This window comes from Mycolicibacterium sarraceniae, assembly GCF_010731875.1.
GTDB classification, from domain to species: Bacteria; Actinomycetota; Actinomycetes; order Mycobacteriales; family Mycobacteriaceae; genus Mycobacterium; species Mycobacterium sarraceniae.
In genome coordinates this window covers 1,180,096-1,295,438 of record NZ_AP022595.1, presented here as the reverse complement: position 1 = coordinate 1,295,438, position 115,343 = coordinate 1,180,096, and the positions used below count along the sequence as shown (strand labels likewise).

The 115,343-nt window shown below is 66.0% G+C and carries 104 protein-coding genes, 5 tRNA genes, 1 other RNA gene and 5 pseudogenes (2 of these 115 only partly in view); 57 read left to right on the top strand and 58 right to left on the bottom strand.

Annotated elements, in window-relative coordinates:
- On the top strand, positions 1-3,673 hold the 3' portion of the coding sequence (gene pks13, locus G6N13_RS06755) for a polyketide synthase Pks13 (protein ID WP_322789306.1). It extends 1,520 nt beyond the left edge of the window; only the last 3,673 of its 5,193 coding nucleotides appear in the window; its start codon lies beyond the left edge, outside the window; it ends in the stop codon at positions 3,671-3,673.
- Positions 3,670-5,220 carry an acyl-CoA carboxylase subunit beta gene (locus G6N13_RS06750; RefSeq protein WP_163695530.1) on the top strand — a complete coding sequence of 517 codons (1,551 nt, stop codon included), beginning with the start codon at positions 3,670-3,672 and terminating at the stop codon, positions 5,218-5,220. The genes pks13 and G6N13_RS06750 overlap by 4 nt, the downstream gene beginning before the upstream one ends.
- 26 nt (positions 5,221-5,246) lie before the next feature.
- On the opposite strand, the gene G6N13_RS06745 is transcribed toward G6N13_RS06750, so the two are convergent.
- Complete coding sequence (locus tag G6N13_RS06745; RefSeq protein WP_163695527.1) at positions 5,247-6,512, bottom strand: glycoside hydrolase family 27 protein; 1,266 nt, start codon at positions 6,510-6,512, stop codon at positions 5,247-5,249.
- A gap of 96 nt (positions 6,513-6,608) precedes the next feature.
- Between G6N13_RS06745 and G6N13_RS24930 the strand changes: the two genes are divergently transcribed.
- The 9 genes and pseudogenes from G6N13_RS24930 to G6N13_RS06700 all read left to right on the top strand — a co-directional run bounded on the left by G6N13_RS24930 (position 6,609) and on the right by G6N13_RS06700 (position 12,248).
- A complete protein-coding gene (locus tag G6N13_RS24930; RefSeq protein ID WP_163695524.1) occupies positions 6,609-6,974 on the top strand; it encodes a glycosyltransferase family 39 protein in 366 nt (121 codons plus the stop codon).
- Between the two features lie 167 nt (positions 6,975-7,141).
- The gene (locus tag G6N13_RS24925) at positions 7,142-7,594 is read left to right on the top strand and encodes a mannosyltransferase YkcB-related protein (protein ID WP_163695521.1); all 453 of its coding nucleotides are present in this window, start codon (positions 7,142-7,144) and stop codon (positions 7,592-7,594) included.
- 11 nt (positions 7,595-7,605) lie between these two features.
- On the top strand, positions 7,606-8,373 hold the full coding sequence (locus G6N13_RS06730) for an SCO6745 family protein (RefSeq protein WP_163695518.1): 768 nt from the start codon (positions 7,606-7,608) through the stop codon (positions 8,371-8,373).
- A gap of 113 nt (positions 8,374-8,486) precedes the next feature.
- Positions 8,487-8,663, top strand: a pseudogene (locus tag G6N13_RS06725) (MspA family porin); the annotation flags it as partial.
- Between the two features lie 53 nt (positions 8,664-8,716).
- Positions 8,717-9,109: a hypothetical protein gene (locus tag G6N13_RS06720; RefSeq protein WP_163695515.1), complete on the top strand. Its 393-nt coding sequence runs from the start codon at positions 8,717-8,719 to the stop codon at positions 9,107-9,109.
- On the top strand, positions 9,106-9,543 hold the full coding sequence (locus G6N13_RS06715; protein WP_163695511.1) for an RDD family protein: 438 nt from the start codon (positions 9,106-9,108) through the stop codon (positions 9,541-9,543). The genes G6N13_RS06720 and G6N13_RS06715 overlap by 4 nt, the downstream gene beginning before the upstream one ends.
- A gap of 29 nt (positions 9,544-9,572) precedes the next feature.
- Complete coding sequence (locus tag G6N13_RS06710; protein WP_163695506.1) at positions 9,573-10,835, top strand: serine/threonine-protein kinase; 1,263 nt, start codon at positions 9,573-9,575, stop codon at positions 10,833-10,835.
- A 315-nt stretch (positions 10,836-11,150) separates the two neighbouring features.
- Positions 11,151-11,291 (top strand): hypothetical protein, encoded by a 141-nt coding sequence (locus G6N13_RS06705; protein WP_163695503.1) that lies wholly within the window; start codon positions 11,151-11,153, stop codon positions 11,289-11,291.
- A gap of 630 nt (positions 11,292-11,921) precedes the next feature.
- On the top strand, positions 11,922-12,248 hold the full coding sequence (locus G6N13_RS06700) for a hypothetical protein (RefSeq protein ID WP_163695502.1): 327 nt from the start codon (positions 11,922-11,924) through the stop codon (positions 12,246-12,248).
- 3 nt (positions 12,249-12,251) lie between these two features.
- Here G6N13_RS06700 and G6N13_RS06695 read toward each other — a convergent pair whose 3' ends face one another.
- From G6N13_RS06695 to G6N13_RS06655, 9 genes are all read right to left on the bottom strand, one after another.
- A complete protein-coding gene (locus G6N13_RS06695; protein WP_163695500.1) occupies positions 12,252-13,751 on the bottom strand; it encodes an APC family permease in 1,500 nt (499 codons plus the stop codon).
- 66 nt (positions 13,752-13,817) lie between these two features.
- Positions 13,818-14,408, bottom strand: a complete 591-nt coding sequence (locus tag G6N13_RS06690) for a hypothetical protein (protein ID WP_163695497.1) — start codon at positions 14,406-14,408, stop codon at positions 13,818-13,820.
- A 65-nt stretch (positions 14,409-14,473) separates the two neighbouring features.
- Entirely contained in the window at positions 14,474-17,680 is a 3,207-nt protein-coding gene (locus tag G6N13_RS06685) for an arabinosyltransferase domain-containing protein (RefSeq protein ID WP_163695494.1), read from the bottom strand.
- Positions 17,677-20,946 (bottom strand): arabinosyltransferase domain-containing protein, encoded by a 3,270-nt coding sequence (locus G6N13_RS06680; protein ID WP_163695492.1) that lies wholly within the window; start codon positions 20,944-20,946, stop codon positions 17,677-17,679. Before G6N13_RS06680 ends, G6N13_RS06685 begins: the two co-directional genes overlap by 4 nt.
- A gap of 76 nt (positions 20,947-21,022) precedes the next feature.
- Positions 21,023-24,289 carry an arabinosyltransferase domain-containing protein gene (locus G6N13_RS06675; protein WP_179965094.1) on the bottom strand — a complete coding sequence of 1,089 codons (3,267 nt, stop codon included), beginning with the start codon at positions 24,287-24,289 and terminating at the stop codon, positions 21,023-21,025.
- A complete protein-coding gene (locus G6N13_RS06670) occupies positions 24,282-26,135 on the bottom strand; it encodes a galactan 5-O-arabinofuranosyltransferase (RefSeq protein WP_163695489.1) in 1,854 nt (617 codons plus the stop codon). The genes G6N13_RS06675 and G6N13_RS06670 overlap by 8 nt, the downstream gene beginning before the upstream one ends.
- A gap of 9 nt (positions 26,136-26,144) precedes the next feature.
- On the bottom strand, positions 26,145-26,924 hold the full coding sequence (locus G6N13_RS06665) for a decaprenylphospho-beta-D-erythro-pentofuranosid-2-ulose 2-reductase (RefSeq protein WP_163695487.1): 780 nt from the start codon (positions 26,922-26,924) through the stop codon (positions 26,145-26,147).
- Positions 26,925-26,943: 19 nt separating this feature from the next.
- Complete coding sequence (locus G6N13_RS06660; RefSeq protein WP_163695485.1) at positions 26,944-28,344, bottom strand: decaprenylphosphoryl-beta-D-ribose oxidase; 1,401 nt, start codon at positions 28,342-28,344, stop codon at positions 26,944-26,946.
- A gap of 27 nt (positions 28,345-28,371) precedes the next feature.
- A complete protein-coding gene (locus G6N13_RS06655; protein ID WP_163695482.1) occupies positions 28,372-28,782 on the bottom strand; it encodes a GtrA family protein in 411 nt (136 codons plus the stop codon).
- A 62-nt stretch (positions 28,783-28,844) separates the two neighbouring features.
- On the opposite strand from G6N13_RS06655, the gene G6N13_RS06650 reads away from it, so the two are divergent.
- The gene (locus G6N13_RS06650; RefSeq protein WP_163695479.1) at positions 28,845-29,468 is read left to right on the top strand and encodes an HD domain-containing protein; all 624 of its coding nucleotides are present in this window, start codon (positions 28,845-28,847) and stop codon (positions 29,466-29,468) included.
- Between the two features lie 64 nt (positions 29,469-29,532).
- Positions 29,533-29,967: a pyridoxamine 5'-phosphate oxidase family protein gene (locus tag G6N13_RS06645; protein ID WP_163695476.1), complete on the top strand. Its 435-nt coding sequence runs from the start codon at positions 29,533-29,535 to the stop codon at positions 29,965-29,967.
- Here the strand turns inward: G6N13_RS06645 and G6N13_RS06640 are convergent.
- The 6 genes from G6N13_RS06640 to G6N13_RS06615 all read right to left on the bottom strand — a co-directional run bounded on the left by G6N13_RS06640 (position 29,964) and on the right by G6N13_RS06615 (position 36,593).
- Entirely contained in the window at positions 29,964-31,364 is a 1,401-nt protein-coding gene (locus G6N13_RS06640) for an HNH endonuclease signature motif containing protein (protein ID WP_235677950.1), read from the bottom strand. The two genes, G6N13_RS06645 and G6N13_RS06640, sit on opposite strands and share 4 nt — an antisense overlap.
- A gap of 172 nt (positions 31,365-31,536) precedes the next feature.
- The gene (gene wzm / locus G6N13_RS06635) at positions 31,537-32,367 is read right to left on the bottom strand and encodes a galactan export ABC transporter permease subunit Wzm/RfbD (protein WP_163695473.1); all 831 of its coding nucleotides are present in this window, start codon (positions 32,365-32,367) and stop codon (positions 31,537-31,539) included.
- On the bottom strand, positions 32,364-33,248 hold the full coding sequence (glfT1, locus tag G6N13_RS06630) for a galactofuranosyltransferase GlfT1 (protein WP_163695470.1): 885 nt from the start codon (positions 33,246-33,248) through the stop codon (positions 32,364-32,366). The genes wzm and glfT1 overlap by 4 nt, the downstream gene beginning before the upstream one ends.
- A complete protein-coding gene (wzt, locus tag G6N13_RS06625) occupies positions 33,245-34,069 on the bottom strand; it encodes a galactan export ABC transporter ATP-binding subunit Wzt/RfbE (protein ID WP_163695468.1) in 825 nt (274 codons plus the stop codon). Before wzt ends, glfT1 begins: the two co-directional genes overlap by 4 nt.
- Before the next feature lie 8 nt (positions 34,070-34,077).
- The gene (locus G6N13_RS06620; protein WP_163695465.1) at positions 34,078-34,584 is read right to left on the bottom strand and encodes a bacterial proteasome activator family protein; all 507 of its coding nucleotides are present in this window, start codon (positions 34,582-34,584) and stop codon (positions 34,078-34,080) included.
- A 29-nt stretch (positions 34,585-34,613) separates the two neighbouring features.
- On the bottom strand, positions 34,614-36,593 hold the full coding sequence (locus tag G6N13_RS06615) for a DUF6541 family protein (protein WP_163695462.1): 1,980 nt from the start codon (positions 36,591-36,593) through the stop codon (positions 34,614-34,616).
- Between the two features lie 98 nt (positions 36,594-36,691).
- On the opposite strand from G6N13_RS06615, the gene G6N13_RS06610 reads away from it, so the two are divergent.
- Complete coding sequence (locus G6N13_RS06610) at positions 36,692-37,888, top strand: cysteine desulfurase-like protein (RefSeq protein ID WP_163695460.1); 1,197 nt, start codon at positions 36,692-36,694, stop codon at positions 37,886-37,888.
- Positions 37,889-37,891: 3 nt separating this feature from the next.
- On the opposite strand, the gene G6N13_RS06605 is transcribed toward G6N13_RS06610, so the two are convergent.
- Positions 37,892-38,869 (bottom strand): NAD(P)H-quinone oxidoreductase, encoded by a 978-nt coding sequence (locus G6N13_RS06605; protein ID WP_163695458.1) that lies wholly within the window; start codon positions 38,867-38,869, stop codon positions 37,892-37,894.
- 63 nt (positions 38,870-38,932) lie between these two features.
- Between G6N13_RS06605 and G6N13_RS06600 the strand changes: the two genes are divergently transcribed.
- From G6N13_RS06600 to G6N13_RS06590, 3 genes are all read left to right on the top strand, one after another.
- A complete protein-coding gene (locus tag G6N13_RS06600) occupies positions 38,933-39,445 on the top strand; it encodes a MarR family winged helix-turn-helix transcriptional regulator (protein WP_163695455.1) in 513 nt (170 codons plus the stop codon).
- Between the two features lie 18 nt (positions 39,446-39,463).
- Positions 39,464-39,550: transfer RNA gene (locus G6N13_RS06595), tRNA-Ser, on the top strand.
- 274 nt (positions 39,551-39,824) lie between these two features.
- On the top strand, positions 39,825-40,133 hold the full coding sequence (locus G6N13_RS06590) for a hypothetical protein (protein ID WP_163695452.1): 309 nt from the start codon (positions 39,825-39,827) through the stop codon (positions 40,131-40,133).
- Between the two features lie 3 nt (positions 40,134-40,136).
- Here G6N13_RS06590 and G6N13_RS06585 read toward each other — a convergent pair whose 3' ends face one another.
- The 4 genes from G6N13_RS06585 to cysK form a co-directional block, all read right to left on the bottom strand.
- Positions 40,137-40,961, bottom strand: a complete 825-nt coding sequence (locus G6N13_RS06585; protein WP_163695449.1) for a crotonase/enoyl-CoA hydratase family protein — start codon at positions 40,959-40,961, stop codon at positions 40,137-40,139.
- 45 nt (positions 40,962-41,006) lie between these two features.
- Positions 41,007-41,168 (bottom strand): hypothetical protein, encoded by a 162-nt coding sequence (locus G6N13_RS06580; protein ID WP_163695447.1) that lies wholly within the window; start codon positions 41,166-41,168, stop codon positions 41,007-41,009.
- 164 nt (positions 41,169-41,332) lie between these two features.
- A complete protein-coding gene (gene cysE / locus G6N13_RS06575; RefSeq protein WP_163695444.1) occupies positions 41,333-42,022 on the bottom strand; it encodes a serine O-acetyltransferase in 690 nt (229 codons plus the stop codon).
- 3 nt (positions 42,023-42,025) lie between these two features.
- The gene (gene cysK / locus G6N13_RS06570) at positions 42,026-42,958 is read right to left on the bottom strand and encodes a cysteine synthase A (protein WP_163695441.1); all 933 of its coding nucleotides are present in this window, start codon (positions 42,956-42,958) and stop codon (positions 42,026-42,028) included.
- Between the two features lie 171 nt (positions 42,959-43,129).
- Here cysK and G6N13_RS06565 point away from each other — a divergent pair.
- Positions 43,130-43,775, top strand: a pseudogene (locus G6N13_RS06565) (LLM class flavin-dependent oxidoreductase); the annotation flags it as partial.
- A 55-nt stretch (positions 43,776-43,830) separates the two neighbouring features.
- Here G6N13_RS06565 and hisC read toward each other — a convergent pair.
- Entirely contained in the window at positions 43,831-44,889 is a 1,059-nt protein-coding gene (hisC, locus tag G6N13_RS06560) for a histidinol-phosphate transaminase (protein ID WP_163695439.1), read from the bottom strand.
- 116 nt (positions 44,890-45,005) lie between these two features.
- Between hisC and G6N13_RS06555 the strand changes: the two genes are divergently transcribed.
- The 4 genes from G6N13_RS06555 to G6N13_RS06540 all read left to right on the top strand — a co-directional run bounded on the left by G6N13_RS06555 (position 45,006) and on the right by G6N13_RS06540 (position 45,717).
- Positions 45,006-45,094, top strand: a tRNA-Ser gene (locus G6N13_RS06555).
- A gap of 41 nt (positions 45,095-45,135) precedes the next feature.
- Positions 45,136-45,208 (top strand) — tRNA-Arg (locus tag G6N13_RS06550).
- Positions 45,209-45,241: 33 nt separating this feature from the next.
- Positions 45,242-45,451: a hypothetical protein gene (locus G6N13_RS06545; RefSeq protein WP_163695436.1), complete on the top strand. Its 210-nt coding sequence runs from the start codon at positions 45,242-45,244 to the stop codon at positions 45,449-45,451.
- A gap of 74 nt (positions 45,452-45,525) precedes the next feature.
- Positions 45,526-45,717, top strand: coding sequence for a three-helix bundle dimerization domain-containing protein (locus G6N13_RS06540; protein WP_235677949.1), 192 nt, complete (start codon positions 45,526-45,528; stop codon positions 45,715-45,717).
- Between the two features lie 10 nt (positions 45,718-45,727).
- On the opposite strand, the gene G6N13_RS06535 is transcribed toward G6N13_RS06540, so the two are convergent.
- The 8 genes from G6N13_RS06535 to G6N13_RS06500 form a co-directional block, all read right to left on the bottom strand.
- Positions 45,728-45,916: a hypothetical protein gene (locus G6N13_RS06535; RefSeq protein ID WP_163695434.1), complete on the bottom strand. Its 189-nt coding sequence runs from the start codon at positions 45,914-45,916 to the stop codon at positions 45,728-45,730.
- Between the two features lie 211 nt (positions 45,917-46,127).
- A complete protein-coding gene (locus G6N13_RS06530) occupies positions 46,128-46,397 on the bottom strand; it encodes a hypothetical protein (RefSeq protein ID WP_163695432.1) in 270 nt (89 codons plus the stop codon).
- Positions 46,398-46,477: 80 nt separating this feature from the next.
- Positions 46,478-47,239, bottom strand: coding sequence for an SDR family NAD(P)-dependent oxidoreductase (locus tag G6N13_RS06525; RefSeq protein WP_163695429.1), 762 nt, complete (start codon positions 47,237-47,239; stop codon positions 46,478-46,480).
- Entirely contained in the window at positions 47,236-48,414 is a 1,179-nt protein-coding gene (locus G6N13_RS06520; RefSeq protein ID WP_163695426.1) for an acyl-CoA dehydrogenase family protein, read from the bottom strand. The genes G6N13_RS06525 and G6N13_RS06520 overlap by 4 nt, the downstream gene beginning before the upstream one ends.
- Positions 48,411-49,409, bottom strand: a complete 999-nt coding sequence (locus G6N13_RS06515) for a phosphotransferase family protein (protein ID WP_163701795.1) — start codon at positions 49,407-49,409, stop codon at positions 48,411-48,413. Before G6N13_RS06515 ends, G6N13_RS06520 begins: the two co-directional genes overlap by 4 nt.
- Before the next feature lie 40 nt (positions 49,410-49,449).
- Positions 49,450-50,766: a threonine/serine exporter family protein gene (locus tag G6N13_RS06510; protein WP_163695423.1), complete on the bottom strand. Its 1,317-nt coding sequence runs from the start codon at positions 50,764-50,766 to the stop codon at positions 49,450-49,452.
- A 7-nt stretch (positions 50,767-50,773) separates the two neighbouring features.
- Positions 50,774-51,166 (bottom strand): DUF1622 domain-containing protein, encoded by a 393-nt coding sequence (locus G6N13_RS06505; protein WP_163695421.1) that lies wholly within the window; start codon positions 51,164-51,166, stop codon positions 50,774-50,776.
- 7 nt (positions 51,167-51,173) lie between these two features.
- On the bottom strand, positions 51,174-51,644 hold the full coding sequence (locus G6N13_RS06500; RefSeq protein ID WP_163695417.1) for a DUF4249 domain-containing protein: 471 nt from the start codon (positions 51,642-51,644) through the stop codon (positions 51,174-51,176).
- A 160-nt stretch (positions 51,645-51,804) separates the two neighbouring features.
- On the opposite strand from G6N13_RS06500, the gene G6N13_RS06495 reads away from it, so the two are divergent.
- The 7 genes from G6N13_RS06495 to G6N13_RS06465 all read left to right on the top strand — a co-directional run bounded on the left by G6N13_RS06495 (position 51,805) and on the right by G6N13_RS06465 (position 62,889).
- Positions 51,805-52,509 carry a response regulator transcription factor gene (locus G6N13_RS06495; RefSeq protein WP_163701793.1) on the top strand — a complete coding sequence of 235 codons (705 nt, stop codon included), beginning with the start codon at positions 51,805-51,807 and terminating at the stop codon, positions 52,507-52,509.
- A complete protein-coding gene (locus G6N13_RS06490) occupies positions 52,487-53,989 on the top strand; it encodes a sensor histidine kinase (RefSeq protein ID WP_163695414.1) in 1,503 nt (500 codons plus the stop codon). Before G6N13_RS06495 ends, G6N13_RS06490 begins: the two co-directional genes overlap by 23 nt.
- A complete protein-coding gene (locus G6N13_RS06485; RefSeq protein WP_163695411.1) occupies positions 53,986-55,782 on the top strand; it encodes an ArnT family glycosyltransferase in 1,797 nt (598 codons plus the stop codon). Before G6N13_RS06490 ends, G6N13_RS06485 begins: the two co-directional genes overlap by 4 nt.
- 44 nt (positions 55,783-55,826) lie before the next feature.
- Positions 55,827-57,068 (top strand): glycosyltransferase, encoded by a 1,242-nt coding sequence (locus G6N13_RS06480; protein ID WP_163695408.1) that lies wholly within the window; start codon positions 55,827-55,829, stop codon positions 57,066-57,068.
- A gap of 2 nt (positions 57,069-57,070) precedes the next feature.
- Entirely contained in the window at positions 57,071-58,969 is a 1,899-nt protein-coding gene (locus tag G6N13_RS06475) for a glycosyltransferase family 39 protein (RefSeq protein WP_163695404.1), read from the top strand.
- A 288-nt stretch (positions 58,970-59,257) separates the two neighbouring features.
- Positions 59,258-60,982 (top strand): alkaline phosphatase family protein, encoded by a 1,725-nt coding sequence (locus G6N13_RS06470; RefSeq protein WP_163695401.1) that lies wholly within the window; start codon positions 59,258-59,260, stop codon positions 60,980-60,982.
- 29 nt (positions 60,983-61,011) lie between these two features.
- Positions 61,012-62,889: an alkyl/aryl-sulfatase gene (locus G6N13_RS06465; protein WP_163695397.1), complete on the top strand. Its 1,878-nt coding sequence runs from the start codon at positions 61,012-61,014 to the stop codon at positions 62,887-62,889.
- Here the strand turns inward: G6N13_RS06465 and G6N13_RS06460 are convergent.
- From G6N13_RS06460 to G6N13_RS06440, 5 genes are read right to left on the bottom strand one after another with little or no spacing between them, the layout of a single operon-like run.
- The gene (locus G6N13_RS06460) at positions 62,879-63,859 is read right to left on the bottom strand and encodes an NADPH:quinone oxidoreductase family protein (RefSeq protein ID WP_163695394.1); all 981 of its coding nucleotides are present in this window, start codon (positions 63,857-63,859) and stop codon (positions 62,879-62,881) included. The two genes, G6N13_RS06465 and G6N13_RS06460, sit on opposite strands and share 11 nt — an antisense overlap.
- Positions 63,859-64,482, bottom strand: coding sequence for a TetR/AcrR family transcriptional regulator (locus tag G6N13_RS06455; RefSeq protein WP_163695390.1), 624 nt, complete (start codon positions 64,480-64,482; stop codon positions 63,859-63,861). The genes G6N13_RS06460 and G6N13_RS06455 overlap by 1 nt, the downstream gene beginning before the upstream one ends.
- Entirely contained in the window at positions 64,479-65,786 is a 1,308-nt protein-coding gene (locus G6N13_RS06450; RefSeq protein WP_163695387.1) for an acyl-CoA dehydrogenase family protein, read from the bottom strand. The genes G6N13_RS06455 and G6N13_RS06450 overlap by 4 nt, the downstream gene beginning before the upstream one ends.
- Before the next feature lie 10 nt (positions 65,787-65,796).
- A complete protein-coding gene (locus G6N13_RS06445; RefSeq protein WP_163695383.1) occupies positions 65,797-66,582 on the bottom strand; it encodes an SDR family NAD(P)-dependent oxidoreductase in 786 nt (261 codons plus the stop codon).
- Complete coding sequence (locus tag G6N13_RS06440) at positions 66,583-67,623, bottom strand: phosphotransferase family protein (protein WP_163695380.1); 1,041 nt, start codon at positions 67,621-67,623, stop codon at positions 66,583-66,585. It abuts the gene before it with no gap.
- Positions 67,624-67,710: 87 nt separating this feature from the next.
- Between G6N13_RS06440 and G6N13_RS06435 the strand changes: the two genes are divergently transcribed.
- The 4 genes from G6N13_RS06435 (at position 67,711) to G6N13_RS06420 (ending at position 70,905) form a co-directional block, all read left to right on the top strand.
- A complete protein-coding gene (locus G6N13_RS06435; protein WP_163695377.1) occupies positions 67,711-68,871 on the top strand; it encodes a CaiB/BaiF CoA transferase family protein in 1,161 nt (386 codons plus the stop codon).
- 20 nt (positions 68,872-68,891) lie between these two features.
- Positions 68,892-69,041: a hypothetical protein gene (locus G6N13_RS06430; protein WP_407663954.1), complete on the top strand. Its 150-nt coding sequence runs from the start codon at positions 68,892-68,894 to the stop codon at positions 69,039-69,041.
- 216 nt (positions 69,042-69,257) lie between these two features.
- Positions 69,258-69,866, top strand: coding sequence for a histidine phosphatase family protein (locus G6N13_RS06425; protein WP_163695374.1), 609 nt, complete (start codon positions 69,258-69,260; stop codon positions 69,864-69,866).
- A 13-nt stretch (positions 69,867-69,879) separates the two neighbouring features.
- A complete protein-coding gene (locus G6N13_RS06420; protein WP_163695371.1) occupies positions 69,880-70,905 on the top strand; it encodes a phosphotransferase family protein in 1,026 nt (341 codons plus the stop codon).
- Positions 70,906-70,972: 67 nt separating this feature from the next.
- On the opposite strand, the gene G6N13_RS06415 is transcribed toward G6N13_RS06420, so the two are convergent.
- Positions 70,973-71,344, bottom strand: a complete 372-nt coding sequence (locus G6N13_RS06415; RefSeq protein WP_163695368.1) for a LapA family protein — start codon at positions 71,342-71,344, stop codon at positions 70,973-70,975.
- A gap of 134 nt (positions 71,345-71,478) precedes the next feature.
- On the opposite strand from G6N13_RS06415, the gene G6N13_RS06410 reads away from it, so the two are divergent.
- From G6N13_RS06410 to G6N13_RS06390, 5 genes are read left to right on the top strand one after another with little or no spacing between them, the layout of a single operon-like run.
- Positions 71,479-72,411, top strand: a complete 933-nt coding sequence (locus G6N13_RS06410) for an ABC transporter substrate-binding protein (RefSeq protein WP_235678045.1) — start codon at positions 71,479-71,481, stop codon at positions 72,409-72,411.
- On the top strand, positions 72,412-73,506 hold the full coding sequence (locus tag G6N13_RS06405) for an ABC transporter ATP-binding protein (RefSeq protein ID WP_163695362.1): 1,095 nt from the start codon (positions 72,412-72,414) through the stop codon (positions 73,504-73,506). It begins immediately after the preceding gene.
- Complete coding sequence (locus tag G6N13_RS06400) at positions 73,503-74,147, top strand: ABC transporter permease (protein WP_163695360.1); 645 nt, start codon at positions 73,503-73,505, stop codon at positions 74,145-74,147. The genes G6N13_RS06405 and G6N13_RS06400 overlap by 4 nt, the downstream gene beginning before the upstream one ends.
- Complete coding sequence (locus G6N13_RS06395; RefSeq protein WP_163695357.1) at positions 74,144-74,932, top strand: ABC transporter permease; 789 nt, start codon at positions 74,144-74,146, stop codon at positions 74,930-74,932. The genes G6N13_RS06400 and G6N13_RS06395 overlap by 4 nt, the downstream gene beginning before the upstream one ends.
- Positions 74,929-75,531, top strand: coding sequence for a putative glycolipid-binding domain-containing protein (locus tag G6N13_RS06390; protein ID WP_163695354.1), 603 nt, complete (start codon positions 74,929-74,931; stop codon positions 75,529-75,531). The genes G6N13_RS06395 and G6N13_RS06390 overlap by 4 nt, the downstream gene beginning before the upstream one ends.
- On the opposite strand, the gene G6N13_RS06385 is transcribed toward G6N13_RS06390, so the two are convergent.
- Positions 75,494-76,438: a prephenate dehydrogenase gene (locus tag G6N13_RS06385; protein WP_235678044.1), complete on the bottom strand. Its 945-nt coding sequence runs from the start codon at positions 76,436-76,438 to the stop codon at positions 75,494-75,496. The two genes, G6N13_RS06390 and G6N13_RS06385, sit on opposite strands and share 38 nt — an antisense overlap.
- Before the next feature lie 96 nt (positions 76,439-76,534).
- Between G6N13_RS06385 and G6N13_RS06380 the strand changes: the two genes are divergently transcribed.
- From G6N13_RS06380 to G6N13_RS06360, 5 genes are all read left to right on the top strand, one after another.
- Positions 76,535-77,053, top strand: coding sequence for a tRNA adenosine deaminase-associated protein (locus tag G6N13_RS06380; protein ID WP_163695351.1), 519 nt, complete (start codon positions 76,535-76,537; stop codon positions 77,051-77,053).
- Entirely contained in the window at positions 77,050-77,511 is a 462-nt protein-coding gene (locus G6N13_RS06375; protein ID WP_179965092.1) for a nucleoside deaminase, read from the top strand. Before G6N13_RS06380 ends, G6N13_RS06375 begins: the two co-directional genes overlap by 4 nt.
- A 28-nt stretch (positions 77,512-77,539) precedes the next feature.
- A tRNA-Ser gene (locus G6N13_RS06370) sits at positions 77,540-77,630 on the top strand.
- Between the two features lie 194 nt (positions 77,631-77,824).
- Complete coding sequence (locus G6N13_RS06365) at positions 77,825-78,163, top strand: RNA polymerase-binding protein RbpA (RefSeq protein WP_163695348.1); 339 nt, start codon at positions 77,825-77,827, stop codon at positions 78,161-78,163.
- A gap of 96 nt (positions 78,164-78,259) precedes the next feature.
- Positions 78,260-78,550 carry a hypothetical protein gene (locus G6N13_RS06360; protein ID WP_163694276.1) on the top strand — a complete coding sequence of 97 codons (291 nt, stop codon included), beginning with the start codon at positions 78,260-78,262 and terminating at the stop codon, positions 78,548-78,550.
- On the opposite strand, the gene G6N13_RS26090 is transcribed toward G6N13_RS06360, so the two are convergent.
- Positions 78,468-78,788 (bottom strand): CheR family methyltransferase, encoded by a 321-nt coding sequence (locus tag G6N13_RS26090; protein WP_163695344.1) that lies wholly within the window; start codon positions 78,786-78,788, stop codon positions 78,468-78,470. The genes G6N13_RS06360 and G6N13_RS26090 overlap by 83 nt on opposite strands.
- A gap of 16 nt (positions 78,789-78,804) precedes the next feature.
- Between G6N13_RS26090 and G6N13_RS06350 the strand changes: the two genes are divergently transcribed.
- A complete protein-coding gene (locus tag G6N13_RS06350) occupies positions 78,805-80,163 on the top strand; it encodes a WS/DGAT/MGAT family O-acyltransferase (protein WP_163695341.1) in 1,359 nt (452 codons plus the stop codon).
- A gap of 55 nt (positions 80,164-80,218) precedes the next feature.
- Here G6N13_RS06350 and G6N13_RS06345 read toward each other — a convergent pair whose 3' ends face one another.
- Positions 80,219-80,728: a lipoprotein LpqH gene (locus G6N13_RS06345; RefSeq protein ID WP_163695338.1), complete on the bottom strand. Its 510-nt coding sequence runs from the start codon at positions 80,726-80,728 to the stop codon at positions 80,219-80,221.
- 184 nt (positions 80,729-80,912) lie between these two features.
- On the opposite strand from G6N13_RS06345, the gene G6N13_RS06340 reads away from it, so the two are divergent.
- From G6N13_RS06340 to G6N13_RS06330, 3 genes are read left to right on the top strand one after another with little or no spacing between them, the layout of a single operon-like run.
- Positions 80,913-81,824: a haloalkane dehalogenase gene (locus G6N13_RS06340; protein WP_163701787.1), complete on the top strand. Its 912-nt coding sequence runs from the start codon at positions 80,913-80,915 to the stop codon at positions 81,822-81,824.
- Between the two features lie 8 nt (positions 81,825-81,832).
- The gene (gene tgt / locus G6N13_RS06335; protein ID WP_163695335.1) at positions 81,833-83,065 is read left to right on the top strand and encodes a tRNA guanosine(34) transglycosylase Tgt; all 1,233 of its coding nucleotides are present in this window, start codon (positions 81,833-81,835) and stop codon (positions 83,063-83,065) included.
- 4 nt (positions 83,066-83,069) lie between these two features.
- A complete protein-coding gene (locus G6N13_RS06330) occupies positions 83,070-84,329 on the top strand; it encodes a cytochrome P450 (RefSeq protein WP_163695332.1) in 1,260 nt (419 codons plus the stop codon).
- A 364-nt stretch (positions 84,330-84,693) separates the two neighbouring features.
- Here G6N13_RS06330 and G6N13_RS24915 read toward each other — a convergent pair.
- The 9 genes and pseudogenes from G6N13_RS24915 to G6N13_RS06285 form a co-directional block, all read right to left on the bottom strand.
- Positions 84,694-84,804 (bottom strand): annotated as a pseudogene (locus G6N13_RS24915) (oxidoreductase); the annotation flags it as partial.
- 42 nt (positions 84,805-84,846) lie between these two features.
- On the bottom strand, positions 84,847-86,220 hold the full coding sequence (locus G6N13_RS06320) for a flavin monoamine oxidase family protein (RefSeq protein ID WP_163695325.1): 1,374 nt from the start codon (positions 86,218-86,220) through the stop codon (positions 84,847-84,849).
- Between the two features lie 30 nt (positions 86,221-86,250).
- Positions 86,251-86,523, bottom strand: a pseudogene (gene glnQ / locus G6N13_RS06315) (glutamine ABC transporter ATP-binding protein GlnQ); the annotation flags it as partial.
- Between the two features lie 99 nt (positions 86,524-86,622).
- A complete protein-coding gene (locus tag G6N13_RS24910; RefSeq protein ID WP_235677947.1) occupies positions 86,623-86,853 on the bottom strand; it encodes a transporter substrate-binding domain-containing protein in 231 nt (76 codons plus the stop codon).
- Positions 86,850-87,734, bottom strand: coding sequence for a tRNA glutamyl-Q(34) synthetase GluQRS (gluQRS, locus tag G6N13_RS06305; protein ID WP_163695324.1), 885 nt, complete (start codon positions 87,732-87,734; stop codon positions 86,850-86,852). The genes G6N13_RS24910 and gluQRS overlap by 4 nt, the downstream gene beginning before the upstream one ends.
- Positions 87,735-87,743: 9 nt before the next feature.
- Complete coding sequence (locus G6N13_RS06300) at positions 87,744-90,602, bottom strand: MMPL/RND family transporter (RefSeq protein WP_163695322.1); 2,859 nt, start codon at positions 90,600-90,602, stop codon at positions 87,744-87,746.
- Entirely contained in the window at positions 90,599-91,036 is a 438-nt protein-coding gene (locus G6N13_RS06295) for an MmpS family transport accessory protein (RefSeq protein ID WP_163695320.1), read from the bottom strand. Before G6N13_RS06295 ends, G6N13_RS06300 begins: the two co-directional genes overlap by 4 nt.
- Complete coding sequence (locus G6N13_RS06290) at positions 91,033-92,787, bottom strand: ABC transporter ATP-binding protein (protein ID WP_163695317.1); 1,755 nt, start codon at positions 92,785-92,787, stop codon at positions 91,033-91,035. The genes G6N13_RS06295 and G6N13_RS06290 overlap by 4 nt, the downstream gene beginning before the upstream one ends.
- Positions 92,784-95,330 carry an ABC transporter ATP-binding protein/permease gene (locus G6N13_RS06285; RefSeq protein WP_163695315.1) on the bottom strand — a complete coding sequence of 849 codons (2,547 nt, stop codon included), beginning with the start codon at positions 95,328-95,330 and terminating at the stop codon, positions 92,784-92,786. The genes G6N13_RS06290 and G6N13_RS06285 overlap by 4 nt, the downstream gene beginning before the upstream one ends.
- 365 nt (positions 95,331-95,695) lie before the next feature.
- On the opposite strand from G6N13_RS06285, the gene bfr reads away from it, so the two are divergent.
- Positions 95,696-96,184, top strand: coding sequence for a bacterioferritin (gene bfr, locus G6N13_RS06280; RefSeq protein ID WP_108052596.1), 489 nt, complete (start codon positions 95,696-95,698; stop codon positions 96,182-96,184).
- Here the strand turns inward: bfr and G6N13_RS06275 are convergent.
- Positions 96,181-97,251 carry an ATP-dependent DNA ligase gene (locus tag G6N13_RS06275; protein ID WP_163695312.1) on the bottom strand — a complete coding sequence of 357 codons (1,071 nt, stop codon included), beginning with the start codon at positions 97,249-97,251 and terminating at the stop codon, positions 96,181-96,183. The genes bfr and G6N13_RS06275 overlap by 4 nt on opposite strands.
- A 52-nt stretch (positions 97,252-97,303) precedes the next feature.
- Between G6N13_RS06275 and ligD the strand changes: the two are divergent.
- Positions 97,304-98,358: pseudogene (ligD, locus tag G6N13_RS06270) on the top strand (non-homologous end-joining DNA ligase).
- A 232-nt stretch (positions 98,359-98,590) separates the two neighbouring features.
- Here the strand turns inward: ligD and G6N13_RS06265 are convergent.
- The 3 genes from G6N13_RS06265 to G6N13_RS06255 all read right to left on the bottom strand — a co-directional run bounded on the left by G6N13_RS06265 (position 98,591) and on the right by G6N13_RS06255 (position 101,158).
- Positions 98,591-98,857: a nuclear transport factor 2 family protein gene (locus tag G6N13_RS06265; protein WP_407663910.1), complete on the bottom strand. Its 267-nt coding sequence runs from the start codon at positions 98,855-98,857 to the stop codon at positions 98,591-98,593.
- Between the two features lie 66 nt (positions 98,858-98,923).
- On the bottom strand, positions 98,924-100,159 hold the full coding sequence (locus G6N13_RS06260; RefSeq protein ID WP_163695308.1) for a cytochrome P450: 1,236 nt from the start codon (positions 100,157-100,159) through the stop codon (positions 98,924-98,926).
- A 636-nt stretch (positions 100,160-100,795) separates the two neighbouring features.
- A complete protein-coding gene (locus G6N13_RS06255; protein ID WP_163695307.1) occupies positions 100,796-101,158 on the bottom strand; it encodes a hypothetical protein in 363 nt (120 codons plus the stop codon).
- Between the two features lie 10 nt (positions 101,159-101,168).
- Here G6N13_RS06255 and G6N13_RS06250 point away from each other — a divergent pair, with 10 nt between their 5' ends.
- Together G6N13_RS06250 and G6N13_RS06245 are read left to right on the top strand one after the other, a co-directional pair.
- Positions 101,169-102,410: a PecA family PE domain-processing aspartic protease gene (locus G6N13_RS06250; RefSeq protein ID WP_163695292.1), complete on the top strand. Its 1,242-nt coding sequence runs from the start codon at positions 101,169-101,171 to the stop codon at positions 102,408-102,410.
- 428 nt (positions 102,411-102,838) lie between these two features.
- A complete protein-coding gene (locus G6N13_RS06245; RefSeq protein WP_163695290.1) occupies positions 102,839-104,962 on the top strand; it encodes a CocE/NonD family hydrolase in 2,124 nt (707 codons plus the stop codon).
- Between the two features lie 170 nt (positions 104,963-105,132).
- On the opposite strand, the gene G6N13_RS06240 is transcribed toward G6N13_RS06245, so the two are convergent.
- The 3 genes from G6N13_RS06240 to G6N13_RS06230 all read right to left on the bottom strand — a co-directional run bounded on the left by G6N13_RS06240 (position 105,133) and on the right by G6N13_RS06230 (position 107,208).
- Positions 105,133-106,236: an NAD(P)H-dependent amine dehydrogenase family protein gene (locus G6N13_RS06240; RefSeq protein WP_163695288.1), complete on the bottom strand. Its 1,104-nt coding sequence runs from the start codon at positions 106,234-106,236 to the stop codon at positions 105,133-105,135.
- Positions 106,237-106,286: 50 nt separating this feature from the next.
- Entirely contained in the window at positions 106,287-107,051 is a 765-nt protein-coding gene (locus G6N13_RS06235) for a lipid uptake coordinator LucA (RefSeq protein ID WP_163695285.1), read from the bottom strand.
- A gap of 71 nt (positions 107,052-107,122) precedes the next feature.
- Positions 107,123-107,208 (bottom strand) — tRNA-Ser (locus G6N13_RS06230).
- 106 nt (positions 107,209-107,314) lie between these two features.
- Here G6N13_RS06230 and ffs point away from each other — a divergent pair.
- The 4 genes from ffs (at position 107,315) to G6N13_RS06210 (ending at position 111,040) form a co-directional block, all read left to right on the top strand.
- Positions 107,315-107,409, top strand: an RNA gene (gene ffs, locus G6N13_RS06225) — signal recognition particle sRNA small type.
- Positions 107,410-107,424: 15 nt separating this feature from the next.
- A complete protein-coding gene (locus G6N13_RS06220) occupies positions 107,425-108,720 on the top strand; it encodes an aspartate aminotransferase type Ic (protein ID WP_163701785.1) in 1,296 nt (431 codons plus the stop codon).
- A 9-nt stretch (positions 108,721-108,729) separates the two neighbouring features.
- Positions 108,730-110,595, top strand: coding sequence for a DNA polymerase III subunits gamma/tau (locus tag G6N13_RS06215; protein ID WP_163695283.1), 1,866 nt, complete (start codon positions 108,730-108,732; stop codon positions 110,593-110,595).
- Positions 110,596-110,677: 82 nt separating this feature from the next.
- On the top strand, positions 110,678-111,040 hold the full coding sequence (locus G6N13_RS06210; RefSeq protein WP_163695281.1) for a heme-binding protein: 363 nt from the start codon (positions 110,678-110,680) through the stop codon (positions 111,038-111,040).
- A 15-nt stretch (positions 111,041-111,055) separates the two neighbouring features.
- On the opposite strand, the gene G6N13_RS06205 is transcribed toward G6N13_RS06210, so the two are convergent.
- Together G6N13_RS06205 and G6N13_RS06200 are read right to left on the bottom strand one after the other, a co-directional pair.
- On the bottom strand, positions 111,056-112,369 hold the full coding sequence (locus tag G6N13_RS06205) for a class I SAM-dependent methyltransferase (RefSeq protein ID WP_163695279.1): 1,314 nt from the start codon (positions 112,367-112,369) through the stop codon (positions 111,056-111,058).
- Positions 112,366-113,739 carry an FAD-binding oxidoreductase gene (locus G6N13_RS06200; protein ID WP_163695277.1) on the bottom strand — a complete coding sequence of 458 codons (1,374 nt, stop codon included), beginning with the start codon at positions 113,737-113,739 and terminating at the stop codon, positions 112,366-112,368. Before G6N13_RS06200 ends, G6N13_RS06205 begins: the two co-directional genes overlap by 4 nt.
- 89 nt (positions 113,740-113,828) lie before the next feature.
- Here G6N13_RS06200 and G6N13_RS06195 point away from each other — a divergent pair, with 89 nt between their 5' ends.
- The gene (locus G6N13_RS06195) at positions 113,829-114,269 is read left to right on the top strand and encodes an SRPBCC family protein (RefSeq protein ID WP_163701783.1); all 441 of its coding nucleotides are present in this window, start codon (positions 113,829-113,831) and stop codon (positions 114,267-114,269) included.
- Here G6N13_RS06195 and G6N13_RS06190 read toward each other — a convergent pair whose 3' ends face one another.
- Positions 114,270-115,025, bottom strand: a complete 756-nt coding sequence (locus G6N13_RS06190) for an Rv3717 family N-acetylmuramoyl-L-alanine amidase (protein WP_163701781.1) — start codon at positions 115,023-115,025, stop codon at positions 114,270-114,272.
- A gap of 159 nt (positions 115,026-115,184) precedes the next feature.
- Between G6N13_RS06190 and G6N13_RS06185 the strand changes: the two genes are divergently transcribed.
- Positions 115,185-115,343, top strand: partial view of a YbaB/EbfC family nucleoid-associated protein gene (locus G6N13_RS06185; protein WP_163701779.1) — the 5' end (the start) only. The gene runs 174 nt beyond the window's last position; 159 of the gene's 333 nt are visible here — the first part of the coding sequence; its start codon is at positions 115,185-115,187; its stop codon lies beyond the right edge, outside the window.

Here is a 115,343-nt window from a genome sequence, read left to right as displayed (position 1 = left end):
TGCCAACGCGCACTTGGTGCTGCGCGAGGTGCTGCCCTCGGATCTGGTTGAGCCGCAACAGGAATCTGACTCGGTCGACCGCGGCGCGAAAGCCGTTGATGCCGACGCCGTGTATGTGGGCGGGGTCCGGATGGACGAGTACGGCGAGTTCGTCGATGACGAGCCTGCCAACGACGAGTACGCGGCGGCGGGCGCATACGCCGAGGACGCCGAGTCGGAACTGCCCGGGCTGACTGACGCGGCGCTGGAACTCATCGAGGCTGCGCGCGCTGAGTGGGAATCCTCTGAGCAGCCCGTTCCCGTTGTTCCGCTTGCCGTTTCGGGGTTCCTGACCTCACGCAAGCGTGCGACGGCCGCCGAGTTGGCGGACTGGGTCGACAGCCCCAAGGGTCGGGCGACGTCGCTGGAGGCCATCGGCCGCTCCCTGTCGCGGCGTAACCACGGCCGCTCGCGGGCGATAGTGATGGCCCACGACCACGACGAAGCCGTCAAGGGCCTGCGCGCGATCGCCGACGGCAAGCAGAGTCCGCTGGTGTACAGCGCCGACGGGCCGGTGACCAACGGACCGGTGTGGGTGCTCGCCGGATTCGGTGCACAGCATCGCAAGATGGGTAAGAGCCTGTATCTGCGCGACGCGGTGTTCGCCGAGTGGATCAACAAGGTCGACGCATACATCCAAGACGAGCGCGGCTACTCCGTCGTCGAGCTGATCCTCGACGATGCGATCGACTACACGAACGAAACCTGCGAATACCCGATCGAAGTGGTCCAGACGGTGATTTTCGCCCTCCAGATCGCGCTCGGCGAACTGCTCAAGCACCATGGCGCGAAACCCGCTGCGGTGGTAGGCCAGTCGCTCGGTGAGGCGGCCGCCGCCTACTTCGCCGGCGGTCTGTCGCTGGCCGATGCGACCCGCGCCATCTGTGCCCGCGCGCACCTGATGGGTGAGGGCGAGGCCATGCTGTTCGGCGAGTACATCCGGCTGATGGCGCTGGTCGAGTACTCGGCCGAGGAGATAAAGACCGTGTTCTCCGATTTTCCGGGCCTGGAGGTGTGCGTGTACGCCGCTCCGACCCAGACCGTCATCGGCGGTCCACCGGAACAGGTCGACGCGATCATCGCTCGCGCCGAATCCGAGGGCAAATTCGCCCGCAAGCTACAGACCAAGGGTGCCAGCCACACTCAGCAGATGGACCCGCTGTTGGGCGAGCTGGCCGCCGAGCTGCAGGGTATCGAACCGCACCCGCTGCAACTCGGATACTTCTCGACGGTGCACGAGGGCAGCTACATCCGCCCGGGCGGCGAGCCGATCCACGATGTCGACTACTGGAAGAAGGGGCTGCGTCACAGCGTCTACTTCACCCACGGCATCCGTAACGCCGTCGACAGCGGACACACCACCTTCCTGGAGCTGGCGCCGAACCCGGTGGCGCTCATGCAGGTTGGGTTGACCACGGCAGCTGCCGGACTGCACGACGGGCAGCTGATCGCCACCTTGGCTCGCAAGCAGGACGAGGTCGAGTCGATGATCGCGGCGATGGCTCAGCTCTACGTCTACGGCCACGACCTGGATCTGCGGACGCTTTTCGACGCGGGGGAGTACGCCGCTATTCCGCCGACCCGCTTCAAGCGCAAGCCGCACTGGCTGGATGTGCAATTCAGCGGTGACAGCGCGGTGATGATGCCGGGCAACCATGTCGCGACGCCCGACGGTCGCCACGTCTGGGAGTACTCGCCGAAGGGGCAGGCCGATCTGGCGGCTCTGGTGAAAGCCGCTGCAGCGCAAGTGCTTCCGGATGCGAAGCTGACGGCGTCCGAACAGCGCGCGGTGGTTGGCGACGGGGCCCGGCTGGTGACGACGCTGACCCGGCATCCCGGTGGGGCCTCGGTGCAGGTGCATGCCCGTATCGAGGAGTCCTTCACTTTGGTGTACGACGCCGTCGTCACCCGTGGCGGTGCGGCGTCGGCCTTGCCCTCGGCGGTGGCTGTTGCTGTCACGGCACCTGCGGTGGAAGCGGTGGACGAGCCCGACGATGCAGAAATCTTGTCCGACAATCTGGCTGCGGGCGCCGGCCTGGCCGCCGGGTTCGCCAAGTGGTCGCCGGATTCCGGCGAGACCGTGGCCGATCGGTTGGGTGCGATCGTCGGCGGAGCCATGGGCTACGAGCCCGAGGACCTGCCGTGGGAGGTGCCGCTGATCGAGCTGGGTCTGGATTCGCTGATGGCCGTGCGGATCAAGAACCGCGTCGAGTACGACTTCGACCTGCCGCCGATCCAGCTGACTGCAGTGCGCGACGCCAATTTGTATGCGGTCCAAACGCTCATCGAGTACGCGATCGAGCACCGTGACGAGGTCGGCGATCTGCATGAGCACCAGCAGGGTCAGTCTGCCGAGCAGAATGCGGCGGAGATGAACGCGCTGCTGACCGCGACCAAGGCGGCCGTTGACGCGCCTGCAGCACCGGCGGCCCCGGTCGAGGATAAGCTCGAGATCCCGCCGCCGCCAACCGATCCCTCGGGTCCGAAGTCCACCGCTGCCGCGGCCGCAGCCAAGGTGTTGACCCAGGAGGCGGTCACCGAGGCGCTCGGCGCCGATGTGCCGCCGCGCGACGCCGCCGAACGCGTGACGTTCGCGACGTGGGCGATCGTCACCAGAAAGTCCCCGGGAGGCATCTTCAACGAGCTGCCTGCACTCGACGACGAGACGGCGACGAAGATGGCCGGCCGGCTCTCGGAGCGCGCCGACGGCACCATTACCGTCGAGGACGTCAAGTCCGCCAAGACCATTGAGGAACTGGCCACCACCGTCCGCAACCAGCTCGAGGATGGTGTTGTCGACGGGTTCGTGCGTGTCCTGCGCGCGCGGCAAGAAGGCAGCACCAAGACCCCGGTGTTCGTGTTTCATCCGGCCGGCGGTTCGACGGTGGTCTACGAGCCGCTGATGAAGCGGTTGCCCGCGGACACCCCGATCTACGGGCTGGAGCGGGTCGAGGGTTCGATCGAGGAGCGCGCCGCCGAGTACGTGCCGAAGCTGATGGAGATCAATGGCGCCGGCCCGTACATCCTCACTGGCTGGTCGCTGGGTGGGGCGCTGGCCTACGCCTGCGCGGTCGGGCTCAAGCGCAACGGCTGTGACGTCCGCTTCGTCGGCCTGATCGACACCGTGCGCGCCGGCGAGGAGGTGCCGCAGACCAAGGAGGAGATCCGCGCTCGCTGGGATCGGTACGCCCTGTTCGCTTCGCGTACCTTCAACGTCGACATCCCCGAGATCCCGTACGAGCAGCTCGAACAACTCGACGATGACGGTCAGGTCAGGTTCGTGCTGGACGCCGTCAAGGAGGCCGGCGTCGACATCCCGGGCGGGATCATCGAGCACCAGCGCACGTCGTATCTGGACAACCGGGCCCTGGATACCGCTCACATCGAGCCCTATGACGGGCATGTCGCGCTGTACCTGGCCGACCGCTACCACGATGACGCGATCATGTTCGAGCCGCGCTACGCCATCCGCAAGCCCGATGGCGGGTGGGGTGAGTTCGTATCCGACCTGGAGGTGGTGCCGATCGGGGGCGAGCACATCCAGGCGATCGACGAGCCGTACATCGCCAAGGTCGGGGCACATCTGAGCGAGGCGATCCACCGTATCGACGCCGAGGAGAACGAGGCCAAGTGACTGCTGTGACCACTGCCGAAAAGCTCGCCGAACTCCGCGAAAAGCTGGAGCTCGCCAAGGAACCGGGCGGCGAGGCGGCCGTCGCCAAACGTGCGAAGAAGGGCAGCACCAGCGCGCGCGCCCGGATTCACGCCCTGGTCGACCCGGGTAGCTTCCTCGAGATCGGTGCCTTGGCCAAGACGCCCGGCGATCCCAACGCGTTGTTCGGCGATGGCGTCGTCACCGGGCACGGCACCATCAACGGCCGTCCGGTCGGCGTCTTCAGCCATGACCAGACCGTCTTTCAGGGTTCCGTCGGCGAGATGTTTGGCCGCAAGGTCGCCAAGCTGATGGAGTGGGTGGCCATGGTCGGCTGCCCGATCATCGGGATCAACGACTCTGCGGGGGCGCGCATTCAGGACACCGCCACCTCGCTGGCCTGGTACGCCGAACTGGCCCGGAGGCATGAAATGCTGCGCGGCCTGGTCCCCGAAATCTCGATCATCCTGGGCAAATGCGCTGGGGGGGCGGTGTATTCGCCGATCCAGACCGACCTATTGGTGGCGGTTCGCGACCAGGGTTACATGTTCATCACCGGCCCGGACGTCATCAAGGACGTGACCGGCGAGGACGTCACGTTCGACGAACTCGGCGGTGCCGATGTCCAGGCCCAGCGTGGCAACATCCACAAGGTGGTGGACACCGAGGCCGACGCCTTCCAGTATGTCCGCGATTACCTGGAATTCCTGCCCGCCAACACCTTTGACGATCCGCCGATCATCAACCCGGGCCTTGAGCCCGAGATCACCCCGCACGACCTGGAACTCGACAGCCTCGTTCCCGACGCCGACAACGTCGCTTACGATATGCACGAGATCCTGCTGCGGATCTTCGACGACGGCAACATCTTCGACATCGGTGAGCAGCGCGGCCCGGCAATGATCACCGCATTCGCGCGCGTCGACGGGCGTCCGGTCGGTGTGATCGCCAACCAGCCGATGTACCTGTCGGGTGCGGTCGACACCGAGGCCTCCGACAAGGCGGCCGGCTTTATCCGATTCTGTGACTCGTTCAATCTTCCGTTGGTGTTCGTCGTCGACACCCCCGGTGCCATGCCAGGGGTGGCGGAGGAAAAGAACGGCATCATCAAGCGCGGCGGCCGATTCTTCAATGCGCTGGTGGAGGCCAGCGTGCCGAAGGTGACCGTCATCATCCGCAAGGCTTACGGCGGCGGATACGCGGTGATGGGCTGCAAGCAGCTGACCGCGGACCTGAACTTCGCCTGGCCGACGGCCCGGATCGCCGTCATCGGCGCCGAGGGTGCGGCGCAGCTACTGGTCAAGCGTTTCCCCGATCCCAACGCGCCCGAAGTGCTCAAGATCCGCGCCGATTTCATCGAGGGCTACAACCTCAACCTCGCCACACCGTGGACGGCGGCGGAGCGCGGCTACATCGACGGTGTGATCGAGCCTCATGAGACGAGGCTGCTGCTGCGCAAATCGCTGCGGCTCTTGCGTGGCAAGCAGATCAGCCGGGTGCAGCGTAAGCACGGTCTGACCCCGATCTAGACCGTCGTCGCCCTGACCAAAGCCGGTTAGCCGCAGCCTGGATCGACCCGCAGCACCACCGTCGCGTGCGGAGCGATCGGCCCTGCCCGAAGGTCACCGGCGCTTGTGGCGTCGGTGTGGGTCCACAGATCGCGCACGCGGTAGCACGCGACGGGGGAAAGCCCGACGGCTGCCGTGGTGGTCGTGATCGAGGCCGGTTGTGAGTCCGGGTTCACCATGGCGATGGCAATCGAGCCTCCGGTGAGGGGCTTGACCATGACCCTGCGGTCACCGGCTAACGGGCGGCCCGCCACCGCGAGCCCGTCCTGGTCCACGGCAATGATGTCGCGGTTGGTGAGAAAATCGCGGGTCTGCGCCGACATCGACCGAATATCGTTGCCGGCCAACAACGGTGCCGCCATCATCGCCCACAGTGAGACGTGGGTGCGTTGCTCGTCTGCGGTCAAGCTGGGCCCAACCTGCCCCGCCAGGGTCTCAGCCATACCCTGATGGGTTTTCAGGAAGTTGGGCCAGGCGATCCCGGCGACCAGCATGTCGGGGTCATTGAAATAGCCGGGCCGACTGTGCGACGCCAGCGGGACGGAAGCATCGACCTGCTCTTGGACCCCGAACACCGGACCATTTTTCCCGAAATGGCTGCGCCACAACGGAACCAGATCGATCGTGTTACGTGCCATATCGGCAATGCCCGACCAGTCGTAGTCGGTCCTGGCGCCGGGGTCGCCCGAAACATTGGGGTTGATGCTGTAGAAGATATGTCTTCCCGTGGCGCGCAGCGCATCCCGCATCGCGGTGAAGGCGTGCACCTGATCGGAATGGTCGGTATCGGTGCTGCACCAGTCGTACTTCAGGTAGTCGACGCCCCAGCGAGCGAACGTGTCCGCGTCGGCGGATTCGTGGCCCGCGCTGGCATTGGCCTTCCCGAGCCCGCACAGTTCGTAGCTTGGGCTGGCATACAGGCCCAGCAGCATCCCGTGGTCGTGGGCGTACTTCGCGACAGCGGAGATGCCGCCGGGGAATCGGCTGGGATCAGCCTGCAGATTGCCCTCCGCGTCGCGGTGGCTGGCCGACCAGCCATTGTCGAGGTTGACGTACCGATATCCGGCGTCGCGCATCCCGGAGGACACCAGCGCGTCGATGGTCTGCTCGACAGTCTTTTCGCTCAGCGGGATTCCGGAGTTCCACGAGTTCCATCCCATCGGGGGTGTGCGGAACGAGGGTGCCTCGGCGGGTGGTGACCCGCAGGCCGCGATCAGAGCTAAGCAGCCGAGGGCCGGTAGGAGTCGGCGCATAGGGCAAGACTAGGAGGCGCGCCAAAGTGGGCGTGTGCACGGGGGGTGCGGCAGGGATGCCATGGACCCAAGTCAACGACTCGCAGGAACCACCTGATGTGCGGAGCGTACTGCGCTGTCCGCGCGATGGAGCGGGCCAGCGTCAAGTGGCTGATGTTAGCCGTTGCGGCCCTGGGTTTTGCATTCCTGGCCAACATGCTGGAAGGCTTGATGGTGGCGCCGGCCTTCGGGCTGGCCTACCTGCTCGTCGCGCCGACGTCGTCCCGGCCCTACCTGGCCGGCTCGACCGACAACAACTTCATGAACCTGGTCATCGGCTACAACGGCTTGGCGCGGATTCTCGGGCGCGAGCAGGCCGGGGCTCCGGGGGCGGCCGCCCCACCCGAAGGGCTGCAGCAGCACGGCGGTTTCGGCGGCTTCGGTCGGCAAGATCCAGGAATCACAGAGCTTTTCACCGGTTAGTTCGGGTTCGAGATGGGCTGGCTGCTGCCCGCGGCGCTGCTCGGTCTGGTGTTCGTCTTGGTGATACGCGCCCGTGCGCCGAGGACCGATCTGATCCGAGGCGGTGCCGTACTGTTCGGCGGCGGCTGGCGATCGCCGGACTGGCGCTGGGCATCCTTGCCGGCGGGATGGGATCGGCCGCATACACATTCGCGACCATCGGCCCGTCCCACGCCGGCGGCAACGTTCAGGTCGGGCCCGCGCAGGCGGCTCGAAATGGTGGGCACGGACGGCACGGAGACGACGGTGACAACACCGAACTCGACGCGCTCCTGCAGGGCACGGACACCACCTGGTCGGCAGCGGTCAACGGATCGGCGGCGGCCGCTGGTGTGGAGTTGGCGACGAATACCTCGGTGATGGCGATCGGCGGATTCGGTGGAAGCGACCCGGTTCCCTCCCCTGCTGCGTTCCAGGCCGACGTCGCCAACCGCGAGATCGGCTGTTACATCGCGCCCGGCAACCAGGGTGGTCCCGGCCGCGGCAATCAGCACGCCGATATCACCGCCTGGGTGGCGGCCAACTTCTCGCCGAAAACCGTTGGCTCCGATACCGTGTACGACCTTCAGCCCAGTCCGTAAGCTCAGCCCGCATGAGCGATATCGACGTCGAATCGATCCGTGCCGCCGGGGCGGCCATTGGCGAGGCCATCAGTGTGTTCATGCTGAATCCGGACACCTTCGAGAAAAGCTTGGCCGCCGGCTACCCGGACCCATTCGCCGCGTACTTCGCCGGCCGCGGCGGTGTGCTCGGTGACGCGACTGGCACCACGGTCACCGCGGTGTTCGCGGTCTTCGAACCCAATCTCGCGCGGTCATGCTGGGAAAACGGCGTCGCCGTGCACGATGCGTCCGAGAGCTGCCGCCTGTACTGGGAACAGCTCGCCGGCTTCGGCCGGAGGTATCTGAGCGGGGCCGAGGGCCTAGATCGCATCGCCGCGCTCGGCGAGAAGGTGATTGCGGAGGCGCCTGAACCCGGCCTGCCGCTGTACGCGGGTTGGCGGGCCATGCCGCTGGCCGACGACGCCCCCGCACGGGCGTTTCAGGTGATGATGGTGCTGCGTGAACTGCGCGCCGCGGTGCACTTCAATGCCCTCACGATTTCCGGTGTGAGTCCTGTTGAGGCGCACATCCTCAACCACGGCACGGATTACGCCGCGTTCATGGGCTGGCAGCCACCGTTCGTCGAGGCCGCCGACAAGAGAGGCGTCTACGACGACGTCGAGGACCTGACGAACCGGCGGATGGCGCAGATCTACCGATCGGCGTTGACCGCCGCCGAGGCTGACGAGCTGGCCCGGCTGAGTGAGGGCGCGCTGGCATCGCTGAAGGCGAGCGCACCACCACCCGTCGGCGCCTGATGTGATCGCGGAGATTATTAGCGCCGTGAGCCTTAAACGCGCAGCTGGTGCCACGCCGTCGGTCTATCACCATGTTTGCCGATCTCTCTGACTCCGGGTAGGAACGCTCACCGGAAGTCGCCACCTTCTCGGTGGACGTCTCCGGCCCCAACGGCTCGGTCGCGGTGGCCAACGCCCACGGCACCGTCACCGGTGCCGCCGGGGGTGTGTTGCTGCGCCCCTTCGCCCGGCTGATCTCCAAGGCCGGTGACAGCGTCACCACCTATAGCGAACCCTGGGACATGAACTGACCCGACGGATTGAGCGGGGCGCGCCGGGGCTTTGCCCTGACTAGGATTCCCTCGTGTTCTGGGAACGACTGCCACTGATCGGTGGGCCGCTGCAAGCCACCCGGGAGGAAGCCACCCGGGTCGGCGTCGCGGCGCTGACCCGGGTCGTCGAGCTCGTCGTCGCCCAGATCGACCTGACGACACTTATCCGGGAGCAGCTCGACATCGACGCGATCGTGACCGATGTCGATATCGAGGCGATCATCGCGCGCATCGATTTGATCGGGCTGGCCAACCAGATCATCGACGGGGTCGATCTGCCCGCGATCATCCGCGAGTCCACCGGAAGTGTCACCGCCGAAGTCATGACCGACGTTCGCAGCCAGACTGCCCGTGCGGACGACATGATCTCCGGGTTCGTCGACCGGATGTTGGGGCGAGAGCCGGGAATCCAGGAATCCCGGTGACCAATGCCGGCATTGTGTCCCGAGGTTTGGCCGCGCTCATTGACATGCTTGTCGTCGTCATCACCATGGGTGCGCTCTATCTGGGGTTGGCGCTGACCACCCTGATCCTCAACCCGGCGACGTTTCGCTTTCCCGAACCCAATCTCATCTTCTCGACCACGGTGACGCTTACGGTGGCGGTGCTGTACCTGACCGGGTGCTGGACGCTATCCGGGCGGACGGTGGGCACGGTCGCGCTGGGTGTGCGCGTGGTGGACAAGCGGGCCAAATCTCTGCGGATCCCGGTCGCTGGCCTGCGGGCGGTGGCATGCGTGTTGTTCCCGGTCGGACTGTTGTGGGTGGCTGTCGACCGGCAGCGACGGTCGGCGCAGGACATCCTGCTGGGCAGCCGCGTGATTTACGACCGTCCTACCGTGACTGTTTCGGTTCGATAATCGGCACCCTCGCCCTTTACGATGCCCCAATGCCGTTAACTGACGGCCAGGTCGTTGCTGGTTACACCATCCTGCGGACACTGGGGGCCGGAGGTATGGGTGAGGTGTACCTCGCCTCGCACCCCAGGCTGCCGCGGTATGACGCACTCAAAGTTCTCGGGTCCGCGGTGAGCTCCGATGAGGAGTATCGGCAGCGGTTCATCCTCGAGGCGGACATGGTGGCGACGCTGTCGAACCCGCACATCGTCACGATCTACGACCGCGGCGAGTTCGACGACAAGCTCTGGATCGCGATGGAGTATGTCGACGGAACCGACGCCTCTCGTCTGTTGGCCGAGCGCTATCCGTACGGAATGCCCCCCGACGAGGTCGTGCGCATCATCACCGGGATTGCCGACGCACTCGACTACGCGCACGGGCACGGTCTGCTGCACCGCGACGTCAAACCCGCCAATATCCTGCTGGGGGTTCCCGGCTCCGGCGATCAGCGGGTCATGTTGGCCGACTTCGGCATCGCCCGGTGGATGGGCCAGACCAGCCAACTGACCGGTACCAATATGACGGTCGGCACGGTCGCCTACGCCGCCCCCGAACAGCTCAAGGGCGAGAACGTCGACGGCCACGCCGACCAGTACGCACTGGCTGCGACCGCCTACCATCTACTGACCGGCGTGCCGCCGTTCACGCACACCAATCCGGCGATCGTGATCAGTCAGTGCCTCAGTTCTGATCCACCGGCGATCGGCGCTAAGCGGCCCGAGTTGGCTTGTCTGAGTCCGGTTTTCGCCAAGGCGTTGGCCAAGGATGCCGGCAAGCGCTACAAGCGTTGCGCCGACTTCGCACAAGCGTTGCAGCAAGGTCTGGGCACCTCCGAACGAGCTCACCATGCTAGCGACGTGACCAGTCAGGCCCTCGCGGTGAAGGCTGCCCGCCGGCGGCACGCTAAACCGGAGCCCACGTCATCGCGTCGTCGGCTGTTGGTCCCGGCCATTCTCGGTGCCGTCGTCATCGTCGCCGGCGCGGCGGCAGGGATTTCGCTGCTGTTCGGCCACGGCGACGTGAACACCGCCGCGACCACCCAGGCGTCGCGGACGGCGTCACCACCGCCCGCGGTCTCCGGCCGGATGGACCTGCCCGTCGTGGTGATCGGTGCGAACTGTGCGGTGATGGGCGCGGCAGCCGTCAGCGAGAAGGGTGCGCCCGCCTACTGTGCGCATGTCACGGCCGGGGCCTCGACTACGGTCTGGTCGCTGCTCCCGGAGAAGCTGCTGCCCGGTTCCGGGTCTGGCTAGCGCCGGTCTTGGTGTGGGCGTGGTCGGCCGCTGTGATGTGGGGGCTGATGCGGGGGCCTTGGCGTTGCGCATCGCGACCGGGACGTCGATCAGGAGTGCTTGAACAGCGGGAAGCGCGGTCTGGAGATTGTTGAGCTGCGCTGAAATCTCGCCGGGAATCAGGTGGCCCGACCGCTCAAAGCTGGCCGGACTAGGTGAGCACACTTTGCGATACCTGCTCGGTGATCGGGGCGATAGGGTTTGACCCCACAGGCAGCGGGTGAGTCGTGTCCACCCTGGTGGCAAAGTCCCCGATCTTCCTGCAGCGGGTTGGCGGTGAGTGTCGCGGCCTGCGTGACGACGTGCGGGGCAGGTGGGGTGCGCACTGCCGCCAACGGGGCGGTCGTCGCTGCGGTCAGGCTGACTCCGGCGGCGAGCGAGATCGGTGTCATCGCCCCGCCGAGTATGCACGGTTGACCATCGACGTCGTGGACGTGGATCGCCGACCGGTGTGCCGATCCGGCGGATACCCGGTAAAACGATGTGCCGCAGACCATTGATCGTGGTGATGGAACCCTCACCGTCGCGATCGCACACCTACCCCGCGTCGGATGCTCAGTGATGCTTCGTCGCCGCTACCACGGATCGCGCGCAACCACCCGTTCGAGTTACCGGCTCACCGCGTCGCGATGAGTACCGAATCATTGACGCCGACATCATTAAGGACCACATCATCAGTCAAGCCATCGCTGATGGCATCTACGACCGCCTGATAACCATGGCCCCATTCGCCGACGGCCGTGGGCTCGCGCCACGCGAATTGTCCGCACTCGCGCATGTGGCGTCAGTGCGCCTCGCCGAAGCCATCCGGGAAACGTGCACCCGCCTCAAGGGGAATGTGGTCATCGAGGGCCCCCTCACCTGGCATCTATAGGGGCCCAACAGCTTGGCGCGCGCTGGGGGAGTAGTAACGTAACGAAAACGGTTCTGCATCAAGCATTGTGCACAATTGGCAGGGGGCGAAGATTTTATTGACAGCCGAATGTACGCAGTTCTGACCTTGTGGCGCAGCCCGATTCCGCACGGCGATAACCGATCGTGTTCGCTGTGAATACACGCGATGGCGTGTTGCTGGAATCGTCCTCGGCTCTGGTGGTGCTGGGCGCAGTGGCGTGCGGGTCCAAAGGTGCGACGACGCATCACCAGTACAACTCCGGCTCGGGTGGCGGGCAGCGACAGCAGATGGTCATCGAGACGCAGGCGTCGCAGACCGTCGAAACGGCAACGCAGATTGAAACTTCGGTCGCGACGTCAGTCCAGACCACGACTCAGACGCTCACGGTGGCACCGGCTCGTCAGAACGGGCCCAATGGTCTTGGCGACCGGAAGGGCCACTGGCCGTGGGTGCGCTGGATGCAGGATGGGTGCCACTAGCCACTAGGTGCGTTCCTTCGGTAGCGTCTGGCCGCGGAAGAAGGCCGGTGCGTTGAGGTTCCACAGGATCATCAGTACGACGCCGAACGCCAGGCTGAGCACGCCGACGACGAATGCGGTACCGATTCCCAGGAGGGACCCACCCGAACCGGTACTGGGGTCGGCCATCAGGTAGGCCTCGACGATGCCCACCGGGATGAGGATCAGCGCGCCGATGCCGGGCAGGATGACCTGACCCATGGCGGTACGCCAGGACCGAAATGCGGTGCGCCAGAAATACACCACCGAGGAGATCGCCACCACGGAGTAGTAGGTCATGATCGCGATGCCCACGCTGTAGACCGAATCCGACACCACGCTGTCGCTGATCACATCCAGCGCGCAGTAGATCGCCAGGCTGGTCAGACCGATCACCCACGTTGCGAACTTCGGTGTCGAACTCACCTCGCTCACGGATGCGAACCGATCCGGCAGCGCCTTGTAGGTGGCCATTGACAGCAGTCCGCGGGCGGTCGGCATGACGGTGGACATCGTGGCCGAGAACGCGGACAACCCCACCACCAGCGCCGCCAGCATCGCGCCGCGTTCGCCGATCGATTGGGTGGCCAGGGTGGTGAAGACGTCGTCGACATTGCCCTCGTGGGTCAAGCTCGTGTCGCTGTTCGGGTCGATTCCCGCGAACGACAGCGCCGCCACGCTGAAGATGACATAGGTGGCGACGGTGATCAGGATCGCGGTGACGCCGCTGCGGCCGGCATCCGCCGACGATCCCGAGGTCTCCTCGGACATCGCCAGCGACGCATCGAAGCCCCAGAAGATGAAGATCGCCACCAGGAATCCGCCCAGCAGACTGCTGAAGTCGTGGATTTCGAACGGGTTGAACCACTCCCAGGAGAACGACGCCGCGGTCGGGCTCTGCTGGCCGCGAAACACCGCGACCAGCATGACGACCGCGAACAGGATCAGGCCGCCGTATTGGATGATCGTCAGGATCAGCGTGGTGCGGGATGACTCCTCCGCGCCGCGGGCCACCAGCCACGTGGTCAGCAGGATGAAGATCGTGGCGACGATGATGTCGAACCACACCGGCGACTCATCGATCCCGAACAGCACGGCGGCGGCATTGGTCAAGATCCCCGCGGCGCCGACGCCGGCGAGGATACTCGACAGCACCAGTGCGAAGCCACCCATCCAGCCGATGTGCGGTGCGATCGCCTTGGAGCCCCAGGTGAATACGGTCCCGGCATCCGGGGCGGCGTCGGTGAGATGCTTGTAGGCCAGTGCTACGAAGTACATCGGAATGACCGCGAGGATGAAGACGATCGGCAGCTGATAGCCCGACTCCTCGGCACCATGCCCGAGCGCACCCGTCAGGGAGTAGGCGGGCGCGGTGGCCGCCAATCCGATCGCCACCGCCCCCACGAGGGAGACCGACCCCTTCTTGAGGCCCTTGGAGCGCAAGCCGTGCATCAACGGGTCGACGATTGCTGCGTCTTCAGCCATCCGCGGATTGTGCCATCCGGTCCGGCCGGATGTGCGGTCTACCGAGTATTGCCGGCCAGCATCTGCTCAGTGCCGTGTGATGCTCTTCGAAACGGTGTGCCGAGCACTGCTCGCACCGGCTGGTGTCTGGTAGGAACGCTGTTGCGGCGCTGCGGCTTTGTGGCGATTGGACCGGGCTCCGGGCTGGTGAGTGCGCTGCGGCGGCACTGCGGCGGACGTCCGGCTGGCGGCCGGCACCGCCGCTGCGGGCGTCCCAGGCGGCGATGCGCCGGACAGCAATCTTCTGACCGCGAATACCACACTTGCGACCAGGCCGATCGGGGTGCCGATGATTGCCCCAACGATAGCCACGACCGGTACGAGGGGGACGAACAGCACTCCTACCACCGGAATGCGGGTCACTTGGAGTGCCAGCACTCCGGCGACCACGAACCCCCCGATGAATCCGGCACCGGCGCCAGCCAGTAGCTGCCCGCCGGCGGCGGCACTCGGTGTCTGAAAGACCACCAGGTGGACGGCCGCGGTGGAGATCGGGGGCTTCGTCATGGCTGCGGGTGGACCTGTTGGCAGGCTCGTTGTCGCGGCCGTCACGACCAGGCCTGCGGCGATCAGTGCGGCCGCGGCCGACCTCAGTCGACCGGCGATGCTGTGTGCCATGGCTTCGCCCTGACAGGAGCTGGAGGTCGCGATGTCAGTACCCGGCTACTGCACTCCAGGCTTGATCAGGGCTTGATCCGGATGGGCCCGGACTTCCACAGCCCGCTGCGGGTGGCGGTGCCCAAGTCGATTTGCGCGGGTTGCGCCTCGACGATGGTTTCGAACCTGCGCAGCGAGCCCCAGTCGCGCCCCCAGTCATGGGAAAGGTAGGTCGCCATCACATCAGCGCGCAGCAAAAGGTCAGTGATGCCGAGCAGGCCCCCGTTGCGGCCGTCTTCCCAGGTGTCGGTGCTGTCTCGCTTGGCGGCGTAATCCGGCGTGATCCGGAATTTCGGCACCTCGGTGACGCCGTTGGCGTGCAGCATCGGCTGCTGGCACGGGAAGGCCAGGCCCACCGCCCAGTCCATCAGGACCGGCTGGGTCGAGCCGACGTATTCCTGCACCGAGCGCAGCTCGGGTACCCGCGGCGGGGTCACCGCGAGCCAGTCGCCGGGGGTCAGGGACCGGTCGGCGGCCACGATCCGCACGGTGGTGGCGTCGGCGGGGATCTCGGAGCGGGCGAATCGCAGGTTGCGCCATGACGGTGCCGGCCCGAGGTCATACGGGCTCACCCGGCCGGCGGGCACCGGGGTGCCGTTGGGTCCGGGCTTGCCGTATTCCAGTTCCACCGTCTGGCCGTCGGTGAAGCCGTTGAGCACGCTGCGACCGGCGATGGTGCCCGCGGCGGTGACGACGACCAGCGGATGGCCACTGTCGTTGGGCGGCAACTGATACCACGCCGAGTTCAGCGTGGCGTCCTGCTGCGGGCCGGCGACGTAACTGCCTGCCAGTGGGACCCGCGCCGGGTCGAGGCCGTAGGGCAGCGGGATGGTCGATCCATTGATGCCCGGGGTGTCGAGCTTGATCGGCTGATCCCAGTCGTAATCGGTGCCCGGCTGTGGGTTCGTCATCCGAATCGCTTCGGCGACAATGTGTTCGGGAACGCCGCTGGGGGTGAACCCGATCGGATTGGTGCCGCCAAGTGGTCCCAGCGGGCCGTAATCCCCGGGCAGCGGGGCCAGGAATCCGGCGTTGGCGTCCGGTTCGACCAGCACGTCGTCGGCCAGTCCGCAGCCGCCGGAGAACGACCGCAAATTGGCCCACGCGTTGGAGTAGGTCGGGTACTGGCGCACCACGCCCGCGGCCATCGAGCCGATGAACACCAGCACCATGAACCCGGCGGCCAGCGGGATCGGCGCGGCCGTGACGGCGCGCGCGATGCGGCCCTCACCGTGGTCGCGGGAGTTGAAGTGCAGCCAGAGGGTGCAGAGGGCCGAGACAACGAACAGGAAGAAGAAGATTGTGCTGACGGTGATTCCGCCGATCCGCGGCATCGCATTGTTGAACGGCACACCGTAGCTGGAGACGTACCACCAGCCGTTGGTCGTCGCGAAACACAGCGCCAGCACGAAGAGCACCGCGGTGACGACGGTCATCCGGTTGCGCGACCAGCGCAGCACCTTGGGCGAAACCAGCACGGTGGCCAGCGCCGCCATGGCCGCGCCGACGGCGGCGAACAGGCCGAAGTGGTGCACCCATTTGGTCGGGGTGAACATCAGGAAGAACACCGTCGCGAAGATGACACCCATCAGCCGCCAGGCCGGGCCGCGGGCCACCCCGGGAACGCGCTTGCGGCGCAACATGATGAACATCGACACGAATAGCGACAGGGCGGTGACCAGGAATCCGAATCGTCGCGACAGCGAGCCGTCCACGGTCGGCAGGATCAGGTAGTAATAGCGCAGGTTCTCGGTGTACCAGGCCTGGCTGGGCCCGATATCGGTGCGAATCCTGGTCGCTTCCAACACTGTTGCCAGGGTTTGGTCGGCGAAGACCACGGTCAGGATGATGGTGCCCGCGGCCAGTAGTGGCAGTACCAGCGGCCAGGTACCCACCACCGCGCGGCGGCGCACCAGGATGCGCAGGATCGGACGTCCACCGGCGATCAGCGCGGCGACCGCGATCAGACCGGTCGGCTGGATGCCGAGGGTGAATGCGGCGCTGATGATGGCGAGCGCGGCCGGGGTCAAGCGGCCGGAGATGACGGCCCGCTCGATGAGAACGTAGGTGATCAGTGCCCCGGTGGCGATCTGACCTTCGGGTCGCAGGCCGTTGTTGAACGGCATCCACGCTGCCATCAACACCAGCCCGGCCGCCCACAGGGCGGGCCTGCTGGCGATCACCGCAGGGCCCAGCCGGGGCAGCACCTCACGGGACAGCAGCAGCCAGCAGACCAGCGCACAGATCAAGTCCGGCAACCGCATCCAGATGCTGGCATCGCTGACATGGGTCATCAGCGCCAGCACGTTGTAAAACCAGCCGAACGGGTCTTCGGGGCTGCCGAACCAGCGGAAGTAGTTCGACATGTAGCCGGCGTGGTCGGCAACCCGGGCCATCTGCAGGATGTAGCCGTCGTCGGAGGAGTTGGCGCCGATCACGTGCCACACCAGGAAACCGGCCACCACGGTCACGTCGACGGCGGTGAACGTCCGCCAACGCTGCGGGATCCAGGCGTGCATACGGCGTCCGTCGAGCCGATCCAGCCGCCACAGCGCCAGCAGGGCGATCACCGTGGCGGTCATGGCCAGCAACATCGCCGCCAACTTCAAAGCCGTTGGTGTGGAAGAGAACCGGGTATCGATGGTCGCGGAGAAGCTCAGTCCGGGCGGTGCCGGGCCGGTCAGGTCGGTGAAGACCCCGACGATTGCGGGCCGCAGGTTGGGATCGGCGAATCCGCTGCGCATCTCTTTGCCGGTCGTGGGATCAGTCAAGCCCACGAAGGTGGCGAACGTCCCGTCGGTGTTGGAGCTGATCTCGAGGCGCGAGCAGCCGTCGATCCGGGAGCGCGGGACGCTGGCGACCACGACATTGCGGTCGGTGATGTCGACGCGCTGCGTGCTCACGTTGACGAACAACGAATTCAGCGCCGCCTCTTTGCCTTTCTGGGGCGCTAGCCCCAGCACCAAGCCGCCTGCGGGCGGCATGGACCGGATCAGCTCGCAGGGCACGGTCGCCGTCAGCGACACCGGCGCTTGCGAGATCAACGGGGACGTGACATTGCTCAGCTGACCGGCCTGCGGCCAGTTCAGCGTCGCGGTGGTCTGCTCCACCGGTAACAGCGGGGTCAGCACGGAGAGCACGAAACCCACCAGCCCGGCGATCGTGGCCACCCAGCGGGTGATTCTCACATCACGGGCCGAGTCGCGGGCATTGGCGGCGAGCGTCTGTGTCATGGCAGTGCCCTGATGGGTCCGCTTCGGCTCCAGCCGAATACCGTCTTGGTGCCCTGGTCGATGACGGCATCGGGAGCCTGCGCCGACGGGACCAGGCGGATGTAGCGCTCAATGGCGCCCCAGTCGCGGTACCAGTCGCCCCGCAGATACGTCGGGACGGTCGCGGTGGTCAGCAGGCCCTGGATGAACAGGAAAGGCCCACCGGCGCGGGCGGACAGCCACATATTGCTCGACACCACCACCTGTTTGAGGTTCGGCAGGATCCGGTACTCCGGGAGCTCGGCCACGCCGAGGTGTTCGGCGAACGGCCGCTGGCATGGGAAATTCGCCGCGGTGGCGATGTCCATCATCACCGGAGTCTGCGAGCCGAGGAATTGCTGGGCGGTCTGCAGCACCGGTACCCGAGGCGGGGTGAAGCCGAACCACTGGTCGGTGCTCAGGTTCGGGTCGTCGGCGACGATACGCGCGACGTTGGCCTCCGGTGGCGCCCAGGCCATCGGGAATCGCAGATTGCGCCAAGCCTTTTGGGCGATCACGTCGATGGGCTGTACCGAGTTCAGCGCCTGGAAGCTGCCATCGGGACGCTGCACACCCCACTGCAGTTTCAGTGATTGTCCATAGTTGAACTGGCCCTCTTCGTCGTAGAACCAGATTGCCCCGGCCGCGGCGACCGTGACCAGCGGTCGGTCCGGGCTGCGCGGGGGCAGTTGGTACCAGGCCGAAGTCGCCTTGGCCGCAACGGTGTTCTCGCCTGCGCTGCCCATCACCGGCGTGGTCTTGGGGTCCAATCCGAACGGCAGGAACACCCGCGACCCGTTGACCCCGACCGGTCCGTAGCCACCGCCGGTACCCGCGGCGAAGGCGATACCGGCATTGGGCTTGTTGGGTGAGCCGTCGGAGTTGACGGTGCCGGGGTTGGCCACGAACGGTTCAGCCGGCTCGAGGGTGTCGCTGATCCCATTAGGGGTGAAGCCAACCGGGTTCTCGCCGCCGAGCGGACCGTACTCGCCCCATTTCTGGCCCGGAACCGGTTGCAGCATACCGGCATTCGGATCCGGCTCGACCAGGACGGCGTCGGCCATCGCACAGCTTGCCGTGGACAGTCCCGACTGCAGTGCGGACAGGTTGGCCGCCGCGGTGGTGTACACGGGGTAGCGCTGGGCGAAGGCCTTGGTCATCGAGCCGACCTCGAGCAGCACCATGATGAGCGCGACCACCAGCAGCGGCGTGGAGGCCAGCGCCCGGTTGCGGCCGGTGTTCTTGACCTCGGTGTGGCCGCTGTAGTCCATCCGGAAGTGCAGCCATCCCGCGATCAGACCGGTCAGGATCGCCAGCGCCAGGAACATGGTCGTCACGGGCTGGTGGGCGATCACCGGCTGACGGTCGAACCACGGCACCCCATAGCTGCCGACATAGAACCAGCCGTTGGTGCCCGAGGTCGCCCACGCCAGCACGAAGAGCAATGCGGTGACGTACAGCGCCAGGTTGCGTCGGCTGTGCAAGCCGACCCGGGCGAATGCGAACGCGGTGACCCCGCCGAGCGCGCCCGCCAGCCCGGCGAACCCGCCGAACTGGACGGCCCACTTGGTGGGGGTGAAGGTCAACAGCAGCAGGCCGATCGCGGTCGAGCCGATGAGCCGCCACACCGGACCTCCTGCGACGCCCGGGATGTGACCGCGGCGCAGCAGCACGGTCAGCATCCCGAACAGGCACAGCAGCATCACCAGCACGGCGAAGCGGCGGGTCAGCGAGCTCTCCACATTGTCTTCGACGGTGAGGAAGTAATACCGCAGGAAGTCCTGGTACCAGGCGATCGTCGGCCCGACAACATATTTGATGCGTGCGGACTCGGCGACCGCGGCCAGGGTCTGGTCACGGAAGACCACGACGAAGATGACCGACAGCGAGGCGGCCAGCGTGGCCAGCGGGGCAACTAGACCGTCTTGCGCGCGGCGGGCCCTGATCACGCGGGCGATGGCGCGCGCACCCACCAGCAGTGGCGCGATCGCGATCAGGCCCTGCGGGGCGAGCGTCACACTGAAGACCGCGACGACGATCGCGATGGCCGCCGGGACCAGCCGCCGGGTGGCGATCGCGTGCTCGACCAGGATCCACGCTGCCAGTGCGCCGAAGGCGATCAACGGTTCGGGGCGCAGCCCGTTGTTGAACGGCAACCAGGCAGCCAGGAACACCGCGGCGGCGGTCCACACCGTGACCCTGTTGAGCGCCAACCGCCTGCCCAGCCGCGGCAGCACCCAGCGGCTCAGAATCAGCCAGGTGCCGATACCGGCGGCGGTGGCGGGTAGCCGCATCCACACTCCGGCGGTACTGATCGTCGCGAGGTGGGCAAGCACTGACTGGTACCAGTCGAACGGTGCCTCGGTGGCTCCGAAATAGCGGAAGTAGTTGGCGGTGTAGCCGGCCGATCCGGACACTCGCGCGATGGTGAGGTTGTAGCCGTCGTCGGAGGAGATGGCGCCGATGACATGCCAGAGCAGCAGCCCGCCGATCACCCCGATATCGGCCAGCCAGGTGCCTGGGCCGCCCCGAAGGACACGTCGCCACGCCCCCGGAACCCGCCGACCAGAGGCACGGTCCAGCATCGCGAGCGCAATCATCGAGGCGACCACGCAGGCGATACCCAGCACCATCACCGCGATCTTGAGTGTGCCCGGGTGGGTGATGAACCGGGTGTCGATGTCGATGCGTGCCGACAGGCCCGGTTGGGGGGCCACCTTCAGATCCGTGAAGATCCCGTCGACCGCCGGCTTCTTCTCGGGGGCCAGCGTGCCGGTTGCGCCGGGTATGCCGACGAAATCGGCCCCGACCCCGGCGGCCCCGGCCCAAATGCGTAGATCGCTGCAGCCGCCGGCCGCGATGGCGGGCCGTGGGGCGACCGCGGCGACAGTGTCGCGGAAGGCGACGACGACGGTGGCGGCGTTGGCGCGCACGAACAGCCCGTTGCGGCTGGCGTCGATACCGGCAGGAGGGATGGTCGAGAACACCAGGCCGCCCTCGGTGGGCAGGGTCGCGATGATCCGGCAGGGGATCGTCACGGCGAGTGACTGCGGTGCGCCGGAGACCAGCGGCGCGGTGATATCGCTGACCATGCCGTCTGGACCCGCTGCCTGCGGCCAACCGATGGTGGCGGTGGTCTGGGTGACGGGCAGCAGGGGCACCACGCCGCACAACAACACGCCGAGGATTCCTGCGATGACGGCGACGAGCCGGGCGATCCGGCTGGCGTCGGGTCTGTCGCTTGGCACGAGGCTCGATGGTAGGCGACGAACGTGAGTGGGTTCGGCAGGCCGGCGGGCACCTGAGCGATTCGACACCGGATTCCTAGGTCGGTCGTAGTGGAGCCGGGCTCCACAGCCCAGTGCGGGTGGCGGTGCCCAGGTCCAGCCGGGCCGGCCGCGCCTCGGGATAGAACGGATTGAGCCGCTGCAGCGCGCCCCAGTCCCGGAACCAGTCGTCACGCAGGTAGCTCGGCACCGAGGTGGCGCGGAACAGCAGCTCGCTGATGCCGAGCGGACCGCCGCCGATATTGTCCATCACCGGCGAGTTGGCTTCGGCGCCGAACCGGTCCGGCAGGATCCGCCACTTCGGCGGCTCGATGACGCCGTACTGGTGGCCGAACGGGCGCTGGCACGGGAAGGCCAGTCCGACAAGCCAATCCAGTAGCACCGGATCCTGGGACCCGACGACGTCCTGCAGGGTGCGCAGCTTCGGGATGCGCGGGGGAGTCAGCGCGATCCAGTGCTGGGGTGAGAGGTCGTCATCGGTGGCGACCAGCCGGATCATCGTGGCATCGCGCGGGATCGCGGCCAGCGGGGCGCGCAGGTTCCGCCACGCCGGTGCGGTGCCGACATCACCGAAAGCCATTGAGCCGCTGGGCTTCCCGTCAGCTGCCTGCTGGTCGGTCGCCCACTGCACCTGCACCTCGTCCTGGTCGAACCGGCCGGCTGCCGCGACCACCAGCAGCGGTGCGGACGCCCAGTCGGTGGGCAGCCGGTACCACGCCGAGCGCAGCACAGCTGGCTGTTGCACGCCGGCGCGCCAGCTGCCCATCACCGGTGTGCGCGCCGGGTCCAGGCCGTAGGGCAGCCGGGCGCGCGAACCGTTGACCCCGCCTACGGCGTTGGTCCCGCCCTCGGTTCCGGCCTCGCTGCTGGTGATCACGCCGTCGGTGTCGGCGAAGTTGCCGCCCCCGGGAGGTTCGGACACCGGGTCGGCCGAGATGTCGGCGGGTATCCCGCCGGGGGTGAACCCTTCGGCCGTCGTCGCACCGAGCGCGTCACCGACCGACACCCCGGCGATCGGGGCCAGGATGCCGGCGTTGGGGTCCTCTTCGACCAGCACGTCGTCGGCCAGCCCACACGTCTTACCGGTGAGGGCCTGCAGGTTCGAGCGGCCGACCGACCACGCCGGCCACTGTTGGGCCATCCCCAGGGTCAGCGATCCCACCTCGAAAACCACCAGCAGCCAGGCCACGATCGCTAGCGGTGAGCCCACGATGCGTGACCACCAGTGTGTCTGCCCCGTAGTGCCGTTGTCAGCGCCGGAGAAGTGGAACCAGGCCGCCACCAGCAACGTGAGGATAGTCAGCCCGAGCAATATCGTGGTGAAGCCGAAGTGCCACTCGGGGAACTGGTTTGACCACGGCACACCGAAGTTGGACACGTACCACCAGCCGTTGACGCTGGCGAACGACAGACCGGTCATGAACAGGACTGCCGCGGCGAATAGCGCCCGGTTTCTTCGGGACCTCAGCACGTGCGCGGTGACGGCCACGGCAGCCAGTGCTCCCAGCGGGCCGGCCAGCCCGGCGAACACCCCGAAGTGATGGGTCCACTTGGTCGGGGTGAACATCATCGCGATGAACGAGATGATCGTGATCCCGATGATGCGTTTACTGGGACCTGCCGCGGTCCCGGGAATGTGGCCGCGGCGCAGGATCATCGCCACCACGACTGCGAGCGCGATGAGCAGGGCCAGCACCGCGAACCGGCGGCTGATCGAGCCGTCCGGGCTGGCCATGAACAGCCGTTCGTAGCGGATGTGTTCGTCGAACCAGCTCAGGCTTGGGCCGACCGCAGACTTCAGCACGTTAGCCTGCACTTCGCCGACCAGGGTCTGGTCGCGGAAGATCAGGATGATCGTCACTGTTCCGGCGGCCAGGATCGGGGCCAGCAGCGGCAGCAGGCCGAACTGGCGGGATCGGCGGTGCAGGATCGTGCGCAGCGGGCCGATTGCGACCAGCAGCGCCCCGATCGACGCGATGCCGGTTGGCCCGGAGAACAACGTCAGCGCGCCGATGATGCAGGCGAACGCGACGGGAAGCAGGCGGCTGGTGGCCACACCGCGTTCGACCGAGCACCAGGTGAGCAGGATGCCGAGGGCGATGATCGGTTCGGGCCGCAGGCCGTTGTTCAGTGGCAGCCAGAACACCAGGAACATGCCGGCGGCAGTCCAGATGGCGGCGCGGCTGGTTTTGACCGCGTGGCCGAGCCGGGGGATCACCTCGCGGCTGATCAGCCACCAGCACACCAGTGCCATGGCCAGCGTCGGCAGCCGCATCCAGATGCTGCTGGTGGAGACGTGCGCCCACAGCGCGAGCAGGTCGTAGTACCAGCCGAACGGTGCCTCAGGCGTGCCGAACCAGCGGTAATAGTTGGCCATGTAGCCGGCGTGCTCGGACACCTTGGCCATGGTGAGGATGTAGCCGTCGTCGGAGGTGTTGGCTCCGACGAAGTGCCACCACAACAGAACGGCGAACACCACTCCGTCCAGGGCGCTCACCGACCACCAGCGCGACGGCAGGAAGCGCCGCTGGCGTACTCCGTCGGCACCGTCCAGGAGGTGCAGGGCGACCAGCGCGATGAGCGTCATCGCGGCGCCGAGCACCATCGCGGCCATCTTGAGTGCCGTTGGCGCGCTGCTGTAGCGGGTGTCGATGGTGGCCGACAGACTCAGCCCGGGCGGCGCCGGGCCGGTCAGGTCGGTGAAGACGCCGACGATCTGGGGCCGGAAGTCGTAGCCGCTGCGCTCACCCTTCAGCGGGGCGCCGGGATCGTCGGCGTCCGGCCCCTGGGTGAGGCCGACGAATTCGGCGGTCACCCGGTCGGCGTGGGCGGTGAACGTCAGCTTCTGGCACGCCGGGCCGAGTACCTGCTTGAGCGGCGCGACCACGACCGGGGTGTTGCGGACCACGACGACGAGATCGTCGTTGGCGCGCTGGATCAACAGACCGCGGTCAACGGCCTTGGGTGCCTGCTTGGGGACTGTCGACAACAACACCGTCTTGGCGGGGCTGTCCAGGCCCGCGGCCGCGCTGCACGGCACGTCGATGGTCAGGTCGGTTGCCACGTAGCTGATCAGGGGCGCTGTGACGCTGTTGAGCACACCGTTTTGCGGCCAGTTCAGCTGCGCGGTGGTCTGCTTGACCGGCAATAGTGGTGTCAGGATCGCCAGCGCGGCGCCCAGCAGCCCGGCGATGACGGCGACGAGACGGGCGGTCCGGTACTTGACCTGCAGGTCATCTTGGGCCCGCGTCTGTTCCACGGAGCTAGATGGTAATTGGCCGCCCGGGAGGTCCACGCTATGCATTCCGGATGGCCAGCACGAAAGGCCCGATCGTCTTGACGGTGAAGTGCGGTCCGCTGAACAGCTTGCTGTCGAAGTCGACGACGTAGCGGCGCACGTTGGGCTGGTTGGGGTAGACGTCCTGGGCCAGTCGCAGCGTGTAGGTGTCCGATGAACCAGCCGCGCCGCCGCGGCGCATCAGGAAGACCGTCGGCGGCTGCCAGGGCAGCGTGTCGAGCGCGTGAACCAGCTGATCGGCGTTCTTCAGGTCGGCCCACGATTCGATGGCCGCGGCCCGTTCGTCGAACTCGGCCAGCGGGTTGGCGTAGTGCGAGGTCAGGCCCTGGAACCCGTAATAGGGGTAGTACGACAGGAAGCTGTAGTCAGCGGTCAGCACGACGGTGTCCTCGCGGGGCCGGCCGGTCGCCTTCTGGATGGCGGTGTCGACCTCGGCGTAGTACTTCTCGGCTCCGGGCGGTCGGCGATCGCCGCGCTGCCCGTAGCCGTCGGTATCGGTGTAGGCGACGGTCAGGTCCGGCCGCAGCACGTCGGGGATGTCCTGGCTGAAGCCGATGGCGCCGATCAGCCCGATGGCGGCGCCGACTCCGATGACCTTGCGGCTGGTTCGTGCGGCGAGCGCGAGTGTCACCTCGAGGAAGCCGAACACCCCGGCCGCCGACAGCAGCACGGTCAGCGTCGGTTGCAGCCGGAAGGACAGCAGGGTGGTGCCGAGCAGGGTGGTCAGCATCGACAGCGCCGACCAGGCGTAGACCGTCAGCACGCCGATCCCCAGTGCGGTGGCCCGTACCGACGTGCTGGCCCGCCACACCAACCACAGCGTCCCGAGCATGCACAGCGCACCGAGCAGTGAGAACTGCAGCATCGGGAACGTCAGCACCGCGCCGTCGGCGGGCAGGTAGTGGTTTGCACTGCCGGCGCCGCTCATCGGGTGGCTCGTCGCGTACACCAGGAACGGCAGCCAAGTGATTGCTGCGATAGCTCCAGTGATGACGGCAATGACCGCGAGCCGCAGCAGCGGTTCGGCGCTGCGTCGCGCGACCGCTACAGCGGCGGCCATCACAGCCACGGTGAAGGCGGCATAGCCGAACAGCAGGGTGTAGAAGGTGGCGGAGACACCGAGGAACAGCCCGACGCCGGCCACGGCCGCCCAGCCGCCCCCCCGCGTCCCACCGCGCAGTCCCGACCACGCCAGCACCAGCACCGGCGGGATGAGGACGGTGATGACGGCTGCGTAAGGCTCCGTTGAGCTGTAGGCCAGGGTCACCGCGGTGGTGGCGACGGTGACGATCAGCGCGTACTCGAACCGGATGAGCGCCGACCATAGCGTCATCGCCAGCACCACGGCGATCGCGATGGAGACAATGGCCCACGGCTTGAACATCTCCCAGGCCGGTGTGCCGGTCAGGGCGGCGGCCCGGCCGCCGAGCCAGAACCACCCGGCCGGGTAGTACGGCGGCAGGCCGATGTAGGTCATATCGTGCAGCGCCGGGCTCTCGGTGAGCCGGGTGAGGTATTCGGTGCGGAACTGCTGATCGACTGAGATACCGAAGAGGTAGAGCCGGCTCGCCCCCAGTGGCATCCCCAGGGTGACCACCGTGAACGCCGACAGGAACACCGCGGCGGCGATGCGTGCGACCCACTCATATCCCTTGCGCCAGACGAATCCGGTGCCCAGCAGCAACACCAGGCAACCGACCTGTCCAACGGTGGTCAGCGCGTGCAGCTGGTTCGACGACGGGAAGGCGGGCCACTGGACCCGGGAGATCGCGATCAGTGCGATCGTCGAAACCAGCACGGCCGCAGCAACTGCCGCGATCATCTGGCCCGCGGTGGCCAGCGCGCTCCTCATCGCGTTGGGCTAGATCGGCAGCTTGCGGAAGATGGGCCGCGGGATGTGCCGCAGCACCGACATCAGCACGCGGACCTGCCCGGGCGCCCACACCAAATCTTTGCCCTTGGCTGCGGACGCCACTGCCAGCTCGGCGACCTCGTCGGCGTTCACGGTGAAGGGCGCTTCCTTGGCGCCGGTGGCTTTCCAGTGGTCCAAGGTGGTGGTGGTGCGCACCTGGCCCGGCCGGATCACGAGCACGTGAACGCCAAACTCGCGCAGCGCTTCTCCGAGTCCCAGGTAGAAGCCGTCCAAGCCGGCCTTGGTGGAGCCGTAGACGAAGTTATTGCGCCGTACTCGTTCGCCGGCCACCGATGACATCGCGATGATCTGCCCGAAGCCCTGGGCGCGCATCTTCTCGCCGATCAGCACGCCGACCGAGACGGCGGCGGTGTAGTTGATCTGGGCGCTCAGTACCGCCTTGGCCTGGTTCTGCCACAGCTCTTCGGCATCGCCGAGGATGCCGAATGCGACGATCGCCACGTCGACATCGCCATTGGCCCAGGCGGATTCGATGACGGCTGGGTGGCTCGCGGTGTCGAGGGCGTCGAAATCGAGGTATTCAACCGACTTGGCGCCGACAGCCTCCAGTTGGGTGATCGCGAGGTCGCGCTTGGGCGCGTTCGGCAGGTCAGCCAGGATGACCCGAGCTTTGGCGTTGCGCAGATAGCGCTCGACGATGGCCAGGCCGATCTCGGAGGTGCCGCCCAAGAGCAGGATGGTTTGCGGATTGCCGGTGGCGTCGATCATGGGTGTTGGGGATGCCTTTCTACAGCAGTTCGAGCCGGCGGGCCATATCGGAGGCAAACACGCCATGGGGATCGGCCTTGCGGCGCACCGCAATCCATTCATCGATCCGCGGATACATTCTGTGGAAACTCTCGGCGCTTACCCGGGAGTCCTTGGCGGTGTAGACGCGACCGCCGAATTCCATTGCCCGCTTGTCGAGTTCATTGAGGAACTCATTGGCGCCGGGCTTCATCGGGAAGTCCATCGCGACGTTCCAGCCGGCCATGGGGAAGCTCAGCGGAGCCTTGTTACCTGGGCCGAACAGTTTGAAGACGTTGAGCGCCGAGTAGTGCCCGCTGGTCTGAATCCACCGAATGATGTCCTTGAACTCGTCCAGGGCATTGGGCGGCACGAGGAACTGGTGTTGGGCGAAACCCGCTGGGCCATAAGCATTGTTCCAACCGCTGACCAGGTCGAGCAGGTGGTAAAACTGCGACAAGTTCATGATCTTGCCCTGGTAGGTACCGCCGAGGCGGTAATACACCTCACCGATGGCACTGAACGACAGCTTGTTCATGGCGCTGATCGGGAATACGTCGGGCACCGTCAGTAGCTGCGGCGCATCGAATTTCAGCGGGTCCTTGGCCAGTTTCTTGGGCAGCTGATCGAGTTTGGCCAGGCTGCCCCGGCTGACCGCAGCGCGTCCCAGCTTGGGCGGCGGATTGATCAGGTCGAACCAGGCGCTGGAATAGGTGTACTTGTCCTCGCTGCCGTCCAGATGGACCGCGATGGTCTCGTCCAGGTCAGCGGTGGCGATACCGTCGGCGATGAAGTAGGCCGTCTCGGTGCGGGTCATCGCGATGCGGGCCCGGATCACGATGCCGGTCAAGCCGTTTCCGCCAACGGTGGCCCAGAACAGTTCGCTGTCGGGGCCGTCCGGCGTCAGCGTGCGGATTTCTCCGTCGGCCATCAGCAAGTCCAGCGACAGCACGTGGTTGCCGAAGCTGCCCGCGCTGTGGTGGTTCTTGCCGTGGATATCGGATCCGATGGCACCACCGACGGTCACCTGCCGGGTGCCCGGGAGAACCGGGACCCACAGACCGAACGGAAGGGCGGCCTTCATCAGCTGGTCCAGGCTCACCCCGGCGTCCACGTCGGCCACGGCGGTGTCGGCGGAGAGGGAGTGGATGCGGTTCAGCCGCGTCATCTCGACGACGATGCCGCCGCCGTTGCCGGCTTGATCTCCGTAGGAGCGGCCGAGCCCGCGCGCCACGATGCCCCGGCGCAGGTAGGACGGGCTGGAGGAATCGGCGTCGGCGACCTGCCGGACCGCGGCCGCGATCACCTCCACATCGGGGGTCGACAGGACATGCGCCACGCTCGGCGCGGTCCGGCCGAACCCGGTGAGGGAACGCTGTGTCAGGGGGAGTTCGGTAGCCATGTCAGTGCCAAAGGTTACCCGGCGGGACTACTTCAACCGGAATATCACTGCTCGCTGGACTACAAAGTTGATGACGGTGGCGGTGCCCTGCGCGATCACGAAGGCCACCGGGACCTGCCACGGCTGGCCGGCGAACTTGACGTAGAACAGGTAATTGATGCCGACCTGGACCGCGTAGGTCAGCGCATAAAGGGCGATCACGGCGATGAACCGGGCCGTACTGGGCGGCGCCTGGAACGTCCACCGCCGGTTGATCAGATAGGCGGTGGTGGTGCCGGCGATGAAGCTGAGCGTTTTGGCCACATTGACCTGCAGCCCGAGCTTGAGAAACAGCACGTAGAGCCCGAAATCCACGCACGCCGACAGCCCGCCGGTAAGGATGAAGCGCACCACCTGGGTCTTGAGGCTCAGGGGCGTCGACGGGGCTACTTCGGACACGCCGGAAGCTTACTTACCCAGGCCGCTTCGCTCTTGCCGGCGGGGCGGTGCACCATGGTCATGTGCAGGATCTGGTTGACGCCTGGGCGACGCTGCTGTCCCGGCACATCGACAACCCGGCGGTAGCCGCGGTCGGACGCGACCTGGTCGCCTCCTGGACCGAACCGCACCGCCGCTACCACTCCGTCGAGCACCTGCGCGGCATTCTCAGCCACGTGGAGGAGCTGGCGGAATTCGCCGACGATCCCGACGCTGTCCGCCTCGCCGCCTGGTACCACGATGCGGTGTACGCCGGGCTGCCCGACGACGAGGAGCGCAGCGCCCGCCGCGCCGAGCAGGACCTGTCGCGGCTGGGGTTGGCACCCCAACTGGTCGACGAAGTCGCGCGCCTGGTGCGGTTGACCATTACGCATGACCCCGCGCCCGGCGACCACAACGGCGAGGTTCTCTCCGATGCGGACCTGGCGGCCCTCGCCGTTTCCAGGGAACACTACGAGCGCAACACCGCGGCCATCCGCGCTGAGTACCAGCACGTGCCCGACGATGTGTTTCGCCGCGGACGCGTGCAGGTCCTGGTGGCCCTGCTCGGCGGGCCTGGTGTGTTTCGCACCGAGTACGCGCGCCGCGAATGGGAACCGCTGGCGCAAGGCAATCTGCGTGCCGAGTTGGCCACGCTGACGGACTGAACGGCCTCGTCCGGAAGGCCGTTGGACCCTATGCGCGTAGTAGTTGCCGAGGGATAATCCGCGTATGACAGGCGAACACGACCCGATCACGGTACTCAGCGAGGATGAGAGCTGGGAGCTGCTGAAGAGCGTCGCGCTGGGCCGGCTGGTGACGAACGTCGGCGGTGAGCTGGAGATCTTCCCGGTCAACTTCGTGACTCAGGGGCACACGGTGCTTTTCCGGACTGCCGAAGGCACAAAGCTTTTCGGCACCGTGATGAATGACAAGGTGCTTTTCGAAGTCGACGATCACAACGTGGTCGAGGGTTGGAGTGTCGTCATTCGCGGGACTGCGCAGGTGCTGACCGCAGCCGATGAGATCCACGAAGCGGACCGGGCACAGCTCTTACCGTGGATCGCGACCGAGAAGCTGCGCTTCGTGCGCATCACTCCGAACGATATGTCCGGCAGGCGGTTTGTCTTCGGGCCGGAGCCCGAGCACGGGGCATACCCCAGTTAGAACGGTGGTGGGCGGTTGCGTTCGGCGGCGATGCGGTAGGCGCGTTGGGCGGCGCGGGTTTTTCGTCGGGTGGGCATCATGAGCCCGATGGTGGGCGGGGGTTCGCCGACTGGTGCGGGCAGTGTTGCGGTGGTGACGTTCCAGCGCGGGATGAGCAGGCGGCTTCCGGGTTGAGTGCGATAGATTCTGCCACCTGGTGAGGTCCACGTGATCGTGCCATCGGGGTCTTGTTGATCATCCCAGCCGGCCCAGAAGGTCTTGAGCAGGTGGTGTTTTCGGCATTTGCACGCCAGGTTTGAAGCGTGGGTGGGTCCCCACGGCCAGGGGATGGTGTGGTCGACATCGCAATACTCGGCGGGCATATCGCAGTGCGGGTAGCGGCAGGTCATGTCCCGCATCCTGACGAACTCATCCAACGCTGTTGAGGGCCGATACTGCGGTTCGGGATCGTCACTCGGGCGGCGCAGGCGGCGGACTTTCGCGCCAGAGCGGATGAGTTCGGCCAACAGCGGCGCGGGCACGATTCCGCGATTGCCGGTCAGCACCCCACCTGCCGCGGGCTCTTCGCCGTGCATGGCTGGATCAGATTGGGCGTCAAGGACATCCGCGTCGGCCACCACGTGCACGACCACACTGGCCGCGCGCCCGTCGGGTTCGGCGGCGGGGCAGTCGCGGTTGCCGCACAGGCAGGCCAGATGATCCGAGCCGGCGGCGATCGCCCCCATCGCATCGGCGCGGCGCTGCCCGATCGTTCGGGGATCGTCCTCACACACGGCGTGCGCCATCTGCGTCAACCGGCGTTCGATCACGACACCGTCAGTCTGCTGGACTGATCCCCGGATCTCGACGACCCCGTCATGGGCATGGCGCGTATCGACGACGATATCGCGATCCCGCACCCAAGCGCGGGTGCGGCGCACGGCACCGGGGTCGTAACGATCCACCCAGTAGTCGATCGCCCGCTGCAGTTTCAGCTTGGACATCGGACCCCACGCCACGGCGTCCTCAGCGATTGCCCGATCCAGGATCGCGATGATGCCTCGGTCTTGTACTAGGTAGGTGCGATCCACGATCGCCTCGCACACCCGATAACTGAGCTCTCCAGCCAGGAACAGGGCGCCCACCCGGGGGAACCGATGGCGCAGCGACATCGCCAGCGTCATCTCCGCCGATGCCCGGCCGTGGGTCACCGCCAGTGCGGCTGACAGCTCGGCGGCGAGGGCGTCCCACGCATCGCAGGCCCAATGCGCTCGCTCATCATCGGAACACCGCTGCGCCACCAATCCGGCGATCCTCGCCAACCGTCGCGCCGCAGCTTGAGCTTCCAGTCGGGCTTCGTCGACGATGGCATCCACCGCCGCCGCATCGCTCATATCCCCCAACCTGGCATCGAACATGTGTGCGAGTATGCCACCAGGGTCTGACAATTGATGTTGTGATGTCTCAGGACATCGGTGACGGTTCGGTCTACGCGCTATGTCGACCGAGCCCGACCAGGAAGCGGTCGGGTGGCGGTCCGTCCTCGGCCAGCGACGCGGCGAATAGTGCGGAGCCCGCGGCCACCCGCGGCTAGACCCAGTACGGCACGCGCGCGCGATATTGCCGCAGCGCGAATGCCGCGACCACCCAGCCGATCACGGTCAGCGCTATCACGACGGCCCAGTGTCGCCAGTGTTGGTCGGCGCCCAGCAGGGGAGCCCGCAGGATGTCGAGATAGTGCAGCAGCGGGTTGAGCTCGATGATCTTCGCCCACTGTCCGGCGCCCTGCTGCTGAAGTGTGTTGTCGTTCCAGATGATCGGCGTCATGAAGAACAACAGCTGCACGATCGAGAACAGCAGCGGACCGATATCGCGGTAGCGGGTGGCCAGGATGCCGAAGCAGAACGACACCCACACGCAGTTCAGCATGATCAACAGCAACGCCGGGATCGCCGCCAGGTCGGGCCACGTCCAGTGCTTCGGAAAGATGATCGCGATCACCACGTAGATGACGATGTTGTGCGCGAACAGAATCATCTGCCGCCACACCAGCCGATACACGTGCACGCTCAACGGCGTCGGCAGCTGTTTGATCAAACCCTCGTTGGCGATGAACACGTCGGAGCCCTCGAGGATCGCGGCGTTGATCATGTTCCAGATGATCAGTCCCAGCGTCACATAGGGCAGATGCTCGGACAGCTCGAGGTGAAACAGCTGCGAGTACAGCGCGCCCATCGCGACGGCGGTCGTTCCAGTGGCGATCGTGATCCAGAACGGGCCGAGCACCGAGCGACGGTACTTCTGCTTGATGTCCTGCCAGCCCAGGTGCAGCCACAGTTCGCGCTTGCGGTATCCGTCGGCCAGATCACCCCACGCGCGACGGAAGGTCTTCGACTGGGCCGCGGCGTCAATGAACGTCATCTGCTGAACCTTTCGCGCCTACCCATGCGCCGCAATCGAACCCACTCGGCGAACCCCGCCGGATCCCGGCGCTGCACTAAGAAGAACCATCCGAATCGCACCCACTCCTGCGGCGCCAGCTTGCGTTGACCGCGCTGGGCCTGCAGGTAGCCGCGGTTGCGGTAGGTGAAGAATCGCTTGGTCGGATCGTCCGGATACTGAGTGTGCATGCGCCCGCCGAGGATCGGCTTGAACTCGTCGCTGCCGTGCGGGTGCAGATACGTCGCTTTCAGGCACGTGCCGAACGGTAGACCCGACAACACCAGCCGCCGGTGCATGTCCACCTCGTCGCCGCGGATGAAGAGCCGGAAATCTGGTAGGCCAACAGCTTCCAGCGCCTCGGCGCGGAACAGCGCACCGTTGAACAGCGATGCGTAGCCGCGAAGCAGATCTTCGCCGTTCAGTTCGTGCGGATGTCGATGCCAGGTCAGGCCTTGGCGTACCGGAAAAGCGAACCGGTCTGGGTCTTCGATATCGCACACCATTGGCGACACCTCGGCCAATCCGTGCCGTGAAGCGCAATCGAGCAGGGTGGCCAAAACCGACGGTCCCTCGGGGCGCCCGTCATCGTCGGCCAGCCACACCCAGTCCGCGCCCAGCGTCAGGGCGTGCAGCATGCCCAACGCGAATCCGCCTGCCCCACCGAGGTTTCGGCGTGAACCGAGGTAGGTCGACGGGATTGGCTGGCCGGCGACCAGGTCACGCACCCGGTCATCGCGATCGTTGTCGACGACGATCAGATGGTCGACCATGCGGGTTTGCGTACTCAGGGCGTCCAGCGACTTGGCCAGCTCATCGGGACGGCGATGCGTCACGACGACCGCGCACACCTTGTCGGTCACGGGGTGGCGACCCCGTCCGACCAGTCGCTCTTGTGCTCCTCGAGCACCTCCCGCACATGCCGTGCGGCGTCCTCACCCTCGTAAGCCCGCACCACGTCTTCGATGCCGCCGGCCATCTTGATGGTGCCGTGGTCGATCCACATCGCGTTCTTGCACAGCCGTGCCAGAAACTCGTTGGAATGGCTGGCGAAGACCAGGATTCCGGATCGTTCGACCAGGCTCTGCAATCGCGACTGCGCCTTCTTGAGGAAGTCGGCGTCCACCGCGCCGATGCCCTCGTCGAGCAACAGGATCTCGGGGTCGATGCTGGTGACCACACCCATGGCCAGCCGCACCCGCATACCGGTGGAGTAGGTCCGCAGTGGCATCGACAGGTATTCGCCGAGCTCGGTGAAGTCGGCGATCTCGTCGACCTTGGCCGCCATCTGCTTGCGCGTCTGTCCCAGGAACAGGCCGCGGATGATGATGTTCTCGTAGCCGGAGATCTCCGGATCCATCCCGACGCCGAGGTCGAAGACGGGTGCCACCCGGCCGCGGACCGTGGCCGAACCGCGGGTCGGTTCGTAGATCCCCGACAGCAGCCGCAGCAGCGTGGACTTGCCCGCGCCGTTGTGGCCCACTAGGCCAACCCGGTCGCCCATCTTCAGCGACAACGTGATGTCCCGCAGCGCTTCGATGACGACGACGTTTTCAGTGTTGCGCCCGATCGCACCGCCGGCCGCACCCAGGAACGTCTTCTTCAGCGAACGCGTCTTGGCGTCGAAGATCGGAAACTCGACCCAGGCGTCGCGGGTTTCGATGAAAGGGTCGTCAGCAGCCACCGTGGTGACTACAGGTACTGCCCGGTGCTGTGACCGGGGGCTCCGGGCGGACCGGCCTGGGCGATGCCAGGGGGAAGCGCACCCTGGCCGCCGCGCGTGTGCTCCAGTTGCGCGCGGGCAGCCATCTGCTGGGCGAACAACGCGGTCTGGATTCCGTGGAACAGACCCTCGAGCCAGCCGACCAGTTGTGCCTGCGCGATACGCAGCTCGGCATCCGACGGGATGGAGTCATCGCTGAATGGCAGCGCCAGCCGTTCGAGTTCCTCGCGCAGCGAGGGGGCCAGGCCGTCTTCGAGCTCGCGGATGGACGTCGCGTGGATCTCGCGCAGCCGGCTGCGGCTTGCGTCGTCCAGCGGTGCGGCCCGCACCTCTTCGAGCAGCTGCTTGATCATGGTGCCGATTCGCATCACCTTCGCCGGCTGCTCCACCAGGTCGGTGACGGAGCGTCCCTCGGCGTCGTCGCCCTCGAGTCCGGTGATGATCTCGATGCTGTCGTCGTCTGTGTTCGTCGTCATGGAAGTGAAGGTTCCTTCGTGTCCCATTGTTATTGGGTGCCCGGTGGCGAAGATCCGCGCCATTGGTAGATGCGAGCTTCGCCGTTGTCGTAGATCTTCGCCCACGACTTGGACTTGTCTAGTGACACTAGTCCGTCGGGCATGACGAACCCGCGGACGACCCGGCTACCCGTCAGCACGTATCGGATGTTCAGTGCCTTAACGGACTCCGCGATCCGCGGATCGCGGTCGGCGTCGTCGGCATAGGCCCAGAAGATGAAGCGGTGGTAGCCCGGTCCCTGTTGCACGGGGTAGTCGTAGTGCGTCCACAGCGGGTGCAGATCGGCCACTGCGTACATCCAGGCCGTGCCATCGGTGTTGGCGTTGCCGATCAGAGTGTCGCGGGCGCCGGGCAAGCTGGCCAGGTAGGCCATCGCTTCCAAATCCTTGCTGTCGATCATCACCCTGTCGTACTTCTCGCCCATCAGGTAGCGGTGCCGAGGGAAGTAGTGCCAGGCCAAACCGATGGTGACGGCCAGTAGCAGCACCGCTGTGGCGCCGATCCAGAATCCGCGGTCAGGATCCCTCGCGGCGGCCCATCGTTGCGTCAGCCGGCGGGCACCGGCCACGACCAGCAGCGCCGCAGCGTACAGAGCGATCCCGGCCATCGGCGTCAGCAGCAGCGTCACCACCGCGGACAGTCGGCGCGGGTCACTGTAGAACAGGTCGCTGTACTTGCCGATGATCGCCCCGATCGGGCCGCCGAATGGCACCCCCGAATGCACGATCGACACCACCATCAGCAGCCACACCGCGGCCGGCCACCAGATGCGCTTGGTGAGCAGCAGCAGGAAGCCGATCCCGGCGAGGGCGATCAGGATGTTCTGGATCGGAAAGTCGTTGAGGTGCCGGGTGTGCTGGACGATCGCGTTGAACAGCGTCCGCTTACGGCTCAGATGCGTGACGAAGGCGTGCCCGGCGATCACCTCGGCCTGTTGCAGCACCCCGAGGAACTGCGGGAGCAGCACCGCCAGCGACGGGACGGCGATCGCGACCAGCGTGATGAAGTCGCGCAGCCGTCCCTGCACCGGACGCCACAGTGCGTCCAGCAGCCACCACGCCACCACGAACGTGACGACGACCGCGCCACCGGTGATGTGCACCGAGAACACACCGATCAACGCCAGCACCGCCAGCGGGATGCGGTCCCGGTGCTGCAACGACGACACGATTAGCACGAACGTCGGCACCGCGAGGCCGTACGCCACCATGTTCGGCATCGAGGCAGTGTCGAATTCGACGTAGGGCACCGCGGTGAACGACGCCGACAGCGCGGCCGCGGTGGCGGCCGCTCCTGCCGTACGCCACTGCGACGTGCGGGGACGCAACAGCTGCCAGGTCAGCAGCGCGGCGCTGAGCGGGAACAGCCACACCGCCCCCGCCAGTGAGCTCAACGTGTAGGCGGTGGTCGGTGCGGCGCCGATCAGCTGGGCCAGGACGGCGCCCAGCGCGTGAAACACCGAGGGGTAATAGAGAGCGGCGTGGGTTTCGACGTTGCGCAGCTCACCCATGTGGGTCGACGACGCCTGTCCGGTGTCGAGGATCCAGCGGATGGTGTTGGCATGCCAGACCGAATCCCAGTTACTCGGGATCGACTGCCAGTGCGGCATGCCGAGCCAGGCCGCCAGGGCGATGGACAGTGCGCCCAGGATCACTCCGGCGGCCACCGTCAGCGCAGGCCACAGTGACACCGCGGCGGTGGTCGGATTGGTGGCCCGGTACCGGCCGAGCGGAATCCGCAAACCAAGTACCGCCGCCGTCACGATGGCCAGTGCCAGCAATGCCGTCCAGGTGTTCCACCGGATGCCGATCGCGCCAAACGGGATGATGGCCAGGCCCACAACGCCGTACGTCAGCACCGGGCCCACCCCGAGCGCGACGGGCCAACTCAGCCGCCCGGCCGCCGCCACCACCGCACCCGGCAGGATCAGCAGCAAGACCGCGATCATCAGTCCGAACACGAAGCTCACTGGACTAGTATGGCGGGCCAGGTGATCCTGTCCTTGGGGGACCGCCGGCGCCATTGCTGTCTCGATCGCGGAATCGCCAACGCTTTAAGGTGGGCTCCATGGCATACGACGTCGCCCGGGTGCGTGGTCTGCACCCAGCGCTGGGCGATGGGTGGATGCGCTTCGACGCTCAGGCCGGGATGTTGATTCCCGAGTCGGTGGCTACCACGGTGTCGACGGCATTCCGCGGTTCGGTGCCCAATACGGCCAGCCCCCACCCGGCAGCGCGGCGCTCCGTGGCGGTGTTGGAAGCCGCCCGCCGGGCGGTGGCCGATCTGGTCAACGGCGATCCGGGCGGGGTGGTGCTTGGCTCCGACCGCTCGGTCCTGCTGACGTCACTGGCCGACGCGTCCTCCTCACGGGCTGGGATCGGCTACGAGGTGGTTGTCAGCCGGCTCGACGATGAGGCAAACGTCGCGCCGTGGCTGCGCGCGGCCAGCCGGTACGGGGCCAAGGTCAAATGGGCCGAGGTCGATATCGAAACCGGCGAGCTGCCATCGTGGCAGTGGGAAAGCCTGATCACGCCGCCCACCAAGTTGGTGGCCATGTCCTCGGCGTCATCGACGCTGGGCACGATCACCGACGTCGGGGCGGTCACCAAACTTGTGCATGACGTCAGCGGGCTGGTCGTGGTGGACCACTCGGCGGCGGCGCCGTATCAGCTGTTGGACATCGATGAGATCGAAGCCGATGTGGTCGCGCTCAACGCGTCGGCCTGGGGCGGCCCGCCGATCGGCGCACTGGTGTTCCGTAACCCCTCACTGATCGACACGTTCGGATCGGTGTCGATGGACCCGCACGCCAGTGGTCCGGCTCGGCTGGAATTGGGCGGGCACCAGTACGGCCTGCTGGCCGGTGTGGTCGCCAGCATCGAATACCTGGCCGGTCTGGACGAGTCAGCGCGCGGCACCCGCCGCGAAAGGCTCGCGCTGTCAATGCAATCCGCGGGTTCTTACCTCGGCGGATTGTTCGACTACCTCATGACATCGCTGCGGTCGCTACCGCTGGTGATGGTGATCGGCCGGCCCGAGGTGCACATCCCGGTGGCCAGTTTCGCGGTCACCGGCGTACCCGCCGAGCGGGTGGTCCAGCGGTTGGCCGATAATGGAATCCTGGCCGTCTCCAATGCCAATTCGCGGGTTCTGGATCTGATCGGCGTCGACGACATCGGCGGCGCGGTCACCGTCGGGCTAGCGCACTACTCGACACTGGCCGAAGTCGATCAGCTCGTGCGGGCGCTCGCGTCATTGGGCTGACGCTCACTGCCCGATAGTCAGCAGAACCTTCCCGAACGTCTCACCGGCGGCCAGCACCCGATGCGCTTCGGCGGCTTCGGTGATGGGGAATCGGGCGCCGATGATCGGGCGGACCCGGCCGCCGGCGATCATCGGCCACACCGAGTCCACCACCGCGTCAACGATGGCGCCCTTGCCGTTGCCGCCGTCGACGGGCCGGCCGCGCAACGAGGTAGCGATCACGCTCAGCCGCTTGGGCACCATCTTGGCGATATTCAGTTCGGCTTTGATCCCACCCTGCATGCCGATGATGACGAGCCGCCCATCGGGAGCGAGCGCGTCGAGGTTCCGATCCAGATACGCCGCGCCCATGATGTCAAAAATGACGTTGGCGCCGCCCGCCTCTTTATTAACGCGTGCGACGAAATCGTCGTCGCGATAGGAGATTAGGAGTTCGGCGCCGAGTTCTGCGCACAGATCGAGCTTGGACAGCGAGCCCGCGGTCACCGCGACCCGACTGTTCAGCGCCGTGGCGACCTGGATGGCGTGAGTGCCGATCCCGCTGGCGCCACCGTGAATAAGGAGCAACTCGCCGGTCGCGAGGTGCGCGGTCATGACGAGGTTCGACCACACCGTGCAGGCCACCTCCGGCAGTGCTGCCGCGTCGGCCACGCTGATTCCGGCGGGAACAGGCATCACCTGCCGGGCCGGCACCGCCACATATTGGGCGTAGCCGCCCCCGGCCAGGAGAGCGCAAACATCTTGTCCGACAGACCAATCCGATACACCGTCACCCACGGCCGCGATCACGCCGGAGACTTCCAGCCCCAGGGTGTCACTCGCTCCCGGTGGGGGCGGGTAGTGCCCGGCTGCCTGTAGCAGGTCGGCACGATTGACGCCGGCGGTGATGACCTTGATCAACACCTCGCCAGGTGCGGGTGAAACGTCGGGTATCTCCCGCCAGATCAGGCGATCAGTGGATTCAGCGACGATGGCCAGCATCGAATCAGGTTACTCCCGAGCCATTTCGGCCTCGTACCGCGCTGTGTCGCTTACGATTGCGCAATGGGAGGGATCATCGCGGGGCGGACCGCCAGTGAGATGCCGGGGTTGGATATCGCCGAGCAAAGAGCTTGGCAGAACTTCCTCGACGCGGCACTGCGGCTCTACGGAACACTGAATCGGGGACTCGTCGGTCAGCACAAGTTGAACTTGGTCGACGTTCGCTTACTGCAGATATTGGACAACTCCGAATCCGGGTCGGCGCGGATGGGGGATCTGGCCGAGCAACTCATGTCACTGCCCAGCCGGGTAACCCGACAGATCCGCCGGCTGGAGACAGCCGGATTGGTCCGTCGGGAGGCCAGTCCCGACGACGGGCGAAGCGTTCTGGCCGGCATCACCGATCAGGGTCGTGAGGTCGTCGAAGAGGCGATGCTGACGTACGCGAAGGGTGTTCGGGAGAACTTCCTGGGCCCGTTGTCGCGCCCGCAGATGGCGGCCATGGGGGAGAACTGCCGCCGCATCAACGCCTCGTTGAAGAGCGGCGGTAGCTCGGCGAAGATCGGCCGCGTCTGAACCGCTACGCTTATCGGCGGTGGCGTGGCAGAGCGGCCTAATGCACTCGCCTTGAAAGCGAGAGACGGCTAACACCGTCCGGGGGTTCAAATCCCTCCGCCACCGCTTTTGGCCGGCGAGCGGTTTGCGTAGTGCATCGAGCTAGTCTCTGCACCAAGGCAATTCGAAAGACTCCGCGGTTTCCTGCGTCGCAATCCCACCGTATCCGGATGCTGTCTTTCACCTGCGCAGCTGGCTACGGACTTCTGTGGATCAGCTGGGGACACGTGCCTTTTGGGTTGGTCGGGGCATATAACAGGTGCAAGGCTTTGGAATAGTTGCTTGGCGGCTCACGTGAGTCGCCCGGCTTGTCGAAGCTACGCAAAAGATGTCCTGAAAGGTGCTGGTCAACATGTCCTCCCCCAAGAAGCTTCCTAACAGCTTGGCTTTGGATAAGAGGTTGCTGGGTACCGTTGTGGGCGGCGGCGCGATTGTCATACTCGGCCTGTTCGGTCTGACCCACCCAGCCCCGGTCTCGGGTAACGGAAGCGTCACCGCCGACTCGGGCCACGAGACGAAGATGCCCGCCTATTCGTCACCGGCGGTCGCCAACATGAGTATGGGTGCAACCACGACGCTCCAGCCGACAGATGAGCCGACGGCACTGGCGACCACAAAAGCAGTTCCGGCCATCAAGGCCGGCAGTTAGCTGCTACTCGCCGGTGAATTCCGGCCTCCGCTTGCTGAACATCGCCGAGATGGCTTCGGACAGGTCCCTGGACGGCAGGAAGGCCGCGTTCCAGGCCGCCACGTAACGCAGGCTCGCCGCCACGTCGGCCGTGCGCTGCTCATCGAGGACGTCCTTGATCCCGTGGGTGACCAGCGGTGAATTGGCCGCGATCTCGGCGGCCGTTGCGTGCGCGGCAGCCAGCGTGGCCGCGGCGTCGGAATAGATGTCGTTGACCAGACCGATCTTCTCGGCGCGTGCGGCATCGATGTCCTTGCCGGTCAGGGCCAGTTCGCGCAGATGCCCGTCGGACACGATGTAGGGCAACCGTGCCAGGCTGCCGACATCGGCGACGATCGACAACTTGACCTCGCGCACCGAGAACTTCGCATCGGCGCTGGCGTAGCGGATATCGACCGCGCTGATGAGGTCGACGCCACCACCGATGCACCAGCCGTGTATCGCTGCGATCGTAGGGGTGCGGCAATCGGCCACCGCGGTGATCGATTGCTGCATGCGCTTGAGCTTGGTGTGGAACTCCTTGCGCGGGCGGGCCGACACCTCGGTGGACATGGCGCCACCGATGGTGTCCCCCATCGCGATCAGGTCCAGGCCGTAGCTAAAGTTGCCGCCCGACCCGGTCAGCACGATGGCTCGGACGTCAGGATCGGCGTCGAGGTCGGCGAAGACCACCGGCATTTCCGTCCAGAACGCCGGGCCCATCGCATTGCCTTTGCCCGGGCCGATCAGCGTGACCTGGGCGATGTGGTCCTTGACCTCGACAGTGAGGGATTCGTACGGCTCGCTCATGACCATGAAGGTTACGGCGCGAAGCCGCCTGCGCTCACTCCAGGGTTACGTGCGGACGTGCGGACGTGCGGACGTGCGGACGTGCGCCGCGATGCCGGCGCCGAGTGCGAACACAGCGACGAGCCGTGCAACCACTCCTACGGCGATCGGGGTGGAGGTACCGACCAGGCCGGGCAGGTTCTGCAGGATCAGCACGAACGAGATCACCAGGCCGACCAGTGCCAGACCCGGCGCGATGAACGCTCGCCAGGCTCGGAGAAGTCCGACAATCGTTGCGGCACCGTCTCGTCAACGGCAACGGCGCTGTGCGGCAACGCCGAGCGCTACGCGACTGCGGACTCGACGCAGTGGTGGCAGAGCTGGCAGTGGCGTCAGATGGAGAAGTCTTCGCCGTACCAGACGCCGGCCTCGGGGGGCCGGATCACGCGTTCGGTGCCGGGGCCGTCAGCCCGTGACTCCAGCTTGGACACCCGGCTGAGCAGCGTGTGAAGGCTGACACCGAGTGGGTCGGGCAGATTGGATTGGTCGGTCTCGGTCTGCCCGCCGGCGGGCCGTCCGATGATTTGTCCAGGGACGCCGACCACCACCGAACCGGGTGGCACCTCCTTGACGACGACGGAGTTCGCGCCGATCTGACTGCCTTCGCCAATAGTGATGGCGCCCAATACTTTTGCACCCGCACCGATGGTCACCCCGTCTTCGATCGTCGGGTGCCGCTTTCCCCGATCGAGACTGATGCCGCCCAGCGTGACGCCGTGGTAGATCGTGACGTCGTTGCCGACTACCGCGGTTTCGCCGATCACCACGCCGGTGGCATGGTCGATGAACACTCCACTGCCCAGGACCGCGCCGGGGTGTATCTCAACCCCGGTCAGGATGCGGCCGATCTCGGCGAGTACCCGCGCGGGAAGTTTGGCGCCACGCTGCCACAGCCGATGGGTGATGCGGTGAATCCACACCGCGTGCAGTCCCGGGTACACCAGGATGATCTCCAGCGTCGAGCGCGCGGCGGGGTCGCGTTCCTTGACCGACCGGACGTCGCTGAGAATTTGCCAGGGCATTGGTCAGTCGGCCAGATCCGAAAAGAGCACGGTGCTCAGGTAGCGCTCGCCGAAGGAGGGCAGCACGACCACGATGAGCTTGCCCGCGTTCTCCGGTCGGCGGGCGACCTCACGGGCGGCCCACACCGCCGCGCCCGAGGATATGCCGGAAAGCAGGCCTTCCTCGCGGGCCAGGCGCCGGGCCAGGTCGAGGGCATCCTCGTTGGCCACGGTGACGATCTCATCGACCACGTCGGTGTCCAGCACGGCCGGGACGAACCCGGCGCCGATGCCCTGGATCGGGTGCGGGCCCTTTTGACCACCGGAGAGGACCGGTGAGGCGGCGGGCTCGACCGCGATGATCTGAACCGAGGGTTTGCGTTCCTTGAGCACCTCGCCGACGCCGGTGATGGTGCCGCCGGTGCCGACCCCGGCTACGAAGATGTCGACCTCCCCGTCGGTATCGGCCCAGATCTCCTCGGCGGTGGTGGCGCGGTGGATCGCGGGGTTGGCCGGGTTCTCGAACTGCTGCGGAATGAAGTAGCGCTGGTCGGTCTTGGCCAGCTCCTCAGCCTTGGCGATCGCACCGGACATGCCCTCGGCACCCGGGGTGAGAACGAGTTCGGCGCCGTAGGCGCGCAGCAGCATCCGCCGTTCGATGCTCATGGTTTCGGGCATTGTCAGCACGCATCGGTAGCCGCGCGCGGCGGACACCATCGCGAGCGCGATGCCGGTGTTGCCGCTGGTCGGTTCCAGGATGATGGTGTCTTCCTTGATCAGGCCGACCTTCTCGGCCGCGTCGATCAACGCCACGCCGAGGCGGTCTTTGACGCTGCCCGCCGGATTGAAGGACTCCAGCTTGGCGACCACGTCGGCCACCGCACCATCGGTGACCCGGCGAAGCCGCACCAACGGCGTCTTCCCGGTCAGCTGAGTGATGTCATCGGCGATGCTCATGAACCTTCTCCAATGAATTGACGCCAAGGGCCGCCTGTCGCTTGGCCGCAGCCTAACAGGTGACTGGTGGCGAGGTCAGGGCGTCTGAACGGGATTGAATCACGCCGATGAAAACCCTTGAGAATCGTCGTGATTCACGGTCTAGTCGTTCCCCTAGTCGAAGGCATGGCCATGAAGTTCTTGCCGTTAACCCTCATCGCACGCCAGCCAGACCCCGTCACGGGGGAGAAGACGAGCGCCGCGACACGGCTACGTGCGGTCCTCGATTCCGCGGTGTTCGCTGAACAGCTCGCCTTCGATGGTTTCGCGGTAGGCGAACGGCAGCAGGATCCGTTCATCTAGTCCTCGCCACCGGTGGTGTTGAGCAATATCGCGGCGGGGACGTCGCGGATCGGGTTATTCACCACGGTAACGACGTTGAGTCTGCTGGACCCGGTGCGGGCCTTCGAGGACTACTTGACGCTGGACAATTTGTCCGACGGTCGAGTCGAATTGATGATCGGCAAGGGGAACGGGACCGCGCAGGCCGAGCTTTTTCACGTGACAACCGATGATCAGTGGGACCGAAATCGCTAGGGATACCGGCTATTTCGGCATTTTTGGGACAGCGACAAGGTGACCTGGTCCGGTCGGTTCCGCCCCCATCGAGCCCTACGCCGAGCTGGTGCGCCACTACCGGCAGCGATGGGAGTGGGGTGGCCGCGATCCGAGGGAGGCCCTCGTCGGCGCCGGAACCGCCGGGTTTCATATCGCCTCGACGTCCCAGCGGGCGGTCGCCGACCGTCAGTCGTTCGAGACGCGTCTGGCATTTGCGCGGGCGCTGAGCTCCCAGATATCCAGCAGGCCAATGGTTTACAGCCCGATGGCGGCTTTCAGCGGACCGTGATCCATGTCCGTGCGAACGCCAGGAACGTGTCGTTCTCCTCGGGTGCACCGATGCTCACCCGCACACCGTCGGTGCCGTAGGGGCGAACCAGCACGCGAGCCGCCGCGGCCTGCTCGACGAAGTCGGGCGTCTGTTCGGGGGATAGGGGCAGCCAGACGAAGTTGGCCTGCGGTGGCGGGAACGTGTAGCCCGCCTCGGTCAGCGTGGCGCAGACCCGGCGGCGCTCGGAGACCACGGCGTCTGTGCGGGCCAGCAGTTCCTTGGCGGCGTTCACCGAGGCGATCGCGGCAGCCTGCGAGACGGTGGTCGCAGCGAACGGCACGTACACCTTGCCCAGCGCGGTGATGATGCCGGGGTCGCCCACGGCATAGCCGATCCGCAGGCCGGCAAGGCCGTATGCCTTGGAAAAAGTCCGCAGCACAACGACATTGGGATGATTGCGGGCCAAGCCGAGGCTGTCGGGGAGCATACCGTCGCGGATGTACTCGACGTAGGCCTCGTCGATGGCGATGAGGATGTCCGAGGGCACGGCGGCGACGAAGCGGGCCAGTTCGTCGGGGTCGACGACGGTGCCGGTCGGGTTGTTGGGGTTGCAGACAAAGATCAGCCGGGTGCGATCGGTGATTGCGGCCAGCATGGCGTCCAGGTCGAAGGTGTAGTCGCGCAGCGGCACCTGCACCGCGGTGGCGCCGGCCACCCGCACCTGCAGCGGATAGATCTCGAAGCTGCGCCAGCCGAAGAGCACCTCGTCGCCCACCGAGGAGGTGATCTGGATGAGCTGCTGGCACAGGCTCACCGACCCGCAGCCGACGGCGATGTGTTCGGGGGCGAAATCGACATGCTTGGCCAGGTGCTCCTTGAGCTCCACATAGCCGTTGTCGGGGTAGCGGTTGATGGTCTCGGCGGCTGCCGCGATCGCGGCACGCACGCTGGGCAGCGGGCCATGTACGGTCTCGTTGCTGGCCAGCTTGACGGCGCCCAGCACGGTCTTACCCGGGGTATAGGCCGGTAGCTCGGCCAGTTCAGGGCGCAAGCGGGCGGTCATTCGGTCAAGTGTAGGTGGGTGTGGAGGCTGCTTTGCCACGAGCCGTCACCCCTGTGTACTCTCATCCATCGGCGGTTCCGGGCTTCGACCAGGCTCCGGTACCCTCAAGTAGTTCAGGAGGCGTGCCAGAGTGGCCGAATGGGACTCACTGCTAATGAGTTGTCCCCCTTAAAGGGGACCGGAGGTTCAAATCCTCTCGCCTCCGCCGCGGCTGACTCGTCAGCCACGAACAATTGAAGATGTACGGCGCCCGTAGCTCAACGGATAGAGCATCTGACTACGGATCAGAAGGTTAGGGGTTCGAATCCCTTCGGGCGCACTTCGCTTGTCACCGCTATCTAAAAGCTTTGCCGTGTTCGGCCCGCACCTCCGCAACTGGTGGAGCACGCCGGTCGACTACGCCGCGCAGGTGCACTACTTCACCCAGCGGGAGATCTCCACACCGATCCAATTGCTCATCGGCCTCGGGACGGGATTCAACGGGGTCCTGTCGCTGACCGTATTGCTCCCCACCGCGCGCACACCCGCTGTGGCCCGTCACTTCTGCGAACCGGCACCGTGACGAACGTCAAATTGACGACGCTCGTCCCTTGACGGAGAGTGAAAAGTGTGGCAAACGTAAGTGAAGTTATGTTGATGGAACAGGTTTTCGACCGCTTGGCCGCTACCTACTCCGACCTGCCCCGTGATCACGTCGCCCGGACCGTCGCCAACGCCCACGATCGTTTCCACGACAGCACGATTCGCGAATTCATCCCACTACTGGTCGAGCGTCGCGCTCGCGCTGAACTTTCCAGCAGCGGATCGCTGCTGGTCTGGTCTTCGTGACCGGCCGGGGCTAGACGGCCCCGGCGTTTTCGCCCTCATCGGTGTACTCACGATTGTCGGGTTGGGGAGCATTCCCCGTGCCGCCGGCGTCCTGGCCTTCTTTCCAGTACAGATCATCAGTCGGCTGCGGGGCCGGGCCGGTGCCGCCGTCGTTCTCATTGGCGTCCCAGTAGTAGGGCTCGTTGGGATCCGGCCACACAAGACCGCTGCTCGAGTCGTCAGCGGAAGCCGTCGCAGCGGCGGAAGAGCGTGATTGCGGCCATCGCCAGGGCTGCAAGCCCCGCTGATGCTAGTTGTGCGCGCACCTTCACGAACGGATCTGCTCCTCGTTAGGCGTTGATTATCGCCGATACTCCCTGCGGCAACAGAATTCTGCCGCAATTGGCGGACGAGGGGAAGCCGACGTGCGGTTAGGGGCGCAAGCTGACGTCTTGCAGCGCAGCGCGCGGAGCCAGATCCAGCTTCGCGGAGTAGGCGGGGCGAAACCGGCGCACGATGTAGTGGACGGCGTAGACCTGTGCGGCTCCGACCAGAAGCAGGGGCCAGAGCGCACCGGCAACGGCCGACCAGAAGCCGCGTGCGATGTCACCGGGCGGGTCGTAGGACTGGAAGCGTGGGCTGATCAGCCAGACGGCGACGGCGACGGATAGCGCTGCCAACACGTACAGGTCGATCCACATCGCCCAAGCGTTCCAGAGACTCCTCAAAGCGCGCGTGTGGAGGTCCTGAGAGGGGTCGAATCGACGCGTGATCGTTATCGCTACGTAATGGTCAGCCCGCCATCGACAACGATTGTCTGCCCCGTCACATAACCGCCGGCGGCAGACGCGAGCCATATTGCGGTAGCGGCCAATTCGGCGGGATCACCGAGTCTGCCGACCACAATCCTGGGTAGCTGCTGCTCCAGATAGCCGGGCTGATACTCGTCGGTCATCTCACTCTGGAAGAAGCCCGGTGCCAGCGCGTTGACGCGAATCCCTTTGCGGGAGCCCCACTGTTGCGCCAGGTCGCGAGTCAAGCCCATCACCCCAGCTTTGGACGCGCTGTATGCGGCCTGTGGAAGGCCTCCGGTGATGAGCCCAAGAATGCTGGCGATATTAATGATCGAGCTTCCAGCCTGCATCACCCGTCCGCAGGACTGAGCCATCCAGTAGGACCCGTTGAGGTTGACGTCGATGACCCTGCGGAACTCATCGGGGCTTTCGCGGGTTGCCGGTACTGCGGTGCCGACGCCGGCGTTATTGATCAGCACGTCGACCCGGCCGAACTCATTGATCGCGGCATCGACCAGCTGTTGACATTGCTCAGGGTCGGCAACGTCGGTCTTGCGGGTGTGCACCTTGCGGCCGGCTTGTTCGACGAGGGCCGCGGTGTTGGCGAGTTGCTCCACGCGCCGGGCACCGAGCATCAGATTGGCGCCCGCCTCGGCGAATGCCTGGGCGAACGACACCCCGAGGCCCGAGGACGCTCCGGTGACGATGACGACCTTGTCGTCGAGGCGGAAAAGGTCGAGTGCACTCATGACGGATTCCTCAATACTTGGCGGGCGATCGCGTACTTGTGCACTTCGGTCGGGCCGTCGTAGATGCGGAACGCACGCATATCGGAAAAGATTGCTCCGACGGGGGTTTCATCGGAAATGCCCATGCCGCCCAGTATTTGCACGCAACGGTCGGCCACCTTGAACAATTCCTCGGACACGTAGGCCTTGACCATCGAACTCTCATGGCGGCCCTTGGCCCCGGTGTCCAGCGCCCAACAGGCCCACCAGATCGCCAGCCGGCACTGCTGCAGTGCAATCTCGTTATCGGCGATCATGAAGCTCACGCCCTGATGCTCACCGAGCGGCTTGCCGAATCCGGTCCGGGTCCTGGCGTGCTCGATCGCGATCGAATGAGCCCGCGATGCCGCCCCCAGCCAGCGCATACAGTGCGTCAACCGTGCTGGGGTCAGGCGTAATTGGGCGTACCGCAGTGCCTGGCCGACCTCACCGAGCACCGCTGTGGCGGGCAACCGAAGATTGTTGAACCGGACCACACCGTGGCCCTCGACGTAGTTGCGGTCCATCGTGTCCATCACACGCTCGAGCTCGATGCCCGGGGTCTGGCCGTCGCACAGGAACAATGTCGGGCCGTCAGCGCCATCAGAGTTCGGCGCCACCCGCGCCATGATGATCCAGGTCCGCGCCTTATTGGCCCCGGTGATCAGCCACTTACGGCCGTTGATCACATAGTCGGTTCCGTCGAAAACCGCTTCGGTGGCAAGCTGATTCGGGTCGGATCCAGCTCCGCCGGGCTCGGTCATCGCGAACACCGACCGCTGCCTGCCATCAATCACCGGAACCAGGAACTTCTCGGCCTGCTCCTCAGTGGCGATCTTGGACAGCACGAACATGTTGCCCTCGTCGGGTGCCGCGCAGTTGAGTGCGACCGGGCCCAGTGTGGACCAGCCGGCGGCTTCGAACAGCACCGCCTGCTCGCGGTGCGAGGGCTCGCGACCACCGAATCGATGTGGTGCCTGGAAGGTCAGCAGGCCGGCGTCACGCGCCAGTCCGACGAGTTCGGTCCGCAGTTCCTCATTCGGCCCGTGCCGGGTGACGCGCGGATCTCGTTCGTACGGAACGATTTTGTCGACGACGAACGCGCGAATCTCGTCACGTTGTGCCGCCAGGTCCCTCGGAATCTCGAAATCGATCATCGCTGTCCCTCCATCAGTGCCAAAGCCCGCTCGAACAACCGCACCGTCGCGATGTGCAGGTGGTCGCCAATCTCCTTGGGCGCCAAGCCTGCAGCCGCACGGGCATTCGATCCCTCGAGGATGATGCCGAGCTTGAAACAGGCCATGACTGTGTACCAGTCGATATCGGACAGGTCGCGGGTGCTGTTCTGCGAGTACCGTTCGACCAGTTCGTCGGGCGTAGCCAGGTCGCCCGCGCTCATGAGAGCGTTACCGAGCACCGACTCACGCCCGGGCGCGTACCAGGTGGCCAGCATCCAGCCAAGGTCCAGCAGTGGATCGCCGATCGTGCACATCTCCCAGTCGACGATGGCCGCCAGTTCGGGCCCGGTCGGGGAGAACATCACGTTGGCGGCGTGGTAGTCGCCGTGCATGATGCCTGGCTGCCAGTCGGCGGGCAGGTTCTGTTGCAGCCAGGTGGCCACGGCGGCGACGTCGCCGATGTCGGGCCCCGGGTAGTTCTCGAAGCCGCGGTAGGACTCCAGCTCGGAAAGCCACCGCGGCACTTGGCGTTCCAGGAATCCCTCGGGCTTGCCGAAGTCGGCCAGTCCGACCGCGATATGGTCAACGGCACCGAGCTTGGCCGCGGCCGCGGCCATCGACAGGCCCATCTCGTGGCGGATGCGCCGGTCGCCGGCATGCAGTGCCGGCAGATCGGCTCCTGCGTTGAAGCCATCGACCGGCTCCATCAGATAGAACACCGCATCGCCGAGCACCGAGGTGTCCGCGCAGACGGCGATCAGCCGGGGGTGCGGGACATCGGTACCGGCCAGCGCGTGCAGCACCCGGGTCTCCCGCAGGATCACCTTGTTGCTCACCGGCCGCAAGTGGCGGGGGCCCCGGCGGAACACGTACTCGCGGCCTGATCGGGTGAAGCGGAGCATGACGTTCTGGGTGCCGCCGGTGATCTCGGAGACGTTGTCCAAGCGGCCCTCGCCGAGGCCCTGCTCCGACATCCAAACACTCACCGCGGTCAGGTCGTCCACCCGGGTGAACCTACCGTACGGTTGGTTGAGCCAAACCCTTCGGCCACGGCAACCTGTTGTCGATGGTGCGGAACACGCTCCAGCCGATCACTGTGCCCAGTGCGATCGACAGAATCGCGGCGCCGGTCACGCCGAGGCTGGCCACACCGATGTTGCCGCCGGTGGCGGCCTCGCTCGCCGACTCAAAGCTCAGCGCCCCGGGGACCAGCGCCCAGAACGCCGCCAGCATCATCACGATCGCCGGGGGCGAGGTCTTGATCCGTGCCGCCAGCATCGCGAAGGGGACCGTGAGGAACGCGCCGATGAAGCCGGAATAGGCTGCGGCGACGAACTTTCCAGCGATCGCCTGGCCCACCAGCGCCACCGCGATTGCGGTGAATAGCCAGATCAGCGATCCGCGCGGCGCGGAGAGATAGATGTACAACCCGATCGCCACCACGATGATCGCGACGTAAAGCGACCAGGGTCCCATCTGTGTCGACGCCGTCTGCGGACGGACCTCTCCGGCGATGTGCACACCCAACGCCACCCCGAACACCAGTAGCGCCAGCTGAGCCACGCCGTAGACCAGCCTGCTGGTGCCCCCGATCAGCTGACTACTGGCCAATTCCAGCGCACCGATCGTTAGCGACATCCCCGGCAGCATCGCCACGAGCACCGGGGCGATCACCCGCAGCAACCCGTCATTGGCGGTGTCGGCGACGAACCATGTCGCCAACATCGTCACGATCATCGCCGCCAGTGTGGGTAGCACCGGGCTGAGCGACGGGAACGGCCGGCCCAGCTGGGCGATCGCCCCGACCACCAGACCGAGAAAGAGGTATCCCGGCAGCGATGCCCACGTCGGGTTGATGATCATGCCGAAACCGATTGCGGTGACGGCATATCCGAGGGTTGTCGTGACGGGCCCGAACCGCGGGCGCATGTTGCGTGCGCGTATCGTCGCCGCGATCGCATCGGCAGGGGTAATGGCGCCGACGGAGGCCAGGGTGGCGATGTCATCGATGCGACCGGCCATGTCCAGCTGCACGGAATACGTCGTGGAGGTGTCGACCTCGTAGCCGACGATGCCGACCTGGATCATCAGGACGGTCGGCAACACCACGACGCGCACCGGTTGGGTGGTGTACTGCGTTGCGATCTCCAGCAGCCGCGACGAGACCAACTGCGTGGGCTGCTCCACTTCGAGAAGGGCGATGCCGATCTCGCGCAGCATCGCCGCGACCTCGGCCTGGTCGTGAGAATCCGGCGGACCTAGCGACTCCGGGGGTGTCTTGCGGATCTTGTTGATGAACCGGGTGCGGCGGGCCCGTCGTTTCTCGTCCATATCCGCATCATTGCCGAGGCGTCGCGGCTTCGGCCGTCGGCTCGGCGGAGTCGGGTGTGACTTGCGGCTGGCGGTTCTTCTGCCAGGGCCAATACCCGGTGATCTCCAGCTCCAGCGAGAAGCTGAGGAACGTGCGGATCAACACGATGCCCGCCAGCACGGCCACACTGCGCGGATCAGGTGTGACGGCCACGGTGCGGATGATGTCGGCGGCCACCAACAATTCCAGGCCGAGCAGGATCGAGCGGCCGAGCTGCTGGCGAAACGCCCGGTAGGCGTCACCGGTACGCAGCCGCCGCAGGACACCCGCGACCGAAATCAGTGCGCCGAGCGCGATGACCGCGACACCTGCCGCGTCGATCACCTTGCCAACGGTCTCGATGATGTCGAAGAAGTTCACCGAAAAATTATCGGGCCGGCATCACCGTAGTCGCCGTTGCCGCGCCGCCCTGTTGGGTTGCGCGTACTGACACCTGCTCACCGGTCTGCAGTGGCTGCGGCGGCTTGCGGGTGTCGGCAGCGAGCACATAGGTCTGGCTGAAGCCGTCCTGGCTGCGGACGGTGACCGCTGTGTCCGAAGCCGCGATGACGTCCCCGGTCTGGGTCAGCTCGGTGCTGAATCCACCTTCGCCGTCGGAGACGACGTTCTGTCCGTGCAACGCCCGCTGGAAGCCGCCAGGACCGCCGGGGCCGCCCCAGCCAGGTGGGCCGCCCGCATGTGCCGGTCCGTCGCTGCCGCCGGTAGCGGCGTAGACCACGACGCCGCCGACCGCGGCCAGCGCGGCGGCGATGCCGACGGCGGCCACCGTCGTACGGGTAGACCAGGTCTTCGGGGGTTCGGTGGGAGTGCCCCACACCGGGTGCTGTTCAACAGTCATGCCACCACCGTGGGCAGCAAACCTTTGTGTTGGCTGTGCATGCGGTGGGTTCCCCCTGTGCGCAAGAATTCAAAGCGCACACATAGCAATGGCATAGGAATGGCCCATCGACGTTCTCATACTGGAGAACATGACCTCTTCAGCGGCTGAACGTGTGGTGATGCGGCGAGCCGACGGAAACCCGATCACGGTTCTCGTCGTCGACGACGAAACCGTGCTCGCCGAGATGGTGTCGATGGCACTGCGCTACGAGGGCTGGAACATCGCCACCGCGGCCGACGGCGCATCGGCGATCACGGCCGCTCGCGGCTCACGCCCGGACGCGGTGGTGCTCGACATCATGCTGCCCGATATGAGCGGGCTCGATGTACTGCGCAAGCTGCGCGAGCAGAACCCTCAGCTCCCGGTGCTGCTGCTGACCGCCAAGGACGCCGTCGAGGACCGTATCGCCGGCCTGACCGCGGGCGGTGACGACTATGTCACCAAGCCCTTCTCCATCGAGGAAGTGGTGCTGCGGCTGCGGGCGCTGCTGCGCCGCACCGGTGTCACCACCGAAGACAGCGGCGCCCAGATCGTCGTCGGCGATCTGGTGCTCGACGAGGACAGCCACGACGTGACCCGCGGCGGCGAACCGATCGCGCTGACCTCGACCGAATTCGAGCTGTTGCGGTTCCTGATGCGCAACCCCAAGCGGGTGCTGTCGAAAGCCCAAATCCTGGACCGGGTTTGGAGCTACGACTTCGGCGGTCGCTCCAACATCGTCGAGCTCTACATCTCCTACCTGCGCAAGAAGATCGACAGTGGACGCGATCCGATGATCCACACGTTGCGCGGTGCGGGCTATGTTCTCAAGCCTGCGAGCTAGCACCTGGTCGCTGAGCGCCCGGCTACTCGTCGGTCAAGTCTGCCTGTTGTTGGTGGTCTGCCTCGGCATCGGTGCGGTGACAGTGCTTGCGCTGCATCAGTATTTGATCGGCGAGGTCGACAACCAGCTGAAGGAAATTGCGCACCGATCGGCCGTCCTCTACGGGCAACCCCCGCCTCCGCCGCTCCCGCCGGCCATGCGGGACAACCGGCCGCCGTGGCCGCGGCCCGGACCCGGACCGGAATTCCTCGACGCGCCGGGGACGCCGATCGGGATGGTTGCCGCCGTCATCACCAATGGAACCGTCGCGGACGCGGGCCTGCTCGGGCCCGGCGGTGTGCGTGCGCAGCTGTCGCCACAAGCGACCAGTCAGCTCGCGGAGTACACCGGTTTTCGGCATACGGTGACCCGCGACCTCGATGGTCTCGGCTCCTACCGAGTGATCGCGGTACGCAGCCGGCTGACCGGTGAGACGCTGGTAGTCGGCCTGAGTATGGGCCATGTCGAGGCGACGCTGTGGCGGGTGGCGCTGATCTTCGCTGTCGTGACGGTCATCGCGCTGGCCGTGGCCACCACGGTGGGCATCCTGATCAATCGCCGCGCGCTGGCGGCGTTGACCCGGGTGGTGGCAACCGCGGGTGAGGTGGCGAACCTGCCGCTGGATCGCGGTGAGGTAGAGCTGCCGGTGCGGGTGTCCGAACCCGATGCGAACCCCTATACCGAGGTGGGCCGGCTGGGTCTGGCGCTGAACCGGATGCTCGACCACATCTCGACGGCGCTGTCGACACGGCAAGCCAGTGAGAGCCGGGTGCGCCAATTCGTCGCCGACGCCAGCCACGAGCTGCGCACCCCGCTGGCCGCGATCCGCGGTTACACCGAACTGGCACAACGCAAGAGAGACGATGTGCCCGACGACGTCGCGCATGCGATGGGTCGGGTGGAATCCGAAGCCGTGCGGATGACCCACCTCGTCGAGGATCTGCTGCTGCTGGCCCGGTTGGATTCGGGGCGCCCGCTGGAACGCGAATCGGTCGACCTGTCGCGACTGTCGGCCGATGTCGCCAGCGACGCCCATATCGCCGGGCCGGATCATCAGTGGAACCTGGACGTGCCGACAGATCCGGTGTACGTCGCCGGTGACGATGCCCGCTTACATCAGGTGGTGGCCAACCTGCTGGCCAACGCCCGCACCCACACCCCACCGGGAACGTCGGTGACGCTGTCGCTGCACGCCGAGCCCGACGCCGCGGTGCTGCGGGTGACCGACGACGGGCCTGGGATCCCGGCCGAGTTGCAATCGGAAGTGTTCGAGCGCTTCGCCCGCGGTGACACATCGCGGTCCCGCAAGGGCGGGTCCACCGGACTGGGTCTGGCGATCGCGTCGGCCGTGGTCCGGGCGCACAGCGGCAGTATCGAACTGCGCAGTGTGCCCGGTTGGACTGAGTTCACGGTGCGCCTGCCCAGCGCGTCCGAGTCATGATCAGCGCCCGGCGGTACGGCGGGCTGGCGGTGCTCCTGCTCGCGACAGCCGTGCTCTACATCTGGAATCTGGGTGCCAGCGGCTGGGCCAACGCGTTCTATTCCGCTGCGGCCCAGGCTGGTTCGGAGAGCTGGACGGCCTGGCTGTTCGGGTCGAGCGACGCAGGCAACGCGATTACCGTCGATAAGACGCCCGCGGCACTGTGGGTGACGGGGTTGTCGACGCGGCTGTTCGGGGTGAATTCGTGGAGCATCCTGGTGCCACAGGCGCTGGCCGGGGTCGCGGCGGTGGCGATGCTCTACGCCGCGGTATGCCGAGTCAGCGGGCCGCGGGCGGGCCTGCTCGCCGGCGCGGTTCTCGCGCTGACCCCGGCCGCGGCATTGATGTTCCGGTTCAACAATCCCGATGCGCTGCTGGTGCTTTCACTTGTCGTCGCGGCTTGTTTCACTCAGCGGGCGCTCGACCGTGACGCTGCGTGGTGGTGGCTGCCGCTGGCCGGCGCCGCCGTGGGGGTCGGCTTCCTGGCCAAGATGCTGCAGGCGTTCCTAGTGCTGCCCGCGCTCGCGGCGGTGTTCCTGTTCGCTGCCGATGCACCGATGCGAGCCAGGCTGATGCGGCTCGCCGCGGCGGCGGGAGCGCTGATCGTGTCGGCCGGCTGGTATCTGCTGCTGGTTGCGCTGTGGCCGGCTGGCGCCCGCCCCTATATCGGTGGCTCGCAACACAACTCCATCGTGGAATTAGCGCTGGGATACAACGGTTTAGGCCGCCTCACCGGTGACGAGACGGGTGGACTGGGCAACCTGAACCAGGACGCCGGCTGGGCGCGGCTCTTCGGTGTCGAGATGGGTACTCACATCGCGTGGCTGATCCCGGCCGCGGTCATCGCTATCATCGCGGGCCTGGTGATCACCCGGCGGGCGCCGCGCACCGACACCACCCGTGCCGCGCTGTTGCTATGGGGCGGATGGCTGGCGGTCACCGCGGTGGTGTTCAGTTTCGCCAACGGAATTCTGCACGCCTACTACAGCGTGGCACTGGCCCCCGCGGTCGGAGCGGGCGTGGCCATCGGCACCACCCTGTTATGGCGGCACCGAAGCGATATCCGGGCGGCCACCACGCTGTCGGGGATCGTCATGATCACTGCTGTGCTGGCTTATATTCTGCTGCAGCGGGATTCGCAGTGGCTACCCTGGCTGCGGGTTGCCGTTGTAGTCGTGGCTATTGCCTGCGCCGTTCTGCTGCTGGTGGTGGGGCGGCTGCCCAGGCAAGTAGGGGTCGCGGTGGGCGTGCTGGCACTTGTGGGTGCGGTGGCCGGGCCGGTCGCCTTCTCATTGGCCACGGTCGCCGCACCGCACAGCGGTGCGATGCCGTCCGTCGGTCCTTCGGGCGGACGCGGCGGGCCGCCCGGTGGCATGTTCGACGCACCCAAGCCCGGCGCCGAGTTGACGGCGGCGTTGCGTCAAGACGCGGACGACTACACCTGGGCCGCGGCCGCTGTCGGATCGAGTAATGCCGCCGGATATCAGCTCGCCACGGGATTGCCGGTGATGGCCGTCGGCGGCTTCAACGGCACCGACCCCGCGCCCACCCTCGAGCAGTTCCAGTCCTACGTCGCACAGCGGCGCATTCACTGGTTCGTCAAGGGCGGCATGCTCGGATTCGGGTTCGGCACCCGGTCGGGCAGCGACGCCGCCGAGCAGATCCAACGCTGGGTGGCTGCGAATTTCACCCCTCGCGTGGTCGACGGCACAACCGTCTACGACCTGTCGCGCGGATTCACAGCGGCCGCATAGCAAACACAGATTCCCCGCCCACCGCCACAGTCGACGATCAAAGCATGACCATCACCGACATCCCCATGGCGCGCCGGACCAACGCCGCATTGATCGCTTCCAACCGTGGTGTCCCTGTGCTGGATGTCGTGGTGCCCGTGTACAACGAGCAGGCCGTTCTGTCTGCGTCGATCCACCGGCTCTACCGCCACCTGCGGGACGACTTCCCGTACTCGTTCCGGATCACCATCGCCGACAACGCCAGCGTCGACGCCACTGCCGAGGTCGCCGCCGCGCTGGCCGCCGAACTGCCCGAGGTGCGTACCGTGCGCCTGGAGCAGAAGGGGCGGGGGCGGGCGCTGCACGCGGTGTGGTCGACATCGGATGCGCCGGTATTGGCCTACATGGACGTCGACCTTTCGACCGACCTTGCGGCGCTATCTCCTCTGGTGGCACCGCTGGTGTCCGGGCATTCCGACCTCGCGATCGGCACCCGCCTCGGCCGCGGGTCCCGGGTGGTGCGCGGGGCGAAGCGGGAGATCATCTCGCGCTGCTACAACCTGATCCTGCGTTCCACGTTGGCGGCGAAGTTCAGCGACGCCCAGTGCGGATTCAAGGCGATCCGCGCCGACGTCGCGGCCGAGCTGCTGCCCCACGTCGAGGACACCGGGTGGTTCTTCGACACCGAACTGCTGGTCCTGGCCGAACGTAGTGGGCTGCGGATCCACGAGGTTCCCGTCGACTGGATCGACGATCCGGACAGCCGGGTCGACATCGCGGCCACCGCACTCGCCGACTTGAAGGGAATCGCCCGCTTGCTCAAGGGTTTCGGCACCGGCCAGATTCCGGTCCAGGCCATCGGCGCCCAGTTCGGCAATCAGGCCGGGGCGCCGAAATCGCTACTGAACCAGGGTGTGCGGTTCGCGGCTGTCGGTGTTGCGTCCACGTTGGCCTACCTGCTGCTGTTCCTGCTGTTGCGCCCAATCGGCCCGCAGGGCGCGAATCTGGTCGCGCTGCTGGTGACGGCGATCGCGAACACCGCCGCCAATCGGCGGTTTACCTTCGGAGTGCGCGGCCGTACCGGGGTGGCGCGCCACCAGTTCCAGGGGTTCGTTGTCTTCGGCATCGGGCTGGCCCTGACCAGCTGCGCGCTGGCCCTGCTACACATGCTGAGCGACCCACACCCAATCGTCGAGCTGCTGGTGCTGATCGCGGCCAACCTGATGGCCACAGTCGTCCGTTTCGTGCTGTTACGTGGCTGGGTGTTCCATCCCCGCCGCACCGGCCAGACTGCTGGAGGTAAGTAGCAATGACTGTCCTCGTTGAAAGGCCGGTATCGGTGGATCCGCAGGAAACGCCTCGTGCGGTGCGGCCGCGATGGGTGCGTCCGGCGCTGTTCGCGCTTCTGGCTCTGACGGGCCTGCTGTACCTGTGGGGTCTGAGCGCCGCCGGCTGGGCCAACGAGTATTACGCCGCGGCCGTGCAAGCCGGCACGCAGAGCTGGAAGGCGTTGCTGTTCGGTTCGATCGACGCCGGCAACGCGATCACGGTGGACAAGCCGCCCGCGTCGTTGTGGGTGATGGCACTGTCCGGTCGGATCTTCGGGTTCGGCACACTGTCGATGCTGGTTCCCGAGGCCCTCATGGGGGTTGCGTCGGTCGCGCTGCTCTATGGCGCGGTGCGCCGGGTCAGCGGTGCTGGGGCCGGCCTGCTGGCCGGTTCGGTGCTGGCGCTGACGCCGGTGGCGGCGTTGATGTTTCGCTTCAACAACCCCGACGCGCTGCTGGTGCTGCTCATGGTGGTCGCCGGCTACTGCATGATCCGCGCGCTGGACGGCGCGTCCACTCGCTGGATCGCGCTGGCGGGTGTCGCCATCGGGTTCGCGTTCCTGGCGAAACTCCTGCAGGCCCTGCTGGTCACCCCGGCGCTGGCCTTGGTGGTGCTGGTCGCCGTTCCGGGCAGCGTGTGGCTGCGGCTGCGTCATCTGGCAGTCGGGCTGGTGGCGATTGTGGTCTCGGCCGGCTGGTACCTGGTGCTGGTCAGCTTGTGGCCCAGCGATTCTCGGCCCTACATCGGCGGCTCCACCAACAACAGCCTGCTGCAGCTTGCCCTCGGCTACAACGGCTTGGGCCGGGTGTTCGGCGGTGACGGTAACCCCGGCGGGAGTTCGGATTCCGGCGGCGGCCCAGGCGGCCTGATGGGTAGCGCGATGTTCGGCGGCTCCACCGGGATCACCCGGATGTTCGGCGAGTCGATGGGCACCGAAATCTCCTGGCTGCTGCCGGCTGCGCTGATCGGACTGGTGGCGGGACTCTGGTTCACCCGGGCTGCGCCGCGCGCCGACCGGACCCGTGCGGCGCTATTGCTCTGGGGCGGATGGCTGGTCGTCACGGTCGTGGTGTTCAGCTTCATGAAGGGGATCATGCATCCCTACTACACGATTGCCCTAGCACCGGCGATCGCCGCGATAATCGGCATCAGCGTGCGAGAACTATGGCGCGGCAGGCAGTTTGCGCTCCCGCGCGTGGCACTGGCGGCCATGCTGGTGAGCACCGGGGTGTGGAACTTCATCTTGCTCGACCGCACTGCCGAGTGGCTGCCCTGGTTGCGCTGGACGGTGCTGGCCGGCTCGATTGTGGTCGCTGCCGTGTTGTTGGCTGGCGGACACCGCCTCGGACGTGGGACGGTGGCACTGGCCGCGGCGGGTCTGCTGTTCGGGCTGGGAGCGTCGGCGGCGTACACGATTGAGACGATCGCCGGCAACCACGGCGGCGGCATCCCGACGTCCGGCCCGGCGCGTGCCGGCGGCAGCATGGGATTCGGCGGGCCCGGCGGCCCAGGAGGTCAGTCGGCGTCGGACAACACCGAGCTCAAAAACATGCTCACCGCGGCCGACAACCGTTGGGCTGCGGCCACTGTCGGATCGCACGTCGCGGGAAGTCTCGAACTGAGCACCGGCACCTCGATCATGTCGATCGGCGGGTTCAGCGGCGGTGACAACTCGCCGACACTGGAGCAGTTCCAGTCCTACGTCGGCTCGGGTCAAGTCCACTACTTCATCGTCGGCAACGGCCCCGGCGGCGGCCGTCCCGGTGGTCCCGGTGGCGATTCCGGCACCGGCGAGCAGATCACCGCATGGGTGCAGCAGCACTTCAGCGCGACCGATGTGGCTGGAACCGAGGTGTACGACCTGACCGCACCGAACTGACCTGTCCAATCCTGTCCCAAGACGGCCCTTACTTCGTAGCATCTGCTCTATCGGGCGGCGGGAGTACGGGTCATGGGCACTGCAGCACACATCGGTCGGCTAGGGGCACTGGCGGTCGCTCTTTGCATAGGTTCGGCGATTGCGAGCATGCCGTGCATCGCCGCCGCTCAACCGTCGGACTCGCCGTCGGCAACGTCCGGGCCACCCGCCGCTGGACAGACCGGTGGCACCGCCCGCACTGTCGCGAAAGTGACTGCGGTGAAAGCGAATATGACAGCCGCTAGGCCCGTGCGTAAGGGCCCGGTCCTGTCCGGTGCAGATAAGCTACCGACCCCGGATCAGGCCTTCCAGGCGTTGACGTCCGCGCTGGAGCTGGCGGGCAGTGAAGTGCAGCGCCTGAGTCGCGGCCGGCCCACCGGCTCGGTGTCCACCGTCGCCACCCCGACCACCGGCCCCAACCTTCTGATGAATCCCGGTGCCGAGCTGGGCGACCCGGCAGGGCTGGGCAACAGTACGGTCAGTGTGCCGGGGTGGACGGCGACCGGCGTTCCGACGGTCGTCCAGTACGGGGAACTGCGCAACGCGTGGCCGACCGGTCTCAGCTTCGCGTGGCCCAATCTGCCGGCCATCGTGTCATTCCCGGGCACCCATGCCGCACCGCTCGACAGCGGGAACCAGTTCTTCGGCGGTGGGAATGTGGCCGGTTCAGCACTGTCCCAGACGGTGGACCTCACCGCGTCGAGCGCGCAGATCGATGGCGGCGCAGTCCCGTTCACACTCAGCGGATACCTGGGTGGCTACTTGCTGGACCCGTCCTTCGCGACCGTGAAGGTCACGTTTCTGGACCAGAATCAGCTCTACCTGGGCAGTTCGACGATCGGGCCGGTCACCAACCTGGACCGCTGGGGACAGACGGGCTTCCGTCAACGCACCACCAGCGGGACGATCCCAGTGGGTACGCGCAGCGCCCTCGTCACCCTCACCATGCACGACCTCAATCCTGTCGTGATCGGCTTCACCGCCAGGTACAACAACGCTTACGCCGACAACCTGTCCTTCAGCATCGGCACCGACCAACCCGCGCCCCCCGCACCGGCGCCGCCGGCATCCAACGTCGGGCAACTTGACCACGTGTTCCTGGTCTACATGGAGAACAAGGGCTACGACGACATCGTCGGCAGTCCCAACGCGCCGTTCACCAACAGCTTGATCAACGCGGATGGGTTCGCCAGCGACTACTACGCCGTGACCCATCCCAGCCTGCCGAACTACTACGCGATCGCGGGTGGACAAGTTTTCGGCAAGACCTACAACTGCGAATCCGTGTGTATCAACGATCCGAACAACCTTGCGTTCAACATCGACGCCGCCGGCAAGACGTGGGCGGCCTACGCGCAGAGCCTGAAGCCGGGCCAAAACCCTCTGGTTTCCTCGGGGGGCTATTCGACCGACCAGACCCCCTGGCCTGCTTTCGCCGGGATCGGCGACAACCAGGCCTACGCGGCAGGGCACATCTTGCCCCTGGCACAGATGGCTACCGACCTTCAATCAAACGCCACCACTCCGGATTTCGTGTGGTTCGCCGCAGACGAGGACTCCAATGGGGAAGGCCCGGTCGACACCGCGCCGGGTGCTGCCCACTTCGTGCTGTCGCAGCTCGATCCGCGCCACCAGTACAACGTCACGGCACTGGACCAGTTCCTGCAGCAGAACGTGCCGACGATCCTCAATTCGGAGGTTTGGCAGACCACGAAGTCGGTGTTGATCATCACCTTCGACGAGGACAACAACAACATCACCCTGGGCTTTGGCAATGAGGGCAACCACGTCGTCACCGTCGTGATCCCATCGCCGCTGGCGGTCAGCGCGGGCGGTATGAAGGGTGGCGCTTTCGTCGACACCAATCGCTACGACCACTACAGCACGCTGCGCACCATCGAGGATGCGCTCGGGTTGCCGACAATGACCAACAACGACAAGTACGCCACGCCGCTCAACGGATTCTGGACCTGAGCCTGCCGGTCTAGACAAGGATCGTGGGCATGGAACACAAGTCGCCCAGCCCTGACATCGAGGCCGCGCACGCCGAGCACCTGACGTCCCTGCCCTTTGCGGACACTGCCGATTTCGCCGACGCCGATCGCGGCTTCATCGCCGCACTGACACCGTGTGTCGTCACAGCCGCCGACGGGCGAGTGGTGTGGGACAACGACGTTTACGGGTTCCTCACCGGGGACTCGCCGACCTCGGTTCACCCGAGCTTGTGGCGGCAGTCCTTGTTGGTGGCAAAGCAGGGACTGTACGAGGTGGTCGAAGGCATCTATCAGGTGCGTGGACTCGACCTGTCGAACATCAGCTTCATCGAGGGCGATACCGGTGTGATCGTCATCGACCCGTTGATCTCCACCGAAACGGCCGCGGCGGCACTGGAGCTCTACCGGGCGCACCGCGGTGACCGGCCCGTTGTCGCGGTGATCTACACCCACAGCCATATCGATCACTTCGGTGGCGTGCTGGGGGTGACATCGCAGGCCGATGTCGACGCCGGCAAGGTCGCGGTGATCGCGCCCGAGGGTTTTGTGGAACACGCGGTGCAGGAGAACGTGTATGCGGGCACCGCGATGGGGCGGCGCGCGGGGTACATGTACGGCACCCTGCTCGAGCGCGGCCCGCAGGGCCAGGTGGGCTGCGGGCTCGGCCAGCAGACGTCCACCGGTGAGGTTGCCATCATCGTGCCGACCATCGATATCGCCGCCACCGGCGAGACACACACGATCGACGGCGTCGAGATCGAATTCCAGATGGCGCCCGGCACCGAGGCGCCCGCCGAGATGCACCTCTATTTCCCGCAATTCCGTGCGCTGTGCATGGCCGAGAACGCCACGCACAACCTGCACAACCTGCTGACGCTGCGCGGTGCGCTGGTCCGTGACCCGCACGCCTGGTCCGGTTATCTCACCGAGGCCATCGACACCTTCGCCGACCGGACCGACGTGGTCTTCGCCTCGCACCACTGGCCGACGTGGGGTTACGACAAGATCGTCGAATTCCTTTCCCTGCAACGGGATCTGTACGGCTACCTGCACGACCAGACGCTGCGGCAGCTCAATCAGGGATTCACCGGGATCGAGATCGCCGAGACCTTCCAGATGCCGCCCGCGCTGCACAAGGCCTGGCACGCGCACGGCTACTACGGCTCGGTCAGCCACAACGTGAAAGCTGTCTACCAGCGCTACATGGGCTGGTTCGACGGCAACCCCGCACGCCTGTGGGCGCATCCGCCGGAGGCGATCGGCCCGCGCTACGTGCACGCTATGGGCGGTGTCGACCGGGTCGTGGAACTCGCCAAGGGGGCGTTTGATTCCGGTGACTATCGTTGGGCGGCAACGCTGCTCGACCACGCGACGTTCACTGACCAAACGCATGCCGGTGCACGCCACCTGTATGCAGACACCCTGGAACAGCTGGGCTACGGAGCCGAGTGCGCGACGTGGCGCAACTTCTTCCTCTCCGGAGCCACCGAGCTGCGAGACGGAAACTTCGGCACGCCCACCCAGCCGGCGTCGACGTCGATTCTGGCCCAACTCAGCGTCGAACAGATGCTGGACGCCCTGGCGATCAGCGTGAACGGGCCGCGGTCCTGGGACACGGACATCGCCGTGGACCTGACGTTCGCCGACACTGGGACCAATTACCGGCTCACCTTGCGGAACGGCGTGCTGGTCTACCGCCAGTGTGACGCCGCCGAGTCGACGGCGACCGCCACCATCCGGTTTGCCGGCAAACTACGGCTATTGGCAATCGCGGGAGGCGATTTCACCTCACCGGGGATGGAGATCACCGGCGATGCACAGGCCCTGCAGACGCTCCTCGGTGCGCTGGATCAGCCCAACCCGAGCTTCAACATCATCACGCCCTAGAGACGTCGATGACGACCTTGCCGATCGCCTTGCGGTCGGCGATATAGCGCAGCGCGGTGGCGGCCTCCTCGAGCGGGAACCGGGCTCCGAGGTAGGGGCGCAGGCGCCCGTCGGCGAACAGCTGGGCCAGCTCGGCGTCATCGCGGGGCAATTGCTCCGGGTAGTCGGTCGCGAAGGTGCGGATCTCCATGCCCTGCACCGTGATTCCCTTCAGCATCACGAGGTTTAGCGGGATCGCCGGAATCGAGCCGGCCGCGTAGCCCAGCGTGACGAACTTTCCGCCGCGGCCCAGGCTGCGCAGCGCCGGCTCGGAGTAGCGGCCACCGACCGGGTCGAGCACGATCTGGGAGCCACCTTCCCCGGTGATCTCCTTGAGCCGGGACTTCAGGTCCTCGCGGTCGTAGTCGACAACGGCGCTTGCCCCGCGCTGCCGGCACACCTCGAGCTTCTCGGCACCGGACGCCGCGGCAATCACCTTGGCGCCCATCAGAACCGCGATATCGACGGCGGCCAGACCCACCCCGCCGCCGGCGCCCAGAACCACGACCCAGTCGCCCGGCGTGACCGGGGCGACCGTACGCAGGGTGTAGTACGCGGTCTTGTTGGTGACGCCGAATGCCGCGGCATCGGCATAGTCCACACCGTCGGGAATCCTGGCCAGACCCCGGGCGTCGACCAGTGCCTGCTCGGCGAAGGCGCCGACGAACGAGGTGGCCGACACCCGGTCACCGGGCCGGAAGTCGACGCCGTCACCGACGGCCAGCACATCGCCGGCCAGCTCACTGCCCGGGCTGAACGGCGGCGGCACCTTGATCTGATACTTGCCGGCGATCAACAGCACATCGGGGTAGTTGACCGCGGCAGCGCGCACCGTGACGACCACCTGCCCGGGACCCGGTGTGGGGTCGGGCAGTTCGTCCAAGACGAGATCCTCCGGGGTGCCGTACTCGCGGCAGACGATGGCGCGCATCAGCGCTCTCCTTCCGCAACGCCGAGTCCGCGCAGGCAGAACCCGACCAGGTGGCTGATGTCCTTGCGACCCGGCTGGTCGGTGGAGTCCACGTAGCGACGCATCGTACCGACGGCACAGACGAACACCGCGTCGGCATCACGCCGGGGATCGGAACTGCCCAGATCGCGAATCGGCTCCACCAGCAGGTCGCGCATGACGGCCATGGTCTCCTCTTCGCCCATGCGCCGTTTGTCCGAGTCCGACATCTGCCCGACCAGCGCCCGGCTCATCCCGATCAGTTCGGGGTCGGCCACCTGGGCCAGTGACCCGCTGATCCACCGGGTGATCTTGCCGACCGGGGTGACCTCCTTGGCCATCTGATGCTCGAGGTACGAAACCACCAGGGCTACACCGCGTTCCATGACCGCCAGCATCAGGTCGTCCTTACCGGCGAAATAGCGGTAGAACGCCTTGTTTGACACCCCGGCCGCGGCGACGATATCGCTGACCCGCGGCGCGTCGGGCGAGACCCGCTCCATCACGGTGATCGCGGCGGCCAGGATGCGCTCCACCTCCTCGGTGGCCTCGCGCTGCCGATCGTCGAGGGCCCGCACGACGGCGGCCGCGGCGCGGTTGGTCACGGTGAAACGGGCAGCGCTGGAATGCGATCGGTCAGGTGGCCGTACTTCTCGCGGGCCCGCTCGATGCGGTTGGGAAGGAACTCACTTGGCCACACCGGATCCTCGGCCTCGTATCCCTTGAGGATCTGCCGGGCCAGGTTTACCTTGTGCGCCTCGGTGGGCCCGTCGGCCAGCCCCAGGGTGATCCCGCCCATCAGCACGTTGGTCAACGGCATCTGATCGGTCAGCCCGAGGCCGCCGTGCACTTGGATCGCGCGCAGGCCGATGGACTTCAACACGTTCGCGGTGGCGATCTTGCAGGCCGCGATCTCCTCGCGTGCGACGCGTTCACCCCCGGTGTCGACCAGCCAGGCGGCATGCAACACCATCAGGCGGAACTGGGTCAGCTCGACGAAGGAGTCGGCCACCATCTCCTGGATCAGCTGCTTGTCGGCCAGCAGACTGCCTTGGGTGAAGCGGCTTTTCGCGCGCCGAGCCATCGCGTCGATGGCGCGCTGAGCCACCCCGATCGAGCGCATCGCGTGGTGCAGGCGCCCGCCGGCCAGCCGGGACTGCGCGACGTGGAAGCCCTGTCCCTCCCCGCCCAGTATCGCGGAGGCGGGCACCCGGACATTGTCGTAGTGCACCAGCGAATGGCCGGGGTCGTGGGAGTGCGCACCCACCAGGTGATGGGTGGCCTCGATGGTCACCCCGGGGGTGTCGGCCGGCACCAGGAACGTCGACGCCCCCGTGTGCACCGGCACATCCGGATCGGTGATCGCCACGACGATGAAGAACGACGCCACCGATGCGTTGGACGACCAGTACTTGCGGCCGTTGATGATCCAGTCGTCACCGTCACGCACAGCGCGGGTGGTGAAGACCCGCGGATCAGAGCCGCCCTGCGGTTCAGTCATCGAGAACGTCGAGAAGATCTCCCCGGACAGTAGCCCCGTCAGGTAGCGGTCCTTCTGTTCCTGGGTGCCGAACCGGGCGAGGATCTCCGCGTTGCCGGTATCGGGTGCCTGAGTGCCGAAGATGATCGACGACCATGTTGCGCGGCCGAGGATTTCGTTGATCAGCGTGAGCTTGACCGCCCCGAAACCCTGCCCGCCCAGCTCGGGCCCGAGGTGCGGTGCCCACAGGCCCTGATCGCGGACCTTCTGCTTCAGGGGGTCGACGATCCGGCGGCGCTCGGAGTTGAGCGGCAGGAATTCACAACTAGGGAAGATCACTTCGAGTGGTTCGATGTCTTCGCGGACGAAGTTCCGGATCCACTCGAGCTTCTCCTCGAACTCCGGCTCGGTGGAGAAATCCCATGCCATCTTTGACTCCTTAGGGGATGCCGCCATCGGCCCGAAGGATCGAACCGGTGGTGAAGCTGGATGCGTCCGACATCAAGAACAATGCGGCGCCGATGATTTCGGCGGGCTCCCCGGCCCGCTGCAGGGCGTGCCTGCCGAACGGGTTCTCCACACCGCTGGGCCCATCTGTCGGGCCGAGCCCTAGGCCCCACGCCTTGCTGATATCGGTGAGGAAGGGCCCGGGCATCAGGGTGTTCACTCGCACGGTCGGCCCGAATGCCGCCGCCAGCCCTTCGGTCATTGCGTTCAGGCCGGCCTTGGATGCGGCGTAGGGAATGAACGACGGGTGCGGGCGTAACGAGCCATGGGTGCTGACGTTGATGATCACCCCGCCGCCGTCGGCGACCATGCGTTCACTCACCAGCGCCGAAAGCCGAAACGGTCCTTTGAGATTGAGGTTCATCACCGCATCGAACAACTTCTCGCTGACATTGCTCAACTTGTCGTACGTCGGTGACATGCCGGCGTTGTTCACCAGTACGTCGAGCTTGCCGAACCGGTTGTAGACCGCCGCCACCAGGCCGTCCAGCTCATCCCAGCGTCCGACATGCACGCCGTATGGCATTGCGGTACGGCCGGTTTCGTCCCCGATTTCCTTGGCGGTCGCCACGCAGGAGTCGTACTTGCGGCTGGCGATCACCACGTCGGCACCGCAGCGGGCAGCGGCAAAGGCCATCTCGCGGCCCAGTCCACGGCTGCCGCCGGTGACCAGCACCACCCGGCCGGTCAGATCGAAAAGCGTATCTGCGTAGCCCATCTACGCCTCACCGGACTGCGCCAACTCGGCGGCGGTGGCGATCAGGCCGGGCACCATCGTGCCGAACGCCTCAACGACCTGCGGGTCGGCCTTGCCACCGTTGACCGCGGCGGCATAAGTCTTCTCGAGCACAATGCCCAGCTTCCAGTTGGCCAGCACCAGGTAGTAATGGATGTTCTCGGTCGACAGGCCGCTGATCTTCTCGTAGTGGGCCAACAGCTCACTACGGGTCGGCATACCTTCCATCGGCAGGTAGAAGCCACCCTCCTTGGGCTGCTCACCGTCGTAGCCGAGCAACGCCCACGCGACGTCGAGCAGCGGGTCGCCGATGGTGGTCATCTCCCAGTCGACGATGGCGGCGAGCCGGCCCGGTGCGCCGTGGGCGTACATGACGTTGGCGAACTGGTAGTCGCCGTGCATGATCCCGGGGGTGAAGTGCGCGGGACGGTTATTGCGCAACCATTCCGCCGCCACATCGAGGCCGGGAAGTTCACGAACCTGGAACGCCGCCAGGAAGGCCAGCCAGCGGTCCACCTGCCGTTCGTGGAAATTGTCGGGCTTGCCGAACCCCGCCAGGCCCTGGGCTTTCCAATCCAGCCGGCCGAGCCTGGCGGCTCCCTCGATGAGTTGGAAGGCCAGGTCGCGCCGGGCGCCGAGATCGGTGTCGAACGGCGTCTCCCAGCCGCCCTCCATCGGGCTCCAGCCGTCGACCTCCTTCATCAGGTAGAAGGGCTTACCCAGCACCTCGCCGCTCTCGTCGGCGGCGATCAGCTCGGCATGTGGCACATCGGTGCCCTTCAGCGCGCGTTCGAGGCGGATCTCGCGGAGTAGCTCGCTGAGCCGTCGCTCGTCGGCGCGAGGGCCGGGCATCCGCAACACCATGCCCTGACCACCGCGGCTGACCCGGTAGAGCATGTTCTGCGAGCCGCCCTTGAGGACCTCGGCAACGGGCTCCTCGCCGGCGCCGGGTGTGTCCTGGGTGTCGAGCCAGCGGCCGAGTGTCGTGATGTCCAGGTCTGCGGGACTTTCCGTTCTCGTCATGGAACTCCTCACTCTCCCAGCGGAGAATAGCATTCTCCGGACGCCGAACCACTAGCCTTTGGCGGACACAACGCGAAAGGGGCGACGATGGCCGGACCGCTGGATGGCATCACGGTTGTCGAGCTGGGCGTGTGGGTCGCCGGACCCGCCGCCGGAGGAATCCTGGCCGACTGGGGCGCCGACGTCGTCAAGATCGAACCGCCGACCGGTGACCCCGCGCGGATGTTCGGCCGGATGCTGGGCCTCGACGACGGCTCCAACCCGCCCTTCGAGATGGACAACCGGTCCAAGCGCAGCATCGTGCTCGATCTGACCGCCGACGGCGGCCTGGTGACAGCGCGCCAATTGCTCTCGGGCGCAGATGTTTTCATCACTAATGTGCGGCCTGATGCCTTGGCCCGGCTCGAACTCGACTATCCGAACGTCGCCACGCTCAACCCCGGGCTGGTGTACGGCCTGATCACCGGATACGGCGAGACGGGGCCGGAAGCTAATCGGGCGGCCTATGACGTCGCGGCCTTCTGGGCCCGATCCGGGGTCGCCGACCTGCTCACCCGGCCCGGTGACAGCCCGCCCTTCCAGCGCGGCGGCATGGGCGATCACCTGACCGCGATGACACTGGCCGCCGCGATCAATGCCGCACTGGTCGCGCGGGCCCGCACCGGTGAGGGGCAGCTGGTCACCACCTCGCTGTATCGCCAGGGGACGTACACCGTGAGCTTCGACCTCAACACCTTCCTGTTGAGCGGGCGTCCCATCGCGATCGGCCAGCGCGAGACGATGTTCAACCCGTGCATGAACAACTATCTGGCGGGCGACGGGAAGCGGTTGTGGATCGTCGGGCTGGAAGCCGATCGGCACTGGCCGTCACTGTGTCGTGCGGTAGGGCATCCAGAATGGTTGGACGACAGTCGGTTTACCACGGCCCGCGACCGGGCGATCAACTCTCGTGAGCTCATCGCAACTCTCGACGGGATCTTCGCGACCAAGACGAGGGACGAATGGGCGCGGGCTTTCGAAGCTGAGCCCGAACTGTTCTGGTCGCCGGTGAACTCGATGGAAGACGTCCTCGGTGATGAGCAATTCCATGCCGCGGGCGGTCTGGTCGATGTTCCCCACGACGGCGGGTCGCTGCCGATGATCGCGACACCGGCAGATTTCCACGGCACGCCGTGGGCACCGCGCTCGGCCGCCCCGAAGCTCGGCGAGCACACCGAGGAGATCCTGGTGGAGTTACAACAAGGCTGATTACTGTAACGGCTCGCTTGGTGACCGTGAACGTCCGTGCGGGCCACGCCCGGCTGTGCCTGGGCTACACCGAGCCCGAGGGCGGGTCGGACGTGGCGACGGTCAAGACCAAGGCGGTACGCGAAGCGGATGGATCTAGCCGGGTTATCGCGCGAAGCGGATGGATCTAGCCGGGTTATCAATGGCACCAAGATGTTCACACCTCGGCCGCCCCGCCTACGCGCCGCCACCATCGACTTGCTCGGCAGGTGCAGGCCCACCGGGGTGCCGCATGACGGACATATGCCGCTCTCGAACGGAACGAAGTTGTGGCGCACCGGACAGACGAAGGCGCGCATGGGCTTTATCGTTGCACGGGCGCCCGTAGCGAAAGGACCGTCTCACTCATGCAGTTGTTGCTTGTCAGACATGCGTTACCGCTCCGGACCGAGGCCGGCGAAGGGGCCGATCCCGAATTGTCCGAGGAAGGCTGGCGGCAGGCCGAGCGATTGCCGGAAGCGCTGGCCCGGTTCCCCCTGACCCGGCTGGTGAGCAGCCCGCAGCGCCGCGCGATTCAGACCGGCGAACCCGTCGCCAAGGCGCGTGATCTGACCCTTGTCATCGACGAGCGCCTCGCCGAGTACGACCGGGGCCTGTCTCACTACATGCCAATCGAGCAGGTGCGCAAGGAGAAGCCCGAGGAATGGGCGCGGATGGCGGAGGGCCGGCTGCCCAGCAGTGTGGACGAGGGAGAGTTCCGCGGCCGGATCGCCGCGGCGCTGTCCGACATCGTGAACGCGGCTGGGCATGACGACACGGTGGCCGTCTTCAGCCACGGCGGGGTGATCAACGTGATCCTGCACGAACTGCTGGGGACCAAACGGTTGCTGTCGTTCCCCATCGACTACGTGTCGATCACCCGCCTGCTCTATGCCCGCAACGGCTTCGGCACCGTGGCCGCGGTCAACACCACCGAACATGTCTGGGATCTCTTGCCGCGCAATCAGCGCTATTAGCTATACATAGTTGGTGACGTCACTGGACGGGCTCGACCTGGCCGCACTGGACCGGCACTTACGCGACGTGGGGATCCCGCGCACCGGCGAGCTGCGGGGACAGTTCATCTCCGGCGGTCGTTCCAACCTGACCTTCCTGGTTTTCGACGACGTCTCCACGTGGGTGCTGCGCCGCCCGCCGCTGCACGGCCTTACCCCCTCGGCGCACGATATGGGACGTGAATACCGCGTGGTGGCCGCGCTGGCCGGCAGCCCGGTGCCGGTGGCGCCCGCTGTCACAATGCGCGACGACGACTCCGTGCTGGGTGCACCGTTCCAGATGGTCGAATACGTGGCGGGCAACGTGGTGCGCAGCCGCGTCGAACTGGACGCGCTCGGTGGTGCCGCTGTGGTCAGCGCCTGCGTCGACAGTCTGATCCGGGTGCTCGTCGACCTCCACGAGGTCGACCCTGAGGCCGTGGGGTTGAGCGACTTCGGCAAGCCCAGCGGCTATCTCGAACGCCAGGTGCGACGCTGGGGTTCGCAGTGGCAGCACGTCCGGCTGCCCGATGATCCGCGCGACGATGACGTCCAGCGGCTGCACGCCAAGCTGGTGAACACGGCACCCGAGCAGAGCCGCAGCTCGATCGTGCACGGCGACTACCGTATCGACAACACCATCCTCGATGCCGAAGACCCCACTATTGTTCGCGCCGTGCTGGATTGGGAAATGTCCACCCTCGGCGACCCACTCTCCGACGCCGCCCTGATGTGCGTGCACCGCGATCCGGCGCTGAATCTGATCCTCAACGAGGAGACGGCGTGGACTGCGCCGCAGATGCCGTCGGCTGATGAGCTTGCCCATCGGTATGCCATGGCGTCTGGAAATCCACTGGCACACTGGGAGTTCCAGATGGCGCTGGGGTATTTCAAGCTCGCGATCATCGCGGCGGGTATCGACTTCCGTAGGCGGATGGCCACGGAGAACCCGACTGATGACGACCGCGCCGGACAGGCCGTCGCCGTACTGATCAGTCGCGGCCTGCAGACTGCGAGTTGATGTCGCCGAAGCTGTGGTTAACGGGCAAAAGTTCGAGTAATTCGCACGATAGCCACACGCTCACGCGTTAACTCTGTCGCGCTGCCTTGAGATTCTTCTTCGCCGCGCGGCGAAGCTGGAAGATGCGTGCTGCTCCGGCCAGCACGGTGACCAGTCCGCCGCTCACGGCTGCCATGAGGATCGCCACGCCGGCCGGCAGCGACCAGCGCCAGCCCAGGAACGCAAACGACGTCGACTCGGTGTTCTGTGCGATGAAGATCAGGAGGATCGTCAGAATCAAGAATCCGACGATCAGCGACGACCACAGTGCCGCAGCCCGGGTGAATTTGACTTCGTTCACCTGGGCGTCCGGGACGGGCGCGAGTGTCTCCGAGGCGGGCGGCGCCGGCGGAACCGGAAGGGTGGGATCGTGGGGCGGGCCCGGAATTTCACTGGTCATCACCCCATCTTTGCCCGTTCTGGGCGATAACGAAACAACCAGTGTTTAAACCTGGTCGGGTCATGGTCACTGCCGTTACTGTTCGGTGAAACAGGTCGGGTGAAAGGACGCTCATGAACGCGTCGCGGGGTGGAATGCGACTGTGGTTGGCAGCAACTCTGTTCATGCTCGTCGTGCCGATGGCGGTGGCGTGTGGCAGTGCCAATCCGCTGGGCGCAGGCTCGGCATCGGGCGACCTGAGAACGCTCGTCGTCGGCTCCGCGGACTTCCCGGAATCGAAGATCATCGGCGAGATCTACGCTCAGGCCCTGGAGGCGAACGGTTTCACGGTCGGGCGGCAGTTCGGTATCGGGAGCCGCGAGACCTACATTCCGGCGGTGCGCGATCATTCGATTGATCTGGTGCCCGAATACACCGGAAACCTGTTGCAGTACTTCGATCCCAAGACCACGGTGACCACACCCGACGATGTGGAGCTGGCGTTGTATCGGGCACTGCCCGGTGACCTGTCGATCCTGAATCCGTCGCCGGCCAACGACACCGACACGGTTGCGGTCAGCGAATCCACCGCGCAGAAATGGAATCTGAAAAGCATCGGTGATTTGGCGGCGCATTCCCCGGAGGTCAGATTCGGGGCCCCATCGGAGTTCCTGAACCGCACTGAGGGTCTGCCGGGGCTGAAAGCCAAGTACGGGCTGGATATCAAGCCAGACAACTTCGTTGCGATCAGCGACGGCGGTGGCCCGGCCACGGTGCGCGCGCTTGTCGATGGCACCGTCACTGCCGCCGATATTTTCAGCACCTCACCGGCCATCCCGCAGAACAAGCTCGTGGTACTGGAGGATCCGAAGAACAACTTCCTCGCCGCCAATGTGGTGCCACTGGTCAGTTCGCAGAAGAAATCTGACGAACTGAAGAAGGTCTTGGATGCGGTGTCGGCCAAACTGAGCACAGAGGCCCTCATCGAACTCAATACTGCCGTGTCGGGGAACTCCGGAGTCGATCCCGACGAGGCGGCACGAAAATGGATCCGCGACAACGGTTTCGACAAGTCGATCGGGAAATAGATGATCACCTTCGACACGGTCACCAAGACATACCCGGATGGCACCGTTGCCGTCGACGATCTGAGCATGGAGCTGCCGACCGCCACACTCACGGTGTTTGTCGGGCCTTCGGGCTGCGGCAAGACCACCTCGATGCGCATGATCAACCGCATGATCGAGCCCAGTTCGGGAACAATCACTGTCGACGGCCGCGATATCGCAGGAGTCAACCCGAACAACCTGCGCCTCGGGATCGGCTACGTCATCCAGAGTGGCGGGCTGATGCCGCACCAACGGGTCATCGACAACGTCGCGACGGTGCCCGTCCTCAAGGGTGCGTCGCGTCGCACGGCCCGGATGGCGGCATACGCAGTTCTGGAGCGGGTGGGCCTGGATCCCAAGCTGGGGGACCGCTACCCGGCGCAATTGTCCGGCGGCCAACAGCAACGCGTCGGTGTGGCCAGGGCACTGGCCGCTGATCCACCGGTCCTGCTGATGGACGAGCCGTTCTCGGCCGTCGACCCGGTGGTGCGCGATGAGCTGCAGTCCGAAATCCTGCGCCTGCAAGGCGAATTGCAGAAGACCATCGTCTTCGTCACCCACGACATCGATGAGGCGATCAAACTCGGTGACCGGGTCGCGGTCTTCGGACCCGGCGGAACCCTGCAGCAGTACGACGCCCCCGCGCGGTTGTTGTCGAATCCCGCCAATGAATTCGTGTCTGGCTTCATCGGCGCCGACCGCGGCTATCGCGGTCTGCAATTCAAGCAGGCGAACGGGTTGCCGATGCACGACATTCAGACGGTCAAAGAAGGCGGGATCGACGCGCTGTCGTTGCCCGCCGGGGACTGGCGGCTGGTGATACGGGATGACGGCCGGCCGTACGCGTGGCTCAACGCCGACGGCGTCGAACTGCATCGGGGTGGAAGTTCGTTGTACGACAGCACCATTGCTGGCGGATCGCTGTTCGAGCCGGGCGCTACGTTGCGGCTGGCCCTCGATGCGGCGCTGTCCTCACCGGCCGGGCTCGGGGTGGCGGTTGACGATGCCGGTCAGGTGATCGGCGGGGTGCGGGCCGACGACGTCGTGCGTGCTCTGGAGAAACGACGCAGATGAATTACCTGCTGACCCATCTCGACAAAGCGTGGGCGCTGACGGTCATCCACCTGCGGCTGTCGCTGGTCCCGGTGGTGCTCGGCCTGGTGATCGCGGTACCGCTGGGCGCTTACGTGTGGCGCACCACGGCGCTGCGCCGGCTGACCACCGTGACGGCGAGCATCATCTTCACGATCCCGTCGCTGGCGCTGTTCGTGGTGCTGCCGCTGATCATCCCGACCCGCATCCTCGACGAGACCAATGTGATCGTCGCGCTCACCATCTACACCACCGCGCTGCTGGTGCGAGCCGTGCCTGAGGCACTCGACGCGGTACCGGGCCAGGTGCGTGACGCCGCCACTGCCGTCGGCTACACCAGGCTGAAGCGGATGCTCAAAATTGATCTGCCCCTGTCGCTTCCAGTCCTCATCGCCGGCCTGCGCGTGGTCGCGGTGACCAACATTTCGATGGTGTCGGTCGGTTCGGTGATCGGGATCGGCGGGCTGGGGACCTGGTTCACCGAGGGCTACCAGGCCGACAAGAGCGGCCAGATCATCGCCGGCATCATCGCGATCTTCCTGCTGGCGATCGTCGTCGACGTGCTGATCCTGCTCGCCGGCCGGCTGATCACGCCCTGGGCCCGGGTGAAGGTGTCGTCATGAACTTCCTGCATCAGGCGCTCGCCTATATCTTCACCGCCGCCAACTGGGCGGGGAAGGCCGGTCTGGGGATGCGCATCCTCGAGCACCTGCAGTACACCGCCGTGGCCGTCGTCTTCTCCGCACTAATCGCCATTCCGGTGGGGTTGCTGATCGGGCACACCGGACGCGGCACCTTCCTGGTCGTGACCGGAGTCAACGCGCTGCGCGCACTGCCCACGCTGGGCGTGCTGCTGCTCGGCGTGCTGCTGTGGGGGTTGGGGCTGCTGCCACCGACCGTCGCGCTCATGCTGCTGGGCATCCCGCCACTACTGGCGGGCACCTACGCCGGGATCGCCAACGTCGATCCGGCGGTGAAGGACGCTGCCCGATCGATGGGTATGACCGAGACGCGAGTTTTGCTGCGCGTCGAGGTGCCCAATGCGCTGCCGCTGATTCTGGGCGGGCTGCGCACGGCGACCCTTCAGGTGGTCGCGACCGCGACGGTGGCCGCTTACGCCAGCCTGGGCGGGCTCGGACGCTACCTGATCGACGGAATCAAGGTCCGCCAGTTTTATCTGGCGCTGGTGGGTGCGTTGTTGGTGACGCTGTTGGCGCTGGTGCTCGACGGGCTGCTGGCGCTGGCGGTGTGGGCGTCGGTACCGGGCAGCGGGCGCTTCCGGCGGATGCCGCAACCGCTGCTCGATGACGGTGTGAGTTTCGATGCGCACGCACCCGCATCACGGAAGAGTCGCAGTTCGCCACCTGGTTACGAACGGAGTGCCCCGTCGCATACGGTAGACGGGTGAGTGCAGCCAACGACGCGACAGAAAGCGCCTGGCCGGCCATCCTGACCTGGCGTGCGCACGACGATTCGCGGATGGAGTCGACCCGGGTCCAGCTATCGGGCAACCGGATCAAAGCTTATGGCCGCATCGTCGCCGCGGCCGCCGCAACCAATCCGGCGTTCAGCGCGTCCTACGACCTGGTGACCGACGAGTCCGGCGCCACCAAACGGCTGTCGTTGAGCGTGACCCATGCCGAGCGGGACCGGCAGCTGTCGATCGCCCGCGACGAAGAGAACATGTGGCTTATCACCGACCACCAGGGCCAGACGCGGGCCGCCTACGAAGGTGCCCTCGATGTCGACGTCGTTTTCAGCCCGTTCTTCAACGCGCTACCGATCCGGCGCACCGGCCTGTACCGGCGAACCGATTCGGTGAATCTGCCTGTGGCCTACGTGAGTTTGCCCGACCTGACCGTCAAGCAGGCGTCGATCAGTTACAACAGTCTCGGTCCGGACAGCGGCGAAGGAATCAAGCTGCACTCGCCGGTCGCGCAGACCACGATCACCGTCGACAACGACGGGTTCATTCTCGATTACCCAGGCTTGGCAAAGCGGATCTGATCACCCCGCCGGCCCGGCCGGCGGCGGCCAGCTCGTGGCGCCAGTTCTCCTCGCCGATGGCGATGGTCATGATCTGCGGGCGCGAGAAGCTGTCGTAACGGACCCGGGCGGCGTGGCCGTCCTCAACCAACTCGGCCACCGACGTCTTCTCAGCCAGCGATGCGCGGGCCTGATGTAGCAGCTCCAGGGCGCGATCCAGGGCAGGTAGCAGTTGGTCTGTGTTTGCCTCGCACATCGCCCGAACCAGATCGGGGGCGGTGCCGGCTACCCGTGTGCCGTCGCGGAACGAGCCGGCCGCCAGGGCGAACGCCAGAGGTACCTCACCTGCCGTCACCGCCAGTGTTTCGGCGAGTAGGTGGGGCAGGTGCGAGATGCTCGCCGCGGCCGCGTCGTGCTCGTCTGACTTGGCGGGGACGACGAAGGCGTGGCAATCCAGGGCCAGGTCCATCGCCTGCACCCACACCCCCGCATCGACGTGTTCGTCGACGCCGAGTACCCACGGGGCATCGGCGAACAGCCGTGCGTCGCCTGCGGCCCAGCCCGAGTGGGCGGTGCCGGCCATCGGGTGGCCGCCGACGTAGCGGTCCAGGAGCCCGGCCTTACGCACCTCGTCGAGGACGGCACCCTTGACGCTGATGACATCGGTCAGCGGGCAGTCGGCGGCGACGTCCTTGATGTGGCCGAGCAGCACGGGCACCGCAGGCATCGGGACGGCCAGGACGATCAGCGCGTCGCGGTCGGCGGCCCAGCGCAGGGCTTCGGTGAGATCGGTGGTGGCGGCGAAACCGTCGAACCGGGCGCCCTGGGCGCCGTCGACGGACCGGTTGTAACCGAACGCTTCACGCCCGGCGGCGACCGCCGCGCGCAGGAGTGAACCGCCGATCAGCCCGAGCCCGAGGATGCACACGGGTGTCTTCGTCACCTGTCCAGGTTGGCATATCAACGCGCCGCGACCGATGGGTACCTGGTCAAAGCGCCTGATCAGCGACTAGCGTATGGGCCCATGGCGGCACAGCGAGCGCAGAACAGCCCGGGGTCGGACACCCCGGATGGCTTCGCAATTGCTGTAGTTCGCGAGGACGGTAAGTGGCGTTGCTCGGTGATGAGCGCGAAGGTGCTGACCAGCCTGAGTGCTGCCGAGACGGAGTTGCGAGAATTGCGCAGTGCCGGTGCGGTATTCGGGCTGCTAGACATCGACGACGAGTTTTTCCTGATCGTGCGGCCCGCTCCGTCGGGCACCCGGCTGCTGCTGTCGGACGCGACGGCGGCCCTGGATTACGACATTGCCGCCGAGGCGCTGGAGACATTGGACGCCGATATTGCGCCCGACGACCTCGAGGATGCCGACCCCTTCGAGGAGGGTGATCTGGGCGTGCTGGCCGATATCGGGCTGCCAGAAGCGGTGCTGAGCGTCATCCTCGACGAGATCGATCTGTATGCCGACGAACAGCTGGGCCGGATCGCGCGGGAGATGGGTTTTGCCGACGAGCTGGCAGCTGTGCTCGACCGCCTCGAGCGGTGATCTCTGATTCTGAAGTGATTCGCGCGGCGATTTCTGCCGCGGAATTGACCGGGCCCGACGACGTGCCGATCGGTGCGGTGGTGTTCGGTCCAGACGGTACGGAACTGGCCCGCGCGGCCAATGCCCGCGAACAACTCGGTGATCCCACCGCACACGCCGAGATCATCGCGTTGCGGGCGGCTGCCCAGGTCTACGGCGACGGTTGGCGGCTGCAGGGGGCGACGCTGGCGGTGACCGTCGAACCGTGCACGATGTGCGCGGGCGCTTTGGTGATGGCGCGGGTGGCGCGGGTGGTATTCGGCGCGTGGGAGCCCAAAACCGGTGCAGTAGGCTCACTTTGGGATGTGGTGCGCGACCGGCGGCTGACGCATCGGCCGCAGGTGCGCGGGGGAGTGCTGGCGCAGGAGTGCGCCGCCCTACTGGAGGGGTTCTTTGCCCGTCACCGCGATTTGGGTTAGTTCGGCCACGAGACGTAAGCTCGTCGGCGGTGGCGTGTCCGAGCGGCCTAAGGAGCACGCCTCGAAAGCGTGTGACGGGTAACCCCCGTCCGAGGGTTCAAATCCCTCCGCCACCGCCATAGCCCCCAAGCCTGCAATGCAGGTGACGGGCTATTTCTATGTTTGCACACACCCGCGGGCGAACTCCGGTGCCCACGGCGGGTTAGAGTCGTCACCGAAGGTCGTGAAAAAGCCATCTGGGGCCCCACTTGGCCGGCCCTGACCCGGCACACCGTCGCTGTTCTGCGTGTGTGCAATCGAGGAAGTTGTTGAGATGGCTAATCGCATCATGAGGGGCAGTCGACTCGGCTCGGTGAGTTACGAGACCGATCGGAAAGATAATCTGGCACCGCGTTCGATCGCGCGTTATCGCACCGCGAACGGCGAAGAGTTCGACGTACCCTTCGCCGACGACGCGGAGATCCCCGGCACCTGGCAATGCCGCAATGGGATGGAGGGGACCGTCATTGCGGGCCGCCCTGCAGCCGAGCCCAAAACGGTCAAGGCGCCGCGCACCCCCTGGGACATGCTGCTGGAACGGCGCACGATCGAAGAGCTCGAGGAACTGCTCCAGGAACGTCTCGCGCTGATCAAGTCACGGCGCGGCAGGTAGCTCCGTGAGCTGTGAATCGGAGCGACGGATCGCGATTCCCAGGAACCTGGCCTACGCTGGCACTTCACCGACGTAGCGCTTGAGGCCAGGGGGTATGTGATCATCACGACCGCGTCGACCGGCACCCGGCGGTTGCTCTATGCCGCAATCGGATTGGTGATCGCCGCCGCGCCGGCGGCGGCCGCGTTCGCCGGTACCGATGGTGCCGCCCCCCGGCTGGCCGCCGCATGCGCGGACACCGACACGGAGGACAGCTTCTCGATGGACTGCGCCCCGACGGTCATTCCCGACACCAGCGACCAGCTCACCGAGGCGGAAGTGGCCGAGCCGGGATGGAACGGCGGCGGAGACCACGGTGGTGGCGGCGGGGGCGGCGGCCACCACTGACCCGGTTGTGTCGCGCGAACACGATCATGTCCCGTCGTTGGTTGTCCGCTTCGTAGCCTTCCTCGACGGCATGGAAGTAACGGGCGATGGGGACGTCGGGCACATCGGCCAAAGCCGATTGCGGGTAGACACCCCGGGCGAGCGATCGCCAGTGCCGGTCATCGATATCGTTGGCGAAAACCTGTGCGGGGCGGTCCCGGTCGGCACCGATCAACTCCGACAAGATGATCGCGACCACAATGCGGAGGTCCTTGATGGAGCTGATGTCGCCGACTGATTCGATGTTTTTGCTGGCCGAGTCGCGTGAACACCCGATGCACGTCGGCGGCTTGCAATTGTTCGAGCCACCCGAGGGCGCCGGACCGGAATTCCTCGCCGACATCTACGCCGAGATGCTCGCCGACAACGACGTCCAGCCCACGTTCCGCAAGCATCCGGGTGAGCTATTCGGCGGCATCGCCAACCTCACCTGGTCGTTCGACCGAGACATCGACCTCGAGTACCACCTGCGCCGCTCGGCCCTTCCCTCGCCCGGTCGAGTCCGCGAACTGCTCGAGCTCACCTCGCGGCTGCACGGCAGCCTGCTGGACCGGCACCGCCCGCTGTGGGAAACCCACCTCGTCGAGGGGCTCAACGATGGGCGGGTCGCCGTCTACACCAAGGTCCACCATTCGCTGCTTGACGGCGTCTCGGCGGTGAAGCTCATGCGTCGCTCGCTGTCCACGGATCCGCAAGACACCGAGGTCCGGGCGCCGTACAGCCTCCCGCCGCGTCAACGCGCCAGGGAGAAGCGCAGTGTGACACCGGTGAGTGAGCTGAAGCGACTGGCCGGATCGATCGCCGGCCTGGCGCCCTCGGCGTTGACCGTGGCCCGCGCCGGCCTGCTCGAGCAACAGCTGACGTTGCCGTTCGGGGCGCCCAAGACGATGTTCAACGTGTCCATCGGCGGGGCCCGTCGGGTGGCGGCGCAGTCCTGGCCCATCAAACGCATCGTCGCCATCAAGGACGCTGCCGGCGTCACCGTCAACGACGTCATCCTGGCGATGTGTGCGGGCGCCCTACGCGCGTACCTCATTGAGCACGACGCGCTGCCTGACCGGCCGCTCATCGCCATGGTCCCGGTCAATCTGCGCTCCGAGAACGACTCCAGCGGCGGAAATCAGGTGGGCAGCATCCTGTGCAGCCTAGCCACCGATCTGAGCGATCCTGCGGAACGTCTGGCCACGATCCAGGCGTCGATCAGCGGCAACAAGGAAGTGTTCTCGCAGTTACCGAGAATGCAGCAGCTCGCCCTGTCGGCGTTCAACGTCGCACCACTGGCGCTGACCCTGTTGCCGGCGCTCGCGGCCGCGGCCCAGCCGCCGTTCAACATCGTGATCTCCAACGTGCCCGGCTCCCGTGAGCCGCTGTATTGGCGCGGGGCTCGGCTCGACGGCAACTACCCCCTGTCGATCGCACTGGACGGCCAGGCCCTGAACATCACGCTGTCCAACAACGCCGACAATCTCGACTTCGGACTGGTTGGCTGCCGGCGCAGCATCCCGCACCTGCAGCGGCTGCTGGGTCAGCTGGAAGACTCCCTGACCGCGCTCGAAGAGGCAGTCGGAGTCTAGGACAAAAAGAAGCGGCGGAGACCCCTCTGGGCGCCGCCGCTTCGTCAAGCCCCCGCTACGGGCAGGTGACCTGGATCTCGAAGGGTTTGGTCACCGGCTGCGTCGGGTTGGCCATGTCCACACCCGTTGCGGTTCCGCTGATCTTGTAGGTGTTGCCGTCCTTGGTGGCGGTCGCATTGGCTCCACCGGGCACACCCTGCGTGTAGCCCAGGGTGACGCCGTTGACGTTGCCGAGCCCGACAGACACCACCGAGGTGCCATCGCCCGAGAGCACAGCGGCTATGCCGGTCATGGCCTCGCCGATCGCTATGTTGATATTGCCGCCGGCCGTCGCGCACACGACCGAACCCTGGACGTTCTGTGCCTGGCCGTCGATCGTCACCTTGGTGCTGTCGGCACCGGCGGTTGCGGTGGCAGTTCCGGCTGCGCTGCTTGTCGCCGCCGCGGAAGTAGTCGCTTTCGCGGTCGTCGTCGACGTCGACTTGTTGTCGTCCTTGGAACAACCGGACAACCCGGCCACCAAGACTGCGGCGCCGGCTACGGTCACCACCAATCCACGCTTCACCGATGTCTCCTTAGGTAGGCGTGATCCGTCGCCATTGACGGATCATCGCAGTGAAGTATGTGTCGCGAACTTCCGCTGGTGGCAGTAATGGACGAAATATTCGCCCAACAGCGAACTCGCAGAAATTGACCCAAGCATGGGGCAAATCCCGGACGGCGCGCGAAAAATCGGTATCTTCACCGTCGTGCAGAGCTTGCGAACACCGGACGATCGATTTACTGAAATCCCCAATTTCCCTTATTCGCCGCGCTATTGCGAGCTCGACGATGATGAAGGGGGTCGCGTCCGGGTGGCTTGGATCGAAGACGGGCCCGCCGATGCCGACCCGATTCTGTTGTTGCATGGCGAACCGTCCTGGTCGTTTTTGTACCGCAACATGATTCCGGTGTTGGTCGCCGCCGGGCATCGGGTGATCTGCCCGGATCTGGTCGGGTTCGGCCGATCCGACAAGCCCACCCGCCGCGAGGATCATACTTACGCCCGCCACGTCGAATGGATGCGCGCGTGCGCGTTCGATGTCCTCGATCTGCACCGCGTGACTCTGTTCGGTCAGGACTGGGGCGGGCTGATCGGGCTGCGGCTCGCGGCCGAGAATCCGGACCGGTTTGCCCGCATCGTCGTCGCCAACACCGGGCTGCCGACGGGCGACTTCAACATGCCGGAGGTGTGGTGGCAATTCCGCGAGGCGATCCAGACCTCCCCGAACATCGATGTGGGGCGGTTCGTCGACTCGGGCTGCCAGCGGCCGATGGCGGATGACGTGCGGGAGGCTTATAACGCACCGTTCCCCGACGACAGCTTCTGCGCCGGTCCGCGCGCGATGCCTGGGCTGGTGCCGACCACCCCGGACGATCCCGCCTCCGAGGCCAACCGCAGCGCGTGGTCGGTCTTGTCGGCCAGCTCGATCCCGATGCTGGTCGCGTTCAGCGACGGTGACCCGATCACCGGCGCGATGGCACCGATCTTCCAACAGATGCCCGGTGCTCAGGGTCGGGATCACCCGACCATTCACGGCGCCGGGCATTTCCTGCAAGAGGATGCCGGTAAGGAGCTTGCCGCCCACATGGTGCGGTTCCTGGAGTCAGACGCTGGTTAGATAACCCGGTGCCGTTCTTCACCGTCGACGTCGAGCTAGCTGGCCGTCGTGGGCGCAGCGGCGTGATCCACACCCCGCACGGCGATATCCACACCCCGGCGTTCGTCGCGGTCGGCACCAAAGCGACGGTCAAGGCGGTACTACCGGAGACGATGCGTGAGCTCGGCGCGCAGGCCGTGCTCGCCAACGCCTACCACCTGTACCTGCAGCCTGGACCCGACATCGTCGATGAGGCGGGTGGCCTTGGCGCGTTCATGAACTGGCCCGGGCCGACATTCACCGACAGCGGCGGGTTTCAGGTGCTCTCGCTGGGAGCGGGTTTCCGCAAGGTGCTGTCGATGGATGCCAATCGGGCGCAGGCCGACGATGTGATCGCCGAAGGCAAGCAACGTCTAGCCCACGTCGACGACGACGGGGTGACGTTCATCTCGCATCTCGATGGATCGACGCATCGGTTCACCCCTGAGGTGTCGATGCAGATTCAGCACAAGATCGGCGCCGACATCATTTTCGCCTTCGACGAGCTGACGACGTTGGTGAATACCCGTGGCTACCAAGAGGAATCGGTGGCCCGCACCCAGGCGTGGGCGGTGCGCTGCCTCACCGAACACCGCCGGCTCACTGCGCAGCGTCCGGAGCGGCCGAGTCAGGCGCTGTTCGGTGTGGTGCAGGGCGCGCAGTACGAAGATCTGCGCCGCCAGGCGTCCCGGGATTTGGCGGGCATCGTCGATGCCGACGGGCGCGGCTTTGACGGGTACGGCATCGGGGGTGCGCTGGAGAAGCAGAACCTGGCCACGATCGTCGGCTGGTGCACCGACGAGCTGCCCGACGAGAAGCCCCGTCACCTGTTGGGGATCAGTGAACCCGACGATCTGTTTGCCGCCGTCGCCGCCGGCGCCGACACCTTCGACTGTGTGTCGCCGTCACGGGTGGCGCGTAATGCGGCGGTCTACTCGCCGACGGGCCGGTTCAACATCACCGGCGCGCGCTACCGCCGTGATTTCACCCCGATCGACGCGGACTGCGATTGCTATACCTGCGGCAACTACACCAGGGCCTACCTGCACCATCTGTTCAAGGCCAAGGAGATCCTGTCAGCGACGCTGTGCACGATCCACAACGAGCGGTTCATCATCCGGCTGGTCGATCAGATCCGCGCGGCGATCGGCGCCGGCGAATTCGACGATCTGCGCGATCACGTCCTCGGCCAGTACTACGGGCATTCAACGCGTGCAGAATAGGGAGATGACTGCTCCCGCCGAGCCGCAGGCACTCCTGCTGAAACTGCTTGATCCTGCGATCCGGGCCGACCCCTACCCGGTGTATCGGCAGATCCTCGAGGGTGGCCCGATGCAGATGCCCGAGTCCACGCTGCACGTGCTGTCCAGCTTCGCCGATTGCGACGACGTGTTGCGCCACCCCGACTCGTGCAGCGACCGGATGAAGTCCACCGCCGCCCAGCAGGCCGTCGCCGAGGGCCAGGACATCCGCCCGTTCGGCGCCCCAGGCTTCCTGTTCCTCGACCCACCCGACCACACCCGGCTGCGCCGGCTGGTCAGCAAGGCCTTCTCGCCCAGGGTGGTCAAGGCGCTCGAGCCCGATATCACCGGGTTTGTCGACGGGCTGTTGGACAAGGTCGCCGACTCGGACCACTTCGACGTCATTGAGGCGCTGGCCCATCCGTTGCCGGTCGCGGTGATATGCCGGCTGTTAGGAGTGCCGATCGAGGACGAGCCTCAATTCAGCTCGGCCTCAACCCTTCTGGCGCAGGGATTGGACCCATTTGTCACCTTCACCGGGGAGACGCAGGGTCTGGAGCAGCGGCTGGAGGCCGGATTGTGGCTGCGAGATTACCTACGCGAGCTACTCGAGCAGCGGCGCGCGCAGCCTGCCGACGACTTGATGTCGGCGCTGATCTCCGTCGAGGAATCCGGTGACCAGCTGACCGAGGAAGAGATCATCGCGACTTGCAACCTGCTGCTGATCGCAGGCCATGAGACGACGGTGAACCTGATTGCCAACGCGATTCTGGCAATGCTGCGCAACCGCGAGCGTTGGACGGCGTTGGGTACCGATTCGAGCCGAGCGGGCGCGATCATCGAGGAAACACTGCGCTATGACCCGCCGGTGCAGTTGGTCAGCCGGGTCGCCGGCGCCGATATGACGATCGGCGACATCTCGCCCGGCGGGCAGGAGCGAAGCGACCGGGGGATCATTAAGGTGCCCAAGGGCGACATCATGATGCTGCTGCTAGCCGCCGCGCATCGCGATCCGGCCGCCGTCGACCGCCCCGACGAATTCGACCCGACCCGCGGCTCGATCCGCCACCTCGCGTTCGGGCACGGGGCGCACTTCTGCCTGGGTGCTCCGTTGGCCCGGATGGAAGCCGCGGTGGCACTTTCCGCGGTGACCAAGCGCTTCCCAGATGCTCGGCTGGCCGAGGAACCGGTCTACAAGCCGCACGTCACCTTACGGGGGATGGCCCGCCTCGACGTCGTGGTGTAACCCCGCAGCACCTACCTGCGCAACACTTCGCTGAATTCTTGGTGAGCGTGCGCCCAAGATGACTCCAGGCAAAGACTGAACGTGCAAAAACTTGGCTGAAAGTGGCTCGGCCACGGTGTACGGCGGATTGGTGGATAAATGTCGCACATCCGGCGCAGTACGAAACAGGGTGATCGCCGGGTTCGCTGTCGTACCGTCCCGGTGGGGGGCAGCGGGCTTCTTCGCCGCCTATGCGTCCAGCAACCCGAGCGTGTCGCCGTGGTGGGGATCGGTCGGGGTCACGACAGGAGCAGATGTCGACAAGAAGTTCGGCAGCGGAACTGAATACAAGGGCCTGGAAGCGACCGTCACCGTGTCGTCGAACTTAGTCGCCACGGGCTTGGGCGTAGCGCAGGAATTTGACGCGCTCGACGAGGTGCGCGTCGGGCTGAGTCTCCGGCAGGTTCACCACCTCGTCGATACGATCAGGTGATGGTGACCTTGAATGCGGCTGATCCACAGGGGGATTGACGCCCGCTCAGCCGGCCAGTTCGTCGATGATCGCCTGGGCGGCCCGCTCGCCGGCGTCGACGGCACCCTCCAGGTAGGCGCTCCAATAGGTCGCGGTATCCGTTGACGCCCAGTGGATCACACCGATCGGCGCGCTGAGCGCGGCACCGTAGGAGGTCCACACGTGTGGCCCGAGGTTGGCGTTGTAGCAGCCGCGGGTCCATTGCCGATCTGACCATTCCCCATCGACGTAGAACTCGGGTTTGGCGGCCTTGCTGCCGTAATGGCGAACCAGCTCCGCAGTCAGCGCCGCACGGCGTTCCGCTAGGGGAAGTCGCCCGAACGTCCGAGCTTGATCGCCTTCGAGGAACATCAGGATCACCCCATGGTCGTCGCGGGGCAGACAGGTGTCGTTGGACATCCGTGCCGGACCGACGTCGGAGATGAGCTGGCCGTTGAATCCGTCTGCACGCCAAAAGGGTTCGTCGTAGATGAAGAACGCCTTCATCGACGAGCCGTTCGGTAGCCGCTGGGTGAGCTGATCCCGAATGCCGGACAGCGGTGGGTCGTACATGATCCGGCCGGCGAGCGTTGGCGAGATGGCGACGATGACTCGCCGACCGCGCGCGACCAATCCGCCTCGGCAGCTAACGGTGACAGTGTCTGCGGAATGCTCGATCAGTTGAACCGGGGCGTTGAGCACGATGCGATCGGCGATCAGGGCGGCCAATCGGCGCGGTATCTCGCTGGTTCCGCCAACGAACCGGGTGGTCTGGGCACCGCCTTCGGATTCCGCGAACAGCTCCGAGGTCACGCCGCAGGTCTGGATGGTGAACAGCAGATGCAGGAAGGACACCTCGGCGGTGGGCACCGCCAGGATGCCGACCGTGCAGATCTCCAGCAGGGTGCGGGCGACCGGCGACAGTCCCTGGGCGTCGTACCACGCACCCGCGGTGATGGCGTCCCATTCGGCGGCTTGGGGGGCAAGCCAGGGGGTTTCGACCGGAACTTCGGTGGCCAATTCGTCCAGGCGGCGCAGCACCCGCTCGAGTTCGGCCAACTCGCCGGCGAATCGGGAGTGAAACTCGCTCTCCCGCAGTACACCGGAGCCAACAAGGTCGTACGACGTCTCGCCGTCGTCGAACTGCGGGTAGGTCTCTACCCCGAGTTCGGCGGCCAGCGCGAACATCCGCTCGTGGGTATCGCCGATCCACTGCGCGCCGAGCTCGACCGGCAGCCCGGGCATGACCTCCTCCGTGAGGATGCGCCCGCCGACGCGGTCGTCGGCTTCCAGTACCACCGGCGTCAGTCTGGCTTCTAGAAGCTTGCGAGCGGCGATCATCCCCGAAAGCCCCGCACCCACAATCACGACGTCCGCGTCGATGTCCTGCTGATTCGGCATGGTGGACACTGTGACACAGGGCCGGTTCGGCTACAGCGGATTGAGAACCCGATCCAGGAACTGCCGGGTGCGCTCCTCCTTCGGATTGCCGATCACCTCGCCCGGTGGCCCCTTTTCCAGGATTATGCCGCCGTCGGTCAACAGCACCTGGCTGGAAACCTTTTTGGCGAACTGGATTTCGTGGGTGACGATCACCAGCGTCCAACCTTCGACCGCAAGGTCCTTCTTAGTCGACAGCCCGACCTGACCGAGAAGTGCGATGGCCTCGGCGACCGCTTCCTCCTTGGGTCGCTTCTGCACGAGCGCGATCACCAAGCCGATGACGAAGCTGATCCCGGTGAGCGGAACGGTCACCGGGATAGCGGCTTTGGCCAGCGGCCACAGGTTGTCGGCGATGAGCCTTCACACCGACCGGTGGGCGGCGTCTGCCGGCGCCCCGGTGGCATTGGCCTTCAGATATTTCTCCGAGATGGCGACGTCGACGTCATGGCCGGCGAGTTGCCCGGTCGCGGGATCCTGGAAGCTGAACGGTGCGTAGGCGCCCTCGGTGCCGACCCGCAGGACACCGCAGGACAGCGGAGCGCCGCCGTCGGGCTTCGAGCCGCAACCGCCGAGCAGCACGGCCGCGATCAAGCGGGTTGATATATCCACGGCTGGCGGGGGAGCGCGGCGGGGTCGAACTGTCGCAGCAGGTCGGCCATATCGGCAGCCGGCCAGCTCAACGACTTGGTGATCAATCCGAAGGCCTCGGCGACCCCGAGTTCGGCCAGGGTGACCGCCCCGTCGCGTTTGGCCATCCGTTTTCCTTCGGCGTTGATGACCAGCGGCACGTGGGCATAGACCGGCTGCGGATAGCCGAGGAGGTTGGCCAGGTACGACTGGCGGGGGGAGGACGACAACAGGTCGTCACCACGGACCACCTGATCGATGCCGGAGAGCGCATCGTCGACGACGACGGCCAGGTTGTAGGCCGGGACACCGTCCCCGCGGCGCACAACGAAATCATCGACCACGCCGGTGTAGCTGCCGTGCACCAGATCGGTGACCGTGTACTCGTCCGCCTCGGCGCGCAGCCGCAGTGCGGGTGGCCGGCCGGTCTCGCGCTTGGTGGCGCGTTCGGCGTCACTCAACTCGCGACAGGTGCCGGGATAGGCGCCCTCCGGGGCGTGCGGCGCACGCGGCGCGCTGAGGATATCTTTTCTGCTGCAATAACATTCGTAGGCTAGGCCTTGGTCGGCCAGGCGAACGATCACCGCGTCGTAGCGCTGCCGCTGCCGGGACTGCCACTGCGGCTGGTCATCCCACGTGACACCGATGGCGGCCAGATCGGTCAGCTGCTGGCGAGCCACATCATCGTGAGTGCGGTCGTCGAGATCCTCGATCCGGATCAGGAAGCGGCGCCCCGTCGAGCGGGCGAACAGCCAGGCGAGCACGGCGGTGCGCAGGTTGCCGATATGCAGATCGGCAGACGGGCTGGGGGCGAACCGGCCCGCGCCCGACGGTGGGCTGCTCACGCCCGCAATCTAGCTCAGCGGCCCAACGGACGTCTCGGTTGTGGCTGGCGCGGTCCGCGAGGGCCGGGGTCGGATGACGTTGATCGGCCACCAGAACCACCGGCCCAGCAGCGCGGCGATCGCCGGTGTCATGAAGGACCGCACCACGAGGGTGTCCAGCAGTAGGCCCAGCCCGATCGTGGTGCCGATCTGGCCGATGATGCGCAGATCGCTGACGACCATCGACGACATGGTGGCGGCGAAGACCAACCCGGCTACCGTGACGACGCTGCCGGTGCCGCCCATCGCGCGGATGATGCCGGTTTTGATGCCCCCGGGCAGCTCCTCCTTGAAGCGGGCGACCAACAGGAGGTTGTAGTCCGAGCCCACCGCGAGCAGAGCGATCACTGCCATCGCCTGCACCAGCCAATGCAGCTCGATGCCCAAGATGTACTGCCAGAGAATGATTGACAGTCCGAAGGCCGCGCCCAACGACACCAGGACGGTACCGACGATCACCAGCGCCGCGACCAGGCTGCGCGTCATCACCACCATGATCATGAAGATCAGGCACAGGGCGGCGATTCCCGCGATCAGCAGATCGTATTTGGAACCGTCGGCCATGTCCTTGAAGGTGGCCGCGGTACCCGCCAGCGAGATCGTGGCATCCTCCAGCGGGGTGGCCTTGACGGCTTCGATCGCCGCGACCTTGATCGGCTCGACATGTGAAATGCCTTCGAGCGAGGCGGCATCACCGCGATGCGAGATGATGAACCGCACTGACTTACCGTCCGGCGACACGAAACTCTTCATTCCGCGCTGGAAGTCGGGATTGTCGAACACATCCGGCGGCAGATAGAAGGAGTCGTCGTTCTTGGCGTCGTCGAACGCCTTGCCCATGGCCGTCGAGTTCTGGCTCAGCTCTTCGAGCTGGTTCCACATGCCCGACATGGTGCTGTAGGTCGTCAGCATCATCTGCTGCATGTTCTGCATGGTGGTGATCATCGGCGGGACGGTGGCGAGCATCTCCGGCAAGAGCCGGTCCAATTCGCCCATGCTGGCAATGAGCTTGTCCGTGCCGGCGGTCATCTCGTCGACGCCGTCCATCGTGTCGAATATCGATCGGGTGGACCAACACAGCGGGATGTTGTAGCAGTGCGGTTCCCAGTACAGGTAGTTGCGGATCGGCCGATAGAAATCGTCGAAATCGGCTATCCGGTCCCGTAACTCGTGGATGATGCCCTGCAGCTCGGTCGTTTGGCCGACCATATCGTGCGTCACGCCGGTCATCCTGGACATCAGGTCGTACATGCGCTTCATCGTGGCGACAGTGATGCCTATCTCGTCGGCCTGATGCTTCATGTCGGACATCCGGTCCTTCATCAGCTTCATGTTTTGGATCATGCCGACGTTCTGCATGCTGACCAGGAATGGGAGCGACGTGTGGGCAATGGGCATACCGTCGGGCCGGGTGATCGTCTGCACCCGTGCGATACCGGGAACCCGGAAGACTGACTTGGCGATCTTGTCGATCACGAGGAAATCGGCCGGGTTTCGTAGATCGTGGTCGGCCTGGACCAGCAGAATCTCGGGAGTCATCCGAGCCTGGCTGAAGTGGCGGTCGGCGGCCTGAAAGCCCTCGTTGGCGGGAATGTCCTGAGGGATGTATCGAGTGTCGTTGTAGCTGGTGCGGTATCCGGGCAGCGCTGCGAGCCCGAGCAGGACGATGGCCAGCGACCCGATGAGGATCGGGCCAGGCCAGCGCACGGTCGCCGCGCCGATCTTGCGCCACATCCGGATCCGCATGGTGCGCTTGGGTTCCAGCAGCCCGAACCGGCTGCCGACCGTCACGACGGCGGGGCCCAGTGTCAGCGCGACGGCGACACCGGCGACGATACCGGCCGCGCACGGTGGACCCAGCGACTGGAAGAAGGGCAGTCGGGTGAAGCTCAGGCAGTACGACGCGCCGGCAATGGTGAGGCCGGATCCCAGCACCACCGGGGCCGTGCCGTTGAACATCTCGTAGTAGGCGGCCTCGCGGTCCGCACCGGCCTGGCGCGCTTCCTGGTAACGGCCGACGAGGAAGATCGCGTAGTCGGTGCCGGCGGCGATCGCCAGCGAGACAAGCAGATTGACGGCGAATGTCGACAATCCGATGACGTGGTAATAGGCCAATGCGGCCACGATGCCGCGCGCCGCCGCCACCTGGATCAACACCGTCGCGATCAGCAGCACCACGGTCACGATCGAGCGGTAAAAGAACAGCAGGATCGCGATGATCACGGCGAAGCTCACCAGCGCGATCTTGGCCATGCTGTGTCCGCCGGCAGCCTCGATATCCGACTGCAGCGCAGCAGGTCCAGTTACATAGGTCTTGATTCCGGCCGGCGCAGGCGTATCTGTCACCGCCTTGCGCACCGCGGCCACCGACTCATTGGACTGGGTCGTACCCATGTTGCCGGCGAGGTTCAGCTGAACGTAGATGGCTTTGCCGTCGGCACTCTGCGCCGCCGCCTCGGTCAGTGGATCGCTCCAGAAGTCCTGGACGTTCGTGACGTGAGAGGGATCAGCCCTCAGCTTCGCAATGACGGTGTCGTAGTAGTGGTGCGCGTCCGGCCCCAGCGGTTGATCGCCTTCCAGCACGATCATCACGACGCTGTCCGACTCGGACTCGCCGAAGGCCCGGCCCAGCTGTTCCATCGCCTGTGCCGACGGGGCATCCGGTGTGCTCATCGGCACCGACCGCATCTGCGCCACCGTTTCGAGAGGCGGCACCGCGATGCTGGATACGACGACGATGCCCAGCCAGCCGAGGATGATCGGGATGGCCAGTCGCCGAATCCAGCGCGGCAGCGCCCTGGGATCGCGCAGCGATGACGGCGGTGTCATGCCGACTTCACAAAGCAATAGATGTAGGCGCTCACCGCATCCGCGGTCCGTTCCATCTTGACCTCTCCGTCGGCGGTGATGCGGCACCCGATCGAATCGCTGTTTCCTTGCGCCAGAACATTTCCCGCCATCGCGGGTGCGTTGGTGACGATCTCCACCGACCACGGCAACGTTGCCCCGTTGACCTGGTGCGGGGTCCCGCTGTCATCCAGATAGTTGATGTCGGCGACCGTTCCTGGCGGACCGAAGACCTGGTAGACAACGCGTTTGGGATCCGACTTGCGTTTTTCGTCGGACATGCTGCCGGCGTAGGTCCGAAGCTGATGGGAACCGAAGATCCCGCGCACTCGCGACACCGCGAGAACGCCGACAGCGAGTACCACCACGAGCAGCAGCGGAATCCACGCCCGCCGCGCAACAGCAAGAATCTTCATACCCGGCCAGAGGCCTCCGAGGCGATCTGCCAGCCGGCGCTGGACTCCTGTTGACGCCAGAACTCGGCGAATCGTCCACCGCGGGCGTTGAGTTCGTCGATGGTGCCCTGTTCGACGATCACCCCGTCGTCGACGAACAGAACCTGGTCGGCGTTGCGGATGGCGTCGAGCCGGTGCGCGATGATGACCCGGGTGCGCTGGCGCGGATCGTCTGTGATCGCCTGCGTGATCGACGCCGCGTTCTCGGTATCCAGCGCGCTGGTGGCCTCGTCGATCAGCAGCACTCCGGCCGGCTTGACCAGAGCGCGGGCAATGCTGACGCGTTGGCGTTCACCCCCCGACAGTGCGGTGCCGGCCTCGCCGACCTTGGTCAGCGCACCGTCGGGCAGCCGCTCGATGATGTCATCGACGCGAGCCAGTGCCATGGCTCGGTGCAGGGCGTCGGCACCGGCCTCGGGATGCCCGGCCCGGATGTTGTCGGCGATCGTTCCCTCGAACAGATACGGATGCTGGAAGACCACGCTGACCAGCGCCCGCCGGGTCTCGGGGTCGAGATCGGTCACGTCGGCACCGTCGACGAGGATCTGTCCCCGCATCGGGCTGTGCAGCCCGGCGATCAGCGACAGGATCGTGCTCTTGCCTGAGCCCGACGGCCCGACAACCGCTGTGGTGCTTCCCGGTTCGAGAGTGAAGGTGACATCCTTGAGTACCTCGGCGTCGTGATAGCCGAAGCCGACTGACCGGAATTCGATACGGGGTGAGCGTGATTCGCCCCGCGTCGGTGCGCCGCGACGCGACTGCTCGTCAAGGGGTGCGGTGGTGACGGTGTTCAGGCGCTCCAGCAGCCCGCGCGATGACTCCATGGCGCTGGACAGATCGGCCAGCACCGTGAAGGGCTCGAGGAAGCGCACCATAACAATTGCCAGCGCCACCGCGGCGGGGGCAGCGAGGTCGCCCCGCAACGTCAGCGCCGTGATGGTGGAGGCCAGCAGGATGAGCGCGAGCTGGCTGGCCACGCTGAACAGCAGTTGCCCGGGGATCTGAAACAGCAGCAGCCGCAGGGTCGCTCCACGTACGGTCGTGATCGCCGCACCGGTCTGGCTGCGGGCGGCCGTGACCCGACGGCTGGCGCGCAACGCCTGCTGGGTGCGGGCGAATTCGACGAGGCGTTCGGTCAGGGCGCTATGTGCACTGGCGTCGGCCGCATCGGCGGCGCGGACCAGTCGCTGGCTGGCGGCCAGCGCGGCGAGCATGAACGGCAGCGCGATCGCGGCGGCCACCCCCACCTGCCAGGAGACGAAGAACAGACCGACGGTGATCGCGGCGGGGAGCAGCAGGGCGCCGATGAAAGGGCTGAGCAGGTTGGCGACGAAGCCGACCAGCTCGGGTGCGCTGGCGGCAATCACCTGACGAGCGACCGCGGTGTTATCGGCGGTGAACCATCGCAGCGGAGTCTCGGTGAGCCGGTTGGCCATGGCGTGCTGGGTGGTCTCGGCGAGTGTGAACCCGATACCGAAGCCGATGCGCGCCAGGGTCATATCGACAACCCAGCCGCCGACGGTAACGGCAGTCAAGGCGCCTACCCAGGGCCAGGCATTCCCCGGGTGTGAACCGAACAACGTCGCCAGCAGCGGCACCAGCAGCAGCGCGCTCGCCGCGCGCAGGATCACCGAAATCAGCGTCAGCACAGCGTAGGTGCTCAGGTGCCCGCGAAGGTTCGTCGGGATCAACCGGATCAGACTGCGGATCATCGGGCGGCCTCACGGGTCACTCGGCTGTCCCACAGCCGGCGGTAGCGACCGTCGTTGGCGAGGAGCTCGGTGTGGGTGCCGGTCTCGGCGATCTGGCCGTGGTCGAGGACCACGATCTGGTCGGTGCCGGTGATGGTGTGCAGCCGGTGTGCGATCACCAGCACCGTGCGGTTCTGGATGAGGGTGCTCAGTGCCTGTTGCACAAGGTATTCCGACTCCGGATCGGCGAATGCGGTGGCCTCGTCGAGGATGAGGATCGGGGTGTCGGCGAGCAGCGCGCGGGCGATCGTGAGGCGTTGCTTCTCGCCACCGGACAGCTGGTTGTCGGCCCCGAGGATCGTGTCGTACCCGTTGGGCAGACGCAGGATTCGCTCGTGGATCTGAGCGTTGCGCGCGGCGTTCTCGACCTCGGCAGCGCTGGCGTCGGGACGGGCGAGCGCGATGTTGTCGCCAACGGTGGCCGCCACGAGCTGCACATCCTGGAACACGAATCCGACTCTCGTGTAGAGCTCGTCGGGCGTCAGCGACCGGATGTCGCGGCCGTCGATGCGGATCGCGCCGCTGTCCACATCGTGGAACCGCGCCAGCAGCGCCGCGAGGGTCGACTTACCCGACCCGGACGGACCGACCAGGGCAGTGACCGTTCCGGGGTTCAGCGCCAGGCTCACATCGTGGATGACCGGCAGCCCCGGGCGATACCCGAAGCTGATGCCCTCGAACGTCACGCCGCTGGCCGCGGGGGACGCTGCCGCGTCCTGTTGAGTGCCCAGCTCGGTCTCGTCGAGCGTCACCGCGATGCGTTTGGCCGCCTGCGTGCCCTCGCGGATGCCGCCCAAGCCGTAGCCGATACCCAGCAGACGGCTGCCAAACGTGGTGCCCAGCACCAGGAATGGCAGCAGCGCGGCTGGAGTGGTCCAGCCGGCGACGACGAACGCGGTGCCCGACGTCACGATCAGCCACAGGAACGTCGAGGGCCGGGTGACCAGATCCATAAAGGTCTTCTTGCCGGTGAACGGTCGCTGCCATTCGTTGAGGAAGGCGATGTAGTCATCGAGCTGACGGCGGAATGACGACGCGGCGGCACCGCCGAACACCCGGATCACGGGCTGGCCCTCCAGGAAGGCCGCCGATTCGCCGTTCATCCGCTCGGCCCACTTTGACGCCTCGGCGATCTTCGGGCCGCTCTGGTACACCATCGTCCAGGTCGTCACGATGTAGACCAGGATGGGCAGGAATAGGATCAGGGCCATCGCCCAGTCGACGGAGAACAGGTACACCAGCACCGCGATCGGGGCGACCACCGCGGCGACGGCGTCGCAGACCGCGTGGGTCACCAGGTAGTGCAGTGACAGGGTGTCGTCTTGGATGAGTTTCTTGACCGAGCCCGAGCCTCGATCGGTGAACCACCCCAACGGCATTCGCGCGAGCTTGTCCAGCAGACGCCGCCGCACTTGCGTGCTGAACCGCATATCGACCACGTGCAGCCACAAGACCAGGACTGCGCCCAGCGTGGTACCGGTGGTCAGCAGCACCACGAACAGCGTGACGGTGTTCCAGATTCGGGAGTGGTCTGCGTCGCTGAGCAACTGTTGAGCGAGCTCGACCAGCACCACGAAGGGGGCCAGCTGGAGCAGGGTGAGTAGGGCCTGCAGCACACCCGCGACGATCAGCTGTGATTTCACTGGTGCCAGCAGGTCCTTGCCGCCCTGCGAACGCCACTTGCCCCTGGTGACGGTAGGTGGTGTCGGTGTGGTCGGGCTGTCTGCGGGGGCCTGCGCGGTAGGCGTTGGTGCGTCGTCGTCGCGGCTGCTGCCCATCTCGCGGCCCCGCGTCCAATACGCCTGAGCCTTCAGCTCGGTCTTGGGGAACCCGAACGTGTCCTTCAATCTCTTGCGGAGATGTTTGAGCGCGCCGGCTTCGGGACCGGCCCATGCGGTCCAGTTCGACCAATCCCGGTCTTCGATGGCGGCGGCCAGCGAGGTGTCGTCGGTCCGGGTCACCCAGTGCAGTCGGCGTCGCGGATGTTCGGCCAGTGGGATGAGCTCGTCGTCGGCGCAGTGGCGCTCGAGGTACACCTCGATGTCGACGTCGCGCGGTAGCGCCGCCACGATGGAGTTGATCGCCGGGATCGAGGCGGAGTCGCCGATGAGCAGGAAACCGGCCGGCAGTTCCTCGGGTACTTCGAACCGGGTCGACCCGAGTGAGACCACCGGGATGGTCATGCCGGGCTTGGCCCTGGCCGCCCAGGCGCAAGCCGGGCCGGCGGGCTCATGCAGCACGACGTCGACGGCGAAACGCCCGCTGTCGGGATCGGCCCAGATGAGCGTGTAAGCCCGCTGGAACTCGGTCTTTCCGCCGGCCGGATCGGGAAACCAGAACCGAAGCCAGGCGGTCGGACCGGCGCTGACATCGGAGAATACGGTCGGTGAAAACATGGTGATCCGGACGCAGTGCGGCGCGATGCGGGCGGTTTCCTCGACGGTCGCCACGTGATCGCGCCCGCCGAAGCCGCGCAGCATCGCCCCTCCGATGCCTCGTCCCATATCGGTGTCCTCTGCTAGGGCATGTGAGTAGTTAGCCTAACCTAACCTACTGACCTCCGGGACTCCACGGGTCTGTCGTGCGGGAAATCGCAGCGGAATTTGCTTACCCTCGACGCGTGCAATTCGGTGACCGGAATGCTTTTCAGCCCGCCGCTTATTTCGCCGATTTTCTAAGGCAAGACTAACCAAATTCGTGCCAAGTCAGCCAAGCCTCATCTTATTTGCCGCCAAGGGCGAAGATGTGCCAATCTTCAAGCACGACAACCCGTCTGGCCACGTTAATCGACACGCAATCGGCACATGTGTATTAAGTTCGTCGAATACGGTATTGATTGCGGTCGGGCTAAATTTGACAGGAGAAAGTCATGCAGGGCGACAGCGAGATTCTCACCCTCCTCAATCAGCAGCTGACAAGCGAACTGACGGCGATCAATCAGTACTTCCTGCACTCAAAGATGCAGGACAACTGGGGCTTCACCGAGCTGGCCAAGCACACGCGTGACGAATCCTTCGACGAGATGCGCCATGCCGAGCGGGTGACCGACCGGATCCTGATCCTCGACGGGCTGCCCAACTATCAGCGGATCGGCACGCTGAACATCGGCCAGACGATCCGCGAACAGTTCGAGAGTGACCTCGCCCTTGAGTACGAGGTGGTCAACCGGCTCAAGCCGGCCATCGTGCTGTGCCGCGAGAAGCAGGACTCCACCACGGCCAACCTTTTCGAGGACATCGTCTCCGACGAGGAAAACCACATCGACTACCTCGAGACGCAGCTCGAGCTGATGAACAAGCTCGGTGTCGAGCTGTACTCGGCACAGTGCGTGTCCCGGCCGCCGGGCGCGCTGGGCTAGCCTGCCTGCAGCCCCGGAATGATGTCGCCGAGACTGAAGGTCAGCGGTCTCTCGAGCTGTTCGTAGGTGCACGAGCGCGGGTCGCGGTCAGGACGCCAGCGATTGAACTGCGCGGTGTGTCGGAAGCGCTCGCCCTCCATGCGGTCATAGCGCACCTCGACAACCCGCTCGGGCCGCAGCGGCACGAACGAAAGATCCTTGCCGGCGTTCCAGCGGGACCCGGCGTTCTTATGGGGCGTGCGCTCGGCCGCTTCATGCGCGGCCCAGTTCCACGGATGGCCCTCGAATTCGGTTACCAGCGGCTGCAATTCGGTAAACAGCCGACGGCGCTGGGCCATCGGAAAGGCGCCGATGACGCCCACCGACGCCAGAATGCCGTCGTCCTGAAAGAGCCCGAGGAGCAGCGAACCGATCGCGTCTTCGCTCGACTTGTGCACCCGGTAGCCCGCCACCACACAATCGGCGGTCCGCTGGTGTTTCACCTTGAACATCACCCGCTTGTCGGGTTGGTAGGTGATCGTGAGCGGTTTGGCGATCACGCCGTCGAGCCCGGCCCCCTCGAATTCGGAGAACCAGCGCTGGGCGGTCTCCGGGTCGGTGGTGGCCGGTGTGACGTGAAACGACGGGCCGGCATCGGCCAGGGCCCGCACCAGGGCGGCTCGCCGCTCGCTGAACGGCAGGCCGGTGTAGTCGTCGTCGCCGAGGGCGAGCAGATCGAAGGCCACGAACTGCGCGGGCGTCTTCTCGGCAAGCATGCGTACCCGCGAATCGGCGGGGTGGATGCGCTGCTGTAGGGCGTCGAAGTCCAGGCCAGCCCCGGTGGCGATGACGATCTCGCCGTCGATCACGCAGCGCTGGGGGAGTTCGGCCAGCGCGGCGTCGACCAGTTCGGGGAAGTACCGTGTCAGCGGCTTTTCGTTGCGGCTGCCGAGGACCAACTCGTCACCGTCGCGGAAGCAGACCGACCGGAACCCGTCCCATTTCGGTTCGTAGGAGGCGCCGGGCGGGATGGTGGGCACCGACTTGGCGAGCATCGGCGACACCGGGGGATCCACGGGCAGCTGCATCGATTCATTCTCGTCTCGTCCGTGGCGGCTGCGCGCCGGTAAGTTGAAACACGTGGCCAAGGCGGAAGAGATCGACGTCGACGGTGTCGCCGTTCGCCTCACCAGCCCCGACAAGGTCTACTTCCCCCAACTGGGGTCGAAGGGCACCAAGGGCAATCTGGTCGAGTATTACCAGACGGTGGCGACCGGCGGGCAACTGCTTGCGGCGCTGCGCGACCGGCCGACGCATCTACAGCGCTTCCCCGACGGCATCGAAGAGGAGGAGATCTACCAGAAGCGGGTGCCCGAGAAGCGCCCCGAATATCTGCAGACCTGCCGAGTCACGTTCCCGTCCGGGCGCACTGCCGACGCACTGAATGTCACCCACCCGTCGGCGATCGTGTGGGCCGCCCAGATGGGCACAATCACGTTGCACCCGTGGCAGGTTCGCTGCCCCGACACTGAGCACCCCGACGAGTTGCGAGTCGATCTCGACCCGCAACCCGGTACCGGTTTCGCCGAAGCGCGCACCATCGCCATCGACATCCTCAAGCCGGTGCTCGACGCGCTCGGGCTGATTGGCTATCCGAAGACCTCCGGGGGACGCGGGTTGCACGTCTTCGTGCGCATCCGTCCGGACTGGGATTTCGTCGCGGTGCGCCGGGCTGGGATTGCCTTAGCGCGCGAATTAGAACGCCGGGCACCCGATTTGGTGACCACCTCGTGGTGGAAAGAGGAACGCGGCCAGCGGGTGTTCATCGATTACAACCAGAACGCCCGCGACCGGACGTTCGCGAGTGCGTACTCGGTGCGGGCCACCCCGATCGCCACCGTCTCCACGCCGCTGACGTGGCAGGAGTTGGCCGACGCCGAGCCCGATGATTTCACCATCGCCACCGTGCCCGCGCTGATCGCCAAGCGCGGCGACCCGATGGCTGACCTGGATTCGGTTGCGTACTCGATCGATCCGCTGCTGGCGATGGCGGCCGCCGACGAAGAGCGCGGCCTCGGCGACCTGCCCTACCCGGAGAACCGAGCTATCCCAAGATGCCTGGCGAGCCGCCGCGCGTGCAGCCGAGCAAGAAGGTCGCGGCGCATTGGGATGAAGCCGGTAATCCGATTGAGTGAGCGCGCTCGATCGATAGGCGCGCTCAACGGGCGGGCAGTCCGTTGTCTCGACCGAGTCGAGCATCACCAGTGTGCCCGCACCGACGAGGACGTTGAGTCCGTCGAAGCACGGGCAAGACTCTCTCGTGATGCCCGATCTGCGCGGCATGTACTGGACCGACGCGGAGCCAGCGCCAGGCCAAGTGATCGCCGGCGACGCCGTCCTCACCTTGCAATTCGCCCGGTGCCCCAGTCAGCGGTAGTAGATGTCGAGCCGCTCGATCAGTCCGTCTCGGATACTGAAGACATCCGCGGCGTGGACGTAGTTCCCCGGTTCGCCGAACGGGCTGGACGCCCTGATCTGCAGGATCTCGGTGTCACCGTCAGTGAACCTAGCCTGGATCTCGGTGACCGCTTGGCCGGCGAAAACGACGGACTGATAGAAGTCCCGCAGCGCGTCGGTAGTGGTGAATTCGCCTGCGGGGTGTGACAACGTCGCGGTCGGCGAGAACAGGTTCATGAGTGCTTCGATATCGGCCTGATTGACCGCCGCGATGTACTGCTCTGAAATCGACATGGCTTGTCCTTAGCGAGGATTGATCGTGACGGGCATGTGCCGGACTCCGCTGTGCTTATTGCTGCGAACGTATTCGATGGGTCCGGTCAGCGTCACGGACTCGACGCGGTCCAACAGCACCTCGAACATCACCCTCATCTCCATGCGGGCCAGTGATGCGCCAAGGCAGAAGTGGACGCCGCGCCCGAAGGCTAAGTGCGGATTTGGATTTCGTTCGATATCGAAGTTGTAGGGGTCGGCGAACACGGCGTCATCGCGGTTGGCCGACGCCCACCACAGGGAGACCTTGTCACCGGCTCTGATCTGCTGGCCGTGCATCTCGATATCACGGGTGGCTGTGCGCCGGTTGTAGGGCGTCGACGATGCCCAGCGGAGCATCTCCTCAACCGCCACCGGAAGCAGAGTCCGGTTTGCGCGCAATTGTTCCCAGGTCTGCGGCCGCTCGCTGAGGGCAGACATCGCGATGGCGATGGAGTTGCGTGTCGTCTCGCTACCGGCGGCAACGATCAGACTGAGGAACAATCGCTGCTCGTTCTCGCTGAGCGGCTCGCCATCGATCAGCGCATGCGTCACGATGGACAGCAGATCGGTGGTGGGTGATTCGGATCGCTTGCGCACCAACAGATTCGTGCCGTAGACGAACATCTGGGCCTGTGCCTGGGCAACCCGGTCGCTGACCTCGCCGACCTCTCGTCCCTCGTAGTCGAGGGTGACGTTGGCCCAGTTCATCAACTCGTGACGATCGGTCTGCGGCACCCCAGCCAGATCCGCCACCGCCTGTAGCGGCAACTCGGCCGACACATCGATGAGGAAGTCGCAGTCGCCCTTGGCGATTGCCGCGTCGACGATGTCGATCGCGCGACGGCGCAGATCCTCTTCGATGGCGCGCAGGGCTCGCGGTGTGGTGCTTGGTGTCAGCAAGCGGCGGAACTGCGCGTGGCGCGGGTCGTCCATCATGTTCAGCAGCGCGCCCACCGCGAACTCCATCGGCATGTCCTCGAGTGTGGTGCCGCCACCCACGCGGTCACCGCCCGTCTCGGAAGAGAACGTCGCGCCGTCGGCGGAGGCCGCGACGATATCGGCGTAGCGGCTCAGGACCCAGAAGCCCTCACCACCCGGAGTGTGTGCGGTCGGCGGATGCCACCAGACCGGGGCGTCGCGCCGCAGATCGTCGAAATCGCGGTACGGGAATCCTGACGTGAACCGATCCAAGTCGGCCAGGTCAATGTCGTCCAACTTCGGCATCGCATCCTCCGGGAGCCCTTGTCACTTGGACCATACACTCGAGGACCGACTGTCTTGTCACGCATTTCGCCGATATCAGCGACCTCCCGGTGCTGGCGAAATCCAATACCTACCTGGGCGTGCGTGGCGCGAACCGCGGTGCCACCCTGAGCGCCGGCTGGGGCGGCATGTGGATGCAGAGCACCGGCGGTACGCCGGCAAACGTCGTGGGCGCAACACATCCCAAGGAGACGGTGATCTTCAACTGGGGCTACTCGACCAGCGGCTCCAGCATCGACAGCAAGCCGTACCCGATACCGAACCGCTCCCTCGTCGAGGGCATGTCGTCGTTGCCGGCCAACAGTGTCCTCGATCGCGTCGGCAACGCCCTGTACCGCGCCCGTTACGGATCGAAGTGGATCGGCGAATGGGCGTGCGCTACGACATTGAGCTCATCGCCGTGTCCGGCATCCTGGTCGACCCGGCCACCGGCTGGCAGATTCACACGTAGCCGGTGGGCGGGTTGGCTATTGGCGCGACGGCCTCCTATGGTAGATACTCAGCAAACTGGCGACCGGGCGATCGGCCCTCGCTGCCACCGGTGCATTGGGGGAACGCGATGAGGCACAGCGACCGCGGGCGGCAGCGTCGCCAGCCCTACTCGTGGCTGGGCGCCGGTGCCGTCACCCTGGGTATCGGCGCCGCCCTAGCCAGCGGCTCCGCGGTTGCCCATGCTGACACCGGCACCGGTTCGGGCTCGGACAAGGCGTCGTCGAGCAACTCGCAATCGAGCTCGGCGTCCTCGACCGCGACGAAGGCCACCGCCCATTCGGCGCGCCCCACGTCAGCCACCTCCGCGAGCGGAAATGCCAGCTCCCGCAGGGCGGCAGCCGCCGCGGCGAGCAACGCTTCTGCGGCCACGAGCCACGCCGCCGCCGCCACCTCGTCGCCCGCGGCCGCCAACTCGACGCCGAGCAACGTCTCCTCGTCGCCCGCGGCCGCCAACTCGACGCCGAGCAACGTCTCTTGGTTGCCGCCGACGCCGCCGATCGTTGCGAACGTCGCGGTGAGTCTGGCCCAGCAGCAGATCGCCGGCGCGCGCGCGCAGTTGCAACAGCAGACGTGGGGTGCCGGCAATCTCCCCGCAGGCCTGGTCGCGGTGGTTCCGCAGATCCTTCTCACACAGGCCGCGCTGGCGCTGGACACCTGGGGAGCCACGATCACGCCGGCCCAGTCGCTCTACGCCAGGACATCCGGCGTTCCGATCGTGCACGAGCTGGCCGGGGTGAGCCTGCTGGGCGCACTGCTGCTTCCGACACTGGCCACCACCGCACTCAGAAGTGCGAATCTGTTCCTGCCGCTGGTCAGTGCCTTCGGTGCCAGCGACATCACACCGGTACAGAACCTGGTGAGCACGGCCGCACAGAACGGTCGGGTCTACGCGTTGGTCCCGGTGAGCATGCGGTCGACGACCGAGCCGATCGTCTACATCTCGGTCAACGGCGGACCCAGCACGCCGGTGCTCGTCGACACCGGATCCTCGGGACTGGTGCTCACCAGGGCGTCGGTGGGCGACGCGGCACCGCTGGGCGCACCGACCGGTACCGGTACGAGCGGCTACAGCGGCGGGTTGACCTACAGCTTCACGACGTACACGACAACAGTGAACTTCGGAAACGGCATCGTCTCCGACCCCACCGGCGTCAACATCGTCGACGCCAACGACGCGGCGGCGGCCCTGAACTTCTTCCACCAGCTCGGTGGCGCGTCCGGGATACTCGGAATCGGAGCCAATGCCGCCGGCCCCGGGCCGGTCGGTCTTCCGACCACCGCGCTGCCCGGTGACCTCAGCCAGGGCGTGTTCCTCTATCAGGGTCTGTTGCTCGGGTTGGCGGGCGTAATGGTCTTCGGCCCCAACCCCCTGCCGACCCGGGCATCGGTGTCTGGTGCACCGGATGCGTACATCAACGTGAAGATCAACAACGGCACGCCGACGCAGGTCGGGGCGATCATCGACTCCGGCGGCGTGTACGGCACGATCTTGTCTTCCCAGATCGGCGGCGCCAGCAGCGTGCCGGTGGGGACCAGGATTTCGGTGTACACCCCTGACGGGGTGCTGCTGTACTCCTACATCGTCACCTCGCAGAACGCGCCGGACGTGATCGCCAGCGGGCTGATCAACACCGGGTACGTGCCGTTCCAACATGGTCCGGTCTACATCGACTACACGACGCCCGACGGCATGGGTTCGACGAATTTCGACTACGCCTGATTCACTGGCGCTCAACGCCACTCGGTTGAGTTGGCCACTTCAGCAAACTCATAGCTGACAGTTTCGGCAATTTGCGGTGCCGCGCTGCTCGGCGGGTTTACCCTCCGCAAAGGCACAGTGGCCGCTGGTCGGGGAGGTAGACAATCATGGGTGCTTCACGCTTTGTGGGTCGGGTTGGCGGATTGGCGGTGGCCCTCGGAGTCGGTGCCGCGCTGTTCTCCACGGGATACGGCGTCGCTGTGGCGGACAATTCGGCGGGATCGTCGGCGGCAGGAGGGAATTCCTCCGCGTCGAGTGCCGGACCCAAGAGTTCGTCGCACCCGGCCGCGTCATCCAAACGGCCGGCCAGCGCGGCCTCGAGCCTCGCCCTCAGCAGCGGGGGCACGAGCAGTTCTAAGCGCTCTGCCTCGGCCCCGGCAACCAACTCGATGCCCGCCACCGCGCAGTCGATTTCGGCGACCCCGATCGCCACCCGCCTGACCACCGCGGTGCCTGCCGCGGCCGATCAGCTGTCCGGCGGGTTGCCGGCCGTGCCCGCCGATTCGCCACTCGCACTTGCTTTTGCGGCCTTACAACGCCGAGAGGCGGCCGCGGCCCGCAGCGTGACGTCGGCGTTGACCACGGCGTCGCTGACGGTCGGTAATCCCATCACGATCAACCAGGCGCTGGGCATCGTCGACGGCGTCTACAACGGCACCACCGGAGCGACGACGACGTCGGGTAACCCGCTCACCTACCGCTTGATCAGCGGTCCGAGCGCCGGCGGCAAGGTGACGTTCGCCGCCCCCGGTGATACCGGTTATGTCGCAGGCAATTTCACCTATCTGCCGTACCAGTCGATCCTCAGCTCGGGCAGCGAGACATTCAAGATCCTCGTGGCCGAGCAGACACAGTTCGACAGGATCGTCACCAGCATCCCCATTCTCGGCGGTCTGGCCGGCCAGGTGATCGTCACCCTGCACCAGACCCCGATCCTCAACGACCTCCTGGCCCCCATCATCGGCTACTCGCAAATCGTGACATACGTCCCGAATCCCTCCGCGAACAACCCAACTGACGCTCCGCTGGCATTCACCTACAAGATGCCGTCCTTCGACGGAACGCTGATCAGCCTCAACTGGTTCCCCGCGTCGACCCAGGGGCCCAACGGCGTCCCGGCCGGCAATCTGGCACCCACGATCATGAACGGCCCCGGCCTTGCCACCGCCGGCCAGACCAACCCCTATACGACCTACGGAATCGACGAACTCACTCCGGGCGTGCAGTCGCTGCGGGACAGGGGTTACAACGTCGTCACATGGGATCCGCGCGGCGAGTTCGCCTCGGGTGGCATCCTGCAGCTCGACAGCCCGGCTTTCGAAGGCCGTGACGTCACCGCGATGATCAATTGGATTGCGACGCAACCCACGTCGAGTCTCAACGGGCCCAACGATCCCAAGGTGGGGATGGTCGGCGGCTCCTACGGTGGTGGCATTCAGCTGGTCTCGGCGGGCACCGATTCCCGCATCGACGCCATCGTGCCGGGCATCGCATGGAACTCGCTGAACCAGGCGCTCTACCCCAACGGGGCGTTCAAGACCGCGTACTCGTCACTGCTGTTGCTGTCGCTGGTTCTGAGCGGCGCCCGTATCAACAATCAGATCTACCTGGGCGTCATCAGCGGATTGCTGACCGGCTTCCTCAGCAATACCGCGCAAGCTGTTCTCGCCAGCAGCGGGCCGAATTTCGTGGTCCCCAATATCAGCGCGCCCACCCTGTTCGAGCAGGGCACGATCGACGTGCTGTTCACCCTGCAGCAGGCCATCCAGAACGCAGAGGCGCTGAAGCCGGGCGTGCCTGCGCAGATGATCTGGTCGTGCACCGGCCACGGCGTGTGCCTGACTACCCCCGACACCACCGGCACCCGCAACCTGGACGCGGCGCTGAACTGGCTGGACACATATGTCAAGGGTGTGGCGGTACCGGCCGCGCCGAACTTCCAGTACACCGACCAATTCGGCAACTGGTTCCAGTCCAACTACCTGCCGACCAAAGACAGTCAATTCTTCGGCTCGAGCTTCACCGCGGCCGACGGAGCCGCGGGTGGCACGTTGGGCCTGGTGCCGATCATCGGTGGCTCCGGGCCGGCGCCGCAGGCCTCGATTCCCTACTCGCTGGGATTGGCCTCCAAGGCTCGCAACGCCATTAACGTCAACCTCGACCTGACCGGGCTGAGTCAGACGGTCGGTGCGCCGACGCTGACCTTCGATTACCAGGGTCTGGGGACAAGTCGCTTCGTCTACGCCCAGCTGGTCGACAACAACACCGGCCTGGTGGTGGGCAACCTCGTCACGCCGGTGGCGGTGACCCTGGACGGGCGCAGCCGCAGCGTGAGCGTCAACATGGAGAACATTGTCTACACGGCGGATAACCCACAGGACTTGGGCAACCTGACGCTGCAGATCACCAGTTCGGCCACGGCGTACGAGAACTTCACCGCGGTCGGCGTCATCAACATCTCCAACATCGGCCTGACACTGCAGACCCCCGCGACCGTCATCCCGGAGCCGTAGCAACAATCGGTGCGACTCCGAGGGTGAACTTCCGTGTCGCTGACGCCGCCGTAAGTTGTTGGTGCGTACGCGAATTCGACTAAGGTGCGTCTTGTTGCCAACCGTGTGCGACAGGGTCGGGGTGCCCGATGTCCTAAGGACGGACCTCGCGACTGGCGCTGCCCGTTCGGTTACGCGAGCGGCAGCCTTTGCGTCTGACTCCCGCTACCTCGTGGCACTACGCCGCGGGCCTTCGGCAGGTTCAGGTCGTTGTACGTCGCGATCCCCGGCCGAGCCGCGACGACGGCCGAGATCGCGTGGATCGGCGGCATCGCGGTCATGATGTGGCCGAGCACGAAGAAGTCCTCGAGTGTCTTGGCGTTCTCGATGAGGTCCGGCGGCGGCAGGAAGCCGACGTTCATCGTCACGGTCGGACGGCCCTCGATGGTGATCGTCCAGCCGTCACCGTCGAGCTTCCAATCCGGCTCGAGGGTCTGACCCTTCTTCCAGCGCACGTTGATATCGATGACGGTCTTGCCGTTCGCGATGCCCCGCCAGCTGGCGTAGACACCGGCCACATGGCCGGCCTTGATGGTCCACGACGCCATCGGCAGATCTTCGGTGGTCTGCGCGTACTCGGATACGCATCTGATCTCGTCCAGCTCGACGCCCAGCGAGTCGGCGACCAATTGCACGGCCTCGGCGAATACCGCGGTGCCCGTGGCGGCCATCGGCTCTAGTGCGGGATCGTCGATCGCCATATCGAATCCGACGGGGCGCTCGGTCTCGGGGGAGTCGTACAGGGTGGTGTCGGCCGTTTCTTGGATGATGACCTTGTCGACGCGATCACAGGCGGTGGCGGCGACGATCGCCAGCAGTTCGGCGAAGCCGGGGCTCACTCCGGAGCCGAACATCGTCGATCCGCCGCTCTTGCACGCCTCTTCGATGCGGGCGCGTCCCTCACCGAGGTTCTGTCCGGTGATGAAGGATGCCGAGGTGACGACGTTGACGCCCGCCGACAGGATCCGAACCAACTCGTCGACGTCGATCCACATCGGGTTGTAGACCACGCAGTCGGGCTTCAGGGCCAGCAGGGCGTCGATGTCGTTGGTCGCGGTGACTCCCAGCGGCTCGAGGCCGACCAGTTCCCCGACGTCGCGGCCAGATTTAGCATCTGACCAGGCATAACAGCCAACGAGTTCAAGGGTGGGGTTGGCGGTGATCGCCTGGACGGAGCTCTTGCCGACGTTGCCGGTCGTCCACTGGACGACCCGATAAGGGGAGGTGTTGTGCACTCGCTCAGCGTAGGGTGCGCGTGTGCAGTTCAGACCGTGATTTAGGTGATTTACTCGTCGGCCGCGACGTTGCCGCGATTGCGCCGGCGTAGCCGGTGGTTCGTCTTGCCCGTCGGCCGCTTGTTGCGCAGGCCGCCAGAAGCATCTGCTTCTGGCTCGGCTTCTGCTTCTGGCTCTGTTTCCGGCTCGGCTTCGACTGACACCTCGGCTTCGACTGACACCTCGGCCGGCTGCTCGTCCTCGATGGTCGTCTCTTCGATCGCCGCGGTCTTCTCGATGTCGACAGCTGCGTCGGGCGCGTCGGCGTCGGCCTGCGGGGCGTCGTCCTCCGACTCCACGGACTCGGCGGCCTCGTCGCGCTTCGTCTTCTCTTTCTTGGGTTTCGGCGCCTTGGCCGGCAGTTCGGCGGTGTGCGCCAGGGAGAACGCCAGCAGGGCCAGGATTGCGATCGCGGCGGCCGCGCCGTAGACGCCGAACAACCAGCGCCCGCCCTTGTCCAGGCTGACCCAGATCTCGGCCACTGCCGCACCGATGATCAGCACACCGGACACCACGTACAAGCCGATCGACCACACCCGCAGCCGCCGCGCCACCTGTGGGGTGCCGTACTCGGATTGGCGGGTCCGCAGCAGGGTGAGCAGCACCGGCAGCGCGGCCAGCGCGATCAGCACGCCGGTGACGATCCGGAGCGCGGTGCCCAATGTGTGCGATGTGTCGCCCATCAGCTCCCACCAGCGCGGGAGGACGAACAGGAAGTACAGGGCGCCGGACAGCACCCACAACGCGAGGTGCGCTGCAGTCGCGGCGACGCGCATACCCCTCCTAGAAACTAAAAATCCGAGGTGCGACCAGGCGTTTGATCCACCGATCGCACCCCGGACAGGTGCGGAGGATAGGGGATTTGAACCCCTGAGGGCTATTAACCCAACCCGCGTTCCAGGCGAGCGCCATAGGCCACTAGGCGAATCCTCCGTCGGCAATCGTAGCCGACTGGGGAAGTGCCTCGCCCCGGCTGCCTGGCTCAGGCTGGTCTTGCCGCCTCCGCGGCGGGCCGGCACCCGGCGGGTACTACACTCGCTGTGGACCCCGCGCGGCGTCTATCCTGTGAACTCCCCCAGGGCCGGAAGGCAGCAAGGGTCAATGGGCTCTGGCGGGTGCGCGGGGTCCCCATCTTGTGAAAGGCGCATGGTGTTGTTTTTGTCCCTGGGCCCCGAGGAACTTCAAGCGCAGCACGAAGTGCAGCGGCAGAACTATGCCGACCTGCAGGCCAAGAAGCTGTCCTTGGACCTGACGCGGGGTAAGCCTTCAGCTCAGCAACTCGATCTGTCCAACGCGCTGTTGAGCTTGCCCGGCGAGCAGTTTCGCGACGAGGACGGCACCGACACTCGCAACTATGGCGGCCTGCACGGCCTGACCAGTCTGCGGTCGGTGTTCAGCGAGCTGCTCGGCATCCCGGTGCCGAACCTGATCGCCGGCAACAACGCCAGCCTCGAGCTGATGCATGACATCGTCGTGTTCTCGCTGGTGCACGGTGGCGTTGACTCGCCGCGGCCGTGGATGGAAGAGCCGGTGATCAAGTTCCTGTGCCCGGCACCGGGATACGACCGCCACTTCGCGATCACCGAGAGCTTCGGCATCGAGATGATCGCCGTCCCGATGCTCGAGGACGGTCCCGATGTCGACCTCATCGAGGAACACGTCGCCGCCGACCCGGCGATCAAGGGCATGTGGTGTGTGCCGATGTTCTCCAACCCGACCGGAACCACCTATTCCTGGGAGGTGGTCCGCCGGCTGGTGCAAATGCACACCGCCGCACCGGATTTCCGGTTGTTCTGGGACAACGCCTACGCGGTGCACACCCTCACGCTGGATTTCCCGCGGCAGGTCGACATCCTCGGCCTGGCCGAGGCGGCCGGTCACCCCAACCGGCCCTACGTCTTCGCCTCGACGTCGAAGATCACCTTCGCCGGGGCCGGGGTGAGCTTCTTCGGTGGCTCGCTGGGCAACATCGCCTGGTATCTGCAGTACGCCGGGAAGAAGTCGATCGGTCCCGACAAGATCAACCAGCTGCGGCACGTGGCGTTCTTCTCCGACGCCGATGGGGTGCGTCTGCACATGCTGCGCCACCAGCAGCTGCTTGCGCCCAAGTTCGCGCTGGTCCTCGACATCCTCGACAAGAGACTCTCCGAGTCCAAGATCGCCTCCTGGACCGAACCCCAGGGCGGTTACTTCATCAGCCTCGACGTACTGCCCGGGACGGCCAAGCGCACCGTGGCACTGGCCAAGGACGCCGGCATCGCGGTCACCGAGGCGGGTGCCTCGTTCCCGTACCGAAGAGATCCGGACGACAGGAACATTCGCATCGCCCCGACGTTCCCGCCGGAGTCCGATCTGGCCGACGCGATCGACGGACTGGCCACCTGCGCGCTGCTGGCCGCCACCGAGTCGCTGCTGGGGTCCACCGCTGTCACACAAGGTCGGTAGCCTTCACCCGTGGCGCTCTACCGGAAGTATCGGCCGGCAACTTTTGCCGAAGTGGTCGGCCAGGAGCACGTCACCGAACCGCTGTGCACGGCGCTGTCCGCTCATCGGATCAACCACGCGTATCTGTTCTCCGGTCCGCGGGGCTGCGGTAAGACATCCTCGGCGCGCATCCTCGCCCGTTCGCTCAACTGCGAGCAGGGGCCGACGCCGACCCCGTGCGGCGTGTGTGACTCGTGCGTGGCGCTGGCTCCCAACGGCCCCGGCTCGGTCGATGTCGTCGAACTCGATGCCGCCAGCCACGGCGGTGTCGATGACACCCGCGAGTTGCGGGACCGGGCGTTCTACGCGCCCGCACAATCGCGCTATCGCATCTTCATCGTCGACGAAGCGCACATGGTCACCACCGCGGGATTCAACGCGCTGCTCAAGATCGTCGAGGAGCCACCTGATCACCTGATTTTCGTGTTTGCCACCACCGAGCCGGAGAAGGTGCTGCCGACGATCCGGTCGCGCACCCACCACTACCCGTTCCGGCTGCTCGCGCCCAAGACCATGCGCGCGCTGATCGAGAAGATCGTCGCCTCGGAGAGCGTCGCCGTCGACGACGCGGTGTATCCGCTGGTGATCCGCGCCGGTGGCGGCTCGCCCCGCGACACATTGAGCGTGCTCGACCAGCTGCTGGCCGGCGCGCAGGACAACCAGGTGCACTACCAGCGGGCGCTGGCCCTGCTGGGAGCCACCGACGTCGCCTTGATCGACGATGCGGTCGATGCGCTGGCCGCAGGTGACGCCGCAGCACTGTTCGGTGCGGTCGAATCGGTGATCGACGCCGGGCATGATCCCCGCCGCTTCGGCGTCGACTTGCTCGAGCGTTTTCGGGATTTGATTGTGCTGCAAGCGGTTCCGGATGCCGCCAGTCGAGGCGTCGTTGACGCACCGGACGACATCCTGGACCGGATGCGGGACCAGGCCGCGCGCATCGGGCCCGCGACCCTGGCTCGCTACGCCGAAGTGGTGCACGCCGGCCTGGGGGAGATGCGCGGTGCGACCGCGCCTCGGCTGCTGCTGGAGGTGGTGTGCGCCCGGCTGCTGCTGCCCTCGGCCAGCGACACCGAGGCCGCGCTGCTGCAGCGCATCGAGCGTATCGAGATGCGGATGGACATCTCGATACCTGCCGGCGAGGCCGCGATGAGCAGCGGAGCTCCGGCGGCTGCGCCGGCCAAACAGTACGTGCGCAAGACGCAGGTGGCACCGGCTGCCGCCGAGCCGACGGCGGCGCCGGTCGCGTCGCCGGCGCCTGCGCCGGATGCGGCCCGGCCAGCCCCCGAGCCCGTCGCCCGACCTGAGCCCGTCATCACGCAGGAACCGGTACCGGAACCGACCGTTCCGCCGCCGGCCACCGACGCCGCCGAACCGCCGTCTGCCGTCGCCGGTGAGCCCGGCGCGGCCGCCGTGCGCAGCATGTGGTCGACGGTGCGCGAGAAGGTCCGTCAGCGCAGCCGTACCACCGAGGTCATGCTGGCCGGGGCGATCGTCCGCGCGGTCGAGAACAACACCCTGGTGCTCGGCCACGAGTCGGTGCCACTGGCCAAGCGGCTCAGCGAGCAGCGAAATGCCGACGTCATCCGCGATGCCCTCAAGGATGCGCTCGGTGTGGATTGGCGGGTGCGCTGCGAGGTGGGCGTCGGCCAGCCGGTGCAAGAGGCCGAGCCGCCGCCGCCCGAACCCGAACCGGTCGATACGCAGCGGGCCGAAGAAGACAGCATGATCGCCGAGGTCGTTCGCGACGATGACGCGGCCCCGCGCCGCGATCCCGAGGAAGTGGCGCTCGAGCTGTTGCAGAGCGAGCTGGGCGCCCGCAAGATCGACGGCTGAGGTTCTGTGAGGAATATCCTCGCACCCTGTGTATTTCCTGTGCGGTGAAGCGGATGTGGGCGCGGGCCCCTACCGTCTAGTCATGAGCATCTACACTCGCCGGCTGGCGGCTGCGTTGGCTGGTTGCGGCACGATCGCCGTCGCCATGCTTGGTCAAATACCTTCTGCGGCAGCAGATCCCGATACGCCGCCGAATTGCACGGTAGCCGATCTCGAAGGTGTGCGGACCGGTGTGCAGTTCGCTACCTCGGCATACTTGTTTACCCACCCTGACGTCAACGCGTTCTTCACCAGTCTGGCCGGGGTACCTCGGGATCAGGTCCGAGTCCGAGTGAAGGCCTATATGGCGGCTAACCCGCAGACGGCGTCCGACATCACCGGCATTCGGCAACCGTTGGTAGACATCAAGAATCGCTGCGGCCAGCTACCCGGGTCGGCCGTCTGAATCCGCACTGGAAAGCTACGGCGTCCACCACGGGCGTAACGGCAGCCCGGCGTCGCCGCCCTTCTCGTCGAGCTTGACCGCCAGCACCTGGTGTAGCTGAACGATATTGGTTTCGAAGCCAACCCGCGATCCAGCCATGTAGAGGCCCCACACCTTGGCCGTGGCCATACCGACCTCCTCGACAGCCTCGTCCCAGTGCTCCACGAGATTGCGGCACCAATCACGCAGCGTCATCGCGTAGTGGTGGCGCAGGTTCTCCTCGTGCACCACCTCCAGACCTATGTCCTGGGCCTCGGAGATGATGCGCCCCGAGCCGGTGAGCTCCCCGTCGGGGAACACGTAACGGTCGATAAAGCCGCCGGCGCTGGGCCCGGTCTTATTGCCTGGGCGGGTGATGCAGTGATTGAGCAGCAGCCCGCCGACGCGCAGCTTGGTCTTCAGGAAGCCGAAGTACGCCGGATAATTGGCCACTCCGATGTGCTCGGTCAGACCGATCGAGGACACCGCGTCGAACCCGCTCTCCAACACGTCGCGGTAATCGGTGTGGCGCACCTCGGCCAGATCGGCCAGCCCCTGTTCGGCGATCGCCTTCTGCGCCCACGCCGCCTGCTCACGCGATAGCGTCACCCCGATGGCCTTCACCCCGTGCCGCGCCGCGTAGCGAACCATCCCGCCCCAGCCGCAGCCGACATCGAGTAGCCGGTCCCCGGGCTGCAGGCGCAGCTTCTCGAACACCAAGCGGTACTTGTTCTCCTGCGCCTCCTCCAGCGTCGCCTCCGCGGTGGGGTAGCAGGCACACGTGTAGGTCATCGACGGTCCAAGCACCCACTCGTAGAACGAGTTCGACACGTCGTAGTGGTGGTGGATGGCGTCGGCGTCGCGCCGCTTGCTGTGCCGAAGGCCTTCGGCGAAACGCCGCCAGCGAGGCAGCGCTTCCTGAGGCGGCGGCGCGATCGGAATGAGGTGCTCGATGCCGATCGAGCGGACGATGTCCACCAGTACTCGCGGCGGCGGCAGCTTGAAGTCGAGGTTCTGGGCCAGTGCCCGCAGCAGCTCGTACGGATCGCCGGGATGTACACCCTTCATCTCCAGATCGCCCGCGACGTAGGCGCGCGCCAGACCCAAATCGCCAGGGGCGGTCGCCAGGTAGGTGGTGCCGCGCGGCGTGAGTAGGTCCAGGCCGAGCTCGGCGTCGGCGGGACCGGCGCTGCTGCCGTCGTAGGCGCTGAACCTCAACGGCAGCTCGCCGCCGGCGGCCAGGATCTCCAGGATCTCGGCCAGGCTGAACCTGCCCGGCGCGTTGGCCGCGTTGTCACGGTAGGTCGTCATTGTCGTTGCACCGCCTTTGCGTAGAGGTCGAGCAGCCGCGAATCCGGGTCGTAGGTCTTCTTCACGGTCTTATACGTTTCCCCGCCATAGAGATCGTCAAAGTCCTCACGGCTGTAGAAAGCGTCGGAGTACAGCGACTTATGCCCGTCGAGGCCGCTGATTTTCTCTTCGATAAGACGGTTGGTGTGCCCGGGGCTGGGGCCGGCCGGGACCGAGGACCAGAAACCGATGTTCACATAGGTGTGCGCGGCACGCAGCGGGTAGAGCGGCCAGCCTGCCGGGTCGTGCAGCCGCAGCGGACACAGCCACACCGGTTCGATCGGAACGTTGGTCAAGAACCAGTCCAGGAACTCTTCAGTGCGCTCGATCGGCACCTCAACGTCCTGGACCACCCGTTCCAGCGGGGGGCGGCCTCTCCGGGCCTCGATCCTGTCGGCGATGTTGAACTTCTGGTCGTAGCCGATGAGCTTCCAGTAGAAGCTGCTGCGCCGGTAGCGCCGCGGCCAGAATCGGCGCAGCTTCGGGTTCTGCGCACCGAACGCTCGGGAACACCAGAACCAGTCGGTGTCCCAGCGCCACAGGTAGTCGTGGATGGTGAGCCGATCGTCTTTCACACCGTCGTCGTGCTGGATGGACCGGTAGTAGACGTCCTGGCCGGTGTAGTCGCTGACCGCGCCGGCAGCGCCGGTCTGCATGCCCAGGCACAGATAGCTCTCGCCGGCGCTGAACACCACGCCGTCGAGGTAGTCGACCCGCACTCCCTGATATCCGCCTGTTTCGATGATGCGGTCCATCGCCGTGATCAGGTCGGCCAAGGTGTGGAACCGCAGGTGTTTGAGGGCCACGAACGGTTTGACGGATTCCAGCTCGATTCGCAGGCGGACCGAATAGCCAAGGGTGCCATAGGAATTGGGGAAGCTGCGAAACAGGTCTGGGTGTTGTTCGCGGCTGGCCGTGATCACCTCGCCGGACCCGGTGAGGATGTCCATCGCGAGGACCGACTCGTGCGGCAGACCGTTGCGGAACGACGCCGACTCGATGCCCAGCCCGGTCACCGCGCCGCCGAGGGTGATCGTCTTCAGCTGCGGAACCACCAGGGGGGAGAACCCGTAGGGCAGGGTCGCCGCGACCAGGTCTTCGTAGGTGCACATACCGGCGACGTCAGCGGTCTTGGCGACCTGGTCGACGGAGATCACCCCGGTGAGCCCGGAGGTGTCCAGGCCCGGGGCGGTGCGTTTGGCCCGGGCCCGGAACAAGTTGGACGTGGGTTTGGCCAGTCGTATCGAGGCGTTGGTAGGGATGGCGCGGTAACTGGCCAGGAGCCGGTCCACGCCCTTTGAGTGAGCTGACAGTGCTGCGGAAACAGGCACACGACTACGCTAGTCCGCAGCCCCAGCCGATGCGACCGCATGGCTGGCGCATCACACCGACACCACCGCCACCCGAGGAGTTTTACCTGATGGGACAGGTCAGCGCCGCCAGCACGATCCTGATCGACGCAGAGCCCGCCACCGTGCTCACCGCGATCGCCGACTACCAGGGAGTGCGCCCGAAGATCCTGTCGCCGCAGTACAGCCAATATCAGGTGCTGCAGGGTGGCCAGGGCCAGGGCACCGTCGCCAAGTGGAAACTGCAGGCCACCAAGTCGCGGTCACGCGAGGTGCAGGCCGTGGTGGATGTCGCCGGCCATACCGTCATCGAGAAAGACGCGAACTCCTCGATGGTGATCAACTGGACGGTCTCACCGGCCGGCCCGGGCTCCAGCGTCACCGTGAAGACCACCTGGACCGGTGCGGGCGGTATCGGGGGCTTCTTCGAGAAGACGTTCGCGCCGCTGGGTCTGCGCCGAATTCAGGACGAGGTGCTGGCTAACCTGAAGAAGGTTGTCGAAAGTAAGTAGCTAGCTGGTGCGAGCCGGCTGGGTGGCCAGGAACGCCGCGATGCCTTGGACGACGGCCGTAGCGATCTTCTGACGCCCCTCCGGGCTCTCCATCAGCGCCGAGTCGGCCGGGTTTTTCATGTTCCCGCATTCGACCAGCACCGACGGGTATTGGGCCAGGTTCAACCCGGTGAGATCGGAGCGTCCGTAGAGGCCGTCTGAGCCGATGTAGTTGGCGGCCGGCAGCCCGGAGGCGACCATCTGATCGCGCATGATTCTGGCGAGCTGAACCGACGGGCCGGCCTGCGCTTGATTCAGCGGCGGAGCGGAGTAGTTGACGTGGAAGCCCCGTCCGGTCGCCGGGCCGCCGTCGGCGTGGATGGACACGATGGCGTTGGGCGCCAGCGCGTTCGCCATCGCCGCTCGCTCGTCGACGCATGCGGCGACCTGATTGTCGTTGCCGCGGGACATGGCGGTCCGGACACCGAGTTGAGTCAGCATCTGGCGGATCAGCAGCACGGTGTCCCAGTTGAAGGTGTGCTCGGGGAAGCCGTCGTTGGTGGTGGTGCCCGATGTCTGACAGTCCTTGGTGCCGCCGCGGCCGGTGGGCACCTGCTTGGTCAGCGACGCATCGTTGGCGCCGTTGTGGCCGGGATCGAGGAAGACGATCATCCCGGCGATGTTGGGTGCGGCGTGGCTGACAGGGGTGGTCAGCGTCGATGCGACCACCAACACGGCGGCGCAGGGCGCGGCGACGACACGCAAGCGGGCGGACATAAGCACGCGCGTCACCGTAACTCTTTTGCCGTCTAGGCTTGAAGTCACTTTGCGCTCGAAAGCGCATGCGCAACCAAGTCGAGACCGAGACGCAAGGAGACCGTCATGCAACCCGGTGAGCTACCCAACCTCGAGGGATTTCGCGAGCGGGCCGAGGAGATGCGTGACCAGTTGATGCCCGGCCTGCAGGCCGCGCTGGCGCAGGCCCAGGAGATGCAGCAGAAGCTGATGGAAGCGCAGGCCGCGCTGGCCGCTGCCGAGGTGCACGGTCAGGCCGGCGGTGGACTGGTGCAGGTCACCATGAAGGGCAGCGGGGAG

What these genes read in the sequence shown, in the direction of transcription:
- G6N13_RS06745 (WP_163695527.1), bottom strand. Translation starts at nt 6,512, where the DNA reads ATGCGCCGACTCCTACCGGCCCTCGGCTGCTTAGCTCTGATCGCGGCC.
- G6N13_RS24930 (WP_163695524.1), top strand. Translation starts at nt 6,609, where the DNA reads ATGTGCGGAGCGTACTGCGCTGTCCGCGCGATGGAGCGGGCCAGCGTC.
- G6N13_RS24925 (WP_163695521.1), top strand. Translation starts at nt 7,142, where the DNA reads ATGGGATCGGCCGCATACACATTCGCGACCATCGGCCCGTCCCACGCC.
- G6N13_RS06730 (WP_163695518.1), top strand. Translation starts at nt 7,606, where the DNA reads ATGAGCGATATCGACGTCGAATCGATCCGTGCCGCCGGGGCGGCCATT.
- G6N13_RS06710 (WP_163695506.1), top strand. Translation starts at nt 9,573, where the DNA reads ATGCCGTTAACTGACGGCCAGGTCGTTGCTGGTTACACCATCCTGCGG.
- G6N13_RS06695 (WP_163695500.1), bottom strand. Translation starts at nt 13,751, where the DNA reads ATGGCTGAAGACGCAGCAATCGTCGACCCGTTGATGCACGGCTTGCGC.
- G6N13_RS06690 (WP_163695497.1), bottom strand. Translation starts at nt 14,408, where the DNA reads ATGGCACACAGCATCGCCGGTCGACTGAGGTCGGCCGCGGCCGCACTG.
- G6N13_RS06685 (WP_163695494.1), bottom strand. Translation starts at nt 17,680, where the DNA reads ATGACACAGACGCTCGCCGCCAATGCCCGCGACTCGGCCCGTGATGTG.
- G6N13_RS06675 (WP_179965094.1), bottom strand. Translation starts at nt 24,289, where the DNA reads ATGCATAGCGTGGACCTCCCGGGCGGCCAATTACCATCTAGCTCCGTG.
- G6N13_RS06670 (WP_163695489.1), bottom strand. Translation starts at nt 26,135, where the DNA reads ATGAGGAGCGCGCTGGCCACCGCGGGCCAGATGATCGCGGCAGTTGCT.
- G6N13_RS06665 (WP_163695487.1), bottom strand. Translation starts at nt 26,924, where the DNA reads ATGATCGACGCCACCGGCAATCCGCAAACCATCCTGCTCTTGGGCGGC.
- G6N13_RS06660 (WP_163695485.1), bottom strand. Translation starts at nt 28,344, where the DNA reads ATGGCTACCGAACTCCCCCTGACACAGCGTTCCCTCACCGGGTTCGGC.
- G6N13_RS06645 (WP_163695476.1), top strand. Translation starts at nt 29,533, where the DNA reads ATGACAGGCGAACACGACCCGATCACGGTACTCAGCGAGGATGAGAGC.
- G6N13_RS06640 (WP_235677950.1), bottom strand. Translation starts at nt 31,364, where the DNA reads ATGTTCGATGCCAGGTTGGGGGATATGAGCGATGCGGCGGCGGTGGAT.
- wzm (WP_163695473.1), bottom strand. Translation starts at nt 32,367, where the DNA reads ATGACGTTCATTGACGCCGCGGCCCAGTCGAAGACCTTCCGTCGCGCG.
- G6N13_RS06620 (WP_163695465.1), bottom strand. Translation starts at nt 34,584, where the DNA reads ATGACGACGAACACAGACGACGACAGCATCGAGATCATCACCGGACTC.
- G6N13_RS06610 (WP_163695460.1), top strand. Translation starts at nt 36,692, where the DNA reads ATGGCATACGACGTCGCCCGGGTGCGTGGTCTGCACCCAGCGCTGGGC.
- G6N13_RS06605 (WP_163695458.1), bottom strand. Translation starts at nt 38,869, where the DNA reads ATGCTGGCCATCGTCGCTGAATCCACTGATCGCCTGATCTGGCGGGAG.
- G6N13_RS06600 (WP_163695455.1), top strand. Translation starts at nt 38,933, where the DNA reads ATGGGAGGGATCATCGCGGGGCGGACCGCCAGTGAGATGCCGGGGTTG.
- G6N13_RS06585 (WP_163695449.1), bottom strand. Translation starts at nt 40,961, where the DNA reads ATGAGCGAGCCGTACGAATCCCTCACTGTCGAGGTCAAGGACCACATC.
- cysE (WP_163695444.1), bottom strand. Translation starts at nt 42,022, where the DNA reads ATGCCCTGGCAAATTCTCAGCGACGTCCGGTCGGTCAAGGAACGCGAC.
- cysK (WP_163695441.1), bottom strand. Translation starts at nt 42,958, where the DNA reads ATGAGCATCGCCGATGACATCACTCAGCTGACCGGGAAGACGCCGTTG.
- hisC (WP_163695439.1), bottom strand. Translation starts at nt 44,889, where the DNA reads ATGACCGCCCGCTTGCGCCCTGAACTGGCCGAGCTACCGGCCTATACC.
- G6N13_RS06540 (WP_235677949.1), top strand. Translation starts at nt 45,526, where the DNA reads ATGGAACAGGTTTTCGACCGCTTGGCCGCTACCTACTCCGACCTGCCC.
- G6N13_RS06530 (WP_163695432.1), bottom strand. Translation starts at nt 46,397, where the DNA reads ATGTGGATCGACCTGTACGTGTTGGCAGCGCTATCCGTCGCCGTCGCC.
- G6N13_RS06525 (WP_163695429.1), bottom strand. Translation starts at nt 47,239, where the DNA reads ATGAGTGCACTCGACCTTTTCCGCCTCGACGACAAGGTCGTCATCGTC.
- G6N13_RS06520 (WP_163695426.1), bottom strand. Translation starts at nt 48,414, where the DNA reads ATGATCGATTTCGAGATTCCGAGGGACCTGGCGGCACAACGTGACGAG.
- G6N13_RS06515 (WP_163701795.1), bottom strand. Translation starts at nt 49,409, where the DNA reads ATGTCGGAGCAGGGCCTCGGCGAGGGCCGCTTGGACAACGTCTCCGAG.
- G6N13_RS06510 (WP_163695423.1), bottom strand. Translation starts at nt 50,766, where the DNA reads ATGGACGAGAAACGACGGGCCCGCCGCACCCGGTTCATCAACAAGATC.
- G6N13_RS06500 (WP_163695417.1), bottom strand. Translation starts at nt 51,644, where the DNA reads ATGACTGTTGAACAGCACCCGGTGTGGGGCACTCCCACCGAACCCCCG.
- G6N13_RS06495 (WP_163701793.1), top strand. Translation starts at nt 51,805, where the DNA reads ATGCGGCGAGCCGACGGAAACCCGATCACGGTTCTCGTCGTCGACGAC.
- G6N13_RS06490 (WP_163695414.1), top strand. Translation starts at nt 52,487, where the DNA reads ATGTTCTCAAGCCTGCGAGCTAGCACCTGGTCGCTGAGCGCCCGGCTA.
- G6N13_RS06485 (WP_163695411.1), top strand. Translation starts at nt 53,986, where the DNA reads ATGATCAGCGCCCGGCGGTACGGCGGGCTGGCGGTGCTCCTGCTCGCG.
- G6N13_RS06480 (WP_163695408.1), top strand. Translation starts at nt 55,827, where the DNA reads ATGACCATCACCGACATCCCCATGGCGCGCCGGACCAACGCCGCATTG.
- G6N13_RS06475 (WP_163695404.1), top strand. Translation starts at nt 57,071, where the DNA reads ATGACTGTCCTCGTTGAAAGGCCGGTATCGGTGGATCCGCAGGAAACG.
- G6N13_RS06465 (WP_163695397.1), top strand. Translation starts at nt 61,012, where the DNA reads ATGGAACACAAGTCGCCCAGCCCTGACATCGAGGCCGCGCACGCCGAG.
- G6N13_RS06460 (WP_163695394.1), bottom strand. Translation starts at nt 63,859, where the DNA reads ATGCGCGCCATCGTCTGCCGCGAGTACGGCACCCCGGAGGATCTCGTC.
- G6N13_RS06450 (WP_163695387.1), bottom strand. Translation starts at nt 65,786, where the DNA reads ATGGCATGGGATTTCTCCACCGAGCCGGAGTTCGAGGAGAAGCTCGAG.
- G6N13_RS06445 (WP_163695383.1), bottom strand. Translation starts at nt 66,582, where the DNA reads ATGGGCTACGCAGATACGCTTTTCGATCTGACCGGCCGGGTGGTGCTG.
- G6N13_RS06440 (WP_163695380.1), bottom strand. Translation starts at nt 67,623, where the DNA reads ATGACGAGAACGGAAAGTCCCGCAGACCTGGACATCACGACACTCGGC.
- G6N13_RS06435 (WP_163695377.1), top strand. Translation starts at nt 67,711, where the DNA reads ATGGCCGGACCGCTGGATGGCATCACGGTTGTCGAGCTGGGCGTGTGG.
- G6N13_RS06425 (WP_163695374.1), top strand. Translation starts at nt 69,258, where the DNA reads ATGCAGTTGTTGCTTGTCAGACATGCGTTACCGCTCCGGACCGAGGCC.
- G6N13_RS06415 (WP_163695368.1), bottom strand. Translation starts at nt 71,344, where the DNA reads ATGACCAGTGAAATTCCGGGCCCGCCCCACGATCCCACCCTTCCGGTT.
- G6N13_RS06410 (WP_235678045.1), top strand. Translation starts at nt 71,479, where the DNA reads ATGCGACTGTGGTTGGCAGCAACTCTGTTCATGCTCGTCGTGCCGATG.
- G6N13_RS06405 (WP_163695362.1), top strand. Translation starts at nt 72,412, where the DNA reads ATGATCACCTTCGACACGGTCACCAAGACATACCCGGATGGCACCGTT.
- G6N13_RS06400 (WP_163695360.1), top strand. Translation starts at nt 73,503, where the DNA reads ATGAATTACCTGCTGACCCATCTCGACAAAGCGTGGGCGCTGACGGTC.
- G6N13_RS06395 (WP_163695357.1), top strand. Translation starts at nt 74,144, where the DNA reads ATGAACTTCCTGCATCAGGCGCTCGCCTATATCTTCACCGCCGCCAAC.
- G6N13_RS06380 (WP_163695351.1), top strand. Translation starts at nt 76,535, where the DNA reads ATGGCGGCACAGCGAGCGCAGAACAGCCCGGGGTCGGACACCCCGGAT.
- G6N13_RS06365 (WP_163695348.1), top strand. Translation starts at nt 77,825, where the DNA reads ATGGCTAATCGCATCATGAGGGGCAGTCGACTCGGCTCGGTGAGTTAC.
- G6N13_RS06350 (WP_163695341.1), top strand. Translation starts at nt 78,805, where the DNA reads ATGGAGCTGATGTCGCCGACTGATTCGATGTTTTTGCTGGCCGAGTCG.
- G6N13_RS06330 (WP_163695332.1), top strand. Translation starts at nt 83,070, where the DNA reads ATGACTGCTCCCGCCGAGCCGCAGGCACTCCTGCTGAAACTGCTTGAT.
- G6N13_RS06320 (WP_163695325.1), bottom strand. Translation starts at nt 86,220, where the DNA reads ATGCCGAATCAGCAGGACATCGACGCGGACGTCGTGATTGTGGGTGCG.
- G6N13_RS06300 (WP_163695322.1), bottom strand. Translation starts at nt 90,602, where the DNA reads ATGACACCGCCGTCATCGCTGCGCGATCCCAGGGCGCTGCCGCGCTGG.
- G6N13_RS06295 (WP_163695320.1), bottom strand. Translation starts at nt 91,036, where the DNA reads ATGAAGATTCTTGCTGTTGCGCGGCGGGCGTGGATTCCGCTGCTGCTC.
- G6N13_RS06290 (WP_163695317.1), bottom strand. Translation starts at nt 92,787, where the DNA reads ATGATCCGCAGTCTGATCCGGTTGATCCCGACGAACCTTCGCGGGCAC.
- G6N13_RS06285 (WP_163695315.1), bottom strand. Translation starts at nt 95,330, where the DNA reads ATGGGACGAGGCATCGGAGGGGCGATGCTGCGCGGCTTCGGCGGGCGC.
- bfr (WP_108052596.1), top strand. Translation starts at nt 95,696, where the DNA reads ATGCAGGGCGACAGCGAGATTCTCACCCTCCTCAATCAGCAGCTGACA.
- G6N13_RS06275 (WP_163695312.1), bottom strand. Translation starts at nt 97,251, where the DNA reads ATGCAGCTGCCCGTGGATCCCCCGGTGTCGCCGATGCTCGCCAAGTCG.
- G6N13_RS06265 (WP_407663910.1), bottom strand. Translation starts at nt 98,857, where the DNA reads ATGAACCTGTTCTCGCCGACCGCGACGTTGTCACACCCCGCAGGCGAA.
- G6N13_RS06260 (WP_163695308.1), bottom strand. Translation starts at nt 100,159, where the DNA reads ATGCCGAAGTTGGACGACATTGACCTGGCCGACTTGGATCGGTTCACG.
- G6N13_RS06245 (WP_163695290.1), top strand. Translation starts at nt 102,839, where the DNA reads ATGCCCGCCACCGCGCAGTCGATTTCGGCGACCCCGATCGCCACCCGC.
- G6N13_RS06235 (WP_163695285.1), bottom strand. Translation starts at nt 107,051, where the DNA reads ATGCGCGTCGCCGCGACTGCAGCGCACCTCGCGTTGTGGGTGCTGTCC.
- G6N13_RS06210 (WP_163695281.1), top strand. Translation starts at nt 110,678, where the DNA reads ATGAGCATCTACACTCGCCGGCTGGCGGCTGCGTTGGCTGGTTGCGGC.
- G6N13_RS06205 (WP_163695279.1), bottom strand. Translation starts at nt 112,369, where the DNA reads ATGACGACCTACCGTGACAACGCGGCCAACGCGCCGGGCAGGTTCAGC.
- G6N13_RS06195 (WP_163701783.1), top strand. Translation starts at nt 113,829, where the DNA reads ATGGGACAGGTCAGCGCCGCCAGCACGATCCTGATCGACGCAGAGCCC.
- G6N13_RS06190 (WP_163701781.1), bottom strand. Translation starts at nt 115,025, where the DNA reads ATGTCCGCCCGCTTGCGTGTCGTCGCCGCGCCCTGCGCCGCCGTGTTG.